The organism is Lysobacter sp. A421 (genome assembly GCF_054052145.1).
This window is the reverse complement of record NZ_JBSVRL010000002.1, coordinates 1-115,343: the sequence shown is the minus strand read 5'-3', so window position 1 is coordinate 115,343 and position 115,343 is coordinate 1. Positions and strand designations below refer to the sequence as shown.

Sequence of the window (115,343 nt, the reverse complement as noted above, 5' to 3'; positions counted from 1 at the left end):
TGCCGCCGACTGCGGTGCTCTCATCGCCGCTGGCCTGTGCGGCCTCGCCCAGTGCGGTGCTGCTGGCACCGCTTGCGGTCGCGGATGCGCCCAGCGCCGTGGCGTAATCATTGGAGGCGACCGAGCCGTAACCGATCGCCGAAGACAGGAAACCGTCGGCTTCGGTATAGCTGCCCACAGCGGTGGATCCGTCGCCGGTGGCCGCACTGCGGAAACCATTGGCGGTGGCTTGGGTCGCCGCTGCCGTGGATTCGGTGCCGGTTGCGGTGCTGTAGGCCCCGGAGGCGTTGGACCCGGCGCCGGTTGCGGTGGCGCCGACTTCGGCGGCGACCGCGCCGGCGCCCAGCGCCGTGCTGTCATCGCCACTGGCGACGGTGTTGACGTAGGTCGGGTTGCCGTCCGCATCCAGGACCGGGTTGCCTTCATCGTCCAGGACCGCGCGGCGGCCACCCATGGCGACACTGGAGGTGCCCGTGGCTTCGCTGTTGCTGCCATTGGCCACGCTGTCATCGCCGGTGGCGACCGCGTTGTAGCCGCTGGCCGAGCTGAACTCGCCCAGTGCCATCGCGCCGCTGCCGAACGCCGAGGCGCCTTGCGCTCCCGCGTAGCTGCTTGAGCCAACTGCAGTGGCGTAATCACCATCTGCCAGCGCGTTGGAACCGGCGGCAACCGCGTCCTCGCCTTCGACCAGCGCCTCACCCTCGCCGCTGGCCTTGAAGTACTGGTCGGTGTTCTCGGCGGCTGCCGCGACCGCGTCCAACTGGTCCACGTTCACCGCATCGGAGCCCTCGGTACCGGCGGCGACGTTGGTGATCTGGCGTTCGTTGCCGGCGCTGCCGACCGAAAGCGCGTTGTCTCGCAGCGCGATCGAGCCGGCACCGACGGCGACGCTGTTCTCGCCCACCGACAGCGCACCGTTGCCGACGGCAGTACCGGTGCTGACGGCGATGGACCTCGCGCCAACGGCAGTGGTTCCATCGCCCACGGCCAGACTGTCTGCGCCCACCGCGGTAGCTCTCAGCCCCGCTGCGTTGCTGGCGGCACCGGTGGCGCTGGCGCCCTCGCCGACGGCGCTGCTGTCCGCGCCGGCGGCCGTGGCGTCGCGGCCAATAGCGATACTGGCCGCACCGATGGCGGTGGCGGCCTGGCCGATCGCAATGCTGCCCTCCCCGCAAGCCAGCGCCTGGTCGCCGATCGCCACCGACGTGTTGCTGCCAGTGGTTTCGCAAGTTTCTGCGGCGATGGTGGGCGCGGTCGCCAAGGTCAGCGCCGCGACGAGCGCGAGATACAGCGGTGCGCGCTTGGCGTGACCGCGGGGGGTGTTCAGGACGGCGTTGTGGGTGGAACGGATGGTGTGCAAGACGGACATGGCTGATTTCCCCGGTCGGCTTCATTTGGAGCGCTGTCGGCATCGCGACAGCGACTCCCCCAATGACAACTCCGGGTGCCCATTTCAGCTCTAGGTGTCGCTACGAAATCGAGCAGAGAAACTTCATGCTGGAGTTACGCCGGGCATGAAATCGGGGACGCCGGAGTACATGCAATTGCCATGGATCTGGCAACTGCCTTGCCGAAAGCAATAGCACGAAAAATGACTCGGGGGTAAATACTTGATGACGCACAGAGGCACTTATCGACTATAAAGGCCCGTAATCGCTACTTATAACGTGATTTTCATCACAAATAATTGTGCGGTGCGGCAAATGTTGCCGCGCTGCGTCAGTTGTCTAAAAGCGCGCGGATTGCGGCCAATCCGGCGGTTGCCCGCTCCTGCTTCCGGGCCGCGTCGGCGACCGGGTCGGCACCGTCGCGCTGGATCTCGGCGGCGGGCAGTTCGTCGAAGAAACGGCTCGGTTTGAGGCGGATCGTGTCGCCCCATTTTTGCGCCTTTTTCGAGTAAGACAGCCACAGTTGTTCCTTGGCGCGGGTGATGCCGACGTACAGCAGGCGGCGCTCTTCCTCGATGCTGCCTTCGTCGATGCTGGCCTCGTGCGGCAGGGTGCCGTCCTCGACGCCAACGATGAAGACGTAGCGGAATTCCAGACCCTTGGCGCCGTGCAGGCTCATCAGCCGGACCTGGTTGCCGGCATCGCCCTTGTCGGCGTGCGAGAGCAAGGCCAGCTGCGCGGCGAGCTCGCCTGGCCCCGCGCCTTTGCCGCCGTCGAACCAGTCGGCGAGCTCTTCCAGATTGGCCTTGCGGCGCTGGAAGCTGGTCTCGTCTTTGCATTGGGCACGGATCGAGGCGAGCAGCCCGGACTTGTCGGCCAGCGTGCGCACCAGTTCCGCCGGGGTCATCCGGCGGGCGTCGTTGCGCAGGCCGCGCAGGATGCCGACGAAGTTGTCGAGCGCGTTGCCGGCACGGGGCGGAAGCTGCTTCAGTGCGCCGACCGATTCGGCCGCGCGCGACATCGGCATGCCGGCGCGCTGGGCCAGCTCGCCCAGTCTGGACAAAGTGGTCGCGCCGACCTCACGCTTGGGCGAGGTCACCGCGCGCAGGAAGGCAGCATCATCGTCGGGGTTGGCGACCAGGCGCAGCCAGGACAGCGCGTCCTTGACCTCGCCGCGTTCCAGGAACGCGGTGCCGCCGGAGAGGTGGTACGGAACCTTGACCAGCTGCAGCGCCTTTTCCAGCGCGCGGGACTGGAAGTTGCCGCGGAACAGGATGCAAAAATCGCTCCATGGCGCCTGCCGGGCGGTGGCGACAAACTGGATTTCCGCGGCGACTTTTTCCGCCTCGTGTGCGTTGTCGCGGCACTCCCAGATGCGGATGCGCTCGCCGTCGGCCTGCTCGCTCCACAGGGTCTTGGGGTGCGCATGCGGGTTGTTGGCGATCAGTGCGTTGGCGGTGCGCAGCACGCGGTTGGAGCAGCGGTAGTTCTGTTCCAGCTTGATGATCCGCAGCGCCGGGTAGTCGGTGCCCAATGACAGCAGATTGTCCGGGTTCGCGCCGCGCCAGGCGTAGATCGACTGGTCGTCGTCGCCCACGCAGGTGAACAGCCCCCGCGGGCCGGCCAGCGCCTTGAGCAGTCGGTACTGCGCGTCGTTGGTGTCCTGGCACTCGTCCACCAGCAGGTAGCCGATGCGCTCGCGCCAGCCCAGCGCGCACTCCTGGTCGGATTCCAGCAGCTGCACCGGCAGCCGGATCAGGTCGTCGAAGTCGACCGCGTTGAACGTGCCCAGCCGCGCCTGGTACAGCGCGTACACCGTCGCCGCGTCGATCTCGCGCGCGGTACGTGCCTCGGCCATCGCCTGCTCGGGCGACAGTCCGGAGTTCTTCGCCCGCGAGATCAGGTTGCGCATCGCATCCAGCGCATCGGGTTTGGTGCCGGTGCCGAGCAGGTCCTTGATCTGCGCCGCGCTGTCGTCGCTGTCGAAGATCGAGAAGCCGCGGCGCAGGCCGAGCTTGGCGTGCTCGATCTGCAAAAAACGCAGGCCCAGCGCGTGGAAGGTGCAGATGGTCAGCCCCTCGGCGCCGTCACCCCGGATGCGCTTGGCGACGCGCTCGCGCATTTCCTTGGCGGACTTGTTGGTGAAGGTGATCGCGGCGATGCGCTTGGCCGGCATTCGGCCCGACGCGATCAGGTGCGCGATCTTCTCCACGATCACCCGGGTCTTGCCGCTGCCGGCGCCGGCGAGCACGAGCAGGGGGCCGTCGATGTGCTCGACAGCGGCGCGTTGGGGGGGATTGAGGCCGTGCATGGAGTGACCGTCGTGGACCATCCCCATTGTCGCACCCATACCGGCGATCGCTACGGTGACCCGAATCGGTAAAATGCCGTCATGGCCAAGCTGTATTTCTACTATTCGGCAATGAACGCCGGCAAGACCACCAACTTGCTGCAGTCCGCGCACAACTACCGTGAGCGCGGGATGCGGGTGGCGATCCTGGCGCCGCGTCTGGACGACCGCGTCGGCAGCGGCACGGTCGCCTCGCGCATCGGCCTGAGCGCGCCGGCGACCGTGTTCGATTCGCGGCAGGATCTGCAGGCGCTGGTGGCGGCCGATATCGCCGCCCATGGCGCGTTGCATTGCGTGCTGGTGGACGAGGCGCAGTTCCTGTACAAATCGCAGGTGTGGCAGTTGACCGAAGTGGTCGATGCGTTCCGGATCCCGGTGCTTTGCTATGGCTTGCGCACGGATTTCCGTGGTGAATTGTTTGAGGGCAGCCAGTACCTGCTCGCCTGGGCCGACGAGATCAGCGAGATCAAGACGATCTGCCACAGTGGCAGCAAGGCGACCATGACCGTGCGCGTGGACGAGCAGGGCCGCGCGGTAAGCGACGGTCCCCAGGTCGAGATTGGTGGCAACGAGCGTTACCTGTCGGTATCGCGGGCCGAGTTCAAGAAGGTGGCGCGTGGCGAAGGCACGATCACCCCGCAACAGCCATCGCTCGCGCTTGAGCCCAGCGACCGCGACTGACCGACGGGTGACCGGTCGGCATGCTCAGCCGCCGATCCCCGCCCGGGCGGATCTGCCCGCGCTGCAGCCCAGACGGATCGCTTCGACCTCCCGCGGTATCACGCCCCCTTCCGGCCGGGCCTGCTGCAGGTCCTGATCCAGCTGGTCCAGCTGGCGCAACGAATCCTGCCGTTGGGGGCCATGACAGCGAAGTTGCGCTGCATAGGCGCGCGCGCGCCAGATCGTGTCGCGCAATTCGATGTCGTTATCCGGAAGTTGCGCCAGTGCATCCAGCTGCGCCAAAGCCGCGGCTGCGGCCGGCAATCCGGCAAACCGGGACGCACGCTGGTAGGCCAGGGCCAGCTCGGCACGTCGGGTGAGTGGATAGTGGTTGCCGTAGTCGCCCCGCAACTGGCGGATGGCGTGCTGCAGGCGTTCCACGCCCTGGCCGGCTTGGCCCATGGCGATCTCGACCTCGCCGAGAAGACGATCGATCTCGCCGACCGATCCGTCTTCGATACCGGGAAGGGTCTGGCGGATCTCGTGCGCCTCCAGCAGCAGGGGATGGGCGAGCGGGTCGCGGTCGTCCGCATGCAACACCGACGCCAGGCCCAGAAGCGCATCGGCGACCGGCCCGGGTCGGTCGTCGGCGCGGAGGATTGTGAGCCGGTGACGCAGCGACGCCGATGCAGCGTCCAGATCACCTTGTTCCCACTCGATCATGGCGAGCGCGTGGTAACTGTCGGCGAGATCGGGATGGTTCGGTCCGAGCCGTGCGGCAAGCAGCCGATGGCTGTCGCGCAGTTCGGCTTCGGCCTGCCTGTAGCGGCCTTGCTGGAAATGGATGGAGGCCAGTTGGCGACGCACCGCCAGCGTGGTCGCATGCTGCGGCCCGTGGACCTCCGTACTGATCGCCAGCGCGGTTTCAAGCTCGCCCTGGGCCGGTGCCAGCTCTCCCTGGGCGCGGTGCAGGCGACTGAGGTTGCGGTGGATGTCGATCAACAACGGGTGACGGTCGCCCGCTTCACGCAACAAGCGGTCCCGCGCTGTTTCGAAGTCCGCCAGGGCGACAGCGGTCTGGCCCCCGTCGGCATGCAGGCCGGCCAGATCCATCAGGTTTTCCACCTCCCCCACGCGATTGGCATGGCCTTCACGGCGCAGCATCAACGACCGCTCGAACAACCGCTGCGCACCACCGCGCTCGCCGTTGGCCCGGCGGCAGCGGCCGAGCTGGGAGTAAAACTCGGTGGCTTGCGGTGGCAACCTGGCCTGCTCGGCCCGAGCGTTGTCCAGTGACGGCTGCATCAGCGCGATGCATGCGGCCGGGTCGCCCAACAGGCGGGCCACGCGGCCGCGTTGGGTCAGCGATTCCAGCTGCAGGCTGCTTGGCACGGCGTCGCTGCCCGCGATCAATCCCGCCTGCTGGTCCAACAGGAGTTTCGCTTCCTGGTAGTCGCCCAGCCCGATGCGCAGCCGCGCCACCACGCCGAGTATCTCGGCCAGCGTCCGTGGCTGACGGGCCAGCTCGCGATTGGCGCGCTCCACCGACGTCCCCAGCAGATCGCGCAGGTCCAGCGGCTCGCCGTCACGGGTACCGCCTGCACCTTCGAATACGCCAACCATGAACGCCTGCAGTGCCTGCGCACGTGCGGCCTCATTGACAGCCTCACGCGCTTGCCAGGCGACCACCGCCAACGATGCGGTGAGGACCAGCGCGGTCAGGCTGCCGGTGGCCAGCGGCCAGCGGTGGCGGCTGACAAACTTGCGCAGTTGATAGTTCAGGCTTTGTGGTCGCGCCCGCACGGGCAAACCCGCGCCGTAGCGTTGCAGGTCCTGGGCGAGTGCCTCGACCGAGGGGTAGCGTTGCTCGGGGCGCTTGGACAGCGTCTTCAACACGATGTTGTCCAGGTCGCCGGACAAGGCGCGTGCCCGCCGCCGCCATGCACCACTGTCGCGGGGTTGGTCCGGGTCTGTGGCGTCAGGGGGGCGTTGCAGCATCGCCTGGGACGGACGCACCGGGTCGTGGGCCAGGATCGCCTCCTCCCAGGCTGCATCACTGTCGCGCCGCAACCGGTACGGCTTGGTGTCGGCGAGCAGTTCATACAGCACCACCCCCAGCGAGTAGACGTCGGTCATCGTGGTGACCGGCTCGCCACGGATCTGCTCGGGAGCGGCGTAGTGCAGGGTGAAGGCGCGTGTCCCGGTCTGGGTCTGCTCGGGCGCGATATCGCTGTCGAGCAGTTTGGCGATGCCGAAATCGAGCAGGCGCACCTCACCCGCCGGCGTCACCAGGATGTTGGACGGCTTCAGGTCGCGATGGACAATCAGGTTGGCGTGGGCGTGGCTGACCGCCCCGCAGATCTGCTCGAACATCTGCAGCCGCGTTTCCAGCGGCGTGTCATGGTCGCGGCAGTAGTCGGTGATGGGCGCGCCGTCGACATACTCCAGCGCCAGGTAGGGCAGTCCTTCGGTGCTGATGCCGGCGTCCAGCAGCCGCGCGATGTGTGGATGGGCAAGGCGGGCGAGGATCTGCCGCTCGCGGGTGAAGCGCAGGCGCAGGTCGGTATTGGCCAGGCCCGGCCGTAGCAGTTTCACCGCGACCCGACGCTGGTACAGGCCGTCGGCGCGCGCGCCCAGCCAGACCTGCCCCATGCCCCCTTCCCCCAACAGATACTCGAGCTGATAAGGCCCGACCGTGCTGCCGGGCAGGACGCCGCGCTCGGTCATGATCACCGGTTGGGACAGGAAGTCCTCGCGTGCGTCATCCAGCGCGATCAATGCTTCCAGCTCGTCAGCCGCCTGGGCATCCTGGGTGCGCAATTCATTCAGACGTTGCGCGCGGGCATCGGGTTGCAGCTCGAACAGCTCGTCAAGCAGTGGCGACAATCGTTGCCAACGCGCGGGGTCCATCGTCAGTACGTCGCAACAACGTTGACCGCTGCCATGCCGGATCTCCCTCGACTGCGGCGATTACCCACCCTGAATGCCGGTACTGCGGCGACGCCGTGGTCAGCCTGCCGCCTCGTCCCGCAGCGAGGCTAGCAGGAACAGGCGCGCCTTTTGCCAGTCGCGCCGGATGCTGCGCTCGGAACGCTCCAGCAGCGTGGCGATCTCCAGCTCAGACAAGCCGGCGAAGTAACGCAGCTCCACCACTTTCGCCAGGCGCGCGTCGACCGCCGCCAACCGGGTAAGCGCGATGTCCAGGGCCAGCATCTCGTCGTCCAGCCGCAACCCGCCTTCCAGGTCCTCGGGCAGATCGGTGACCCGGTGCAGGTCGCCGCCACGCTTCTTCGCCAGTCGCTGGCGCGCGTAATCGACCACCACCGAGCGCATGGCCGAGGCGGCGTAGGCAAAGAAGTGCGAACGATCATCAAACGTCGCCTCACGTTTGCTCGACAACTTCAGATAGGCCTCGTGCACCAGGGCGGTGGCGTCCAGGGTCTGCCCGCGCTGGCCGGCGAGTTGGCGTCGGGCCATGGCATGCAGTTGGTGGTACAGCGTGGCCAACACCTGGTCGAGCGCGGCACGATCCCCGCCCCGCGCTGCGTCCAGCATCAGGGTGATGTCGCCAATGTCTTCAGCGTCATCAATTTGATTGAGACTGGCCATCGTATTGCCTGAGGCGTTGGACTCTCGACTATAACGTGAACGTCCCGACAGGTTTCACCCGGGCTGGCGCATACGTTTTCGCGTTTTGCGGTTACGGGAGACAGGACGCCAAGGCCGCCCTGTCGGCATCAGCGCTGGCAGTGGTTGCACCAGACGCTGGAGCGCTGCCCGATCCGGGCGTGTTTCAAGGTCCGTCCACAAGCCGGGCACGGTTCGCCAGCGCGCCCATACACCGACAATTGCTGGACGAAATAGCCCGCGTTGCCGTCGGGGTTGATGAAGTCACGCAAGGTGGTGCCGCCTTGGGCGATGGCCGCTGCCAGGACCCGCTGGATCTCCGCGGCGAGGCGTTGGTAGCGCTCGCGTGAGACCCGACCCGAAGGCCGTGTTGGTGATACTCCCGCGCCGAACAGCGCCTCGGCGGCGTAGATGTTGCCCACGCCGACGACGATGGACTGGTCCATCAGGAATGACTTCACCGGAGCCCGCCGACCGCGGCTGCGGGCAAACAGGTAGTCGCCATCGAAGGCCAGGCCGTCAGGATCGGCCAGGCCGGGTGTATCAAGCGGCTCGGCTCCCAATGAGGCCAGCAGCGGGTGCAGCGTCCCGGGAGGCTGCCACAACAGGCAGCCGAAGCGGCGCGGATCATTGAAACGCAGGACCCGGCCATCGTCGATACCGATATCGACATGGTCGTGGGGCCGCAGCGGCGTCCCGGCTGGCAGCACCCGCAGGCTGCCCGACATGCCCAGGTGGATCAGCGCGCTGCCGGCGGCGGTATCGAGCAGCAGGTACTTTGCCCGTCGGCGCACCGCATCGATCCGCTGGCCGCGCAGCGCGCTGCCGATCTCGGTGGGAATCGGCCACCGTAGCGAGTCCCGGCGCAATGTCACGGCGGTGACCTGGTGCCCGGTCAGGTGTGGTGCCAGACCGGCACGTGTGGTCTCGATTTCAGGAAGTTCCGGCATGGCGAGAGTCTACGGCGGCGCGCACCGCCCGGGTTCGACTGGGCCATTCAGCTGCGTGAGGGCGGTTGCCGCTGAATGGCCCAGTCGTGACAGGTGCCCGCCAGCAAGCATTGAACTGGCGACAGTGGCATCATTACCTGTGCGGCCGAGCCATGTGGCCACTTGTTTTCCGGAGTCTGGAAATGCCCGTTTCACTACTCGATTTTCTCGCCGGCGGCGTGCTGCAGGCCGGCATAGTCGGGCTGCTGGTCTATTTGCTGGTGGTTACCCAGCTGACCATCTTTGCGGTGACCTTGTACCTGCATCGGTCGATGACCCATCGCGGCGTCGATTTCCACCCGGTGGTCAACCACTTCTTCCGTTTCTGGACCTGGTTGACGACCTCGATGATCACCCGGGAGTGGGTGGCCATCCACCGCAAGCACCACGCGATGTGCGAGACCGAGGAAGACCCGCACAGCCCGGTCACCAAGGGCATCGCCACGGTGTTCTGGCGTGGCGTGGAGTTGTACCGCGAGGCCCGCAGTGACCGCGCGTCGATCGAGAAATACGGCAAGGGTTGCCCGGATGACTGGATCGAGCGGCACCTGTATACGCCGCATGCGACCAAGGGTCCGGTGTTGTTGTTGCTGATCAGTTTTGCGCTGTTCGGCTTTGCCGGCGTGGCGATCTGGGCGATCCAGATGTTGTGGATCCCGCTGTGGGCCGCTGGCGTGGTCAACGGACTGGGCCATTGGTGGGGTTATCGCAACTTCGAGACCACCGACAAGGCCACCAACCTGATTCCGTGGGCGTTCTGGATTGGCGGGGAAGAGCTGCACAACAACCATCACGCATTCCCCAGCTCGGCCAAGTTTGCCCTGCGCAAGTTCGAGTTCGACATCGGCTGGAGCGCCATCCGGGTGCTGCAGGCATTGCGATTGGCGAAGGTGCTTCGCGTCGCGCCGACCCTGGACGTGCGCCCCAACATCGCCATGCCCGACCGGGAGACGCTGAAGGCGCTGCTGGCGATCCGCTTCCAGGCAATGACCGATTACTACCGCAAGGTCACGTTGCCGACCTTGCGTGCCAGTGACGAGAAGTTGCCGCGCAAGCTGCGCAAGGGGCTCGCCGATGGTGGTCGCTGGCTTGATGACGAAAAGCGCGAACGGTTGCAGGCGTGGTTGGCCGATCGTCCGCACATGGCGACACTGGCCGAATACCGCCAACGCCTGCAGCAGGTGCTTGACGACCGGTCCCACGATGCCCAGGCAACGCTGCAGCGCCTGCATGACTGGTGCGTGGAAGCGGAGAACAGTGGCAACCACGCCTTGCAGCAATTCTCGGCACGGATGAAGGGCTACACCCTGGTGCCCGCGCGGGCCTGAGTGTCCTCAGGGCCTACCCGGACAAGAGGGGCGGCGACGCCCCTTTTGTCTGCCCGCCTGTTGCAGGAGTTATCGACGATGCGTGCCAAGCCGTTGCTGCTGATGTTCGTGCTGTCGGTGCCTGGCGCCGTGATTGCGCCGCCGGCATCGGCACAGTCACGGGTCGATGCGACCGGCGACTACCTGCAACGCATGGACACCGATCGTGATGGTCGCGTTTCGCTGGTCGAGTACCAGCAGTGGATGGGGTACGCGTTCGAGCGCATGGACGTGGACGGTGACGGTGTGCTCGACCCGGCCGAGCTGCCGGGTGGCCGCGGCCGTCCAGTGACCCAGGCCCAGCACCTGGCGGCCCTGGCCGCTGCGTTCCATCGCCAGGACCTCAATAGCGATGGCTTTCTCGATGCGCGCGAACTGGCCGCGCCGCCGCCGCGCTAACGGCGTAAGCCCGGCAGGCAGTTCAGCCCTGTCGCTGCCACTGGATCGACAACGCCTCACCGCGCGCCATGCGTTGCAGGTGCTCGGCGACTATCGGCTCCAGCTTCTCGAGCTCTGCGCTGTCCGCGCTTTCGATGGTCGCGGCAATGGTGTCGCCCTGCACTCGCAGCACGCATACCGCGTTGCCGAATACGATCCGGGCGCCGGTGTCGTCGTGCTCCACTTCGAGCTTGTGTGACCAGTGCTTCGCCAAACGGCCGATAAGCTTGGCCGGCCCCAGGTCGGTGACGGTAATGAGCGAATGGGTGGAGTGCATTGGTTCTACCTCTGCCAGTTGAGAGTCATTCTCATTATCCACAAAAGACAACACCGGCACGAGGCCGGTGTTGTCCCTGCTGCACTGACGCGGGGGTTGGCAGTGGCACGGTCGCAACGAAAGGCGACCGTGCACTTCAAAGTTGAATCCGCCGCGCTACAAGGTGATGTCCACGTCCTTGGTCTCGCGCAGGAACAGCGAGCCGACCACGAACGTCATCAACGCGATGATGATCGGGTACCACAGCCCGTAGTAGATGTTGCCGGTGGCGACCACCAGCGCGAACGAGATGGTGGGCAGGAAGCCACCGAACCATCCGTTGCCGATGTGGTACGGCAGCGACATCGAGGTGTAGCGGATCCTGGTCGGGAACAGTTCCACCAGCCACGCCGCGATTGGCCCGTAGACCATGGTCACGTACAGCACCAGGATGGTCAGGATCAGCAGCACCATGGGCTTGTTGATGCGTGCATCCTCGGCCTTCTCGGTGTAACCGGCGGTGGTCAGCACGGTCTTCAGCGAGCTGCCAAATTCGCTGGCCCTGGTGGCTGCAACCTCCTTCGCCAGACCCTTCGCCTCGTAGCTGCCGACCTCGACATCGCCAATCATCACCATTGCCACGCTGCCTGCCGGCGCGGGTTCCACGTCATACGGCACGCCGGCCTTGGCCAGGGCCGCGGTGGCGATGTCGCAGGAACTGGTGAACTGCTTCTTGCCGACCGGATCGAACTGGAAACTGCAGGTGGCCGGATCGGCCAGGACCAGTGCCGGGGATGAGGCGCTGGCTTCCTCGATCGCCGGGTTGGCGTAGTGGGTCAATGCCTTGAACAGCGGGAAGTAGGTCAGTGCGGCAATCAGGCAGCCGGCCATCACGATCTTCTTGCGGCCGATCTTGTCCGACAACCAGCCGAAGAACACGAAGAACGGTGTGCCGATCAGCAACGCGCCACCAATCAGCAACCAGGTCGTGGTCGGATCGACCTTCAATGACTGGGTGAGGAAGTACATTGCGTAGAACTGCCCGGTGTACCAGACCACGGCTTGGCCGGCGGTGGCGCCCAGCAGGGCCAGCAACACGATGCGGCCGTTCTTCGAGAAGAAGCTCTCGGTGATCGGTGCCTTCGACAGCGTGCCTTCGTCCTTCATTTTCTGGAACATCGGCGATTCGGCCAGCTGCATGCGGATCCACACCGACACGCCGACCAGCACGATGGAGATCAGGAACGGGATGCGCCAGCCCCATTGTTCGAACGCCTCTTCGCCCAGGATTCCGCGCACGCTCAGGATCACCACCAGCGACAACAGCAGCCCGACCGTCGCGGTGGTCTGGATGAAGCTGGTGAACAGGCCGCGCCGGCCGTGCGGGGCATGTTCGGCCACATACGTCGCGGCGCCGCCGTACTCACCGCCCAGCGCCAGCCCCTGCAGCATTCGCAGAACCACCAGGATGATCGGCGCAGTGATGCCGATGGATGCGTAACTGGGCAGCATGCCGACCAGGAAGGTCGAGATGCCCATGATCACGATGGTGATCAGGAACGTGTACTTGCGCCCGACCATGTCGCCGATGCGGCCGAACACGATCGCGCCGAAGGGACGCACCGCGAAACCGGCGGCAAACGCCAGCAGCGCGAAGATGAAGCCAGTGGTCTCGTTGACGCCACTGAAGAACTGGTGCGCGATGATCGCCGCCAGTGAACCGTACAGATAAAAGTCGTACCACTCGAACACGGTGCCAAGGCTGGACGCAATGATGACCTTGCGCTGTTCCTTGGTGATGGTGGCCTTCGGCAGTGAGCCGGCGGCGGGATTGACGGTAGACATAAGGTGGTTTCCCTTCGGGTTGGGCGATGCGTTAGAAGCTGTACTTGACGGTGGTGTGCAGGCGGCTCAGGTCGCCCTCGCGGTCGTCCTCGAGGAAGCGCTGGCCGAAGCTCAGCTCCGCACCGATATCGAGCTTGGGGAACGGCGAGTAGATGAGGTTGGCGTGCAGCGAGTGGGCGCGCTCGGTCACACCCTGGCCGGTGATTCCGACGTCGTTGTCGAAGTGCGCGGCCGAGTACATCAGGTTGCCGCGCAGCTTCGGACTCAGCATGTGACGCCACGCGACATAGCCGCCATAGCCGTCCAGCGCCTCGAGGTCGCCGTCGACGTCCTGCACCACGTCGCTGCCCATGCCGAACGCGAGGTAGCGACCGATCCCGCTGCCGCCGTTGATCGCGTAACGGATGTCGTCGCTGGCGCCGAGGTTGAACTTGCCCGAGGCGCTGAGCGCGCCGCCGGTCGCGGTCTCCTCGCCAGCCTTGAACTGGCGCAGCAGGCCGGCCACGGTGAAGTGGCCCCAATCGCCCTTGGTGATCCAGCGCGCGGTGGCGTCGGGGGCGATGTTGTCGCCGCTGTTGAAGCGCGGGCCGGCGGCGAGGTACGGGGTGACGGTGGTCTGCGGGTTCTCCAGTGAGAACGACCACGGGCCGCTGGTGTAGCGCAGCTGGGCCTGGCGCACGAAGATCACGCCGTCGGTCGGGCCGACGAAGTCGACCGAATCCGGCAGCGCGGCGGTGTCCTGGAAGTTCGACCAGGTCTGGCCGGCCAGCCAGTGGTTCCAGCTCACGTAGGCGTGGCGCAGGGACACACCGTAGGTGTTGGTCGAGGTCTCGTTGCCGAGCAATGAATTGCTGCCGCCGCCGTACATGTCGGCCTCGATGTAGGCCTTGACCTTGTCGCCGGCGTCGGTGACGTGGTCGGCGGCGAGCCAGAAGCGCGAGAACTGCGCATGCACGTCGGTGTAGGCGTCGCCGCCCTCGGCACCGTCGGGGCCGACCGGAATCGTGCTGGGGACGTAGAACAGCCGGCCCGCCGAGCCGTCGGCGATGCGCCCGTCGCTGGTGTCGGTGACCATCGCGTCGAGCTTGATGAAGCCGCCGAAGCTGAAGGCGGTGCCAGGTGCCGCGGACGGCGTGATGGTGGTGGCCTGGATCGCCTTGCCGTCGGCTACCGCGGTCGCGGTCGGGGTGGCCGGCACCGCCGTGGTAGTGCTGATGGCCTGCTGTTGCTGCGACACCAGTTGCTGGACCATCTTCTCCAGCTCGACCACGCGGGCCTCCAGCTCGACCTCCTTGGCCGTTTGCGCGTAGGCGAAACCCGGCAATGCCAGTGCGACCAGTAACGCCGCGGCAAGTGGTCGCTTGCGGATCGGTCGTTTGTGGAGCGTGGTCACGCCGTACGACGGCTTGCGATTGGACATGTTCCCTCCCATGGAAACCGCGTCGTTTGCACGGTTCGCAGGCAGACTGCGTGGCCACCGCACTGCACAACCATTCACCTTTGGTCGTAGATGCCCCTGTTCATCCTGCCGATTACGACCAAGGTCTAAGGCGAGGTTTACCGACCGCCCCGGTCGATGCGGCACACTGACGCTCCTGGCACCCGCCGCGTGCCGGCCCCGCAACTGCATATCGGAGTGCGTCATGAGCGAGCCCGTCTCGAACCAGCCCATCGCGGTCTATCCGGTCAAGCCCGGATTCGCCGTCGATACCCGCATCACCCAGGACGACTACCAGCGCCTGTACGCGCAGTCGGTCGCGCACCCGGACCAGTTCTGGGGGCAGGTGGCGGAGCGGCTGGACTGGATGACCAAGCCGACCAGGATCAAGAACACCAGCTTCGATCTGGCCGATTTCCGCATCCGCTGGTACGAGGACGGCGAGCTCAACGTCAGCGTCAACTGCCTGGACCGCCACCTGGCGACCCACGGCGACAAGACCGCGCTGGTGTTCGAGCCCGACAGCCCTGACGCCGCCGCGCAGAACATCACCTACCGCGAACTGCACCAGCGCGTATGCAAGCTGGCCAACGCCCTGCGCGCGCTGGGCATCGGCAAGGGCGACCGGGTCACCATCTACCTGCCGATGATCCCCGAAGCGGCGATCGCGATGCTCGCCTGCTCGCGCATCGGCGCGGTGCACATGGTGGTGTTTGGCGGCTTCTCGGCCCACTCGATCGCCGACCGTGTGGCTGACAGCGGCAGCAAGTTGATCATCACCGCCGACGAAGGCTTGCGTGGCAGCAAACGGGTGCCGTTGAAGGTCAATGTCGATGCCGCGCTGAAACTGCCCGGGACCAACAGCGTCGAGACCGTGCTGGTGGTACGCCATACCCGCGCCGCGGTCGACATGCAGATGCCGCGTGACCGCTGGTATGACGCCGTGGTCGACGGGCAGCCGGTCGAGTGCGAGCCCGAGCGCATGAATGCCGAGGACCCATTGTTCATCCTCTACACCTCCGGCAGCACCGGCAAACCCAAGGGCGTGCTGCACACCACCGGCGGGTACCTGGTGTATGTCAGCTACACCCACGAAGCGGTGTTCGACCTGCGCGAGGACGACGTCTACTGGTGCACCGCCGATGTCGGTTGGGTCACCGGCCACAGCTATATCGTCTACGGACCGCTGGCCAACGGCGCCACCTCGCTGGTGTTCGAGGGCGTTCCAAACTACCCGGACGCCTCGCGCTTCTGGCAGGTCATCGACAAGCACCAGGTCACGATTTTCTACACCGCGCCGACCGCGATCCGCGCGCTGATGCGCGAGGGCGACGAGCCGGTCAAGGCGACCTCGCGCAAATCACTGCGCCTGCTGGGCAGCGTCGGGGAGCCGATCAACCCCGAGGCCTGGCGCTGGTACTACGACGTCGTCGGCGACGGTCGTTGCCCGATCGTGGACACCTGGTGGCAGACCGAGAATGGCGGCATCCTGATCTCGCCGCTGCCGGGTGCGACCGACCTCAAGCCGGGTTGCGCCACCAATCCGTTCTTCGGCATCCAGCCGGCGATTGTCGACACCAACGGCAATTTCATCGAAGGCGAGGGTGAGGGCAACCTGGTCATCGTCGATTCCTGGCCGGGCCAGATGCGCACCGTCTACGGCGATGACCAGCGTTTCATCGACACCTACTTCAAGACCTATCCGGGCACCTATTTCACTGGCGATGGCTGTCGCCGCGACGCCGACGGCGACTACTGGATCACCGGCCGGGTGGACGATGTGATCAACGTCAGCGGACACCGCATCGGCACCGCCGAGGTGGAGAGCGCGCTGGTCTCGCATGACAAGGTCGCCGAGGCCGCCGTGGTCGGCTTCCCGCACGACATCAAGGGCCAGGGCATCTATGCCTATGTGACCCTGATTGCCGGCGAGCAGCCCAGCGATGCATTGCGCGCGGAACTGGTCAAGCACGTGCGGGCCGAAATCGGCCCGATTGCGACTCCCGACCACCTGCAATGGGCGCCGGGTCTGCCCAAAACCCGCTCGGGCAAGATCATGCGTCGCATCCTGCGCAAGATTGCCGAGAACGCGCCGGATCAACTCGGCGACACCAGCACCCTGGCCGATCCGGCCGTAGTCGATTCGCTGGTCAAGGAGCGCCGCGTCCCGTAGCGTCCGCCCATGCCGACCCTGCTGATTGCCGACGACCATCCGCTCTTCCGCGAAGCCCTGCGCGGGGTGGTTGCACGGGTGCTGCCGACAGCGCGTCTGTGCGAGGCCGACAGCGTGGGCGCCCTGTACGCGCTGGTCGAAGCCGAGCCGGATGCCGATCTGTTGTTGCTCGACCTGAACATGCCCGGCGCGCAGGGCTTCAGTGCGTTGGTGCACTTGCGTGCCTTGCGTCCGCAGTTGCCGATCGTGGTGGTGTCCGCGCGTGAGGAGCCGGCGGTGATGCGGCGCGCGCTGGACCACGGCGCGGTCGGCTTCATTCCAAAGTCCGCCGATGTGGCCACACTGGGTGAGGCGATCGGTACCGTCCTGGCGGGCGATCGCTGGGCTCCGTCCGCCGCCTTCAACGCCCCGGCCGCAGATCCCGATGAACACGATGCCGCCCGCCGCCTGCGCGACCTCACCCCGCAGCAATTCCGCGTCCTGCAGATGCTCGGCTCGGGCTTGTTGAACAAGCAGATCGGTTACGAGCTCACCGTCTCCGAGGCCACCGTCAAAGCCCACGTCACCGCGATCCTGCGCAAGCTCGGCGCCAACAACCGCACCCAGGCGGTGCTGATTGCCGGCCGACTGGCGTTGGATCCGGGCAACATCACGTTGCCGCCGGAGGAAGGCGAGTGACCCCGGCCGCCAGGAACGCGCGCAGCGACGCCGGCTTGATCGGTTTGGTCAACACCAGGCAGTGATGCTCGCGGGCGGCGTGCTTGAGCGCGTCGCTGCCGTCGCCGGTCAGCAACGCGGCTGGCAGGCCGGGGCCGAGGCGCTCGCGCAGCAGGTCGATGATGCCCAGACCGTCCAGGCGGTCGTGCAGGTGGTAGTCGACCAGGGCGACGTCGGGAGCTTCGCCGGCCGGCAGTGCCTCCAGCACTGCGATGGCCTCGTCGACGGTGGCGGCGGTCAGGCTGACAACGTGCCAGCGGGTGAGCAGGGCGCGCATGCCTTCGAGGATCTCGCGGTCGTTGTCGATGCACAACACACGCAGGCCGGTGAGGGAATCGGTAATGCCTTCGGTGCGCGGGGCGGGTGCGGGGACGTCGGGGAAACGTGCCCGGCCGAATGGCACGGTGATCGAGAACACGCTGCCGGCACCGACCCGCGAACGCACGCCCAGCGGATGGTCCAGGGTGCGGGCGATACGTTGGCAGATCGACAATCCCAGACCGAGGCCGCGCTCGCCGCGACCGGGGTGGTCGAAGCGGCGGAACTCGTCGAAGATCTGCCCGAGGTGGTGCGGTGAGACCCCTGGCCCGGTATCCCAGACCTGCAGCTCGACGGCGCCCTCGCGCACGCGTGCGGCGATCAGCACACCGCCATCGCGGGTATAGCGCAAGGCATTGGCGAGGAAGTTCTGCAGTGCGCGGCGCAGCAGCCGGCGATCGGTGCGAACCATCAGCGGGGCGGCCGGCGCCCGCACCCGCAATTGCAGGCCGCGGCTGGCTGCGATCGGCGAGTGCTGGGCGGCCAGTTCGCGCAGCAGTTCGTTGACGTCGAAGTCGGCGATCTCCGGGCGCAGTGCACCGGCGTCAAGGCGGGAGATATCGAGCAGCCCATCGAGCAGGTCCTCGGCGGCGCGCAGGGAGGCATCGACGCGTTCGGCCAGGCGGCCCTGTTCGACAGACTCGTCACTCTCGCGCAGGGCCGAGGTGAACAGTCGTGCGGCATTCAACGGTTGCAGCAGGTCGTGGCTGACCGCGGCAAGAAACCGTGTCCTGGATTGCTGTGCGTCCTCGGCCTCACGGGTGCGCTGCTCGACGCGCTGCTCCAGTGTCTCGTTGGATTCACGCAGCGCGCGCTCGACGCGTTTGTAATCGGTGATGTCGCTGTAGCTGGTGACATAGCCGCCCCCATCAAGCGGCCGGCCCCGCAGCTCGATCACCTGGCCGTTGGCGCGCACGCGTTCGGACACATGCGGCGCGCCGACACCAAGGTGTTCGATCCGGCGCTGCACCTGGGTCTCGGTATCCCCCGGACCCATCTCGCCGCGCTCGGCATTCCAGTGCAGCAGGTCCGCGACCGGACGGCCGACGTACAACATGCCCTGCGGGTAGTCGAACATCTCCTGGTAACGGCGGTTCCAGGCCACCAGGCACAGCTCCGCGTCCACCACGCTGACGCCCTGGCTGATGTTCTCCAGCGTGGTCGCCAGCACCTGGCGGTTGAAGCGCAGCTCCTGGTTCGCCTCGTCCAGCAGCGCCACCACCTCGCCCAGTTCCATGCCCGATCCGCGCAGGGCACTGGTCAAGGTGAGCCGCGCCGAGGCAGCACCGATCGCGGCGGCGAGCAGGCGCTCGGTGAACTGGGCGAGCGCGCGGTCGGCAAGCTGTTCCGGGTTCCAAGGCTGACCTTGCCGACCGGCATAGTCCTGGAAGGAGCGTCGGGCATGACGTCCACCGACGATGCGTTCGGCCAACGCCAACAGGTCGCCACCGCGCACGTTGCCGGCCCAGCCGCCGGGGCCGAGCGGCGGTCGCTGTCGATACGGGTCCAGGAATGGCGCCGCCCGCAGTTGCTCCTGCAGCCGCGGCCGCTGGTGTGCGGAGACGTAGACAAACGCGCTGGTGTTGAGCAGCAGCGACCAGAACACCCCATGGGTCAGGCTGTCCCAACCCACCAGGCCGAACAGTTGCTCCGGTTGCAGCCAGGCAATGCCGAACGGGCCGACATCGACCCAGTCCGAAGCGATCCAGCCCCCGGTGGCCAGGCTCGGCAACAACAAGGTGTAGAACCACACCGATGCGCCAGCGGCGATTCCGGCCAGCGCACCGGTGCGGCTCGCACCGCGCCAGTACAGGCCACCGATCAGTGCCGGTGCGAACTGCGCGACCGCGGCAAATGCCAACAGGCCGTGCTGGGCGAGGCTGCCGTCACCGGACCCCCGGGCATAGGCGTAGGCCATCAGCGCCAGGCCGATAATCGTTGCCCGGCGTACCCACAGCACACGCTTCTCGATACCCGGCCCGGTGCGGCTGAGGGCGCCGGTACGCAACAACGCCGGCATGATCAGGTCGTTGCTGACCATCGTTGCCAGCGCCACGCTGGTCACGATCACCATGCCGGTGGCGGCGGAGAATCCGCCGATGTAGACCATCAGTGCCAGCAGGCTCTGGTCCATGGCCAACGGCAGCGCGAGCACGTAGGTGTCGGGCGATACCCCGCTGTCGCCCAGCACGGCCTGGCCGGCGAGGCTGATCGGCACGATCATCAGGCTGATCAATATCAGGTAGCCGCCGAAGAACCAGCGCGCGACCCGCAGGTCGCCGACGTTCTGACATTCCACCACCGCGACGTGGAATTGCCGAGGCAGGCAGATCAATGCGGTGAAGGCGAGCAGGGTCTGGGCGACGAAGCCCGCCGGCAAGCCGGGCCGGGTGACGGTATCGGCGGCCTGCACGATGCGCTCGCCCAGGCCGCCGACGCCCGGCAGGTGCATCAGCGCGAAGATACCCACGGCGATGAACGCGACCAGTTTGACCAGCGACTCCAGCGCGACCGCCAGCACCATGCCGTGATGGTGCTCGGTGGCGTCGATCCGCCGGGTGCCGAACAGGATCGAGAACACCGCCAGCAGCAACGCGATGTACAGCGCCGGATCCGCCAGCAGGCTGGTGTTGTCCGGCACCCCGGCGAGTACCTCGATGCTGTCGGCCACGGCCTTGAATTGCAGCGCCACGTAGGGAATCGCGGCGATCAGTGCGAGCAGCGAGACCAGCGCCGCCAGCCCCGGCGCGCGACCATAGCGTGAGGAAAGGAAGTCGGCGATCGAGGTGATCCGCTGCTCGTCGGAGATCAGCACCAGCCGTTCCAGCAGCCGCCAGCCGAACAGCAACAGCAGCAGCGGCCCCAGATAGATCGGCAGGAAGCCCAGGCCGGTGCGCGCGGCGGTGCCGACCGCGCCGTAAAACGTCCACGACGAGCAGTAGACCGCCAGCGCCAGCGAGTACACCGCCGGTCGTACCCAGCGATGTTTCGGCATCGCTTCGCGTTGATCGCCGTAATACGCGACCCCGAACAGCATGCCGACGTAGCCGACCGACACCAGCAGCAGTACCCAGCCAGGAATCAATTGCGCGCGCCTCCGTGGTCAGTCGATCGCCGAGTGTATGGCGAGGCAGTACGACTCCGGTACTGCCTCGACGAAGGTCTAATCCCCGCCGAGCAGTTTGCGTGCGATGGCTTCACTCTGGCTGCGCAACTCGGGTACCGCCAGGCTCTCCCACAGGCTGCCGATGCGCAGGCTGCCAAGCGCCAGCACGGTGGCCTGTACCGCGCCATCCCGTGCGATCACCTCGCCATTGGCTGCCGTATCTATGCCAATGCCATGCGGGCCAGGCACCGCCACGCCCGTTGCCAGCAGGCCCTGCAACAAGACGTTGCGCATCGATACGGCGCGGGTCTCCACGCCGGTGGCATTGACGAGGTGATCGACCTTCAGCATCCGTGCGTCGCCGTCGGCCCGTTGGACCTCCAGGCGCACCCCGTCAGCGGTGGACGTTGCCGCCTGCAAGCGTCCGCGATGAAGCCGCAACTGGCCGCAGGCGCGCAGCGCATCGATCGTGGTGTGCACGTCGGGCGCGATCCGGTGTCGGTGCACGTCCCATTGCCGCACGACATGACGCAGGAAGCGCCGCTGATCAGTGACCGACAGGCTTTGCCACAAGGCCTGCACGTGCGGGCGGATACAGTCGATCACCCCTTGCCACGCCTCGCCACGGGCAATCGCATTGGCCGCATGACCGCGTAGTGCCTTCAATCTCTGGCGCAAGGACAGTGCGAGCAGTGTCGCCGGGTCGAAATCCGCGGCCCCATGGGTGTCGGCATGCGGCAGCGGCATCAGGGCGTGTCGCGACAGCACATGGATGCGGCCGCGGTGACCGCCGGCGTGAAGCGACAACACGACATCGGCCATGCTCAGGCCCGAACCGATGATCGCGATATCGGCATCGCGCCGAAGCTGGACGATGGACTCGTACTGCCAGGCTTCCAGGTATTGGCCGACCGACAACGCATCAACCCCGAGCGCGGGCAGCGGGCGCATGGTGTTGCCCATTGCCAGCACGACATTGCGCGTGCAAACCGTCGCGCCCGAGGCGAGCCGCACACGCCAGTCCGGTCCCGATCCTGTCATTGCGACCGCGCGATCGTGCACGACTTCAAGCTGGGCGACACTGGCTGTCCCGGCCTGTCGCAGCCGATCACGCAGGTAGTCCGCATAGTGTCGGCGTTGCGCATAACTGGCGGCCAACGACCCCGCCGATCGATCGGTAGAGCCGTGGTGTTCCAGCATGAAGTCGAGGAAATCCTCGGGCCGGTCGACAAACGCGCTCATGCGCTGCACGGGCACGTTGAGCCGATGCTCGGCGGCGCGACTGGCGTAGGCGACACCTTCGCCGAGCATCGCGGCAGGTTCGACCAGGACGACCTGCAGCGGCGTGGCAGCCAGGCGCAAGAGATGGATGGCCGTCATCACGCCCGCCGCGCCACCGCCGATGATTGCGACATCCACGGAAAGGGTTGGATTCGTCATGGCCCGATTGTAGGTGAGTGGTGGAGACCGCTTCGCCGCTGAAAACCGCGTTTGCGTGACATGTGCAGTGACGATGTTGGCTGCATTAACGGGGATCGGTCAACGCTGTATCTGGGCGGCCGGGTCCCGGTTGTGGGCAGGTGCCGCCGCGATGGTCGCTTCGCGGCCTGCCGGCCCGTGCGTCATCCAGTCCAGGTTTGCGCCCCGCATGCCGGTGGTGGCAACTTGCGTGCCCGCGGCAGGGCCTTGGACGTCGCAGTCATCGAGCCGGCTATCGGCCGCCATCAGGCTGTGCAGCTCCAGCTGTACCGCGACATCTCCCAGCGCATGGGCGCGGGCGTGACTGCGTGCCAGCAAGGATTGTGCGGCTTCGGGCCGGTTGTCGGCCAGTGCGTGCAAGATTGCGACCTGGTCGAGGCGGTGGGACTGCATCCAGGTGTCGTTGGGATAAGTTTGGCGTGCGGCCTCTGCGTGGCGCATCGCCTGCGTCCACCCGCCGCGCGCGGCCGCGGTTTCGGCTTGGCCAACTTCCGCCTGAGCGAGCAACCAGGCGTATCCGGAACCTTGCAGTGCGTCGTGGGTGGCGGTGTACAACGCGTCCGCTTCTTCCAGTTGACCCGCGCGAGCCAGCAGTGGCGCGGTCTGCAGTGCCGTCAACCAGCGGCGGGGGCCTTGCTCCATGGAGCGGGTCCGGGTCACCATCGTCTGCAGCCCTGGCGACGCGGACGCAGCATCGCCGGCCAGCAGGGAGATGGCAGCTTGGTGCATCACCAATTGATCCTCCAGCTCGGGTGGCCCATCCAGACCGCAGCGCTCCAGCGCCACGCGCGCTTGCTGCATCCGTCCCAACGACAACAACCCTGTCACCCTTGCGCATGCCAGTCGTGCGGAAACCACCGTGGGCAATGGCGGCAGGTCTTCACGGGCGAGACGCTTCACGGTGTGCTCGAGTATTTCCAGCGCGCCGGTGTAGTCGCCCTCGGTGGTCAGGATAATAGCCTCGAGCTGGTCCAGCCACACCGCCAGGTTGCCTTTCAACCCTAGGCTTCGGATAAGGCGAACACGTTCACGAGCCTGATCGAAGCGACCCGCCAGGGCGTCCTCGTTGAGCAAGTCCAGTTGCAATGCACGCTGCCCGGGGGCATCGCCCGCAGCCACGGCGATGGCGAGCGCCTCATCCAGTCGCTTGCGGTATTCAGCCAGGTTGCCGGCGTGGTAGTGCTGGAACGCGACACGGCGCAGCAGTTGGACCTCCAAGGATCGATAACCGCCGGCGTGTGATCGCGCCAGCAGGGTGTCCAACTGCTCCGACGGCGCCGACGGCGGCTTCGACAGTTCGGCGGAAACCCTGACGTACAATGCGTCCAATTCCGCGCCGGCAGCGGCGAACAGCGTCGCCGCCTGCTCGAATTGCGACATATCGGCCTCGTCCCCGAATTCGGCGACATCGGCCTGTGCTTTCAGATGGATGGCGACCGCGCGCTCAGGCTCCCATCCCGGGCCGGCGTCCCGTGCCAGTTGCTCGGCCGCCATCGCGTGCGTACGCATGGCAGTGCCGTCGCCGCGTGCGCCGGCAATCTCGGCCAGGCAAATCAACCAGGGAATGCGCAAGCTGATGGGCTGGCGTTGCCACTCCACCCCCGCCAGGCTCTCCAGTGCCAGGTCGGCCTGGCCGGAGCGTAGCTGGAACCAGGCCTGATCGAGGCGGAATCTCAGGTTTTTCGGGTATCTGTCCGCCAGCGCGGTGATTGCCGCAGACGCCTCAACCACGCGACGCGGATCGACCCACAGTTGTGCGGCATCCAGCACCTGATCGGTGTCGTCGCCGATCGGCACCAGCAATTCGCGCGCCGTCTGCATGTGTGCCACGGCGGCATTGGCTTGGCCCAATCGTGCCCGGGACATCGCCAGTTGCAGCTGTGCCAGTCCAAAACCGGGTGACTGTCCGACTACCGACTGCAAGCCGGCCGCGCTGGCGGACATGTCCCGGTCGCGATAGTCCCGGTAGGCGATGGTATAGCTGCGGGCTGCGGATGCATCGATGTCCAGCGTGGGCCACGGCGTGTCGTCGCGACCGGGAATCAACTGCGTCAGTATCTGCTGAGACAACTGATCGACCAGTGCCGGAATCCGCGCCAGGTTCCCGCGCAGTTCCAGTTGCCGGGTCCCATCGGCGTCGGTAATGCGGGCGCGGACGAAACGTTCGCCCGGTTGGTTGGCGGCCTGGCCGGAACTGAGCAGCACCACCGTGGGCGACAGTGAGGCCGCATCGGCAGCCAGGTGAGCTTCGCTCATCACGATGACTTCCGGCAGCGAGTCGAGTTTCCATTCCAGCCAGGCATACAACAGGGTTGCCGGCCAATGCGCCTCGGCATCATTGTTGTTGCCAACCTCGATCAGTGCGACGGCCACCGGAGCGGTGGCCGCGTCAATCGGTGCCAATGGCGTGGGCTTGGGTACCAAAACGATGGCAATGGCGGCCAGCGTCGCCAGTCCCGTCGCCACCAGCCAGAGGTGGAGCCGTTTCTCAGGAACTTCTGGGCCGCCAATGCGGACTTCCGACGGTTCCGCAGGGTGCGAGTCGTCCAGCCCGGCTGCCACGCTGTCGATGGCATCGGTCGCATTGACCAGCACCGGTTCCACGGGTCCGGGCGGCTCGAACACGTAACCACTTTTTGCAACGGTACGGATCCATTGCTTGCGCGACGGCCCCAGGGCCTTGCGCAGTAGCCATATGCTTTGTGACAGGTTGGCATCTTCGACGATCACACCCTGCCAGACCTGATCAAACAACATTGCGCGGGTATGCAGGGCATGGGGGCTGGCAAGAAACTCCAGCAACAGGTCGAACGCGCGCTGTGGCAGTTCGACGGTTTGCTCCGGACTGCTGACCTGGCGGTACCGCAGGTCAATTTCCAGGTCACCGATCCTTAGTTGCCTGACCTCGCTGGGCCATGGAAACCCGAGTGCATCCGTCACTGCGCGTGCTCCTGTCGTGGGTTGTATCGCGGCGGTCCGCTTCTGCAGGACCCGCCATGCCGGCTCCCGCCGGACCCATAACTATCCCGATAGCGGCTGCCGAGGGGGATGTTCGCCGGTCAATAACGTGATGAGTATCTCGTAATTATCGCTAATTGATAAGAAATTGAACACTTTGCATAAGTAAATGCCCCGTGACGTCACCTATATCTGTCCTGCACCCCGGTTGCTCAGGCAATTGGAACGCCCTCCAGGGAGGAACGCCAGGGAAGGAATGCCAGGGAAGGGCAACAGCGGGGTGCAGGGGCCTCGCAAGGACGTCGGTACGGAGTGCCGAATAGCGACGTCTTCGGCCGTGGACGCAAAGGAAGCCGCGTCACACGGTCTCCCACCGAAGCTTCAGGTTCCGAGTGCGAACTGCCGGTGCATATGCATCGGAATGTGCAAGTCGGGTCACATTCGCCCATAGACAAATCATAGACAAATCAATGGGGGGAAGTAGTCATCCCGATCCGCTCCATGACGTTAACGCCCGCAGCTTCCGCTTGCGGGTTCAACTTTTAACACACCAAGTTATTCCGGGAGTTCAAAGCAATGTCCAGGAAATCGAACAAGCGCATTCGCATGCGTACATTGGTCGCCGCAACCGCGATCGCACTGACAACCATGGCGGCGACCGCGTCCGCCGGGCAGCGAGTCAATCTGAGCAGCCTGAATGGTCTGCAGGAAGCCGGCGCGACGCAGAGCCGCTTTATCGTGAAATACCGCGATGGCAGCACCCAGGCCACCAGCGTCAGCGCGTTGGCCGGGTCGCTGCAAAGTGCCGCCCGCGCCGTTCCCTCCACCCAGGGTGTAAGTCATCTCCGCCGTCTTTCCGTCGGCGCCGATGTGATCAAGACCGATCGTCCGCTGGACCGCGTCGAAGCCGAAGTCTTCATGCGGCAGATTGCCGCCGACCCGAACGTCGAGTACGTCGAAGCCGACATTCTGATGGTGGCGTACGACGCGCCGAATGATCCGGAGTATGGAGACCAGTACGGCCTCAAGAATGGCCCGGGTGGCTCCCACGCCGAGCAGGCCTGGGACAAGTCGACGGGTGAGGGTGTCGTGGTCGCGGTACTCGACACCGGCTACACCGATCACTCCGACCTGCTGCCGAACATCCTGCCTGGCTACGATTTTGTGTCCGAGCCCCTGATCGGCAACGACGGCGACGGTCGCGATGCGGACGCACGCGACGCGGGAGATGGGTACGAGACCGGCTTCTGCACGCAGTTCACTGGCAAGCCGAGCCCGGCTCGAAACAGCGGCTGGCATGGTACGCATGTCGCCGGCACCGTTGCCGCGGTCACCGATAACGCCAAGGGCGTTGCGGGTGTCGCACCGAATGCGAAGGTCGTGCCGGTCCGCGTGCTGGGCCGTTGTGGCGGTTACGGTTCCGATATCACCGATGCGATCACCTGGGCCTCGGGCGGCAGCGTTGCCGGCGTCCCGGCCAATCAGAACCCGGCCGAAGTACTGAACCTCAGCCTGGGCAGCCAGGGTCCCGCCACCTGCAGCGACACCACCAAGCTGGCCATGAAAGAAGCCGTCGAGCGCGGTGCGATCGTGGTGGTCGCCGCCGGTAACTCCAACGACGATGCATCCCAATATACGCAGACCAACTGCGGAAACGTGATCTCGGTCGGCTCGAACACGAACACCGGCGCACGCTCGTACTTCTCCAACTACGGGGCTTCGGTGGATATCGCCGCACCGGGGTCGGACATCGAGTCGACTGGCAATACCGGTACCCAGGATCCGGGTCAGGAAGACTACGTTTCAAAGAGCGGCACCTCGATGGCGTCCCCGCACGTGGCCGGCGTGATTGCGCTGGTCCAGGCGGCGGCGGAGACCCCGCTGACCCAGGCAGAGATGCTCGAGCTGCTGCAGGACACCGCGAGCGACTTCCCGTCCACCCCGTCGCAACCGATCGGCGCCGGCATCGTCAACGCCGAGGCCGCGGTGAACGCCGTGCTTGCCGGCACCGACCCGGATCCGGACCCGGACCCGACTGACCCGGATCCGACTGACCCGACGCCCGATCCGGTCGACGGTGAGTTGCAGAACGGCGTGCCGGTGACCGGCGTGGCCGGTGCGGCCCGGAGCCAGCAGTACTGGACCGTCGACGTGCCGGCCGGGGCCACCAACCTCAGCATCAAGCTTGTCGGTGGCTCGGGCTTCTTCTCCTCCGCCGACCTGTACGTGCGGCTGGGTTCGCAACCCACGACGACCGTCTACGCCTGCGGTCTGACGGGCTACCGGGCTCCCAAGACCTGCCGTGGGACCTACCCGACGCCGGGCACGTACCACGTGATGGTGCGTGGCGGCGGGTTCCTGCCCTACTCGGGTGCGAGCCTGGTTGCCACTTACGACAACTGAGTCCCGCTGTAAACGCAGCAACCCCGGCTTCGGCCGGGGTTGCTGTTTTGCGTATTACCGATCCATCGCGGCCAATGCATCTTCCGCATCCCGCAACGTGCCTGTCCGTCGCGGCATCCGCTTGCGGGGTTCAGCTTTCAATACACCAAGCTATTCGGGGAGTTCAAAGCAATGTCCAGGAAATCGAACAAGCGCATTCGCATGCGTACATTGGTCGCCGCAACCGCGATCGCACTGACATCCATGGCGGCGACCGCCACCGCCGGGCAGCGGATCAATCTGAGCAGCCTGAACGGGCTGCAGGAAGCCGGCGCGACGCAGAGCCGCTTCATCGTGAAATACCGCGATGGCAGCACCCAGGCCACCAGCGCCAGCGCGTTGGCCGGCTCGCTGCAAAGTGCCGCCCGCGCCGTTCCTTCCACCCGGGGCGTGCGCCATCTCCGCCGTCTCGGCGTCGGCGCCGACGTGATCAAGACCGATCGTCCGCTGGACCGCGTCGAGGCCGAGGCCTTCATGCGGCAGATCGCCGCCGATCCGAATGTCGAGTATGTCGAAGCCGACGGGGTGGCGGTGGCGTACGCCGCGCCGAATGATCCGAAATACGGAAGCCAGTACGGTCTCAAGAATGGCCCGGGCGGCACCCACACCGAGCAGGCCTGGGACAAGTCGACCGGTGAAGGCGTCGTGGTCGCGGTAATCGACACCGGCTACACCGAGCACTCCGACCTGCTGCCGAACCTCCTGCCCGGCTACGATTTTCTTTCCGATCCCGTGAGGGGCAACGACGGCGACGGTCGCGATGCGGACGCACGCGACGTGGGAGATGGGTTCGAAGCCAACTTCTGCGTGCAGTTCGGTGAAAAGCCGCATGGGGGTAAAAACAGCTCCTGGCACGGTACGCATGTCGCCGGCACCGTTGCCGCGGTCACCGATAACGCCAAGGGCGTTGCGGGTGTCGCACCGAATGCGAAGGTCGTGCCGGTCCGCGTGCTGGGCCGTTGTGGCGGTCCCTGGTCCGATATCAGCGATGGGGTCACCTGGGCCTCGGGCGGCAGCGTTCCCGGCGCCCCGGCCAATCAGAACCCCGCCGAAGTGCTGAACCTCAGCGTGGGCAGCGGGTACCCCGGCACCTGCAGCGAAACCACCAAGCTGGCCATGAAGGAAGCCGTCGAGCGCGGTTCGATCGTGGTGGTTGCCGCCGGCAACGCCAATGGCGACGCATCCAGATATATGATGACCAACTGCGGCAACTCGATCTCGGTCGGCTCCAACACCAACACCGGTGCGCGCTCGTCCTTCTCCAACTACGGAGCGTCGGTGGATATCGCGGCACCAGGGTCGGACGTTCTATCGACCGTCAACAGCGGCCGCCAGGGGCCGGAACAGGAGGCCTACGCCAGTTACGACGGCACCTCGATGGCGGCCCCGCACGTGGCCGGCGTGATTGCGCTGGTCCAGGCGGCGGCGGAGACCCCGCTGACCCAGGCGGAGATGCTCGAGCTGCTGCAGGACACCGCGAGCGACTTCCCGTCCACCCCGTCGCGCCCGATCGGCGCCGGCATCGTCAACGCCGAGGCCGCGGTGAACGCAGTGCTTGACGGCACCGACCCGGACCCGGACCCGGACCCGACCGACCCGGACCCGACCGACCCGGACCCGACCGATCCGGTTGACGGTGAGTTGCAGAACGGCGTGCCGGTGACCGGCGTGGCCGGTGCAGCCTGGAGCCAGCAGTACTGGACCGTCGACGTGCCGGCCGGGGCCACCAACCTCAGCATCAAGCTTGTCGGTGGCTCGGGCTTCTTCTCCTCCGCCGACCTGTACGTGCGGCTGGGTTCGCAACCCACGACGACCGTCTACGCCTGCGGTCTGACGGGCAACCGGTCTCCCAAGACCTGCCGTGGAACCTACCCGACGCCCGGCACGTACCACGTGATGGTGCGTGGCGGCGGGTTCCTGCCCTACTCGGGTGCGAGCCTGGTTGCCACTTACGACAACTGAGTCCTGCCGTAAACGCAGCAACCCCGGCTTCGGCCGGGGTTGCTGTTTTTCGTATTACCGGTCCATCGCGACCAATGCATCTTCCGCATCCCGCAACGTGCCCGTCCGTCTCAGTTCCTCCAGGCTGGAGCGCGTTTCAAGAAAAGCCATGTGGTCGGTGCCCAGAAGCTCGGCGGCCACGTCGGACGCCTCAAGCAGAAGGGCCTCGGCCCGCGCAGTGTCCCCTTCGCGGACGGCGCACAACGCCTGGTATCTCAGCGACTCGTAGATCACCGCCTGGGCGAGGGTCGCCGGTAACAAGGCAGTGGCTTCGTCGATGGTGGCTCCCAGTTGCCGATAGCTTTCCCGGGTATGTCCTGTCCGGAACAGCAGGATGGCCAACGAATGCCGGACCAGCATCGGGTAGGTATGGTGCGACCCGTAATAGGTTTCGGCATCCACCATGGCCCCGCGCAGCAGGTGTTCGGCGTCGGCCAGGTCTCCCGTGTGGTGACGGCTCATCAGGGTTCGCGCCAGGTGCAGCTTCTGCTGCGGCATGGGGATGTGCTTGGTCCTGCCCACCTGCAACAACTGCGCGTTCAGGGCGATGCTCTCGTTGATCGCCGCCTGGTAGCGTTCGGCAGGCCAACTGGCGGGCGCCGAGCTCAATTTGTTGCCGAGGTTGTGTCGCGCCCGCCGCGCCATGTCGTGTTCGGGGCCCAGCGCCTTTTCGATGATGGCCAGTGCGTCGCGGGATTTCTCAAGGCTGGTTTCGTAGTTGTCACGCGCGTAATCGATCAATGATTCCACGCGCAATGCCTCGGCATACTCGGGGTGGGACACGCCGTAGGTCTGTTGGAGTATCGCCTTGCCCCGGGCCAGCGATTCGGCGCTGGCGTCTATCTGCCCCTGCATGAATTGATTGTCGGCCAGCACCACCCAGGCGATTCCGGTATCGGGGTGCTGCTCGCCCAGGGAGCGGCGGCGGCTTTCTACCAGCGCCTGGGCGATGGCCGCGGCTTCGTCGGTGCGCTCGGCCACCACCAGGGTCTGCGCCAGCTGTTGGCGCGCCTCGTCCGCCAGCAGGAGATTGTCGTCTTCCACCAGCGCGATCGCCCGCCGCAGGTCCCGCTCCGCATCGTCGAAACGAAGGATCCTGGTTCGCCACGATCCTCGCAGGGTCAACAGCTCGGCCAAGGGTTCCGGATCGGTGTCGCTCATCGCTTCCGCCGATGTCAGCGCCGCCTGCAGCGTGACCAAAGCCAGGTCACTGTCGGCCATGCCCCACTGCGCACGTGCCTGCTCGGTCAGCAGGCGGAGGCGAACATGACCTGCATGCTTGTCATCGAGGCTGCCGAGCCGCTGCAGACCTGCGGATGCCACTTCACCGGCCTGGGCGTGCAGGGCCTGCAAGTTGAGGAGGGATGCCCAGGTCGCACGGGCTTCCGCATTCTCCACTCCCTTTTGGGGTACCGCGGCCTCCGCCTCGCGCGCCAGCTGTGCTGCTTTCGGGTAGTCGCCGATGACGGCATAGCCGCGTGCCAGCGCCGACAGGCCACGCGACAGCAGGGTCGGATGCGACTGCAGGGGCTCCTGTCGCAATTGCGCTTCGGTGTTTTTGAGCAATGTCCGGGAAGAGAACGGTGTCTCGCTCAGTCCCGACAACGTGGCGTTGCCCAGCATCTGCTCGAACAAATGGCTTACCGCCCGGGTGGCCCCGGCTTCCCGGGCCATGCGGTGGTGCTGAATCGTGTTGACGCCCAGGCCGCCGGCCACCGCCAGCGCGACAGCCGCAGTCAACACAACCGGCAATCGGTTGCGGCGTAGAAACTTGCCCAGCCGATACCCGGTGCCGCTGCTGTGCGCCTGCACCGGCAGTTGCTTCAGCCATCGGAGCAGGTCGTCTTGCAACTCCGTGGCATTGCGATAGCGCTGTCCGGGAGTATTGGCCACGCATTTCAGTCCGATCGCGCTCAGGTCCCCGGCCAGGTGTCGGCGCAGCGCTTGCGGATTGCCGAAACCGCGTCGCCACGCCATTTCATACGTAGCCACAACGGCTACCTCGTCCATCGGCGCGGGTAACGGCAGCGGCGTCGCCCGCGTGCGCAGCAACGATGGCGGCAGCGGCCAGCCGCCGCACAGCAGCCGGTACATCACCACGCCCAGCGAGTAGATGTCGGTTCCGACATGCGGCCCGATGCCGGAGAGGATTTCGGGGGCGGTATACCCGTTGGGTACTGCCATGGGTGACGGGTGGTCCTGTTTGCCTCTTGTCAGGGTGGAAGACAGACCGAAATCGAGCAGTTGTACCCGTCCGTCGCCGGTCACCAGCACGTTCGACGTGTTGATGTCCTGGTGCAACACCAGCTTTCCGTGCGCGCAGGCGAGCGCATCGCAGACCTGCATCAACAACTTGACCCGTTCGTGCACCGGCAGTTGGCGCTCGGCGCACCAGTGATCAATGGGGATGCCATCCACGTAATGCATGGTGAACCACGGCTGCCCGTCGGGTTCGACCCCACCGTCGAGCAGCGCGGCGATGCCGGGGTGGTCCAACTGCGCCAGGTTGTTGCGCTCGTCGAGAAAGGCCTGGATCAGGCGCGGTGAGCAGAGTCCGGCGCGGATGCATTTGAGGGCCACGCGCTGCTGGTAATGGTCGTCGGCGCGGTGGGCTTCGTACACCGTCCCCATACCGCCGGTGCCAATGATGCGGTCGATCTGCCACGCGCCCAGGCGCGTGCCAAGGCGGAGATCGGGCGGGGGTGGCTCGACGGCCGCGCCTTTGCGCTGAAGCCGGGCCAGCAGTTCGAATGGCGCCCCGTCGAGCGGATGCTCCAGCGCGTCGGCCGCCAGCATGTCCGCCAGCGCGTCATGCAGCGGTCGGTCGTGGTCCCTGAGCCGTTCCAGCGCGCGCAATTGCCGGCGGCGGGACATCTCGACGTATTCGTCGAACAGCTTCAGCGCGTGGGCTCGTGTGGCTGGCATATAGGGCTGTCCGACACCGACCTTTATGGGGTACTTGCGTAGTTTCGTGGAAGCGGGCGGCCACCGGACATCGGTTGCCGTCATGCCCGCGGGATTTGGGCTGACGGCCAAGAATATATCCCGGGACAGGCATGTCCTGGATGTGCCCCTTACTGCGAGTACCTCTTGTATAGGGGTACGCGCTTCGACTTGATTCCACGATAAGGGATGGGGAATACGACATGAACAAGATCTACAGCACGGTATGGAATGCGAAGCTGGGGCAGTTGGTGGTGGCCTCGGAACTCGCCAAGGGCGGCAGTGTCGCGCCCACAGGAGCGGGACGCGTTTCGGGACCCAGGCTTGGTGCGCTTGCGGTGGCACTGGCCGTGCTGTTGCAGGGGTGGCCGCCGGGAGCGCATGCCAATACGCTCGAAGATGGTACTGAGACGTGCATAGGGGGTGCCGGCTTGTCTACTATTGGTAGGATAGCCACCAACCCTACTGTGGATGACCCCGAGGATGGTACTGGCTCTTTTTCCACCGTAGCCGGCTGCGAAGCGACGGGCAAAGACCAAACGGCAGCCACTGTCTACGGTGCTTGGAGCTCGGTAACCGGCAAAGGCGGCGCTGCCTTCGGTTTCAACAGTCAGGCGGGGCAGTGGGCGACCGCGGTCGGTCTGGAGAGCCGGGCGACGGGCAGGGGCAGTACGGCGCTTGGTTATGGTGTCATCGCGTCTGGACTCAATGCGGTGGCTATCGGCGGCTCCAGTTCCAATGTCGCTGGCGAATCGTTGTCCGTCCTCAACTCCACCACGGCCTCCGGCGTGTACTCCATCGCCATCGGCGCCAGCAACAGCAAGGGTGCCCAGGCCACCGCAAACAGTGCGATTGCCATTGGCGGCAACGCCGCGTCCAGCGGGCTCGGGACCGTCGCCCTCGGCGCGAGCTCCGTGGCCAGTGCGGAGCGCGCCACCGCCTTGGGGGTGGGCGCCGCCGCCGCAGGTGTGTCGTCGGTCGCCCTTGGCGATGGCGCGGTGGCCGCTGGCGACCGGGCCGTCGCCATTGGTAACAACACCCTGGCCCCCGGCACAAATTCCATTGCCATGGGTTATCAGGCAACAGCCAACGAATACGCGATTTCCCTGGGCTCGGGTTCCGATGCCACAGGGGATAACAGTCTGGCGGTTGGCCGGATCTCCCAGGCCACCGGTCTTGCGGCACTTGCCATGGGCTATCAGGCGGCAGCCAGCGCGGAGTATGCGACTGCCGTGGGTTCCGGAGCCGATGCCACGGGGGTGGGCAGTCTGGCGCTTGGCAATGTCGCCAAGGCCACGGCAGAAGGCGCCACCGCGGTGGGCAAGGACGCCACCGCCGGAGGCGTCAACGCGCTGGCCATCGGCACCGGCGCGCAGGCCAGCGGTGTCAACTCCATCAGCATCGGCACCGGCAACCAGGTCAGTGGCAACAACAGCGGCGCGATTGGCGACCCGACGGTGATCACCGGCGCGGGTTCGTACTCGCTGGGTAACGACAACACCATCGACGCCGACGAGGCGGGCATGTTTGGCAACAACAACGTGCTGGCGGCGGCGGCGGACGGCAGCCGGATTGTCGGCAACGGCAACAACGTTGCCGTGGCCGATGCGTTCGTCATCGGTAACGGGGCGGATGTGACCGTAGCCGGCGGTGTGGCCCTGGGTTCGGGGTCGGTGTCGGACACGGCGGCCGGCGTGGCCGGTTACGTGCCGACCGGCGCGGACGCGGCCGGTTCGGCGGCGATCGCGGCGACGGTGGCCACGCGTGCGGCAGTGGACGTGGGCAGCCGCCAGATCACGGGCGTGGCCGCGGGTGCCGCGGATGATGATGCGGTAAACGTGTCGCAGCTGAGCGCGTTGGCCGATACCGTTGATGCCAGTGCCACGCACTACTACAGCGTCAACGACAACGGCGTGCAGGGCGGCAACTACAACAACGACGGTGCGACCGGGATCAACGCGATTGCCGCTGGCGTGAATGCTGTGGCGAACGCGCAATCGAGTGTGGCGATGGGTACCGGCAGCGCAGCTTCGGGGGCCCGTGGCGTGGCAATCGGCAGTCTGGCCAAATCGCAATTCGCGGACGCCATTGCCATCGGCAGCGCTGCATCGGCGGGCACGATCAACAGCATCGCAATCGGCAACAACGCCACCCTTTCTGGCGCCCAGTTGAAGGTGGCCCAACTTCGTACCGATGGACTCGGCTTCCCCACCGACAATACCAGTGGCGGCGCCAATCCCATTCTATTCAGCTCGGTCGTGCTCGGCGACAATGCCGCCTCGGCCGGCGCGGGTGTCGCGCTGGGTTCCCACACCGATGCGGACGGGCAGGCTGCCGTTGCCATCGGCATGGGCGCGCATGCCCATGGCGGGTCGACGCTCGCCATTGGTGTTGCGAGCTACGCCGAGGGCGTCTATTCGACCGCGCTGGGGCGGATGAGCGTCGCCCAGGGTTCCCAGAGCCTGGCAATCGGCCAGGTCGCGACCGCCATCGGCAGCGGCAGCGTGGCGATCGGCGATTCTTCCTACGCCACAGGCGATCGTTCGGTGGCGCTGGGTTCGTCCAGCGCGACTTCCCAGGCTCAGGACACCACCACCAATACGCGCGCGGTTGGCGCCGATTCGCTTGCCCTTGGTACCTCGGCGGCGGCCTTCACCAACAGCGGTATCGCGGCTGGCCGCAACGCCGTCGCGGGCGTGGCCGGTTCGGCCACGGCGATCAGCGACATCGCCATCGGCACCGGCGCGCAGGCGACCGGCGGCAATTCGGTGGCCATCGGCACGGGCGCGCAGTCCAGCGGCGTCAGCGCCATCAGCATCGGCACCGGCAACCAGGTCAGCGGCAACAACAGCGGTGCGATCGGCGACCCGACGGTGATCACCGGCAGCGGTTCGTACTCGCTGGGCAACGACAACACCATCGACGCCGACGATGCGGGCACATTCGGCAACAACAACGTGCTGGCGGTGGGGGCGGCCGGCAGCCGGATTGTCGGCAACGGCAACAACGTGGACGTGGCCGATGCGCTCGTCATCGGTAACGGCGCGGATGTGACCGTGGCCGGCGGCGTGGCCCTGGGTTCGGGGTCGGTGTCGGACACGGCGGCCGGTGTGGCCGGTTATGTGCCGACCGGCGCGGACGCGGCTGGCACGGCGGCGATCGCGGCGACGGTGGCTACGCGTGCGGCAGTGGATGTGGGCAGCCGCCAGATCACCGGTGTGGCTGCGGGCTCCGCGGATGATGATGCGGTAAACGTATCGCAGCTGAGCGCACTGGCCGACACGGTCGATGCCACTGCCACGCACTACTACAGCGTCAACGACAACGGCGTGCAGGGCGGCAACTACGACAACGACGGCGCAACCGGCGTCAATGCGCTCGCCGCCGGTGTGGATGCCAGCGCGACGGTGGACAGCGGCACGGCGCTGGGCAATGGCGCCGTAGCCGGAGCGCAGGCGGGCGACGTGGCGCTGGGTTCGGGCTCGACCACCGCGGCGGTGGTCAACACCACCGGTGCGACGGTGGACAACGTGGCCTACACCTACGCGGGCACGGCGGCGACCAGCACGGTCAGCGTCGGCAGCGTGGGCGCCGAGCGCACACTCACCAACGTGGCGGCCGGTCGCGTGGATGCGACCAGCACTGATGCGATCAATGGCAGCCAGCTGTTTGCCACCGACCAGGCGGTCGACGCGCTGGGCGTAGACGTGGACACGGTCGGCACGACGACCGCGGCATCACTGGGCGGGACCTCGGCCTACGACGCGGCCACGCACACGGTAACGGCCGGCCTGGACGTGGACGGCACCACCCACACGACGGTGCAGGACGCACTGACCCAACTCAGCGACACCGCCAATGCCGGCTGGAACGTCACCGACGGCACCACCGCGGCGAACATCGGCCCCGACGGCACGGTCACCTTTACCGGTGACAGCAACCTGACGGTGGCACAGACCGGCGTGGACGATGCCGGTGCGGTGGAGATCACACTCAACGAAAACATCGATCTGGGTCCGGCCGGCAGTGTGACCACCGGCGAGGCGGTACTGAGCAACGCCGGCGTGACGGTGGGCCCGAACGTGGCGCTGGGCAACACCGGCCTGACCATCGCGGGTGGCCCCAGCGTGACCACCACCGGTATCGATGCCGGCGGCGCGGTGATCACCAACGTGGCGCCCGGCGTGGCCGGCACCGACGGGGTGAGCGTGGACCAGCTGACCGACGCGACCACTGCGGTGCAGACGCATTACTACAGCGTCAACGACAACGGCGTGCAGGGCGGCAACTACGACAACGATGGCGCGACCGGGATCAACGCGCTCGCCGCCGGCGTGGATGCCAGCGCGACGGTCGACAGCGGCACGGCACTGGGCAATGGCGCGGTGGCCGGAGCGCAGGCGGGCGACGTGGCCCTGGGCTCGGGCTCGACCACCGCGGCGGTGGTCAACACCGCCGGTGCGACGGTGGACAACGTGGCCTACACCTACGCGGGCACGGCGGCGACCAGCACGGTCAGCGTCGGCAGCGTGGGCGCGGACCGCACACTCACCAACGTGGCGGCCGGTCGCGTGGATGCGACCAGCACCGATGCGATCAACGGCAGCCAGCTGTTTGCCACGGATCAAGCGGTCGATGCACTGGGCGATAACGTGGACACGGTCGGCACGACGACCGCAGCTTCACTGGGCGGCACCTCGGCCTACGACCCGGCGACGCACGCGGTGACGGCCGGCCTGGACGTGGATGGCACCACCTACACGACGGTGCAGGACGCGTTGACCCAGGTCAGTGACACCGCCAGCGCGGGCTGGAATATCAGCGCGCAGGGTGCGAACGCGACCAACGTGGCGCCGGACGAGACGGTGGATCTGAACAACAGTGACGGCAACATCGTGGTGAGCAAGACCGCCACCGACGACGACGTGACCTTCGACCTGGCCGACGACATCGCGGTGGACAGCGTGACGGCAGGCGGCACGGTGGTCGACGGGACCGGCCTGACCATCGCGGGTGGCCCCAGCGTGACCCTCGCCGGCATCGATGCGGGCGGGCTGGTGATCGGCAACGTGGCGCCCGGCGTGGCCGCCACCGATGCGGTGAACGTCAGCCAGCTCACCGGACTGAGCGAGACACCGATGACCTTCACCGGCAACGCCGGCACGGTGGACCGGCTGCTGGGTGAGGAGCTGCTGGTGACCGGGGCGGCGACCAGCCCGGGCACCTACAGTGGCGCGAACCTGCGCACCGAGGTGGTGGGCAACGAGTTGCAGATCCAGATGACCGACCAGCCGGTGTTCGGTGCGGTCAGTGTCAACACCGCGGGTGCGGGCACCATCAACGGCCTGACCAACCAGACCTTCGACCCGGACAACTACACCTCGGGGCAGGCGGCCACCGAGGACCAGCTCAAGCAGATCAGCGACACGACCAATGCCGGCTGGAACGTCACCGACGGCACCAGCACGGCGAACATCGGCCCGAACGGCACGGTCACCTTTACCGGCGACAGCAACCTGACGGTGGCGCAAACCGGCGCGGATGATGCCGGTGAAGTCGAGATCACACTTAACGAGACCATCGACCTGGGCCCGGCCGGCAGCGTGACCACCGGCGACACGGTACTGAGCAACACCGGCGTGACGGTGGGTCCTGATGTGGCGCTGGGCAGCACCGGACTGGTGATTGCCGGTGGCCCGAGCGTGACCGCGACGGGCATCGACGCGGGCGGACTGGTAATCGGCAACGTGGCGCCCGGCGTGGCCGGCACCGATGCGGTGAACGTGGACCAGCTGACCGACGCGGTTTCAAGCGCCCAAACCAAGTACTACCACGTCAACTCGACCGGCGGCGGCAACGAAAACAGCGACGGTGCCACCGGTGTCGATGCAATCGCGGTCGGCAAGGATGCGTCGGCTGGAGGCAACGAGGCCATGGCCCTGGGCCTGGGTGCCTCGGCGGACGGCGACGGCAGCCTGGCGTTGGGCTCCGGGGCAACGGCGTCCCACGGCAACAGCGTCGCCTTGGGAGCCGGCTCGGCCACCTTGGTGGGCGCGCAGGCGAACTATGAAGGTGCGTACGTCGGCGCAAGCAGCTCCACCGGTGAGATGAACATCGGTGGCCGGCAGATCACCGGTGTCGCGGCCGGCTCGGCCGACACCGATGCGGTCAACGTCAGCCAGCTGCAGGCCGGTGTCGAGAGCGCCGTTGCGGAGTCCAACGCGTACACCGATACGCAGATCGACACCGTCAACGACTCGGTCAATCAACTGGGCGACCGTGTCACCACCGTCGAGGGCGATGTCGCCAATCTGGATGACCGGGTGAACAATGTCGAAGGCGACGTGACCAACCTGGGCACCACGGTCAACCAGTTCGACGATCGCATCACTGGCGTCGAGGACAGCGTCACTGCCCTGCAGCAAGGCGGGGTTGGAGCTTTCCGGGCCAGTGCGGATTCCAGCACGGTGGCGCCAAGCGCGACGGGCACCAACTCGTCTGCCGGTGGCGCCGGTGCGGCGGCCAGTGGAGAGAACGCCGTGGCGGTGGGCAACCAGAGCACGGCCAGCGCAGACAACAGCACCGCGGTAGGTACGGGGGCCGAGGCGACCCACGGCAACAGCGTGGCACTGGGTGCGGGTTCGGCTACGACGGTGGGCGCGCAAAGCGGCTACAACGCTGCGTATGTGGGCAACAGCACCTCGGCTGGTGAAGTGAATGTGGGTGGGCGTACGGTTTCCGGCGTGGCGGCAGGCGTAGCAGGTACGGATGCGGTGAATGTGAATCAGCTCAACTCCGGCGTGGATTACGCGATCAACCAGGCCAACAGTTACACCGATAGCCGGATCGACGGGCTCCAGAGCGATGTGTGGACCTTGGAACGCGGCTACAGGGGCGCTACCGCCTCGGCGATGGCGATGGCGGGATTACCCCAGGCGTATCTGCCCGGCAAGAACATGTTGGGTGTGGCCCTGGGTGGCTACCAAGGCGAGGGTGGCATGGCTGTCGGCCTCTCAGGCATCACCGAGAACGGACGCTTTGTCTACAAGGTCCAAGCCAGCGGAAACACCACCCGCGAATGGGGCTTCTCGGTCGGCGCCGGTATCCAGTGGTAAGCACCCGACGGCGGGTGGCCTTCAGGAAAGGTTGCCCGTCACCGCGGCGATGCGGCCGCGGGACTGAGTTCGCATTCCACCGAGACCAAACCTTCAAGGCGAAATCACAATGATCAACAAAAGCCAATCGATGATCCTCCTGATGATGGTGGGCGCGGTCGCCCTTGCCGCAGGCTGTACCCGGCACATCAGTCGCGACATCTCGCCGCAGGGGCAGGCAGGCGAGGTGATCTTTCCTTCCGCCGACCGGGTGGTGCTCAAAGGCGGCACCTTCCCCAATATCGACAACCTGCGGCAGATCGGTCCGGGCGTCACCAAGGATCAGCTGTACGGCCTGGTCGGCAAGCCGCATTTTCGCGAAGGCGCCTTCGGCGTGCGCGAGTGGGATTACCTGTTCCACTTCCGTCGGGGCAACGAGGTCACTACTTGCCAGTACAAGGTGATCTTCGACCAGGAGTACCAGGGGCAAAGTTTCCACTGGGCGCCGTCGAGCTGCGCCGATCTACTCAAGGTCGCGGATGAGGACGTGGCGGTGGAGAAACGGTTCGAGTTGTCCGACGAGGTACTTTTCGAGTTCGCCCATTACGCGCTGGAGGACGTACTGCCGGGCGGTCGCGAGCAGCTCGTCTCGATCGTCGACACGCTGGAGTCGACGGAGACCGGTGAGGTGCGCGTCATCGGCCACGCTGACCGGATTGGCCGCGAGGACGACAACCTGTTGCTGTCGCAACGCCGCGCCGACACGGTACGGAGCTTTCTGGTCGAGCAGGGCGTGCCGTCGCACGACGTCTCCTCGCAGGGGCGCGGTGCGAGCGAGCCGGTGAAGGAGTGCGATGACGGCCTGGAACGCAGTGCGCTGGTGGTGTGCCTGCAACCCAACCGTCGGGTCGAGATCGTGGCCGATGGCGTGATGTCCGAGGAATGACCACGACCGTTGAATCGGTGAAACGGAGCTACGACGAAACCCCGTATGATTCGCGCCCGTTTCCCCAGTCGACTCCGGAGCACGTGGCGGCCGTCGCGCACCTTTTCGGATTGCAAACGCCCGCGCCGGACACGGCCCGGGTGTTGGAGCTCGGTTGTGCGGCAGGCGGCAACGTGGTGCCGTTCGCGGCGCGCCATCCGGGCGCCCAAGTGCTGGGCCTGGACTTGTCGCACGTGCAGATCGACTGTGGGCAGAGGGTTGTCGATGGCCTGGGATTGCGGAACCTGGAGCTCCGTCAGGCCGACCTGAGCACGCTTGAGGATGATGTCGGCGAGTTCGACTACATCATCTGTCATGGCGTTTACAGCTGGGTGCCGGCGCATGTGCAGAACGCGATACTGCAGTTGTGCGGGCAACGCCTGAGTCCGAATGGCGTTGCGTATGTGAGCTACAACACCTATCCAGGCTGGAAGGGCAAGGAGATCGTGCGCGATGCGATGTTGTTGCGCGGTGCCGAACGCAACACGCCGGCCGACCGGCTGGCCTATGCGCGCGGCATGATCGAGTTTCTCGGCCAGATGGCACATCCGGACAGCGTGCTGGCACGGGTGGTGGAAGAAAACCTGCCAATGCTGAAGAACTCGCAGGATTACTATCTGCTGCACGAGTTCCTGGAGGAGTGCAATGCGCCCTGCTATTTCGGCGACTTCGTGGAACGCGCCTCCGGGCATGGCCTGTCCTATCTTGCGGAAGCCGAGCCGGCCGGCATGTTCGTTTCAAACCATGGCCAGGGTATCGCCGGGCCGTTGCTGAAAGAGTGTGGGGACAGCCAGGTAAAGCTGGAGCAGTACCTGGATTTCGTCACCAACCGTCAGTTCCGGCAGACCTTGCTGGTGCCTGCCGAACGGGCGACGGAGATCAACTACGCATTGTCGGCCGAGCGTCTGCAGGCGCTGCACTACGCGGCCAACCTGCCTTGCCAGGATCAGGTGCCGTCAATGGATGCCCGGCCACAGCGCTTCGGGCCGTCCCCCGGCCAAAGTATCAGTTTGGACGGGCCCGCGGCCAAGGCGGCGGCAGGCGCATTGACTCGGGTCTGGCCCTCGACATTGAGCTACCCCGACCTGCTGTCGACGGTGGCAGCCCGCGTGGACGAGCCTCGGGAGCAGGTGCGCATCCAACTGGACGGCCTGCTGGAGTCGCTGGTGATAAGTGGCCTGGCGCGGTACCGGCTGTCGCCGGTAGCCGTCGGCGGGACGACAGGGGACAAGCCCTGCATCGGTATCCACGCACGCAAGGCGGCGGCATTGCACGACGTGGCCGGTGGGACGTTCAATGCATGGCATGAAACGGTCGCCCTGGATCCGGTGGGCCAATGCCTGTCTCCCTTCCTGGACGGCAGTCATGATCGTCAGGCACTGTTGAAGCGACTCGGTGATGCGGTGCGGAAAAAGCGAATCCAGTTCGTCATGAACGGCCGGCCGGTGACCGGCGAGGCCGAGCAAGCCAGATGCATGGAGGAGCATCTGGATGCGTTATTGAGTTACTTGCCGCAAACAAAACTGTTGCTGCCGATCGATGGTTGACGGCCAACATCATCAGGATCGGACAGGAGGAATATCCCTATGAAGAAGTTCCCGCTCACGCTCTGCCTGCTGCTGCTGCTGACGGCAGGCACCGCTCTGGCGCAGCAACCGCAGCAACGACCACAATCAGCCGAGGGGACCGCGCCTGCGGCACAGCGCAACGCGCTGAGTCCCAATGATTTCATCAACGCCGGTTTGCAGGCTGCGCAATGGATCGATGCCGGCCGGGTCGGTGATCTGTGGGAGGGTGCGTCCCCGTTGACCAAGAGCAGTGTCGCGCGCGAGGCTTTCGTCGCCGGCATCGCCAAGGTGCGGCAGCCGCTTGGCACGGTGGTCAGCCGCAACTGGGTATCGTTGCATCGTCAGCAGGGCGACGCCTCTGGCCCGCTTCCACCCGGACAGTACGTCGGCATCGGGATGGCCACGGTTTTTGCTGCTAACACGGTTGCGCATGAGCGGGTGACACTGCATCTGGACGAGGACGGAATCTGGCGGTTTACCGGTTACGTGCTGGAGTAACCGGCGGTTCGCTCGTCAGACACTGTCCGGTGTGTCGGTCGACGCGCGCTCGCCCTCGCTCAGGTGACTGAACAGGTACGCACGCGCCTTGCGCCAGTCGCGGCGGACGGTTCGTTCGGTCAGGTTCATCACCCCGGCTATTTCCTGGTCGTTGAATCCGCCGAAATAGCGCAGCTCAACCACCCGGGCCAGGCGCGGGTCCACTGATGCAAGGCTGTTCAAGGCCTCGTCGAGTATCAGCAACTGCTCCAGTTGCGAGCTCTCGCCGGGCTCGTGAATGTCGTCCAGTGCGCAGACCTCGATGCCATCGCCGCGCTTCCCGGCCAATGCCCGCCGTGCCTGGTCCAGCAGGACGAAGCGCATGGCGCGCGCGATCAGGGAGATCAAGTGTGTGCGGGTGCCGACATCGAAGTTGGCACTGACCAGCCGCAACCACGTCTCACTGATCAGCGAGGTGGGGGAATGGACTAAGCGGCGCTGCTGCTGCCGAATCTGGAAACGTGCGACCTGGTGCAGATCCTTGTAGAGCAGCATGTAGATACGGTCCCACGCATCATCGCGCCCGTCCTGGGCCTCGGATATAAGCTTGGTGACGGTTTCCAGCGTGTCGCCGCCGGTCCTGGTGTTGAAGCTTTCCGACGTCGGGGTTGCGGCGCCTTGCTCCGGCTTTGCCGACTCGCGGTGCACCATGGCCGCATGTGCTCCTTGTCACGGGGTCAACAGTGGTCGAGCAGGTTGGGTCCCCCCAAGTCTTAATCCTACGCGATGGACAGCTCCCCGGCCCAGGTGACCACGAAGAACGCGGCTTCCCCCGCTTCCACTGGCCACCGGTAAGCAAAAAAAAACCCGCCGGAAGGCGGGTTTCTTTTTGGACAAGCCGGAAGGCTTACTTGATCTTGCCTTCCTTGTAGATCACGTGCTTGCGAACGACGGGATCGTACTTCTTGATCTCCATCTTGTTCGGCGTGTTCTTCTTGTTCTTGTCAGTGGTATAGAAATGACCGGTGTTGGCCGAAGAGATCAGGCGAATTTTGTCGCGCTTGGAAGCCATGGTTCAATTCTCCTTAGATCTTTTCGCCGCGTGCGCGGAGATCGGCCAGAACGGAGTCGATACCGTTCTTGTCGATGGTGCGCATGGCGTTGGCGGAAACACGGAGCTTCACCCAGCGGTTTTCACTGGCGACCCAGAAGCGGCGCTCGTGAAGGTTGGGCATGAAGCGGCGACGGGTCTTGTTCATGGCGTGCGAGACGTTGTTGCCGGTCGTCGTTCGCTTGCCGGTTACTTGGCATACACGGGACATTACGCACCTCGAAAGGATGTTGATGCTTCCCTTGGCCAGGGAGGCGGCGGCCCCGCCGGGTCCACGGTTCAGGTGGGCGGCATGCGATACGGGAAGGGTGCCGTCCCGGGGGACGGACGCTGGAACCGGGCGACCCGGAATCGCGCTTCCGGGAGTCGCCTTGCTTACCCATTGGGAAAGCAGGACACAGCGAGCCAAGTATTATGCGGGCTTGGGGGTGGCTGGGCAAGTATTCACGGCAACGGCAACGGCAACGGCAACGGCAACGGCAACGGCAACGGCAACGGCAGGGCGTGGGCTTCGGGGGGAGCGGCGCCCGGTGCAGGGCCTGCTCTTCGGCTCGGTCGGCCATCCATGGCCGACTCGCCGCCGCGGACATCCATGTCCGCTATACGCAGGCCCTACACCGGACGCCGCGTCGGCGCTTTGGGTGGCGCGTGCTCAGGCGCTTGTGGCTTCGGTCTTTGCGGGTTGCGTGGAATCTGCGGCCTTGGATTGCTCGATGAACTCGTGTACCTGGGTTTCCAGCACCGGTAGCGGAACCGAGCCCAGCGCCAGCACCATGTCGTGGAAGGCCTTGATGTCGAACTGGTTGCCCAGTTCTTTCTCCGCCTCGCCACGCAGGCGGACGATCGCCAGTTCGCCCAGTTTGTAGCTCAGTGCCTGGCCGGGCCATGAGATGTAGCGGTCGACCTCGGTGGTGATCTCGTGCTCGCTCAGCGCAGTGCGGTCGCGCAGGTAGGCCAGGGCCTGGTCGCGGGTCCAGCCTTGGGCATGCACGCCGGTGTCGATCACCAGTCGCGCCGCGCGCCACATCTCGTAGGTCAGTCGGCCGAAATGTTCGTAGGGGGTCTGATAGATGCCCATTTCCTCGCCCAGTTTTTCCACATACAGCCCCCAGCCTTCGCCAAAGGCGGAGATGTAGGTGTTGCGGCGGAAGTCGGGCAGGTCGGTCTGCTCCTCCGCCAGTGCGCCCTGCAGGGCGTGGCCGGGCGAGGCTTCGTGCAGGGTCAGGGCCGGCAGGTTGTACAGCGCGCGCGAGGGCAGGTCGTAGGTGTTGAGCCAGTAGGTGCCGTTGCCACCGCGACCGCTGGTCCAGAACGGGGCGATGTCTTCCGGTACCGGAATGATGGTGAAGCGGCCGCGTGGCAGGGTGCCAATGTATTTGCCGACGACGCCGTCGATGCGCTTGGCGATCCAGGCGGCGCGATTGAGCAGTTCCTGTGGGGTCTTGGCGTAGAACTGCGGGTCGGTGCGCAGGAACTCCAGAAACTCGGCAAAGCTGCCTTCGAAGCCGACCTGCTCGATGATTGCATCCATCTGGGTCTGGATCCGGGCGACTTCATCCAGACCTATCTGGTGGATCTCATCGGGGGTGAGGTCCAGGGTCGTGTACTTGCGGATCTGCTGGCGATAGAACGCTTCGCCATCGGGAAACTCGGAGGCGCCCAGGGTGGTGCGTGCGCGCGGCACGTATTGCTCGCGGAAGAAGCTCAGCAGTTGGCCGTAGGCGGGGATCAGCTGTTCACCGATCGCAGCGCGCGCGGCTTCGCGCAGCCTGGCTTGCTCGGCGGCAGGGATGGTGTCGGGGAGCTTCTCCAATGGCTCGTAGAAGCTGGACTGGGTCGGGTCGTCGAGTTCGGCGATGGCGGCGATCGAGACATCGCGCCCGTCCAGCACGATCCGCGGCACGCTGAAGCCACGGTCCAGCCCGGCCCGCATGTTGGCGATCTGCTGGTCGAAGTAGCGCGGCACGTCGGCCAGGCGGTCGATGTAGGCCTGGTAGTCTTCCGCGGTATGCATCGGGCGCCGGGTCATGAAACCCAGGTTGGACCAGAACGAGGAGTCCGAGTTGAACGGCATTTCGTAGCTGCGGAACCGGACCTCAGCGGCGAGGTTCTCGACCTGGGGGCGATACACCGCCAGGTTGATACGGTTGTCCGCCGACAGTGCGTCGGGATCGATCGTGTCGAGTTCGGCCAGCACTTCCTCCCAGACCTTCAGCCGCGCGGCCTGGCTGGCCGCGTCGACCGATGGAAGCTGGTGCTGGTTGGCACCGTCACTGTCCTCGTCGGCGCTGCCGAATTGCTTCTGCCGCCAGGTCCATTCGCGCTCGTGGATCGCCTGGAAACGGGCGTCAGCCGCCGAGGCTTCGGCCGCTGGCTCGGCGCCGGGCGTGGTGGCCGTCGCTCCGGCAGCGGCCGGTCCGGCGTGGGCGGGCACGGCGGCAAGCGCCAGGTGGGCGGCGAGGAGGGCGGGGAGCAGTAGGTTCACGGCGGCCACGGATACGGGAAGGTTCCTGATCTTCGCATTCGCGCCCGATGCCTGCCCACGGGCCAAAAGTACCGGGCTGACGGCGCCGGTCGGGTCCGTCGGTGTTACTCGCCGCGGCCGCGCAGCTTCTCCAGCACCCCGTCGAGTGAATCCAGGTCGCTGTAGTGGATCACCAGCCGACCCTTGCCGCCGCGACCGTGCAGGACATTGACCTTGGTGTTGAGCGACTCCGACAGCTCACGCTCCAAGGTGACGATGTCGGCCTGTGGGCGCGCCTTGGCCGGGCGTGCGCGCTTGCCTTCGGGAACCTTGCCCAACGCGTACTGCTGGACGCGATGCTCCACCTCGCGCACCGACCAGCCGTGCTCGGCGGCGTCGCTGGCGAGCTTGCTGGCAAGCTCTGGCGACAAAGTAAGCAGCGCGCGCGCGTGCCCCATCTCCAGTTGCCGGGTCTCGACCAGCGCGCGGATCGCCGGCGGCAGTTCCAGCAAACGCAGCAGATTGGAAACCGATGCGCGCGAACGCCCCACGGCGCCGGCGGCCTGGGCGTGGGTGAGGTCGAACTCGTCAATCAGCCGCTGCAGCGCGGAGGCCTCTTCCAGCGGATTGAGGTCCTCGCGCTGGATGTTCTCGATCAGGGCCATCGCAATCACGGTGCGATCGTCCACTTCGCGCACGACTACCGGGATCTCGTCCAGCCCGGCCAGTTGCGAGGCGCGCCAGCGGCGCTCGCCGGCGATGATCTCGTAGGTCTTGCCGCCGTGCTCGCGGGTTTCGCGCGCGACAATCGGCTGGATCACGCCCTGGGCGCGGATCGACTCCGCCAACTCCTCCAGCTTGTCTTCGTCCCAGTGCTTGCGCGGCTGGTACTTGCCCGGCGCGAGAGCATCCACGGGCAGGTAGCGCAAGCTATCGCCGATACCCGCCTCCAGCACGGTCGCGCCGGCCTTCGGGCCAAGCAGCGCCTCCAACCCGCGACCCAGCCCCCGCTTCTTTGCCGTGGCCGCCTTGCTTGCCGGACTTTTGGCTGCCGGGTCCTGTGCGGCGGCTTGCTTGCCGGGCTCGCCCTTTACGGCACTCATGCGACGGTCTCCGTGGTTGGTGGCGTGATCCCCGGCTGCGCTTGTTTGACCGCCCGGCTGCGCTCGCGCTGGCGGCGCAATACTTCCCCGGCCAGGCCAAGGTAGGCAATCCCGCCACGGCTCGCACCGTCGTAGCCGACGATGCTCTGGCCATGGCTGGGGGCTTCGGCCAGGCGCACGTTGCGTGGGACGATGGTGCGGAACACCTGGTCGCCGAAATGAGTGGTCAGCTCGGCCGAGACCGCGTTGGCCAGGTTGTTGCGCACATCGAACATGGTCCGCAACACGCCCTCGATCTCCAGTTGCGGGTTGAGGTTGCCACGGATAGCCTCGATGGTATCCATCAGCGCGCTGATGCCTTCCAGCGCGTAGTACTCGCACTGCATCGGCACGATCACCGAATCGGCGGCGGTCAGCGCGTTGAGCGTCAACAAGGACAGTGCCGGAGGGCAATCGATCAGGACGAAGTCGTAGTTGTCGGCAATCGGCGCCAGTGCCAGCTTCAGTTGTTGTTCGCGTGCATCGGTGGTCATCAGCCGCAGCTCGGCGGCCGTCAGGTCGATGTTGCCCGGCAGCAGGTCGAAGTCTTCCTGGGTGCGCACGATCGCGGCGGCGGCGGTGTCCTCGCCCAGCAGCACCTCGCAGATCGACGTTTCCAGCTCGCGCTTGTCTACTCCGCTACCGGTGGTGGCGTTGCCCTGCGGGTCCAGGTCGACCAACAACACCTTCTGCGGCGTGCGCGCCAATGCGGCGGCCAGGTTGACGGCGGTGGTGGTCTTGCCGACCCCACCTTTCTGATTGGCGACGGCGATGATGCGGGCCATGCGGCTCGTCCCCTGGCTCAAGGTTGCAAAGGCGGCGCGGTGCGCCGGTCGGACTGGGGATTATGCCCGCCTCGGCGGTTGCCTGCCGAGGGCGTGGCTTCGTCCCACGATGACCAGGTGGCGCTCGGCGTCCAGGCCCGGGACCGACAGCGGATGCGACGCACTCAAGGCCCAGCCCGGTGGCAATTCGGCGATCTCCTGCGCGGGATACACGCCCTTCATTGCCAACAGGCAGCCGTCGGGTCTGAGCAGATGGCCGCCGAGCTGGAGGATCAACGGCAGCGTCGCCAGCGCGCGGGCGGTAATCGCGTCGAAGGCGCCAGGCCGATCCAGTGCCTCGATCCGCGATTCGACCACTTGCACGTCCCGCAGGCCCAGCTTGCGCACCACCTCGCGCATGAACCGGCACTTTTTGCCATTGCTCTCCACCAACGTGACCCGCAGGCCGGGCTTGGCGATGGCCAACGGGATGCCCGGCAGGCCGGCACCGGTACCCAGGTCGGCCAATGCCCCGCCCGCACCGGCGATGTCGTCCAGATACGCGTGCATCGCCAGCGAGTCGAGCAGGTGTTTGTCGACCATTTCCAGCGGGTCGCGCACGGCTGTGAGGTTGTAGGTCTGGTTCCAGCGCACCAGCAGGCCCAGGTAATCGAGCAGCGGCACGGACAGGCCACGATCCAGGGCGAGGGCCTCCAGGCCCGCTTGCAGGCGAGATTGGAGGCGCTCGGGGGGCGCTGCGGCAGGGACGGTTGGGCTGATCATCGTCGGAGAGTATGACGGCCTTAGACGGCTGGTAGCCGTCACGTCGACGGCCAGTGGTCACGCCAGGCAAGCATTGCGGTGTAGCCAGGGGCGGGTGACAGTTCACGCAGGCCCCACTGCGAGGGGCGTCCCAGTGCCGGGTCACAGGTGGCCAGTTGCAGCCCGGCCGCGGTGTCCGTAAACGCGAGCCGGTCCAGGCCAAATGCCAGACCGCGCCCGTGCGCCTTCAGGACCGCTTCTTTCGCACACCATAAACGCACGAAGTTGTGCTCACGCACCGTGGGGTCCAGGTGGTCGAGCCATTGAGCCTCCTGCGCGCTGAAGAAGCGCCGGGCCAGCATCTGCGCGCGCGGGCGTGGGCGTTGCCACTCCAGGTCGGCGCCGACCCGGCGGCCTTCCGCAAGTGCGGCCAACAGGCCTTCACCGCTGTGGCTCCAGTTGCAGTCCCAGCGGTCGAACGGTGCGCCGAGCATGGGGCGCCCATATGGCGTGCGTTCGATCCGCAGATCTGCCGCTGGATAGTGGAGTTGTTCCGATAGCCATTTCCGCACGACCGGCTCGGCCGCCTGTCTCCGTGGCAGCGGCAGCCAGGTCCAACGAGGTGTGGGGGGATCGGACAGGAACATGAACTCGCTGTTGATCTGACCATGGTCGGTCAGCGTAAGCTAATGCAAGGGGAGCGGCGTTGCCGCAGGATCGGCCTATGTCTGCGGTTATCGATAATTCTGCCAATGAAGTCATCCCGCCGGATGCGTCGGCCATGGTTGCCGGTGCGCCTGATCGGGTGATCGCGTTCAACGCCGATGGCGTGATTTCGCTGGCGACGTTCCAGCGTGAAGTATGCGCCGTGGCCGCGAGCTTGCCGTCCGCCCCGTACGTGATCAACCTGTGCGAGGACCGTTACCGCTTCCTGGTCGCTTTCTGCGCCGCCGTGATGCGTGGGCAGACCACCTTGCTGCCTTCGTCGCGTGCACGGGTGGTGATCGAGCATGCGCAGTCGCGGCATCCGGGCAGTTACTGCATTGGCGACAGTACCTGCGGTCCGCTGTGGGCCGGCGTCCAACTGCTGCCCGACAGGCTTCCCCAGCTGGATGGGGCGTTGCCGGCGATAAGAGAGCAGGCATTGGTCGCGATCGGCTTCAGCTCCGGCAGTACCGGCGAGCCCACCGCGACGGCCAAGCGTTGGGGTTCGTTCCAGGCCAGCACCGCGCAGAACCTGGCCGCGCTGGCCGGACTGCTTGACCGGGATGGCGTTACGCCCCTGGTCGCAACGGTGCCGCCGCAACATATGTACGGAATGGAGATGTCCGTGCTGCTGCCGCTGCTCGGCCCGGTTGCCATGCATTCGGCGCGCCCGTTCTTTCCGGGTGACGTGGCGCAGGCACTGGCCGACGCCGCCACGCCCCCCTTGCTGGTAACCAGCCCGGTGCACCTGCGCATCCTGCTGGACTCGGGGATCAAGCTGCCGCGGTTGTGCGGAGTGGTGTCGTCCACCGCACCGCTGCCGGTTGAGTTGGCTGCCGCTGCCGAGAAGCGCTTTGGCTGTGAAGTGCGCGAACTGTTCGGCTCAACCGAGACCTGTGTGATTGCCCGTCGCCGCACCGCGGTGGAAAGCGCCTGGACGCCGTTGCCCGGCGTGCGGCTGGAGCCGCAACCCGACGGTACGGCGGTGCATGCGCCGCACCTTGCACAGCCGGTAAAGCTGGCTGACCTGGTCGAGTTGCATCCGGAAGGTTGCTTCCAACTGCGTGGACGCAACGCCGACCTGCTGGAAATCGCCGGCAAGCGCGCCTCGTTGGGCGACTTGAACCGGAAGTTGCTCGCCGTACCCGGAGTCGTGGATGGGGTGATGGTGCAGTTGGATGCCGCGGACGATGCCGGCGTGCGCCGGATTGCCGCACTGGTGGTCGCCCCGGGACAGGACGAGGCGACCATCCTGCTCGCATTGCGCGGACAGATGGATCCGGTGTTCCTGCCGCGTCGCCTGCGCTGTGTTGACGGTCTGCCACGCAACGACACGGGCAAGTTGCCACGCGATGCGGTGTTGGCACTGCTGGCTGCCGGCTGAGGCCTGCTGACACCTTCGTCACGCCGCCCTATACAGACTGGGATCGCCCCCAAGCAGGGGAGCATTTAAACCTCTGAATGGACAGGAGAGACAAACATGATGGGCATTATTATCTGGTTGATTGTAGGCGGCATCATCGGTTGGATCGCCAGCATGATCATGAAGACCGACGGTCAACAGGGGATCTTTCTCAATATCATCGTCGGCATCGTCGGCGCGTTCCTGGGTGGCTGGCTGGCCGGTGTCCTGGGTATTGCCGGCGGCAGCATCGGTGATGGGATCAGCATCCCGAGCATCCTGATTTCCCTGGTGGGTGCGGTGATCCTGCTGGCGATCGTGAACCTGTTCCGTCGCGGTCGTCCGCGCTGATAGTCGCGCGCTGATGCCCGAACAAACGGTTTGATAAACGGTTCGATACAGGCAGTAATAGTGACAGGCAAATGCCCGGTACCCGCCGGGCATTTGCCATTTGTAATCGGCTCGCGCCCGACTACCCGGCGCCATCCATCGCTGGGGTGATTTCCACCCACGCCGGTGCATGGTCACTCGGCCGCTCCCACGTGCGCGGCTCACGGTCCACACCGGCGGCCACGCATCGCGGCTTCAACGCATCCGATACCAGGGTCAGGTCGATCCGCAACCCGAGGTCGCGGCGGAATCCCGCCTGTCGGTAGTCCCACCAGCTGAATACCCCGGCATCGTCGTGGTGGAGCCGGTAGGCATCATGCAAGCCGAGCGCCAGCAACCCTCGCAGCGCGTTGCGCTCGGCGGTCGAGGTCAGAATGTGGGTCTCGTTCCACACCGCCGGGTCGTGCACGTCGCGGTCGTCCGGCGCGATGTTGAAATCGCCCAGCACCACCATCTGCGGATGCTCCTGCAACTCGGCGGCGATCCATGCCTGTACCGCCGCCAGCCACCGCAGCTTGTAGGCGTACTTGTCGGTGCCCACGTCCTGCCCATTGACGACATACAGGTTGACGATGCGCACGCCGTCGACGGTCGCTGCAATCACCCGCTTCTGCTCATCGTCGAATCCGGGGATGCCGATCTGCACATCGGTCGCCGGTTGCCGCGACACGATGGCCACGCCGTTGTAGGTTTTCTGGCCACTGAAAACGCTGCGATAGCCAAGTGCCGCCAAGGCGGTGTCGGGGAAACGATCGTCAGTGAGCTTGGTCTCCTGCAGCCCGACCACATCGGGCTGGGCCGTAGCGAGCCATTGCTCCAGGTGCGGCAGGCGTACGTTGAGCGAATTGACGTTCCAGCTGGCGATTTTCATGCAGCCAGTCTAGCCGGCACTGCCGGTTCCATCATCCGCGCCAACGCCTGCTGCCAGCGGACGCTTGCGGTCAGGCGCGCGCGCGGTCAGCCGGGTTCAGTCAAGCGAAGAGCTGTTGGCGGGTTCGGTGACGCCGAGTAGCTCTTCCATCTGTGCCAGCGTGGCGTCGTCCTTGACTACCCGCCTGAGCCACACGTGCAGCGGCATCTCCCCCCATTGCGCGGCCTTGTCGGCCAGGTAGGCGACCGGGCTGTGCGGCTCGCTGCGGCGGAAGAATTCCGCGACCCGGCGCAGCTGCGCGATGGCCTCCTTGCGGGTGGTGATGGCGTGGTTGCCCAGTGCAGGGACCGGTGCCGCGGCCTCGGAGCCATCCGGCACCTCCGTGGTCCCGGCGTCGTCCGTGTCCACCAGTACGCCTGCATCGCGAGCAAATCGATTGATGGTGTCGCCCAGATGGGCAAGTTGGTCGCGCAAGGCGGTGAAGCTCGGCCCATCCTGGCCCAGACGCGCGTCGACGGACTGTTCCAGTGTCGCCAGGGCTTGACGGCATGCAGGGATCAGCTCGGAAAGCCGCGCATAGAACGCGTGCGGGCTATGGCGTCGCGCGGACTCGAGAGTCTCCAGTGAGGGAGCCATGCCCTCGCCATCGTGGTGCAGGCGCGCTGCCTCGAAGTCGGCCAGGCTGAAACTGCCATGCGAGGAATCGGTCAGGGGTAGCCGCCGCAGCCACTGGCCGGAACGCGAGATCAGCCAGTCCAGGTTGCCAATGCGTTGCTCCAGGTCTCCATCCTCGACCTGGGGGTGGACGTCATCCCAGTAGCGGTCGCACAGGCCAGCCATCAGCAGGTAGCCGCGGCGAAGGCCGGCGAACCCGTGGAGGTGCGTCTGGGCTTCGGCCCACCACACAGCCAGGTGAAGATCCTTGCTGCGTTGCTGCAGCAATTCGGCGGATTGCTTTTCGACCGCAGTCCAGTCGGCCACCTTCAGGTCGGTGATCCATTCGCCCTGTTCCAGCGAGGGGTCGTCGGCGCGGCGCGCTTCCTGGATGGCGTCGTACTCAAGCGAGAACGACAGGTTCTCGCCAACGGGACTGGTGCCCGGGATGGGTATCAACAGGTCATTTGGGTCAAGCATGGCAGTCCATTGCGTGAAGTTGGTGGTCCGGTGGTCGGCTTATGGCAGCGTTACGGTCAGGTGCGCCGTCCGGCCAGGCAGTTGCACCACGTCCTGGTAGGCTGCCAGTTGCTGCCCGGTATCGCGTTCCAACATCGTGTGAAGGCCGAAGTAGCCGATCAGTCCGAACACCGCCAGCACCGCGGCGGGCGCCCATAGCGGCACCACCCGGTGCAGGATGTGGGCCACGTTGTCCGGTGGCGCCCAATGGGGCGCGAAGCCGGTGCGTTTGCCTTTCAGGTACACGATTTCATCACCGAGGCGCGCGATCAGATAGCCCAGCTTTTCGGGCCCTTCCAGCCGATACTTGCCTTCAAAACCCAGCAACAGGCAGTAGTGGTAGACCTCCAGCGACGGCAGTCGCGGGGCGCCCTGGGCGCGAAGCTGTTCCAGGCGATCGAAGAAGTGTTCGCCTGCAAGGTGCTCGCCGAACAGCCGCAGCTGCAAGGGATTGCGCTCCCACTCGTCACGCAGTGATGAGGGTTGCGAGAGCATGGCCTCATCGACGGCCGCGCAGAACGCATATTTGGCCGCGTAGATATCCTCGGATGTGATGCCAAGCTTGGTCGCGCCGCGTTCGACGTTTTCGAGGAAGCGTTGTACCGATGCGACGAAAGTGCCCTCACCGGTGGGCAGCTGGCCTCGCTTCAACAGCATCAACAGATAGAAGCCGTCGGCCATCAGTTCGAGCAGACTGCGCGGGTTCGCGGTCCCGCCCGGAGGTGCGCTGGCGTGCTCGGGGGACAGCGATGGCATGCGTTGTGGGACCGGTGTGTTGGGATAGTTCATGGCGTCCTGCCGGGTACGGGTTCTGGTCCTACGGAGTCAATGCGATCAGTTCGAGCTTGAGCTCGCGTACCCCGGAGGGGACGTAGATCATCAGCGACTGGGATTTGAGCATCCGCTCGTACAGCGGCCCGCGCGGCTCGATCGCGAAGTACTGGCTGCCGGGCCGGACCGGAATCGCCGCCGGGACCTGCGCGGCGTGGGTGAGCTTCACCCCTGGCAGTGCGGACAGCACGCATTTGTCGACATCGTCGGGTGCGCCGATCTTGAATCGTACCGGCACCGTTTGCACCAGTTCGGGGCCGGGCAGATCCGCGCCTACGCCGAGGTAAAACGCGGACTGTTCATCGATGCGCTGCGAGTCCAGGCGACCCAGGTGGAACGATGGCTTGACTTCGTTCAGGGCGATGGAGAAATAGCGCGCCGAGATCACCGTATCGAGCAGCTCGCGGATGATCGCGAACAGCCGCTCGAAACCGGCCTCCGGCTGGGCGTGCTGATAGCCCGGCAAGTCGACCAGCGTGAAACTCCTGGAAAATGTGAGCAGGCCTCCGGCGAGTCGCAGCAACTCCTGGTGCAGGCGCTCCGGGTGCAGACCCGGATGCCGGAACAGGTGCGACAACGCCGCGAATGCACTATTGGCCGTATGCAGCAACCAGAACGACGCGGTGTCGCCGGAGCGGAACTCGACCACCGACTGCGAAGGCTCGCGATGCAGCCCGTACAGCGCGTCGGTTTTGGCCTGGAGGCTGTCAAGTAGGCGGCGCAACTGGAGCAGCAGTTGCGGCGACGCGGCCAGGCTCAGGCTGGGAGGGACAAAAGACTCGTCAAGCTCGAAGCTGCCGGTGGATGTCCTGTGCGCTCGCGCAACCGGCACGGTTACATACCGGTCGCGTGGCTCATCGTCGAGCAATAGACGGACGGTCTTGCGCAGGTAGGCCAGCTCCGCCTCTCCGGCATCGGTGTACAAGTCCGGCGTCGCGCGGCTGGTTTGCAGGTAGCGGGTGACGGCCACACCGTCCGTGTCGCTACCGCAATTGCCACCGTGGTCCCTCAGCAATGGCAGTGCCAGGTGGATGGTGGTTGCCTGCACGCCGTCGGGCAAGTCCGATAGCGACAACGCTTCCGGAAGTTCGTCGTCGCCGGGCGCATTGTAGATTTCACCATCGGGAAATATCGCCGCCAGCCGTTGCGTGCGCAGGGTGCCACTGGACAGTGCCTGTGCATCGAATTGGACGTCGCGGACGCCCCAGGCACAGGGATGCACCGCATTGGCGAACTCGCGCAGGCGCGCCTCGTGGTACGCGTCCTGGCGCTGGAAATGCTGTGGGCGCAGGAACAGCCCTTCGCCCCAAAAAACCTTCGACATATGACTCATGCGATTGTCCGATCCTTGGCTGCCGGTGGTGGTCCATGCCCCGCTATCGCGGTCACCGGGTGTGGGTGCAGGTTACTACAGTGCGCAGGCATCAATGGCTGACCATCAGCCCGATGGCGGTGTGCAGTGGGTCGATGACAGGCTGTGCGATGGCGTTGCCAGCGGGGTTTCCAGTGATCGGCCACGGGTCGTCATCGCACAGGCATGCAAGCCCAGCGTAATGCCATCCACGGCCGCCTGATCCGCATCGAATGTGTATCGCCAACGCGTTGGTGCAGGCGCGCGAAAAAGCGCGACCACCCCGAGATGGTTGCCCTCGGCCGGCAGGTGCTCCAATACTTCGTGGCGCTGTCCCGGGGCAAGCAGGAACTCGGTGACCGCCAGCAGGTCATCGCCGAGCACGTCGCGTTCGCGCTGCTCATCAAGAAACACATCAAAAGCCGCCGCGTCGAAACGCTCGCGCTCGCGCAATTGGTAAACCCGCACCACCAATGACAACGCGCGCTTGCTATCGCCGGCGTTGAGGTTGTCCGCTGCATACAGGCGCAAGGCAATCGTGTGCTGTTGCGGTGGCGGCTGTTTCAAACCGATCGCTTGCAAGGTATCGCCGAAGGTTTTCTTGACGCCGCCCTGGCTGCTGCACCCGGCGGTGGTGGCCAGCAAGACGCCTGTAGCAACCAGCAATAACCACGTCCGCGCCATACCGCAGGGGCGCGTGACACGCGTAGCCAGGGGAAAAAAACCGTCCATAGTGTGTTGCTCCATCGAGAAATTCCCGTCGAACCTGTCCATCCGACATCACCGCCGGACACTACCGCCAGGGCAGCTCCGGCCAGACTGCAGGTCAATGACGACTTGCCGAGGTGGATCTGTCTGTTGAACAATACGCGCTGTCACTGTTAGCTTGACGGCGACAGGACAAGGCTACTATATCTAGCTTGGGTGTCATCAAGTGTCATCACTTGATCATGGAGATCTGGCCGCAATGCACCCTGCGCGCCTCACAAGGAGAGTGTCGAATGAAACCGTCCGTGTTTTCCGTCTGCCGCTTGCTGGTCACGCTCGTACTGGCAGTGGGCCTGAGCGCGTGCAACACCCTGTCGTCCAATGACAGCGGTGCCCTGGGCTATACCGGGCTTCTGGATATTGCCGAGGCGGATGTCGCCGCGGGCCGCGTAGAGGCGGCGCTGGTCGCCTTCGATAACGCCGCCAAGGCCGACCCCACCCGCAAGGAACCTTGGCTGCGCACCGCACAACTGCAGTTCGATGCCGGCAACTATGGCCGCGCCATTGTTGCGGCGCAGGAGGTTCTGCAGCGCGACCCGATCGACCTGGTCGCCGATAGCGTGTTGACGGTGTCGGGTTTGCGCATTGCTTCTGAATCACTGCACCGCCTGCAGGGCAACGGTGCGTTGGCGTCCGATACCGCCCGTGCCGAGGCCGAGCGCCTGGCCGCGACCATGCGCTCCACGATGGGCGAAGACATCCTTGACAGTGGGCAGCCTGCCAAGGTCACGACACGCTCGACGTCGCGCCGCCGCGCCGCGCCGCACCGCACGCCAAGCCGTGCTGCCACGCCCGCGCCGCCAGAAAAGTCGGCTGGCAGCAAGCCTGCTATTGCCAATCCGTTCGGTGGTCCGGGTAGCTGACCCGCCACGATTCGTACTTGATCGTCAGGGAGACGACGTGATGTCCAAGAAGGAAAGCACCCAGAAGCGCCTGGAAAAGATTCGTCCACCGCGCGTCCAGCTTACATACGACGTCGAGAAGGGCGACGCGATCGAGCAGAAGGAGATCCCGTTCGTGGTGGGCGTGCTGGGTGACTTCAGCGGCCAGCCAAGCCAGCCCTTGCCGCGGCTCAAGGATCGCAAGTTCGTCAACGTCGATCTGGACAACTTCGACGAGGTGATGGAAGCGATGGCGCCGCGTGCGTCATTCCGGGTGCCCAACAAGCTGGGTGAGGATGGCGGTGAGTTCGCCGTGGCGCTGGAGTTCAACTCGATCGACGACTTTCGTCCCGAGTCGGTGGTCGCCCAGGTTGAGCCATTGCGCAAGTTGCTCGAGGCGCGCTCCAAGCTGGCTGACCTGCGCAACAAGGTGGCCGGCAACGAGAAGCTCGAGGACCTGCTCAATGACGTCCTCGCCAATACCGAGCAGCTACAGGTGCTTGGCCGGAACGACCCGACGGACCAGGAGTAAGCGATGAACGCACAGGCAGGTGCAGCACCCGTCACCGAAGCACTTACGGAAACCGGGTTGCTCGACCAGATCGTCGACAAGAGCAAGGTGGCCAAATCCGATGCCGAGCATCGGCGCGCGCGCGACATCATCTCCGAGCTGGCCCGCGAGGTACTGCAAGGCACCGTAGTGATGTCGGAGAACCTCAACCTGACCCTGGATGCGCGCGTCGCGGAACTTGACCGGATGATATCCGAGCAACTTACCGCGGTGATGCACACGCCCGAGTTCCAGCAGCTGGAGAGTACGTGGCGGGGCTTGCACTACCTGTGCAGCCAGACCTCGACCGGTACCCAGCTGAAGATCAAGGTATTCAATGCGCCCAAGAAGGACGTGGTCAAGGACTTCAAGTCGGCGATCGACTTCGACCAGAGTGCGTTGTTCAAGAAGGTCTACGAAGAAGAGTTCGGGACGTTTGGTGGCTCGCCGTTCGGCGCGCTGCTGGGTGATTACAACATCGGACGCCAGCCCCAGGACATGTACTTCATCGAACAGATGTCACATGTCGCCGCCGCCGCCCATGCACCGTTCATCGCGGCGGCCAGTGAAGACATGTTCGGTCTGGAAAGCTTTACCGACATGGGCAAGCCGCGTGACCTGGCCAAGGTGTTCGACACCGTCGAGTACGCCAAGTGGAAGTCGTTCCGGGACTCCGAGGACAGCCGCTACGTCGGCCTGACCCTGCCGCGCTTCCTGGGCCGGCTGCCATACAACCCCAAGGATGGCACCACCGTGGAGGGCTTCAACTACGTTGAGGACGTGGGTGGCAACGATCACTCCCAGTACCTGTGGTGCAACACCGCGTATGCCTTCGGCGCGCGGCTGACCAAGGCGTTCGAGGACTTTGGCTGGTGTGCGGCCATTCGTGGCGTGGAGGGCGGCGGCCTGGTGGAAGAGCTGCCGACCCATACCTTCCGTACCGACGACGGCGAAGTGGCCCTGAAGTGCCCGACCGAAGTGGCGATCACCGACCGTCGCGAGAAGGAGCTGTCGGACCTGGGCTTCATTCCACTGGTGCATTGCAAGAACACCGACTACGCGGCGTTCTTCGGTGCCCAGTCGGCGCAGAAGCCAAAGAAGTACAACACCGACGCGGCCAACGCCAACGCGTCGCTGTCTTCGCAGTTGCAGTACATGTTCGCCGTCTCGCGCGTGGCCCATTATCTGAAGGCGATGATGCGCGAGAAGATCGGCAGTTTCGCATCCGCGGGCAACGTCGAGGACTTCCTCAACCGGTGGGTGGCGCAATACGTGTTGCTGGATGACAACGCTACGCAGGAAGCCAAGGCGCAGTACCCATTGCGAGAGGCCTCGGTGCAGGTATCGGAAGTCCCCGGCAAGCCCGGCGTATACCGGGCAGTGTCGTTTCTGCGGCCCCATTTCCAGCTCGATGAGCTGTCGGTTTCATTGCGATTGGTGGCCGAGCTTCCCGCCAGCTCCAAGTCGTAGCAATTGAGCTCCACGCTGTAGCAACGGGACGCAGATCCTGACCGGTACTGGCAGTTCGTAGTGGCATTACGCAAGTCAGCGGCAAAACCGGCGCCGGGGTGATTCCTGGCGCTATCTCACGGAAGAACGGAACAAAAGGAAACCAGACCATGCAACACGCATTTCTCAGCATTGACACCATCAAGGGTGAGTCCAAGGACGCCGAGCACAAGGACTGGATCGAGGTTGAATCTTTCAACCAGGACGTCCTGCAACCGCGCTCGGCGACCGCATCGAGCGCTGGCGGCACCACTGCCGCACGCGTCGAGATGACGCCGATCGAGATCAACAAGCGTATTGATCTTGCATCGACGGCACTGTTCCAGGCATGCGCCAATGGCACCACCTTCCCGAAGGCCCGTATCGAGTTCCTGCGCGCCGACAAGGACGGCAAGGCGATCAACTACTACACGATCGAGCTGCTCAACGTGCTGGTCCACCGCGTCTCCACCGGGCTCGGCCACGACGGCATGCCGTCCGAGCAGGTGCAGTTGAGCTTTGGTGCCATCAAGTGGTCCTACACCCAGCAGAAGCAGGGTGGCGGCGTGGGCGGCAAGACTGTCGCGCAGTGGAGCAACACCAACAACAAGCCGTCCTACACGGTTTCTTGATGCGTTGATGGAGTGATGCGGTGGCGGCTCCGGTCGTCACCGTGTTGCAGCGATCACGCTGCAATGGAACGCAACACAACGGAAGTTGCAGACAGGACGCATGAAAGGATTCGAGCCCAGCCTGCTGGAAAAGCTGTTCGACGATGAGCCGCGGGCTACCGCTGCCAGCGGCATATTCAAGTCGATCTCGCTCGACCAGTACAAGGAGTCGGTTGCGCGCGACCTGGAAGGTCTGCTCAATAGCCGCGCAGCGTTCACCGAACAGATGCTGAAGGCGTTTCCCCAGTGCCAGAAGTCGCTCATGACCTATGGCTTGCGGGACTTTTCAACCAAGAGTCTGTCCAACGGTCATGACCGTGCCGGGATCTGTCGATCGCTGGAAGCGTCGATCGCACGGCACGAACCGCGACTGCATGGCGTCAGGGTTTCATTGGAAGGCAATGGTCGCGGGGCCGGGGGCTTGCACTTTTCGATCCACGGATTGCTTGACGTGCAACCTGCGCGTGAGCCGATCAGTTTCGACGCGATGTTGCAGCCAAGCACGTTGCAATACTCGGTCAGCCGGCTGCGCCGAATGGCCGCCGCATGAGCTGTCGTTACGCCCGGCCGGTGAGCCACTGAGATGGAAGACCTGCTGCCCTACTACGAGCGCGAGCTGGGATTCCTGCGTCGCTATGGAAAGGAATTTGCCGAGCAATACCCGAAAATTGCCGCACGTCTGCTGTTGTCCGCAGATGGAAGCCAGGACCCGCATGTCGAGCGCTTGATCGAGTCGTTCGCCCTGCTCAGCGCTCGAACCAACAAGAAGATCGAGGACGACTACCCGGAGTTTACCGAGGCGTTGTTGGAAGTGATGTACCCGCACTACCTGCGGCCGTTTCCGTCATGCTCGATCGCCAGGTTCGACATGGGTCCCGCGTTGGCGCAACTGGGTGCGCCGGTAGTGATTGCGCGCGATACGTTACTTCACTCGCGCAGCGTGCGGGGAGTGAACTGCCGGTTCCGAAGCGCCTATGACGTGGTGCTGGCGCCGATCGGGCTACGCAATGCGCGCTATCGAACGATTGCCGATGCGCCGATGGCGACCAGCTTGCCGCCCGGTTGCGGTGGCCAGGTCTCGCTGGCATTCGAGCTGCTTGGGGAGCACCAGTCGGTCAGCGCGCTGGGGATGGAGGCCCTGCGCCTGTTTGTCGATGGCGAGGCAACTCTGTGCGCCGCATTGCGTGACACCCTGGCCTACGGTGTGCGTGCCACCTATCTGGAATGCACCGGCAGCGGCCGCTGGATCGCGTTACCCAGCTCACCATTGCGCCAGGTCGGATTTTCCGACGATGAGGCGTTGATCGACTTTCCCGCACGCTCCCACCCCGCCTATCGCCTACTGACCGAGCTATTCGCATTTCCGGAGAAGTTCAGCTTCTTCGACCTGGATCTGAAGGCCCTGGGTGGGCAGATGGGCGGCCATTTCACGATTCACCTGGTGCTCGATGCGCAGCCGGTCGATGCTCCGGCCGCGCGCGTACTGGAGGACTTGTCAGCAGACAACCTGCTGCTGGGGTGCACGCCGGTGGTCAATCTGTTCGCGCAGCACGGCGAGCCCATCCGGGTCGACCATCGCAGCAGCAGTTACCCGGTGGTTGCCGACGCCCGCCGGGCATTCGCCTACGAAGTGGTCTCGATCGACTCGGTCAAACGGGTGCGGCAGACGCCACAGGGCGAGAAAGTCACCGAGTTCCGCCCGTTCTACTCGCTCCATCACGGCGAGACGCCCGACGGCACCGGTCACTACTGGCTGGTTCACCGCGACGAGCAGGTTGCGCGTAGCAGTCCCGGTTTCGAGACCGAACTGTCGTTTGTCGACCTGGACTTCAATCCCGTGCAGCCGCAGACCGACGTGGTCAGCCTGGAGCTGACCTGCAGCAACCGCGACCTGCCCAGCTTCCTGGCGTACGGCGTGCAAGGCGGCGATCTGACCATGGAAGGAGGCGGCGCGGCGCGAACGATCGTCTTGTTGCGCAAGCCGAGCCGGCCGATGCGCTTCGCACGCGGGCGCGGGGTGCAGTGGCGATTGATATCGCACCTGGCACTCAATCATTTGTCCTTGACCCAAAGCGGTCTTCCGGCACTGAAGGAGATGCTCCGGTTGTACGACATCGCTCACAGCAGCGTGTCGGGACGACAGATCGACGGCGTGCTCGGTTTGGACCATCGCCCTGCCAACGCCTGGCTGCCGGGCAAGCATTTCGCCAGCGTGGTGCGGGGGATCGAGATCCGCCTGAGCGTCGATGAGGCTGCTTTCGTGGGCCATGGCATCGCCACTTTCGCGCGCGTGCTCGACCACTTCTTCGGTCTGTACGTGCATGCCAACAGTTTCACCCAATTGACCCTGCTGTCTTCCGACAGCGGCGAGGAGTTGATCCGATGCGAACCGCGAAGCGGCGAATCGATCCTGGTGTAGCGCAACAGTTGCTCACCGAGCCGCAGCGTTTCGAGTTTTTCCAGGCGCTGCGGATACTGGAGCAACTGTTCATTCGCCAGGGAGTGAAGGCCGGCGATGTCGTGTCGCAGCGCTTGCGTTTCAAGAACTCGATGTCGCTGGGATTTGCGGCCAGCGAGATTGAATCGGTGCAGGGCTTCTCCGGTGACGGAACCGCGCTGGATCGCGCCGCCGCCATCGAGCATGCGGTGACCATGGAAGACCTCAATGAGGTCCATCTGACGCCGGCGTTCATGGGCCTGCTTGGCAGTCATGGCGTCTTGCCACTGCACTACACCGAGTCGCTGGCAGGCCGTGAGATGTACCAGCGCGACCGTGCCGCACGGGCATTCCTGGACATGTTCAGCAACCGCGCGGTGGCATCGCATTACGCGGCCTGGAAGAAGCACCGGTTGGGGTTGCAGTACGAGCTGGATGGAGATGAGCGGTTCCTGCCGCTGGTGTTGTCGTTGTCTGGCGTCGGGTTGAAGGGCCTGCGCGGCCGCATGTCCGATGACGGCGGCGCGATATTCGACCAGACCATCGCCCATTACGCCGGCGCAATCCGTCAGCATCCGGTTTCGGCGCAGATGCTGCAGCGGATCCTGTCGGACCACTTCGAGGTGCCGTTGCGGGTGGAGCAATTCGTCGGCGCCTGGTACCCGGTGCCCGAAGCCCAGCGCACCCGTCTGGGCCTGGGGAACGCGGCACTGGGCAGTACGGCGTTGGCGGGTGATCGCGTGTGGCAGCGCGACCTGCGTATGCGTCTTTGGATCGGCCCGATGGATCGCGACCACTTCGATGACTTCCTGCCCGGGGGCGATGCTGCCCAGGCACTCGCCAAGTGGCTGACCCTGTTGACCGGCTCGTGCCTGGAATACGAGATATGCCTGAGCCTCAAACCCGAGCATGTACAGGCAGTCGCATTGACCAAGCAGGGCGGCAGTCGCCTGGGTTTTGACAGCTTCGTCTGCTCGCGGCCGCCGGATGCGCCGCGCTCGGACACCCGTTACGGCATCCACACCCTGCAATAGCCGGCTGGCTTTGGCCCCCTTTCACAGCTCCACCGCATGGAACGCACCGCAATGAGCATCAACCTCAAGACCCTGATCGGAAAACTCAACGACACCTGCCGCCAGTCCGCCGAGCGCGCGGCCAACCTGTGTCTGGCCCGTGGCAACTACGAGGTCGACCTGGAACACCTGTTGGTGGCGTTGCTGGACCATCCCCGGAGCGATGTCGTCCTGATTGCCCAGCGTAGCGGGGTGGGCGTGGACAACCTGCGCAGCGAGCTTGAGGGCGAGATCGCGCGCTTCAAGAGCGGTAACACGCGCACGCCAGTGTTCTCGCAGCAGCTGCCGAGGTTGTTCGAGCATGCCTGGTTGCTGGCATCGCTGGACGCTCAGACCACCCGCATCCGCAGCGGCCACCTGCTGCTGGCACTGCTGACCGAGCCCGGATTGGCGCAGCTGGCGTATCGCGGCTCGGCGCAGCTCGCCAGGATCAAGCGCGACGAGCTCAAACACAATTTCGCCAAACTGACTGAAGGCTCCAGCGAAGGCGGAGAGGTGCGCTTCGCCGATGCCGATGCGCCAGTCGACGGTGACGACGCCGGACAGGCGGTCGCCCCCGGCTTGTCGAAAACCCCGGCGCTCGACCAGTACACCACCAACCTGACTGGTCGTGCGCGTGATGGCCACCTCGATCCGGTGATCGGCCGCGATGCTGAGATCCGGCAGATGATCGACATCCTGCTGCGGCGCCGGCAGAACAACCCGATCCTCACTGGCGAGGCCGGCGTCGGCAAGACGGCGGTGGTCGAAGGACTGGCCTCGCGCATCGCGGCCGGCGACGTGCCCGAGGTGCTGCGCGGCGTCGAACTGCATACCCTCGACATGGGCTTGCTGCAGGCCGGCGCCAGCGTCAAGGGCGAGTTCGAGAATCGCTTGAAGGGTGTCATCGACGAGGTCAAGAAAAGCCCGCACCCGATCGTGCTGTTCATCGATGAGGCCCACACCATGATCGGCGCCGGCGGCCAGGCCGGGCAGAGCGATGCTGCCAACCTGCTCAAGCCGGCGCTGGCGCGAGGCGAGCTGCGGACCATCGCCGCGACCACCTGGTCGGAATACAAGAAGTACTTCGAGAAGGATGCCGCGCTGGCTCGCCGCTTCCAGGTGGTCAAGGTCGAGGAGCCTTCCGAGGTTCTGTGTGCGGCGATGCTGCGCGGCATGGTGCCGTTGATGGAGAAACACTTCGGGATCCGGGTCATGGACGAGGCGGTCACCGAAGCGGTGCGGCTGTCGCACCGCTACATCAGCGCCAGGCAGTTGCCGGACAAGGCGGTCAGCGTGCTCGACACCGCCTGCGCCAAGGTTGCCCTGGGCCAGAGCGCGACGCCGGCAATCATCGAGGACACCCGCAAGCACCTGGACCGGCTCGACGCCGAACTGGCCGCGCTCAACCGCGAGGCGACCGTTGGCGCGAATCACGAAGAGCGCCTGGCCGAACTGACGGTGCAACAGGCGCAGGCGCGCCAAGTTCTGGCCGACAGCCGGAAGCGGCTCAAGCTGGAGTCCGGACTCGCGCAGAAGATCCAGAACCTGCGCGCCGGACTGGAAGCCGACGCCGCAATTGCCGAGTCCGCTTCCCAAGACGGCGTATCTGCTCCCTCTCCCGCCCCTGCGGGAGAGGCCTGGGGTGAGGGCAAGCCCGAAGCCAGCGAAAGTGACACCGCTGTCGCGATCGCCCCGAAGGCCAAATCGGCCAAGTCCAAGGCCAAACAAGCGGCTAAAGCCCTCAGCCCCAAACTTGCCGAACTCGACCTGCTGCTTGCCGAACTGCGCGCCCTCCAGGGCGAGACCCCGATGGTGCCGCTGCAGGTCGACGCCGGCGTCGTCGCCGAGATCGTCAGCGCCTGGACCGGGGTCCCGCTGGGCCGCATGGTCAAGGACGAGATCCGCACCGTGCGTAACCTCGCCGCGCTGCTGGGCGAGCGGGTGATCGGCCAGGACCACGCGCTGGCGGCCGTCGCCGAGCGCGTGCGCACCGCCGCGGCAAAACTCGAGGACCCCAACAAGCCGCGCGGCGTTTTCCTGTTCGTCGGCCCGTCCGGCGTCGGCAAGACCGAGACCGCGTTGGCGCTGGCGGACGTGCTCTACGGCGGCGAGCGCAAGCTGATCACCATCAACATGAGCGAGTACCAGGAGGCGCACAGCGTCTCCGGCCTCAAGGGCTCGCCGCCGGGTTATGTCGGCTACGGCGAGGGCGGCGTGCTGACCGAGGCGGTGCGGCGTAACCCGTACTCGGTGGTGCTGCTGGACGAGGTTGAGAAGGCCCACCCGGACGTGCTGGAAATGTTCTTCCAGGTATTCGACAAGGGCCAGATGGATGATGCCGAAGGCCGCGAGATCGACTTCCGCAACACGCTGATCATCCTCACCTGCAACAGCGGTTCGAGCCAGATCATGCAGGCCTGCCTCAACAAGAGCGCCGCCGAGCTGCCCGGCTCCGATGCGCTTGCCGATGCGCTGCGCCCGGTGTTGATGAGGTCGTTCAAGCCGGCCTTCCTGGGCCGCCTGAAGGTGGTGCCGTACTACCCGATAAGCGACGAGGTGCTGGCCAGCATCATCGAGCTCAAACTGGGCCGCATCCGCGATCGCATCGTTGCCAACCACAAGGCGGCATTCACCTGGGACGCCAGCCTGGTCGACGCGGTGCTGGCACGTTGTACCGAAGTCGATTCCGGCGCCCGTAACGTCGACCACATCCTCAACGGCAGCTTGTTGCCGGAGGTCGCCGAGTCGGTGCTGGCAAGGATGGCCGAGGGTGACGCGATCGCGAAGATCAGGGTCGGCGCCGACAAGAAGGGTGCGTTCAAGTACAAGATCAGCTGATCAGGTTTCGCAAGGAGGCGAACATCATGGATGTGCTCACCACAGTCTTGAACGCATTGAGCGGCGGGCCGAAGCAGTACGACCGGCTGCTGCGCCTGCACACGCCGTTGGGCGCCGATGTTCTGGTCGTCGAAAGTCTCGATGGCATTGAGGTGCTGGCGCCATCCGTCGACGCCACCCCCGGCTTTCGGCTGGAGCTGACCGCCTTGTCGGTCGATGCCCACCTCGACCTGGTCGCGCTGCTCGGCCAGCCGGTGCTGCTGGAGTTGCAGACCGCCACGTCACGCGATCGGTTGCGACCTTTCCACGGCCACGTCACGGCGTTCGAGCGTGTTGGCAGCAATGGCGGGCTGGCGCGCTACCGGTTGCGGATCGAGCCGTGGCTGGCGCTACTGAGAGACCGGTTCGACAGCTACGTGTTCCAGGACATGAGCGTGATCGAGATCGTCGAGTCGGTGTTTGCCGATTACATGCCCGATAGCGGCAGCGAGCAGGGCAAGCTGGTGCCGGACTGGCGCTGGGAACTGGCCGACCGCGATGCTTACCGCAAACGCAGCCTGACCACCCAGTACGAGGAGTCCGATCTGGCCTTTATTGAGCGCGTGCTGGCCGACGAAGGCCTGTACTACTGGTTCGAGCACAGTGGTGGCGCCGATGATGAAAGCCCGGGTGCCCATGCGCTGGTACTGGCCGACCACAATGATGCCTTTGTTGATCTTGGCGACGTGCGCTTTCATCGCAGCGACGTTACCGAACGCGACGATGCCGTCCAGCACTTCGCCGCAACCCGGCGCTGGCAGACCGGCCGGCTGCAGCGGGCCAGCTGGGATTACCGCCGGTTCGATAGCCGCGCCACCGAAGTTGACGCCGATGCCCCCGGCACCGTCATCGCCACCGATTCCGACACCGCCGGCCCTTACGCCTGGTCCGATCGCGCCAGCGGCGAGCGCTTCGCCCGACAGCAACTGGAAGCGTTGCAGGTCGGCCGCAATACCGTCGACGGTGCAGGCAGCTGGCGCCAGCTGCATGTTGGTGGGCGCTTCGCCCTGACTCAGCACCCCGCCTATGTCGTCGATAGCGAGGGCGCGCCGAACAACCAGTTCCATTGCCTGCGCCTGCACCACCGCGCCCACAACAACCTCGGTGCCGAGATCTTCGCCCAAGTGGAACAGCAACTCGGCCTCGCCAATCTGCCCGCCCTTGCGCTGCCCGCCGCGCTCGACTCCCTCTCCCGCGCAGACGGCTCCAACTCTTTGGCCGACCACGTCAGCCGTCATCCCCACGCAACCCGTCGTCATCCCCGCGCAGCCAGCCGTCATCCCCGTGCATCCCGCCGTCATCCCCGCGCAGGCGGGGATCCAGTGACGTCGCTTGCAACCTACGATCCGGCCTGCGCCGCCACCGACTTTTACCAGAACACCTTCACCGCGCTGCCATCCGCCGTGCCCTACCGAGCGCAAACCACCGACAACCACGGCCTACGCCTGCACCCCAAGCCGACCGTCAGCGGCGCCCAGACCGCCATCGTCGTCACCGATGGCAGCTCGATCCAGACCGACCGCGATCACCGCATCAAGGTGCAGTTCCCTTGGCAGCGTGGTGGCAACGGTAGCCATCGCCAGCCGCATCCTGCCGGCGAGGACAACGCCCCCGGTACCGATGCCGCCTGGACCTGGGTCCGGGTCGCGGTCGCGTGGGCCGGCGACAACTGGGGCAGCGTGTTGCTGCCGCGCAAGGGACAAGAGGTGGTGGTCGCGTTCCTGGAGGGTGACATCGACCGCCCGGTCGTGGTCGGCAGCGTCTACAACGGCCAAGGCCAGCCCGACGCACCGCACAACCAGGTCAGCGGCGGCGCGGCCGGCGCCACCGGCAATGCTTCGGCCTGGTTCGACGGCAACGCGCACAACGCGGTGTTCACCGGGTTCAAGTCGCAAGCCCTGTCGGCCAGCCAGAGCGGCAGCGGCGGCTACCAGCAACTGCGGCTGGACGGCACACCCGGCCAAGGCCGCGCCCAGGCCAGCACCACCCAGCACGAGAGCACCTTGACCCTCGGCCACCTCAAGGGAGGCCGCGACAACGTCCGTGGCGACGAGCGTGGGTTTGGTGTCGAACTGTCAACCCGGGCCAGCGGCGCGATCCGCGCCGGCGCCGGGCTGCTGCTGTCCACCGAGCGCGGCCACCGGCAACTCGACGCCAGCGGCGCGCAGGCACAACTGGCCCAAAGCGAGCAACTGTTGGCGAGACTCAACGACGTCGCCAAGGCGCAAGGCGCTGACCTGCCCGGCGAAGCCGGTGAGTTGCCGGCCCAACAGACACTCAAGACCGTGCAGGTCAACCTCAACGCCAGCGGCGGTGGCAGCGCACCGAGCCCCGGCATCGGCGGCGGCGAAGGCGACGTACCCGCATGGTCGGCCCCGACCTTACTGGCCAGCGGCGCCGATGGCATCGTCAGTGTCACGCCGGCCGACCAAGTCTGGGTATCGGGCACGCAGAGCACACTGAGTGCCGACAAGGACCTGCAATGGTTGAGTCAGGGCGGCAGCGTGATCGCGGTCGAAAACGGCATAGCCCTGTACGCGCACGGCAGCGAACCGCCGTCCGGCAAGCCGAACACCGAGACCGGCATTGCATTGCACGCTGCGCAAGGGGCGGTCAGTGCGCGGGCTCACAGGAACGTAGCCAACTTGGCCGCGCAGACCAGCGTCACCATCGCCAGCACGACCGCCGATGTGAATATGGCGGCGAGCAAGCATCTGCTTGCGGCCGCCGCCGGCGCCTATATCAAGCTGGAAGGCGGTGACATCGAGCTGGGCGCGCCCGGCACGATCGATTTCAAGGCAGCGAAGAAGGAATGGACGACCGCGCAAAGCGGCTCCCTGGAAGACGTTGAACTCCCCACCAAACTGCTCGGACTTAACGATGAGCAGTTCGTGCTGAAGGACAAGATCTCGGGCGAGATTTTGCCGCTCATGCCGTATCGCGTGCTGTTGGCAGATGGCACCGAGTTCAGCGGCGTGACCGATGCCGATGGCGCCACCTGGCGCATCCACACGGGCAGCAAACAGCAAGCCTTGCAGTTGTTTCTTGACGACGAATGAAGGGGTCACACGCATGGACGCACCAAGCAACAATGAAACCACGCTGGTTGACTCCAGTTCCAACCCCCGCGATAGCAGCCAGGTCGATGCGTTTGTAGATCCCGCGCCACTGATCTTCTACGAACCGCAAACCGGTGAGCTATGGGTCGTGCCTGCTGAGCATGCGGCGGCCGTCGAGAAAGAATGTCGGCAGATGGACAAACTCGTCTACGACCTCAATCAGGCGAAAGATGCTTACCTCGTAATCCAGGATGAACTACTGGAGGCCCAACGTGCTGCAGGTGCTCCGGACCGGACAGTTCCCCGGCATCCACAGGAACTATTGAAAGCCCAGCAAAAGCTGGCGGAAGCGGAGAAGACCTTGCAGAAGGCTCAAACCGTCATGGAAGACGAGTTCAAGCCGTTGGGCAAGCTGGATGGGACCGGCGGCAAGATTACCGAGTTGATCCCCATTCGTCAGCGCAGCAAGCGCAACACGGGCGCGAAGACCAAGCCGGAAAAAACTGGCTACACCTGGGCGCGCAACTGGTCGTATGTGCGTAATGACAAAGTCAAGGACAAGCGCCGCAAGTACCCGCTGAACAAGGGCGAGCAAGCCAAGTATCAGGGACAGTCGGATTCGTTCCTGAAAGAAGGCAAGGTCGACACGGAAAAGTTGGGAAAACAGCTGACCGAACTTGAGTCCTCGGCCAGTTGGAAGGCGGAGGTTGGAGTTCAAGGCGCATTTTTCGAGGATGTGAATCGCTCCATCGACGAGACGCTCAAGGCATGGGCGGATGGCATCAACGCCGATCCAAGCCAACGGATTGAACTCGGCGCGGAAGCCCAACTGCTGCGCTATTTTGCCGGTGCGGGGGTGTCGACCAGTTGGAACCCGAAAAAAGGCAACGTCGCAGTGCGCGCCGACGCTCGCGCGGAATTCGCCATTGCCGAAGGAAAATTCACCGCAGCGGGCTATTGGCCAGCGCGCGGTGGTCACATGATCAGCATGGTCGGGCCCAAGAGCGGCAAGACCTATGAGGCCGGTCAGATCCGATTGGGTCTTCAACTGGAGCTGCTGGGCATGGCCGGCGCCAGCGCTTGCGGGCAGCTCGGGTTGGAGGTCGATTACTCCAGCCTGACGGGAAAGAGCAAGGCAGGCCTGCGCGGCCGGTCGAGCAAAAAGCCGCTGTCGGCAAAAGGCCTGAAACTGGGCCGGGAGGTGCGGGATGGCGCACAAGTGGAGGGCGCCGCCGACCTGTTTGCCGGTGCCCGTGCCGGTGGCGAGATCAAGGGGCTGATCGAATGGAACGATCCGGAGAACAGGAAGTTCGAGCCGCTGTGCAAAATCGGCCCCGGTGGACAGGTGCAGGCCGGGGCCGGCATCGGCGGCCAGTTCCGGATCGACTACAACAACGGCAAGTTCCGGCTGCTGGCGGCGGGCTCAGTCTGTCTGGGCGTCGGCGCCGGTGGCAAGCTGGAGTTCGAGGTTGATGCCAAACAGACGTTCGGATTCAGTCGCTACCTGGCGCACATGCTGTACTCGGTGAACTATGAGTTTTTGGAGATATTTGGAGACACCGCTTTCGAAGTGTGGAAGACCTATTCGCTTTGGGCGATCAAAAACGGCAAGGAGTTGGCAGATACCATCGAAACCTATGGAGACCGTACGCTTGACGTCGCGCGCGATGTATTCACGCAACTTGAGAACGAGGTTGAACGAGTTGAGCTAATGAACCGCGTGCTAGCAGATCCCGAAGTCCTGGAATACGTTCCGCCCGAGACCAAGGGCATGATCCTGTACCAACTCACGCGTCACTCGATGTGGACCAAGACAGTGTTTCTACCGGAGAACCAAGGCGTCGTTCCGGTGTTGGTAGAAACCTTGGATCGTCGTAAGCAGTCGGTGCTGAAAGTGATTCGAAAAGCCCGCAGCAAGGCTGAGTACCGCAACATCCTTCAACACATGACAGCCGCAGGGAGCAAGGATGCGGATGGCTGGCAAGCCAACGAACGTCATGTCCAGAGCTTCCTGGATATCGGGGTCGACATGAAAGACATGGACGGGCGTATGCAGCGCCATGAGCGCAGTCTGGCTGCAATTTACGACACCTTGTACGACCAACCGATACTTGGCCATCCGTTTGTCGATAATGACCAGCCGCGCTATTTGGTCAACGCCTTGCGTGGTGACCATGACGGGTACCGGGTAGCGGGCGGCTACAACCCCGGCTCATTGATGCCTGTGTTTGACCCTACAGAGCGGGACGCAGATGCGAGCGTCCGTTACGCCTAGAGTGACATGACCGGCTCAGGGCTCTGGATGGCACAGCGGAAACCATCGAGATAGGTATTCTGAGATTTCTCCGGCGCGGGTTTCGGCGTTGCAAATCGGCGGCTCATCGTTCTCGCTGCCCCGTCGTTTGAGGTTGGCCAGCTGCGCTGTACTTTGTGGGTGCCCGTCGACGGTCCTAATGGGTTCTCTTTCGGGCTGACCGCATAGTAGTCCGCGTCGTACCAATCTTGAACCCAGTCCATGCTGTTCACTGCAAGATCAAACAAGCCCAGGTGACTCGGGGGGAACAGTCCAACGGGTAACGGCCAGCCGCCGCTAATGGCGTCATTGAGGTCGTCATCGGGCACATTCACATTCCATTCCAGCTTTCCATTGCTGGTGGGATAGACAATGTACCGGCCCCGATCCCGGGCCGCGTATTCCCACTGCGCTTCGGTCGGAATATCGAATGGCAATCCCGTCAATTCGCCTAGCCACTGGCAATAAGCCTTGGCTTGGTACCAAGTCGTACCTGCAGGTCTGTCTGGTGCACGATAGGCCGGTATGTCAGCGACGGCTCGTCTATCGATGGCCTCGTTATTCACGGTCGGCACATCGTTCGCCTCCGCATACAAATCGAACTCGGCCAGCGTGACCTTGTACTTGCTGATCGAATAGCTGTCGAGCGTGACCTCGTGCAGCGGGCTGCTGTGCGATTGACTGTCCCAGGGCAGCTTCTCTTCGCTCTGCAATCGACCGAAATCGCCCATCTGGAAGGTGCCGCCTTCCACGAAGATCTGGTCGCGCTTGGACTTCTCGGCTAGTGCCTTCAGCCGCTCTTCCAAGCTACCGGTCTGGATCGCCTTGAGGTCGGCGACCAAGCTGTCTGGCTGCTTGAACTGCGACAGATTTTCGGGCATCGGATGTTCGATCACATCTGGATAGATGCCGTCGGTGGGTACCTGTTGCGGTGACTCGGCCAGAGCTGCACAAGCTGGAAGGAGCATGACAATGACCAACGAAACAGACGACGCGCGGAGCTTCCGGTGCATGAGGTATCCCTACCTGGAGTCGAGTGCCAATTATGCACAGCCCGCCTCGCGCTTGGGCCGTCCCCTGCAGGCGCGATTCAGCTCCAAAACAACAGATTCCGCTCGTCGCTGCCGACGCCCAGGCACTCAACGCCCGCACCTTCGTGCGTTGCGGGAGCGACGAGGCGACAATGGCGGTCCCAGTCGCCGTTCCCTTTCCAATGACGCCAACGCACCTGCCCGACTACCCTTTCACGCCGCAGCGTTTCAACGTTCGCCACGGCATCGCGATGAGCTACCTCGATGAGGGCCCACGTGATGACGGTGGCGTGGCGCCGGAGGTCATTGTCATGCTGCACGGCAATCCGTCGTGGAGCTTCTACTGGCGGCACCTGGTGTTGGGGTTGCGCGACCGCTACCGCTGCATCGTGCCGGACCACGTCGGCATGGGGTTGTCGGACAAGCCCGACGATGCGCCGGGGGCGTCGCCGCGCTACGACTACACGCTGCAGTCGCGGATTGATGATGTCGAGGCACTGCTGACGCACCTGGGCATCACCGGACCGGTCACGCTGGCGGTGCACGACTGGGGCGGGATGATCGGCTTCGGTTGGGCGTTGCGACACATGCCACAGGTCAAACGACTGGTGGTGTTGAACACCGCTGCGTTTCCGTTGCCGACGGCCAAACCGATGCCGTGGCGGTTGTCGCTGGGGCGGGACTCGAAGCTAGGCGGTTGGCTGATCCGGCGGTTCAATCTGTTTGCGCGCGGTGCGGCGTGGATGGGGACGCGGCGGTCGCTGCCGGCGGACGTGCGCCGTGGTTACATCGCGTCGTACAACGGGTGGGTCAATGCGATCAGCACGTTGCGCTTCATGCAGGACATTCCGTTGGGCGAGGGCGATGCGGCGTGGCCGCTGGTGGCCGAGGCGGGGCGGCGGTTGCCGGAGTATGCGGACCGGCCGGTGTTCATCGGCTGGGGGTTGCGCGACTTCGTGTTCGACAAACACTTTCTGAAGGGTTTCACCGATGCGCTGCCGCAGGCGCAGGTGCAGGCGTTCGAGGATGCGGGGCATTACGTGCTGGAGGACAAGCACGAGGTACTGGTGCCGGCGATACGCCAGTTCCTGGATACCCATCCGTTGGCGGTTTGATTGCCGGGCGACGCCTACAATCGGGGCATGACGGATTCGTGCAACATCGCGGCGGCGTTGCCGCGGCTGGCCGCTGAGCAACCCGACCGGGTCGCGATGCGTTGCCCGGGCTCGCGTGGGCCGGATGGGCTGGCGCGGTATGACGTCAGCCTGACCTACGCCGAGCTCGACACGCGCAGCGATGCCATCGCGGCCGGGCTGGCGTTGCGCGGCGTGGTACGCGGCAGCCGTACGGTGGTCATGGTGCGGCCGTCGCCGGAATTCTTTCTGTTGATGTTCGCGTTGTTCAAGGCCGGTGCGGTGCCGGTGCTGGTGGATCCGGGCATCGACAAGCGCGCGCTGAAACAGTGCTTGGCCGAGTCCGAGCCGCAGGCGTTCATCGGGGTTCCGTTGGCGCATGTCGGGCGCAAGCTGCTGGGCTGGGCGAGGTCGGCGCGGGTCACCATCACCACCGGCAAGCGCGCCTGGCTGAGTGAGGCAACGCTGGATCAGGTCGAGAAGGAGGGCGCGAACCGTGTCGGTGTGTCGGCCCGGTTCGTGGCACTGGCCGCGACGGCACCCGATGACGTCGCGGCGATCCTGTTCACCAGTGGCTCGACCGGAGTCCCGAAGGGCGTGGTCTACCGGCATCGGCATTTCATCGCCCAGGTTGACATGCTGCGCGACGCATTCGGCATCGTGCCCGGCGGCGTCAACCTGGCGACCTTCCCGCCGTTTGCCTTGTTCGACCCCGCGCTGGGGGTGACGTCGATCATCCCGGACATGGACCCGACCCGGCCGGCCAACGCGGACCCGCGCAAGCTGTGTGATGCAATCGCACGTTTCGGCGTCGACCAGTTGTTCGGGTCGCCGGCCTTGATGGCAGTGCTGGCTCGGCATGGACAAAAGCTGCCGACGTTGCAACGGGTGATGTCGGCCGGCGCCCCGGTGCCGGCCCATCTGGTGGCCAGGCTGCAACGCTTGCTGCCCTCGGACGCATGTTTCTGGACACCTTACGGCGCGACCGAGTGCTTGCCGGTGGCGATGATCGAGGGCCGTGAGCTGGAGACAACCGGCGTGGCCACCGCGACCGGCGCCGGCACCTGTGTCGGTCGGCCGGTGGCGCCGAACGTGGTGCGGATCATCCGCATTACCGACGACGCGATCAGCGAATGGTCGGACGCGCTGTGCGTGCCGGCCGGAGAGGTGGGCGAGATCACCGTGGCGGGGCCGACCACGACCGATAGCTACTTCCATCGTGTCGAGCAGACCCGGCTGGCCAAGATCCACGAGGAAGTGGCAACGCGCACCGTCCATCGCATGGGTGACCTCGGCTATCTGGATGCCGATGGCAGGTTGTGGTTCTGCGGCCGCAAGTCCGATCGGCTGCAGACCGCGGCCGGGCCGCTGTATACCGAGCAGGTCGAGCCGGTGTTCAACTCCCACCCGGAGGTACGGCGCACCGCGTTGGTCGGGGTTGGCGAGTCAGGCGCAAAGCAGCCGGTGCTTTGCGTGGAGCTGGCGCCGGGGGTCAGCGCGAAGCAATGGCCCCGGATCGAGCGCGAGCTGGGCGCCATGGCGGCTCGCAATCCGCATACGGCAGGCATCGTCCGATTCCTGAGCCACCCGGGCTTTCCGGTCGATATCCGCCACAACGCAAAGATTGGGCGACCGGCCTTGGCGCGGTGGGCCGCCGGCAAGCGTTAGCGGTATGTTCCAACATTGCGCGTCCAACCTCGCGGACAAGGCCGTGCAGCCCGTCGCCAGTGTCGTACGATGGGCGAATGAAAATCCTGGTGACCGGTGGCGGTGGTTTTCTTGGCCAGGCCTTGTGCCGCGGTTTGCGCGATCGCGGACACGATGTAGTCAGTTTCAACCGCGGCCTGTACCCCGAACTCGACGCGCTGGGGGTCAGGCAGATCCAGGGCGATCTCGCCTCGGCCAACGCGGTCATCCATGCCGCGAAAGGTTGCGAGGCGATCTTCCACAACGCCGCCAAGGCCGGTGCATGGGGGCCCTACGAGGACTACCATCGCGCCAACGTGCTCGGTACCCGGCATGTGCTCGATGCCTGCCGGGCCCGTGGCATCCAGCGCCTGGTCTATACCTCCAGCCCGAGCGTGACCCACCGGGCGACCCATCCGGTGGAAGGTGGCAGTGCGGAAACCGTGCCCTACGGCGAGCACTTCAAGGCACCGTATGCCGCAACCAAGGCGATCGCCGAGAAAGATGTGCTGGACGCGAGCGACGCATCGCTGGCTACGGTGGCATTGCGGCCACGGCTGATCTGGGGCGTGGGTGACAACCAGCTGCTGCCGCGATTGGTCGAGCGGGCTCGCGCTGGCCGGCTGCGCCTGGTCGGCGACGGCAGCAACCTGGTCGATACCACCTATATCGACAACGCCGCGCAGGCCCATTTCGATGCGTTCGATCATCTTGAGCCCGGCGCCGCGTGCGCCGGACGGGCGTACTTCATCAGCAACGATGACCCCCGGACCATGCGCGAGACGGTCAATGGCCTGCTCGCCGCGGCGGGTGCGCCGTTGGTGAACAAGACCCTGCCGTTTGGCCTGGCTTATGCGATCGGAGCCACCTGCGAAGGTTTGTGGCGAGCCCTGCCGCTGGAGGGCGAGCCACCGATGACGCGTTTTCTTGCCGAGCAACTGGCTACCGCGCATTGGTATGACATGGGTCCGGCGCGGCGCGACTTTGGCTACCGGCCATCGGTGAGCTTCGATGAAGGGCTCGCGCGCGTTGCCGCCGCGTATTCCGGCTCCAGCCATGACCACGGCGGGATTGGCCAAGCCCAGTAGAATGCGCGAATGACCGAGCCATCACACCCGTCCAGCCCGTCGCTCCTGGGCGCACTCAAGCCCGCGGCCGGGCGCGCGCTGGAAGCCGCGCTCAACCGTGCGCTGGCACTGGACCCCGATACCCGCGACAGCCTGCGCGCGCTGGATGGTCGACGGGTCGCGCTGCGCCTGAGCTCGCCGCCGCTGGCACTGCAGGTTCGCGTCAATGGTGAGCGACTTGAGGTCGGGCCGATTGATGGCCAACCCGAGCCGGATTTGTCGGTACGCAGCACCCTGGACGGGCTGATTTCGCAGCTGCCTTTCCTGCGCAACGACGATGCGCCGCCGGTCGGGAAATTGCGGATCGAAGGCGATGCCGACCTTGCGCGGCGACTGCAGCGACTGGCCGAGCGGTTCGACCCGGACTGGCAGCGGCCCTTCGCAAAGGTGTTCGGGGACGTGCTGGGGGTACAGATCGCGAACGCGTTGGCGGCCGGATTGCGCCGCGCACAGGTCGTGGCCGGGCAGCTCGCCGGCAGTGCGGCCGAGTTCGTCACCGAGGAATCGCGCGACGTGGTGCCACGCGCTGAGCTCAATGCCTTCCATGACGACGTGGATGGTTTGCGCGATGACGTGGAGCGGATTGCCGCGCGCATAGCCCGGCTGCACACCAGCGCATCGAAGCTTGCTGCGGGCAGCGGCTCGGCCGGGGACGCAGCACCATGAAGTCGGTTTTCCGCGCCTGGCGGATTGGCCGGGTGTTGCTGCGCCATCGCCTCGACGACCTGCTTGATGGCACTGCGGCGGAGCGTTGGCTGAAGCTGGCGCGCCCGTTCGTTCCGCGTGCACCGGCGTCGATCGCCATGCAGTCACGCGGCGCCCGGTTGCGGCTGGCGCTGCAGGAGCTTGGCCCGATCTTCGTCAAGTTCGGCCAGATACTGTCCACCCGTCGCGACCTGGTGCCGCCGGACATCGCCGCCGAGTTGGCGTTGTTGCAGGACCGGGTTGCGCCGTTCGATGGCGAGCTCGCGCGCACCATCGTCGAAGAGGCATTGGGCCGCCCGGTCACCGAGGCATTCGCGCGCTTCGATGTCACCCCGCTGGCGTCGGCATCGATTGCCCAGGTCCACGCGGCGACGTTGCCGTCGCCTGACACCACCCCCGGTCGCGAAGTCGTGGTCAAGGTGCTGCGGCCCCAGGTCGAGGCGCAGATTGCCGCCGACATCCGGCTGCTGCGCGCGTTGGCCGGCGTGGTAGAGCGCACCCATCCGCGCGCCGACAAGATCCGCCCGCGCGAGATCGTCGCCGAGATCGAGAACACCCTGGCGGCCGAGCTCGACCTGGAGCGTGAGGGTGCCAATGCCAGCGTGCTGCGGCGTTTCTGGACCAAGCCCGACGGCACCCCCAGTGACGACCTGTACGTGCCCGAGGTGATCTGGTCGCACACGGCCGGCCGCGCGCTGACGCTGGAGCGCGTGCACGGCATTCCGTCCGACGACATCGAGGCGCTGGACGCGGCCGGCATCAATCGCCCCGCGCTGGCGGCCAAGGGCGTGCGGGTGTTCTACACCCAGGTGTTCCGCGACAACTTCTTCCACGCCGATGCGCACGCCGGCAATATCTGGGTCGACCTCGACCCGGCGCGCAAGGCGAACCCGCGCTTCATCGCGCTGGATTTCGGCATCATGGGCCAGCTGTCGGATGAGGACCAGTACTACCTCGCCGAGAATTTCATGGCGATCTTCAATCGCGATTACCGCCGCATCGCCGAGCTGCACCTGCGCTCTGGCTGGATGCCTGCCGACAGTCGGGTGGACGAGCTGGAAGCCGCCGTGCGCGCGGTGTGCGAGCCGTACTTCACCCGACCGCTGAGCGAGATCTCCCTGGCCGAGGTGCTGGTCAAGCTGTTCCGCACTGCGCAGCGGCACGAGCTGACCCTGCAACCGCAACTGATTCTGCTGCAGAAGACCCTGCTCAACATCGAGGGCGTGGGCCGGCAGCTGGATCCGAAGATCGACATCTGGGGCGTTGCCAAGCCGGTGCTGCAAAAGATCCTGGTCGCCCGTTACAGCCCCAGGCGTTTGTTGGGCGAGTTCCGCAAGCGCCTGCCGGAGCTGGTCACCCACGCCCCGGAAATGCCGCGACTGCTGCACACCTGGCTGACCCAGCAGATCGAAGGCAAACATGAGCTGCAGATGCGCTCGCAGGATCTGGCCGAGTTGAGTCGCAGCGTTCGCGATGCGCAAAAACATACCGTCGCGGCGATCCTTGGCAGTGGCCTGCTGATCGCGGCGGCGGTGCTGTATGGGCTGGAGGCGGGAGGGCCGGCGCTATGGTCGATCCCGGTCGCGTCCTGGGTCGCCGGCGTGGCTGGACTGATCGCGATGCTGATGGCGTGGCCACGGCGTCCATGACGGTGACCGCTGGGTTCATCGACGGTGACGTAGCGGACAGCGTGCCGGTCGCGTCCGCACTCGCGCTGGACGTGCTGTATTGCGACGAGCACTTGGCTGTAGTCAACAAGCCGGCGGGGCTGATGGTGCACGACAGCGCCCTGGCGCGCGGCGAGACCGACTTCGCCGCCGATCGCCTGCGCGAGCAGTTCGGTCGCAAGGTGTTTCTGGTCCATCGCCTGGACCGTGCAACCAGTGGTTGCCTGCTGCTCGCATTCGACCGCGACAGTGCCTCGGTGCTGGGCAAGGCGGTGATGGCGGGCGAGATCGAAAAGGACTACTGGGCGGTCTGCCGGGGATGGCCGGACGGCGACTTCCAGGTGGATCACCCGCTTGACGGGGGGCCGGGAAAGCCGGTGAAGAAAGACGCGACGACCCGCTTCGGGCTGCTGGCAAAAACCGAGTGTGACTGGCCTTCCAGTGGCTTTGCGTCCTCGCGCTACGCGCTGTTGCGCGCGCAACCGCAGACCGGTCGTTTCCGCCAGATCCGTCGTCACCTCAAGCACGTCTCGCACCACCTCATTGGTGACACCAGTCATGGTGATGGGCGACACAACCGGGCGTTCCGGATGATCGGCGTGCACCGCATGTTGCTGCATGCGCAGCGGCTGGCATTCGCTCACCCGGATTCGGGGGACGTGCTGCAGGTGACCGCGCCGGTTGATCCGCCGTTCGGCAAGGTGCTGGAGTTGTTCGAGGGGCTGCCGCAGGAGTGTCGGAGCGAACCCGGGCGCCGCGGCGTTTAGACTCGAGCCATGGTCGAGATCGGCAGCATCGTGATTCCCGAGTCCGAACTGGTCGAGCGTTTCGTGCGTTCTGCCGGCCCCGGCGGGCAGAACGTGAACAAGGTCGCGACTGCCGTCGAGCTGCGCTTCGACATCGTCAACTCGCCCTCGTTGCCCGAGCCGGTGCGCGAACGTCTGCTGGCGCGCCGGGATCGCCGGATTACCCTGGACGGCGTGCTGGTATTGAGTGCCCAGCGGTTTCGCACCCAGGATCGCAACCGCGAGGATGCGCGTGAGCGTCTGGCGGCGTTCGTCAGTCACGGGCTGCAGCCGCCCAAGAAGCGTGTGGCAACCAAACCGACCCGGGGATCGAAGGAGCGACGGCTGGCAGGCAAGCGCGAGCGCAGTACGATCAAGCAGGGACGGGGGCGATCACGGCAGGAGTGGGACTGACGGGTTTGTCGGTCGGTGGCCGGAGACCATCTCGCGGCGAGCTGAAGACGGGTGACGGAAACATAGGTAACTAGAACACGGGGAAATATCCAACCGATGTGTCGACCAGACCATGCTCCTGCTGCAGACATCGTGCCGACGTTGCCAGCCAGCGTCCCGCGGACGAAGCCAAGCCGTTTCCAGCGTTGGCTGGGCCGTAGTGTGTTGCGGCTGGGCGGCTGGCGGATGCTGGGCGAGTTCCCGGACCTGCCCAAGGTCGTCCTGATCGGGGCACCACATTCGTCCAATTGGGACGGGATCTGGGGGTTTGCGGCCAAGTTGGCGCTTGGACTGGACATCAAGATACTGGGCAAGGACTCGTTGTTCCGGGTGCCGTTGGTGGCGCTCGTGCTGAACCGGCTCGGGGTGATCCCGGTCAATCGCAGTGCCGCCAGCGGGGTGGTCGGACAAGTGGCCGAAATGCTGGAGCAGGCCGACCGGTTCTGGATCGGTCTGGCGCCGGAAGGGACCCGCAAGCCGGTGGAGCATTGGCGGACCGGCTTCTGGAAGATTGCCCATGCCGCCCAGGTGCCGGTACTGCCGGTGTACTTCCACTATCCCGACAAGGTGCTGGTGGTGGCGGCTCCCATCAGCTTGAGTGAGGATATGAGCGCCGACATCGGACGCATCCGCGAGTGGTATCGCGGCGTATCGCGGGGCAAGCATCACGACGCCTGAGGCGGTCTCCGGCACGTGGTTTGCCGGGTTGGCATGGTAATTGCGTTTGTCTTTGTCTGGGGTGGTATTTCCCAACAAACGAACCAGTTGGCCGTCCAGATCACGGCCGCGGAGTGCCGCAATGCGCCGTTTCGATGCTGTCTTCCGTCTTGCCCGTGTCACGAGATCCCGACTGTGGATCGGGCGGCGCTGAGCCATGGCCTGTGTGCCCTGGTTCGTGATCGGCCCGAGCACCTGGCTGGCGGTGTCCGGTTATTGGAGCGCGGGCGATCCGGCCGTGCCGACGCCGGCCGAGGATTGGCGCCGTGCGATCGTGGACGTCGTTATCCCGGTTTACCGCAACCAGGACACGATCATTCATTGCCTGGCGTCATTGCTGCGTCAGACCCGTCTGCCAAGGCGCGTGGTGCTGGTCGATGATGCCGGGGTTGGTCGTGACCACGCCATCCAGTTTGCGCGGGAGTTCGCACGCGCGAATGGGATCGATCTGCAGATCGTGGTGCGTGCCTGGTCCATCGGCCGGGCCGCGACCTTGAAGTGGCAGGCGCGCCAGTTCACCGGGGACGTGATGTGCGTGCTGGATGCCGATACGGTGCTTCAATCGCCGGACTACATCGAGCGTTGTGTCCGTGAGCTGTACCAGGGCGTGGGAATTGCCAGTGCCCGCGGGAGCGTCAAGCCGTTACGGCAGGACGACCGAGTCGCGCTGGCAAGCACGACCCCGTTCCAGTATTGGCTGGGCGAGGACCGCTATCGCGACCCGAGGGCACATTGGCCGGCTTACCGGCGTTGGTGGCATGCGCTCGGCGTGGCGTACTACGAGCACCTCGCGCAGATCCAGCAAGGGGTTGTCGACAGCGGGCTGATGCGCAGCCAAGGCGGCGTCGCATGCGCCTCTGGTGGCGCGGTCGCCTATCGACGCCGCTACCTGGAAGATATGTTCGACCGCTATGAGCCGATCCGTGGCGATGACCTGACTGCCGTTGAGGATCAGTTCATTGCTTTGGCACTGGCCACCGAGGGCTATCGCAATATCCGCGTCGCCGATGTCGTGGCGCGCACCGAGTATCCCGAACTCCAGCACCTGCCACGCCGGTGCTGGCAAGTCAGTATCGGGCTGCTCCAGTGCGGACACTACTTCGATGTATTGCTGCGCAGTCCGCTGCGCGTTGCTCAACGATGGACGCAAAGGCGCGGTAAGCCACCGTCACGTACGCGCGGCGATGGCGATGATCTGCAAGTCGACTTGCGCCGGGTGCACGAGGCGTATCGACAACCGTTCGGTGAGCGTCTGACCCGGCACCAGGGGCGGCCCGCCGGCACCACGCTGATGTTGATGGCGCTGGAACAGCTTGGGTACCCGACGGCGTTGTACGCGCTGGCGTTGACTGGGCACTGGAGCCTGTTGGCCAGTCTGGTGGGGCTGGAGGTGGGCGCCGCGCTCTTGTTGGCCTGGTGGGTCGCGGGCGCCGATCGTTGGCGTGCCCTGCGACGGGCCGCGTTTGTCACGCCACTGCGTTATGCACTGATGCTGACTGGGCCATGGGCCATGGCGTGGTTTGCCGGCCGGCTGTGGCTATGGGGTCGCTACCGCTGGTTCGTGCGTCGACAGGTGGACGGCGTCCGGCTCCGGCGTGGTCGCTGATGCATCGTCGTCGAGTCGCCTCAGCGTAGGGATTGCCCGGTGGCGTCGTAATCCTGGCGCATGAACAAGTCCGGTTTGATCAGTTCGGTGAACGCACGCGCCTGGGGGCTGAGGTACTTGCCCTTGCGCACCACCACGCCATAGCTGCGATCGGGAAAGTAGTCCGACAGCGAACGGGCCGCCAAACGGGCGTCATCGGCAGGACCCAGGCAGATCGCAGTGACAATGCTGATCCCCAGCCCCATGGCCACGTACTGCTTGATCACCTCCCAGCCGCCAACCTCCAGCGCGACGGTGTAGGGCACGCGATTGCGCTGGAACACCAGATCGACCATCCGGTAGGTGGTCAGCCGTTGTGGCGGCAGGATCAGGCCGTAGGGCGACAGGTCCTGCAAGCTCAGCTTCTTCAGCGAGGCCAGCGGGTGGTCAAGCGGGGTGATCAGCATCGGTTCGAAACGCGCCACCGGCGCGTAATCCAGGTCGCCAGGCACGTCGAGCATCGAGCCCACCGCCAGGTCCACCGCATCGGATCGCAATAATTCCAGGCCGCCGGCGCCGGTGACGTTGTGCAGGTTCAGCCGCACCTCTGGCTGGGCGCTACGGAAGGCTGCGACGATCCGGGGTAACAGGTAGAGGATCGTGGAGCTGCCGGCGGCGATGTTGAGTTCGCCGGCATCCAGCCCGCGCACACGTTCCCGGAACACCGTAGGGAGCGCATCGAACCCCTCCACCAGCGGCCGGGCCAGTTCATACAGAGCCTCGCCTTCGCGCGTCATTACCAATCGTCGGCCGCTGCGTTCCAGTAGCCGCAGGCCCATGTCGCGCTCCAGTGCCTGCAACTGCAGGCTGACAGCGGGCTGGCTCAGGTACAGCGCCTCGGCGGCGCGCGAAACCGAACCCAGTCGCACGGTTTGGCAGAACGCCCGCAGCGGCTTCAGCCGGTCGCCCTTGTAGGAAAAGCGCGGAACCGTGGGCGACTCGGCAGTCATTTGCACTCTCGTCGGGGACGCGCTGGAGGTCTGATCGGCAGGCTGGGTAACAGTTGCGATCCAGTTATATGTAGATCTTATACAAAACATTGAAATATCTGTGTTGTCAAATACAGGTACGCCACCGCATGGTCGATCTCCATCCCAACGGAGTACCGGCATGTCGGCAGTACAGCCTCTTGCCCCGCGAGATCCCACCGCAACGGTGACCATTACCGCGACGGCCAACGATCAGCAAAGCATGCTTCAGCAAAGCGTGCTGACGCCTGAAGCGGTCGAGTTCCTCGCCGCCCTGCACCAGCGCTTTGAAGCGGCTCGCCAAGCGTGCCTGTCCCACCGGATAACGCGTCAGGCAGCGTTTGATGCCGGTCAGCGGCCGGATTTCCGCGATGACACCCGCTCCATTCGCGAAAGTGACTGGCGAGTCGCGCCATTGCCGGCTGCGCTGTTGGATCGTCGGGTCGAGATCACCGGCCCGGTCGACCCCAAGATGGTCATCAATGCGCTCAACTCCGGCGCCAATTGCTTCATGGCCGATTTCGAGGACAGCACGTCGCCGACCTGGGAAAACCTGGTGGCCGGCCAGCACGCCCTGCGCGCCGCCGCTGCAGGCACGTTGGAATACACGAGCCCCGAGGTCGGCGGCAAGCCGGCCAGGCACTACGCACTCAAGCCGTTGCCGGAGCAAGCGGTGATGCTGGTGCGTCCGCGGGGCTGGCATTTGGACGAGAAGCACGTGCTGGTCGATGGCCAGCAGATATCGGCCAGCCTGTTTGACCTGGGACTGTTTGCCTTCCACAGCGCACGCCTGCTCGCGGCGAAGGACCGCGGCCCGTACTTCTACCTGCCCAAGCTGGAATGCATGGAGGAGGCGAGCTTGTGGGATGACGTGCTCGCTCACATCGAGACGTCACTCGGGCTGGCGGCAGGTCAGATCAAGGTCACCGTGCTGATCGAGACCTTGCCGGCGGTGTTCGAGATGGACGAGATCCTGCACGTCCTGCGCGGGCGCATCGCCGGCCTGAACTGCGGGCGCTGGGATTACATTTTCAGCTACCTGAAGACCTTCCGTGTCCACCGCGACAAGGTCCTGCCCGAGCGCGGCCAAGTGACGATGGATCAACCGTTCCTGCGCATCTATTCGGAGCTGCTGATCCACACCTGCCATCGTCGCGGCGCCCATGCGATGGGCGGCATGGCGGCGCAGATTCCGATCAGCAACGACCCGGCCGCGAATGCAGCGGCGATGGCCAAGGTGCGCGCCGACAAGATACGCGAGGTCACCGCCGGCCACGACGGCACCTGGGTCGCGCACCCGGGGCTGATCCCGATTGCCCGCGACGTGTTTGACGAGCGCATGCCGACACCGCACCAGCACCACGTGCAGCGCGCGGACGTAGAGGCCTTCACCGAGCGCCAGCTGCGCGATCAACTGGTCACTCCCCCCTTGGGAACGGTCACGCGCGCGGGCTTCGACAACAACGTCGAGGTCTGCGTCCGTTACCTCGCGGCTTGGCTGGATGGCACCGGCTGCGTGCCGATCCACTGGCTGATGGAAGACGCGGCGACGGCCGAAATTGCTCGAGCGCAGTTATGGCAGTGGCTGCATCACGACGGTCACCCGTTGCACCTGGACGACGGCACGCCGATCGATTTCACCTTGCTTGAGCGCGCTTTCATCGGCCTGCCGGCCCGGCTTGGCGACCCGGCACGACTGATTGGCGGCAGCCGGATCAGCGAGGCGGTCGGGATGCTTGATCGACTCTGTCACGCCAACGCCCTGGAAGCCTTCCTGACCATTCCTGCTTACCGGCGACTGGACTGAACGCCGGCTTCCACCCCCATACCACCAGAGGATCAGACCATGACCATGCAACCGACCGCGGACCAGATACGCCACGATTGGGACACCAACCCGCGCTGGATCGGCATCCAGCGCCCCTATTCGGCCGAGGAGGTGGTGCGCCTGCGCGGAACCGTCAAGGTGGAACACAGCCTGGCCACGTTGGGTGCCGACAAGTTGTTCCAGTCGTTGCACAGCACCGGCTTTGTCAACGCCCTGGGCGCATTGACCGGCAACCAGGCCATGCAGCAGGTCAAGGCCGGACTGAAGGCGATCTATCTATCGGGCTGGCAAGTCGCTGCCGACGCCAACCTGGGCGGCCAGATGTACCCCGACCAGTCGCTGTACCCGGCGGACTCGGTGCCGGCGGTGGTCAAGCGCATCAACAACACCCTGTTGCGTGCCGATCAGATCCAGTGCGCGGAAGGTGCTGGCGATATCGACTTCCTGCAGCCGATCGTGGCCGATGCGGAGGCCGGCTTTGGCGGCGTTCTGAACGCCTTCGAGCTGATGAAGGGGATGATCGAAGCCGGTGCCGCTGGCGTGCATTTCGAGGACCAGCTGGCCAGCGCGAAGAAGTGCGGCCACATGGGCGGCAAGGTGCTGGTGCCGACCCGCGAGGCGGTCGAGAAGCTGGTCGCCGCGCGCCTAGCGGCGGATGTCATGGGTGTTCCGACGTTGATCATCGCTCGTACCGACGCGGAGGCCGCCGACCTGTTGACCAGCGACATCGACGCCAACGACGCCGCGTTCGTCACCGGCGAGCGCACCGTCGAAGGCTTCCACAAGACCCGCAAGGGCATCGACCAGGCCATCAGCCGCGGCCTGGCGTACGCGCCGTATGCCGACCTGGTCTGGTGCGAAACCGGCAAGCCGGACCTGGCGTTCGCACGTAAATTCGCCGAAGCGATCCACGCGAAGTTTCCCGGAAAACTGCTGGCCTATAACTGCTCACCGAGTTTCAACTGGAAGGGCAACCTGGATGACGCGACGATTGCGAAGTTCCAGATTGAGCTGGCCGCGATGGGCTACAAGTTCCAGTTCATCACCCTGGCTGGTTTCCACGCACTCAACTACGGCATGTTCCACCTTGCCCGCGGGTACGCCGATCGCCAGATGAGCGCGTTTGTCGAGTTGCAGCAGGCCGAGTTCGCCGCTGCCGCGGAAGGCTTCACCGCGGTCAAGCACCAGCGTGAAGTGGGTACCGGGTACTTTGATGCGGTGGCCCAGGTGATCCAGGGCGGGCAATCCTCGACCGTCGCGTTGAAGGGTTCGACCGAGGAGGAGCAGTTCGCACCCATGCGCGCCGTGGTGGCATGACCCGGCGCGTTCTGAAGGATGCGCATTGACATTACCCCTTGATGATACTGTGGATTTACAACATCCGGAGACAAGGGGTAACGGGGTCATGCGTTTTTTCATTCTGGTTTCATCGGCAGTGTTGAGCCTGTTCGTCAGTTTCTCGGTGTCAGCTGCTGACGAGCCGCTGTCATTCTCCGAAATCCGCGAACAGCAAATAGAGGTCCGGGCGGACGTGGACGCCAACAGGTCTCCCTACGACGACATGTCACAACGCGACCGGGAGCGTCTGGTGCAACGGCAGGACGACTTTCTGCACCTGATCGAGGGCAAGGCTTCGTTGCTCGATCTGGACGAAAGAGGCCGGACCGAAGCCATCAACTCTCTGGAGTGGATCCGGGCGGAGATTTCCGGCGCCGAGGAAGACCGCTTGATCTGCAAGCGCGTAACGCGTGTAGGCACCCACATGAAAGAGCGCGTGTGCAGAACCGTCGCGGAGCGGCGCAAGGATCTGGAAAACTCGAGAAAACTGTGGGGAACCGGCAATCCTTGTTCCAACCCGAATGGGTGCACGACGGCGAACGCGATGAGCGGCGACAGGTAGGTAGCGGTTCTAGCCCTACAAACATCCGAGGAGACTCATGTCCAATTACAAAGTCGGAGACCACGTCAGTTGGAACTCGGAAGCCGGCCACGTGAGTGGCACTATCAGCAAAGTCCACACCAGCGACTTCGACTACAAGGGTCACACCCATCGCGCCACCCGGGACGATCCCCAGTACGAGATCAAGAGCGACAAAACCGACCATGTCGCCGCGCATAAAGGCAGCGCACTGCACAAGTTGAAAGATTGACGAAGCGTCGCCGATGAGTGGCATGGCCTGTTCAGCTGGGTGCTATGCTGATTGCCTGTTCCAGCACTGCCAATGGCGGACGTGGAATTTGCAATGGGCATGGGCGCAGTCAAAGGACGAGGTCCGGACATGGGCGAGTTATCCAGCGACGAGTACGCTTTATTCGCGTCCCTCGCGCGCACCCGTCGCGTGGAAGCCGGCACCTCGTTGTTCCGTCGGGGCGACCTGGGTACCACGATGTATGTCATCGCCAGCGGTCTGGTCGAGCTGGATTTCGGCGACGACCTGATTGCGAAGTGCTTCGGTCCGCGCGAGTTTTTTGGCGAGCTTGGACTGTTGATCGGCGATCACGCTCGCAGCGCTGATGCCAATATCGTCACCGGTGGGGAGCTGCTGGAGTTGCGCCACGAGGAGTTCCAGCGACTGGTCGACACCAGTCCGAAGCTGATCTCCTATTTCCTGCGGCGTGCGATCACGCGTGTCGTGTTCAACGAACGGGAGTTGATTCGACGCTTGCGTCGTCGCAACCAGGACTTGCAGGCGGCGATGGACCGTTTGCGGGCGACCAGCCAGCAGCTTCCATCCCGGTCCGAGCCTTCCAGATGATCTCCGATCCCGCCTCGTCGGCTCCGGCGGCGTCCAATGGCGGCGCACCGAGGCTGTGCACGATCCTGCTGACCGACCTGGTCGATTCGACCGCCTGGGTCGAGCGGCTGGGTGATGGCGCCGCGGCCGACCTGTTCCGTGCCCACGACCGCTTGACACTGGAACTGTTGCAGCAATGGTCAGGTCGCCTGATCGATCGTTCCGACGGCTTGCTGCTGCTGTTCGAAAGACCGGTCGACGGGCTCGCCTTTGCGCTCGATTACAACCGTGGATTGGCCCGACTGGGCACTTCACATGGCGTCGTACTGGAGGCTCGCACCGGCCTGCATGTTGGCGAAGTGTTGAGCTGGCGCAATAGCGATGAAGCGGTATCGATGGGTGCCAAGCCGGTCGAAGTCGAAGGGCTGGCCAAGCCCCTGGCAGCACGATTGATGACGATGGCCCGGCCTGGACAGATCCTGTTGTCGGCCACCGCCGAGTCATTGACCCACCGTGCAGCGCGCGAGCTGGGCGAGCGTGGGAAACGCCTGTCCTGGCAGTCGCACGGGCGCTGGCGGTTCAAGGGGGTGTCAAAATCCCAGGAGGTGTTCGAGGTAGGTGAGGCGGGATTGGCGCCATTGCGGTCGCCATGCAGTAGCGCCAAGGCCTGGCGGGACGTCGCCTTGTGGCGCAGGCCGGCGGCCTTGGTGGCCGAGGCGGCAATGGTCCTCGCGCTGGGCGTAGGGCTGTGGGTGATGGCCAAGCCGCAACCGGCCATTGCCTTCAACGAGCGCGACTGGGTGGTATTGGCCGACCTGCGCAACTTGACTGACCAACCGCTGCTCGACGCGTCGCTTGAGCAGGCCTTCCGGATCAGCCTGGAGCAGTCCCGCCACGTCAACGTACTCAGTGATCTGAAGACCCAAGCCACCTTGGCACGGATGCAGCGAAAGCCCGGTACCGCGCTCGACCGCGGCCTCGCTTCCGAGATTGCCATTCGTGATGGTGCCCGCGCCGTGATCCTGCCCACGGTGGCCGAAGTTGGTGGCCGCGTGCGGGTCAGCGCCGAGGTGATCGACCCTCACAGCCAGACCACGGTGTATGCCGAATACGCCGACGGCAAGGGGGCGTTGTCCGCACTGGCGTCGATCGACGAGGTGACAGCCGCGTTGCGTGAAAGCCTTGGCGAAGCCCTTGAGGTAGTGCAGCGCGATTCAATACCGTTGCCGGAGGTGACGACCGGCAACCTCGACGCGCTTCGGACCTATGCATTGGCCCAGAAGGCAACCGCGGAGCAACGCTGGGAGGATGCCAAACAGCTTTACCAGCACGCAATCGAGCTTGATAACGGATTCGCGTTGGCCTACATGGGGCTGGTGCGACTGCATTGGTCATCGATCGATTACAAGGCGGCATTGCCCTACCTGGACAAGGCGCTGTCCCTGCGCGCCGCGCTGCCACCACGCGACCGCCTGTATCTGGAAGCATGGAAGGCCGAGACAGCCAGCACCGGCACGGCACTGGAGGAATGGCGCATGTTGGCATCGCTGTATCCGGATTATTTTGCCGGTGCGGCGAATGCTTCCTGGTACCTGCTGGAAGCCAATCGCTTCAAGGAAGCACTTCCCTATGCAGAGGCGGCCGCAGTGCCGCAGGATCCGTTGCGTGCATTTCCGATCCGGCATATCGGGCACATACGGTTCGCCCTGGGCGATCCGGCGGCCGCGCTCGAGCAGTACCGTCTTGCGGAAAGGCTCGGGAGCGGTCAGCCCACCCGGTATTCTGCGGCCGCGCTGGCAGCACTGGGCCGATACGACGAGGCCTGGCAGATTCTGGACGTCCTGAAGCCCCGCGAAGGCGAGCCGTCCAGTTTCTACATGAACCTGGAGCGGGTATCGGTCGCGCTCGACCAGCAGCGCTTCGAGGTTGCGCGCAAGAAAGCCGCCGAGGCGATGGCTGCCACCGCTCAGTTGGATGAATTCCATCGGCACAATTTTGAATTGATCGCCCAATCGGCTGCGTTGGCAGACAAGCCCGGTGAAGTGTCCATCCCGAGCCTGAGACGGGTTGCACGTGCGGCCGAGGCGAGGTTGCAGGACGTGAACTCACCCGTGCGCCAAGGCGACGCCTTCCGATTGCTGATGGCGGCCTACCTGGCCCAGCGCAGTGGTGACAGTGCGCTTTCCGGGGACGTCCTGGAACACTCCGCGGCGGCGATCAACGCGTTGGACGACATCAATACCAGCAAGCTGCTGGTTATCGTGCAGGCGACCCAACTGCGCCTGAAGGGAGATCATGAGGCTGCGATCGCCTTGCTGGAGCCACAGATTGACGGATTCGAGCTGCTGCAGGCGCATTCGGCGTTGCTCGCAGGGTACGAGGCCGCGGGAAAGGATCAGCAGGCACGGCAGCAAACGCGATGGCTGGCTGCCCACCTGGGCCGTGCCTACGCGGAGATCGGACATAGCCAGCTGTTGCAGCCGATCAATGTCGCCGATGTGCGGCAGGCCCTCAGTGACGGCAACTGATCGAAGCTGAAGGCTCTGACGGGCTTTCGTGGGGTCGATGCAGCCGGATTATTTGCTGCGAAGAAACGACGAGACCTTGCCTGCCTCGAAACAAAAAACCACGGTCAGTGGACCTGCTGCCGTGAGGTGCGATTTGAGTGCTTCGCGGGATTCGGCAACTTCATGTTTCGAGGCCAGGTGGTCGACCTGGGTACAGCGCAAGGGCGACGCCCCGGCGGGCAGGAAGTAGCCGGCCTGGTTCAGCGCTTTCTCCGCGTCCTGCTTGAAGAGGGTGCGAAATTCATCGTCGGTGCTCAGTAGTTCGAGAAGCTTGTCGGCGACGCTGGGATCCAGCGGCGGGTGCCCTGATCCATCGTGCAGGTTAGTCATGGTTTCCCCTTTCCTGAAAATCGCTGCTGGCGGCCGGCCTGAAGTCTTGCCGCGCTGTGGACGGTTCGTATGGAACCGGATTCATAACATACTCGGTGAATCTTGGATCCGGATGATTACCGGGGGGGCAGGTGCATGCGGGTGCGTCGCTGCGCAGTGCTGTTTTTTGAGTTGCGGGAGGACGCCAGCTTCAGCCTGGCGTCGCTACTGACGGGGGGCGCGGGACTAAGTCGCGTGTCGCGTTGGTTGGCACTGGCGCCGCATCTGGATCACGAGGTCGAGGTGGATGCTGTGCAACGCGAATTGCTCGGCAGCCTGAGTCCTGTCGAGTGGGTGGATGCCGACACCTTGTCGGACCACGCGCCCGGGGCTCTCGACCGTTTGCTGCTTGAGGGGTTGGTGGTTGCCGATGAGCAGCGCACGGTGCACTGGGAGCGTGATGATGTGCTTCGCGCCTCGTACTGGTGGCCCCTGGCCGCGCTCATCCATCGGCAGAGTCGTTGGCACGGGATTGATGGCGTGCGGGCCATGCAGGACAACGACTTGGTGACCGCGGATAAATTGCGCCAACGATTTGGTGCGCCTCCCGCGGAAGTGGGCGGGCAAGCCTGTATCGCACCACGCCTGTTTTTGCCTCGTGCCGCGGCGAACGATTTCGACGATGTGCTTGCGCGCCGGGCCACCTGTCGAAATTTCGATGCCGAACGGCCTTTGCCGGAGGCCCTGTTCGCGCGGATGCTGCAACGCGTGTTCTCCGCGCAGGCGCAGGTGCGGGTCAGTCACGACACGGCGTTCCTCAAGAAAACCAGTCCCTCCGGCGGCGGCCTGCACCCGACCGAGGCGTACCTGATCGTGCAGGACGTGGAAGGTATCTCGCCCGGGCTGTACCACTACCACCCGGTCGATCACGCATTGGCGCCGTTGCCGGCGCCCGCGCTGCCGTTGGTGGAATTCGCCAAACTCGCCCTGGCCGGGCAGCACTGGTTCGCCAATGCGCCGGTGCTGGTGGTGCTGACGCCACGTTTTGGCCGCAGCTTCTGGAAATACCGCCACCACGCCAAGGCCTACCGGGCGCTGGTGCTCGACAGCGGGCATTTGTCGCAGACTCTCTACCTGTCGGCAACCGAGTTGGGCTTGGGGGCATTCGTGACCTCGGCGATCAACGAGGTCGACATCGAGCGTGGCTTCGGTCTCGACCCGTTGCTGGAAGGACCGCTGGCGATCTGCGGCTTTGGCTGGCGCGCCGGGACCATGGAGACCGCGGAGTTCGACCCGGGCCATGAGGTATGGCAGCCGGAATAACATCCGACGCGACGACGCAGTCTTGACCGTTGTGGAATGCGCGCGTAAACACTTCCAATTGGCGTGTCTTTAAAGGGGGATATTCATGCAAGCCAAAGGTGTAATTGTGTTGCTCTTTTCCGGTCTTCTGCTGGCCGGGTCGGTTGTCCACGCGGGGCAGGTGAGTGCCCCGGCCGACGCTGCAGCCGTAGCGAAGGACGTGGCAGTAACCAACGCGGACGATGACGGTGACCGGATGGTCTGCGAATACGAGAAGAGAATCGGCAGCAACATGAAGACCCGCATCTGCAAAACCGCGCGGGTGCGGGAACGCGAACGCGAGTTATCGCGAGCCGCGATGGAAGGCCGTTCCATCTGTGCGAACTGCGGCGGCGACTGAGCTGGCTTCTAGGCGACCTGGTTAGCCTGGCCGCGGTCCATTCGCCGGTAGCCAATCGCTTCGCTCAGGTGCGGCGTGCGGATGTGCGGACTGTCGGCGAGGTCGGCGATGGTCCGGGCTACCCGCAGGATCCGGTGCATCGAGCGTGCCGATAGCTGGAGTGCATCGATGGCCCGCTCCAGCAAATCGTGATCGGCGTTGGACAGTCGACAGGTCGCGGTGGTTTCCGGTTGGCTGAGGTGTGCGTTGGCTTTCCCGGCACGATCGGATTGCAGGCTTCGGGCATGCAGCACGCGCTCGCGCACTTTTTGGCTTGGCTCGCCGTCGGGTGCGTCCGGGCGTAGCGCCGATGTCGGCAACCTTGGAACCTCCACGTGCAAGTCGATCCGGTCCAGCAACGGGCCGGAGATGCGTGCGCGATAGCGCAACACCGTGTCGGGGCTGCAGCGGCAGCGACCGCTGGGATCGCCGGCCCAGCCACAGGGGCACGGATTCATCGCCGCCACCAGTTGGAACCGGGCCGGGAATTCGCAGCTGCGCGCGGCCCGCGAAATAGTGACCACGCCCGACTCCAGCGGCTCGCGCAGGACCTCAAGCGCGTGCCGCCCCCATTCGGGTAGCTCGTCGAGGAAAAGCACGCCGTTGTGGGCCAGGGAAATCTCACCGGGTCGGGGCTCGGCGCCGCCGCCTACCAGTGCCACCGCACTGGCGGTGTGGTGGGGCGCGCGAAACGGACGTTCGCGCCATCGTGACGGATCCAGTCCGCGACCACTGATGGAGGCAATCGCGGCCGAGTCCAGCGCTTCGTCCTGGGTCGCGTCCGGAAGCAGGCCGGTCAACCGCGATGCCAACAAGGTCTTGCCGCATCCCGGCGGGCCGACCAGGAGCAGGTGATGGCCGCCGGCGGCAGCGACTTCCAGTGCACGCCGGGCATGGGTTTGCCCGCGAACGTCGCTGAGGTCGGGGCCGCGGGTGCGCGAGGTGGGCATCGCGATCGCCGATGGCAGCGACTTGGTCCCGCTCATCATCGCGCACACCTCCAGCAAGGTACGCGCGGTGCGTACTTCGACCTGGCTGGCCAGTGCCGCCTCGGCGCCATTGCCAAGCGGGACGATCAACTTGCGTCCGGCACTGCCGACTGCCAATGCCGCCGGCAATACGCCGTCGATGGCGCGCAACTCGCCGGTCAGCCCCAGTTCCCCGAGAAACTCATACTCGCTGAGCGCCTCAAGGGGGATCTGGCCGCTGGCGGCGAGAATGCCAAGGGCGATAGGCAAGTCGAAGCGGCCGCCGCACTTGGGCAGGTCGGCCGGTGCCAGGTTGACGGTGATCCGACGCGTCGGAAATTCAAATTGCGCGCACTGGATCGCCGCGCGAACCCGGTCCTTGGCTTCGCGCACGGCAGCTTCGGGCAAGCCAACGATCGACATCGACGGCAGGCCGCCGCCGAGGTGGACCTCCACACGGACCGCAGGCGCACGCACCCCCGATCGCGCACGACTGTGCACGAGTGCCAGGTTCATCGGGACGACTCAGTGGCGCGGCTGGGCGGGAGTATCAAACGACGACGGCGCTGCACCGCCGGAGCCGCGCTCGACCTGCGCCTCCAGGTCGGACACCGTGCGTTGCAGTTGCTCGAGCTTCTCGCGGGTACGCAGCAACACCGCGCGCTGGACTTCGAACTCTTCGCGGGTGACAAGGTCGAGCTTGGACAGTCCGGTTTGCAACACCGACTTGATGTTCTGCTGCAGTTCCTCGCGGCTCTCGCGCACGCTTTCCGGGACCAGGCCACTGAGGCGGCGGGCGAGTTCGTCGATGTGGTTCAGATCGATCATGGTGGGCTCCTGCAACAATGCTCCCAGCCTCGCGTGCCGGTCGGTCCGGCGCCATCAGCCGGTGCCGCGGTCAGGGGTCAGATTAGTCTGACCCCTGATGGCCGACTCTGCGGAACCGCTACTCTAGCGCAGGCAGCGCGGGAGATCGCGTTATTCTTGCCGGCAATCGACCCAACCCCGGAGGCAGCGGATGAAAATGGTGATGGCGGTGATCAAGCCGTTCAAGCTCGACGATGTCCGCGAGGCACTGGCAGAGGCCGGCGTGGCCGGGATCACGGCCACCGAGGTCAAGGGATTCGGTCGCCAGAAAGGCCATACCGAGTTGTATCGCGGGGCCGAATACGTGGTCGACTTCCTGCCCAAGATCAAGCTGGAGGTCGCAATCACCGATGACCAGGCCGACACCGTGGTGGAGGCGATCATGAAGGCCGCCGGCACCGGCAAGATCGGTGACGGCAAGATCTTCGTCTGGGACCTGGACCGGGTGGTCCGGATCCGTACCGGCGAGCTGGACGGCGACGCGCTGTAGGCAGATCGGGGTTACTCGCCCAGTGCCGCGGCAACGAAGGGCGGCAGGGTCGACGCGCCCTTGTGGATATCGGCGCTGTAGTAATGGCTGTCGAAGGATTTGGCGCGCGCGTCGGCCTCGCGGAAGTCGAAACCACCGGACTTCCTTGCCAATGTGCACGACCACCAGCCAGTGGGGTAGCACGGCTGCGGGAACGGCAGGGTCTGGAACGACGTAAAGCCGGCTTTTCCCATCTCCGCGCGCATCGCCTTGATCAGGTCCAGCAATACCAGCGGCGACTCGGATTGCTGCACCAGGATGCCGTCATCCTTCAGTGCATGGAAGCAGGACTCGAAGAACGACTTGTTGAACAATCCCTCTGCCGGGCCGACCGGATCGGTCGAGTCGACGATCACGATATCGAGGCTGCCGGGAGCGCAGTTCTTCATGTAGGCGATGCCGTCGTCGAACAGCAACTGCGCGCGTGGATCGGCATTGGACTCGCATAACTCGGGGAAGTACTTCTCGGACATGCGGGTGACCTGCTCGTCGATATCGCACTGCACCGCGCGCTCCACGCCGGGGTGTTTGAGCACCTCGCGCAGGGTGCCGCAATCGCCGCCGCCGATGATCACCACCTGCTTCGGATCGGCATGGGTGAACAGCGCCGGGTGCGACATCATCTCGTGGTACAGGAAGTTGTCGCGCGTGGTCAGCATGACCGCGCCGTCGATCAGCATCAGGTTGCCCCAGTCGGTCGTCTCGAAGATCTCGATCTTCTGGAACGGTGACTGCACCTCGTCCAGCTTCTTGTTGATGCGGAAACCGATCGCCGAGCCCGACGGCTCGAAGTTCTCGTAATGCCAGGAGGGTTTGGGGGTCATTGCGGTTCGTCCAGTATTCGGGGAGGCCGCCATCGGGCAGTCCCGGTCGGGGCCGCCATTTGGTGGGATCGAAATTAAACCCCGATTGTAGCGAACCGCCCTCTGTCCTTTCGTGACGGATCGTTGTGCGACGGTCCCATGATCAGCGGTCGGTGCCTGATGACGGCAGGGTAAACCGGCTTCCGTTGTGACGCCCACGGGTCACCGGGACGATAGAATGCCAATCCCCCACACTGCTGGTAGCAAACCGATGTCCCACTGGTCGATGGATCAGGCCCGCAAAGCCTATTCGATTCCGCATTGGAGCGAGGGGTATTACGACGTCGACAAGGCCGGCCGGGTCACGGTGCTGCCGACGGGTGCTGGTGGCCCGGCGGTCGCGCTGCCCGAGGTCGTCGATCAGGCCCGCGCCGAGGGCGCCAGGTTGCCGCTGCTGGTGCGGTTCCCGGACATCCTGGGCGACCGGCTGGGCAAGCTGCAGGGCGCGTTCGTGCAGGCGATGGCGGAGGCGGACTATGCCGGTGGCTACACCGCGGTGTACCCGATCAAGGTCAACCAGCACGAAGGGGTCGCCGGCACGCTGGCGTCGCACCACGGCGAGGGTTTCGGGCTGGAGGCCGGCAGCAAGCCGGAGCTGATGGCGGTGCTGGCGCTGAGCCGGCCGGGCGGGCTGATTGTCTGCAATGGCTACAAGGACCGCGAGTACATCCGCCTGGCCCTGATCGGCCGCAAGCTCGGCATGGAGACCTTCATCGTCATCGAGAAGCCGTCCGAACTGTCGCTGGTGATGGAGGAGTCGAAGGCACTGGGTGTAACGCCGGGCCTGGGCGTGCGCATGCGGCTGGCCAGTCTGGGCGCGGGCAAGTGGCAGAACAGCGGCGGCGACAAGGCCAAGTTCGGCCTGTCCCCGCGCCAGGTGCTGGACCTGTGGAAGCGCCTGCGCGAGGCCGGCATGACCGATTGCCTGCGCCTGCTTCACTTCCACATGGGCTCGCAGATCTCCAACGTGCGCGACATCGCCAGCGGCATGCGCGAGGCCACGCGCTACCTGGTCGAGCTGTCGAAGCTGGGTGCGAACGTGCGTTACATGGACGTCGGCGGCGGCCTCGGGATCGATTACGAGGGCACCCGTTCGCGCAGCTACTACTCGATCAACTATGGCGTCCAGCAGTACGCCAGCAACATCGTGCAGCCGCTGGCCGATGCCTGCGCCGAGCACGGTCTCACGCCGCCGCGGATCGTCACCGAATGCGGCCGCGCGATGACCGCGCACCACGCGGTGCTGGTGGCCAACGTGTCCGAGGTGGAGCCGGCGCCGGAAGGCCGCGTGCCCGACCTGCACGACGACGAGCCGGCGGTGATCCGCCATCTGCGCGAGATCCACGCCGAACTGGACGCGCGCCCGGCGGTCGAGCTGTTCCACGAAGCGGTGCATTTCCACAACGAAGGCCTGACCGCGTACGCGCTCGGCCAGATCGACCTCACCCACCGCGCCCGCATCGACGACCTGTTCTACCTGATCGCCCACGGCGTGCGCGATCGCCTCAATGCCGGCGAGAAGAGCCACCAGGCGGTGCTGGACGAGCTCAACCAGCGGCTGGTCGACAAGTACTTCGTCAATTTCAGCGTGTTCGAGTCGATGCCTGACGTGTGGGCAATCCAGCAGGTGTTCCCGATCATGCCGATCGAGCGGCTGGACGAGGCGCCGCAGCGCCGCGGCGTGATCGCCGACCTGACCTGCGATTCCGACGGCCGCATCGACACGTATGTCGGCAACGAGACGCTGGACACCTCGATGCCGATCCACTCGCTCATTCCCGGCGAAAGCTACCGGCTGGGCTTCTTCCTGGTAGGCGCCTACCAGGAGATCCTCGGTGACATCCACAACCTGTTTGGCGACACCGATGCGGTCGAGGTGCGGGTGGACGGCGCGGCCGACGGCGGCTACCGGCTGGCCCAGCAACGTCGTGGCGACACCACCGACGTGATGCTGGACTACGTCGGCTACAAGGTGGACGACTTGCGTGCGAACTACCGGCAGAAGGTCGCTGCCGCCAACCTGCCCGCGGATGAGGCCGACCACTTGAATGCGACGCTGGAAGCGGGCCTGACCGGTTACACCTATCTCGACGACGCGCCTTTGGCATGAGGAACTGCATGAAAACCGGATTTATTGGCCTCGGCGCGATGGGCGCACCGATGGCGCGCTACCTGCACTCACGCGGCCTGCTGACCGCCGTGGGCAACCGCACGCAGGCGAAGGCCGATGCGCTGGCCGCCGAGCTGGGTATCCGTGCCGCACGCTCGGCCGACAACTTCGCCGATTGCGGCGTGGTCGCGCTGTGCGTGTCGCTGGACGCCGACGTGCTGGAAAACGTCAACGCACTGGCGCAGGTGCTCAGGCCCGGTTCGGTGGTGGTCGACCATTCCACCGTGTCGGTGCAGACGGCGCGGCGGTCAGCGGCCACCTTGCAGGCGCAGGGGATTGGCTTTATCGACGCGCCGGTGTCGGGCGGTGTTGAAGGTGCGCGCAACGGCAAGTTGTCGGTCATGGCGGGCGGCACGGAGGCCGACTTCCAGACGGTGCAACCGGTGCTGCAGGCCTACGCCAGCCGGATCAGCCACATGGGCGATACCGGTGCCGGACAGGCGACCAAGGCCGTCAACCAGGTGCTGGTGGCCGGCATCAACGAAGCGGTCTGCGAGGGGCTGGCGTTGAGTGAGAAGCTCGGCCTGGACCCCGAACGCCTGCTGCCGACCCTGATGGCGGGCGCGGCCGGCAACTGGTTCCTCGACAAGCGCGGCGCGACCATGCTGCGCGGGGAGTTCGCGCCGGGTTTCAAGAGCGCGCACATGCTCAAGGACCTGCGCATCGTGCGCGATATCGCGCGTGAGGCGGGAGTCCGCCTGCCGACATTGGAACTGGCGTTGGCCGACTACACCACCCTGGCCGAACGCGGACACGGGGACGCCGATACATCGGTATTGATAAAGCTCAAGCGCGGCGACTGACCGCGCCCGGTGGCGGTGCGGGGTCTACTTGACCTTGATCGCCATGGCCGGCAATCCGCTGTTGCCCAACTTGCGCTTGGCATCCGCCAGGTCGCCGGCGGAGTCGTAGGGGCCCATACGCACGCGATAAATCGTCTGGCCATTGATCTGGGCCGGCTCGACTCTTGCGCTCAAGCCAACCATGGCGATGCGTGCCTTGAGCTCTTCCGCCTGGCTCGCCCCCTGGAAGGCACCGGCCTGCAGCAAATAGCGGACGCCATCGGCGACGGCAGTGGCGGTGGTCGGCTTGGGTGCGGCGACTGAAGCGGTGTCGCGGTCGGGCTGGCTTGCGGACGACGGCGTCGCGGGAGCCGTCGTCGCGGGTTGTGGCGCCGGATCAACGGGGGTTGGCAACGCGAGGTCGGCGGCGTCGGGGTTGGCGGAGGCGACGACCTGGGCGGGTTGCTCTCCGCGCAGCAGGGCGGCGGCGCGTGCGGCTTCGGCACGTTCGGTCGCGGCCAGTTCGGCATCGCTGACGGCCACTTCCTTGCCCGGTAGCAGCGTGTAGAAATCGTACCTGGGGCCGTCGGCGTTAACGGCAGGTTCCTCGCCGGCGTTCGGCAACGCCGGAGCGGCCTCATCGCCGCCACTGACAACCGGCGCCGGACGGGCGTCCGGGTTGGGTTGGGGACGGAAGAAGCCATCGCCATCCGACTTCAACAGTTTGGGCGCGAGCGCGATTGCGGCAATGGTCAATACGATGCCCAGCACCATCCATGCCCAACCCGGCAAACCGTTGTTGCCCTGGTTGCGCCGCGCCTGTGTCTTGCCACGTCGTGCTGCCACCTACATTACCTCCGGGGCGTTGATGCCCAACAAGCCAAGTCCATTGGCCAATACCTGTTGTGTTGCCATTGCCAGCACCAGCCGCGCGTTGCGCTGGTCGGCATCGTCGACCAGGAACTGATGGCCGTTGTAATACGACTGGAAGGTTTGCGCCAACTCCAGCAGGTAGATTGCCAGTTGGTGCGGTTCCAGGTCCTGACCGGCGCTGTCGACCACGTCGGGATAGCGCAGTACGGTCACCACCAACTCGTGGGTGGCGGCGTCCTCCAGGTCCAGTGGCAGCGCCAGTCCGGCCTCGCGGTCGAACGACAACCCGCGCTCGTCCAGCTGGCGCATCAGCCCGCACATCCGCGCATGCGCCACCTGCACGTAGTACACCGGGTTGTCGAGTGACTGGCTGCGTGCCAGGTCGATGTCGAAGGTCAGCTGCGAGTCGGGCTTGCGCGCGACCAGGAACCAGCGGGTAGCGTCGCGGCCGGCTTCGTCGACCAGCTCGCGCAAGGTCAGGTAACTGCCGGCGCGCTTGGACAGCTTTACCTCTTCGCCGCCACGCATCACCGTCACCATCTGGTGCAGGACATACTCCGGCCAGTCCTGCGGGATGCCCAGATCCAGCGCCTGCAGCCCGGCACGTACACGCGACAGCGAGCCGTGGTGGTCTGCGCCCAGCTCGGTGATGGCGCGCTCATAGCCGCGTTGCCACTTGCTCAAGTGGTAGGCGACGTCCGGCACGAAATAGGTGTAGCTGCCGTCGGACTTGCGCATCACGCGGTCCTTGTCGTCGCCAAAATCGGTGCTGCGCAGCCACAGCGCGCCGCCTTCCTCATAGGTGTGGCCGTTGGCGGTCAAGGCGGCGACGGTCTCGGCGACCTTGCCGTCGGAGTACAGCGAGCTCTCCAGGAAGTACACGTCGAAGCTGACGCCGTAGGCCTGCAGGTCGTCGTTCTGCTCACGGCGCAACCACGCCACCGCGAAGCGGCGGATCGCGGCGAGGTCGTCGGGGTCGGTCGCGGCGGTGACGGTCTGGCCGTCCAGTTCCACGCCGGCGCCATCCAGGTAAGCACGTGCCACGTCGGCGATGTAGTCGCCGCGGTAGCCATTTTCGGGCCAGCCGGCGTCGTCCGGCTGGATGCCCCGCGCTCGCGCCTGGACCGACAAGGCCAGGTTTTCGATCTGCACGCCGGCATCGTTGTAGTAGTACTCGTGGGCGACGTCCCAGCCGTTGGCATCCAGCACCCGGGCAATGCAATCGCCGATCACCGCCGCGCGGCCATGACCGACGTGCAACGGGCCGGTCGGATTGGCCGAGACATACTCCACGCCGGCGTGATGGCCGTTGCCGGAATCGTTGCGGCCATAGGCCTGGCCGCGGTGGAACACTTCGCCGAGCTGGCGACGCCAGGCCGCCTCGTCGAGGTGGAAGTTGATGAACCCCGGACCGGCGATTTCGACTTTGGCAATGTCGGCGCTGGCCGGCAGTGCCTCCACGATCGCTTGTGCGATTGCGCGCGGATTGGCTCGGGCCGGTTTGGCCAGCAACATCGCCGCGTTGGTCGAGAAATCACCCTGCGCGCGGGTCTTCGGGCGTTCGATCACGAAGTCGGGTGTTTCCAGATCGGCCGGAAGGCTGCCGGCGGAACGCATCGCTTCGATGGCTTGGATGACCAGGGCGCGGAGGGTGGTTTTCACGAAAACTCTGGAAAGGCGGCAGAACCGGTCATTTTACCCGGAATTGAACGTGTCGTCGGCGTTGCCGACGTTCACGCGGATCCCATCACTGCCCTGCCGTCAGACCCAGCCGCGCGCCGCCAGCGATACCGGCGGGCCATCGGCAATCACGAAGTGATCCAGCAACCGCAAATCGACCAGCGCCAGTGCCTGTTTGAGGCGGGCGGTCACCGCGCGGTCGGCGGCGCTGGGCTCGGGATTCCCGCTGGGGTGGTTATGGCCCACGATCACCGCCGCAGCGTTGTGGGCCAGCGCCCGCCGCACCACTTCGCGCGGGTGTACCTCGGCGCCGTCGATCGTGCCCCGGAACAACTCTTCGAAGGCGATCGCCCGATGCCGGGTATCCAGGAACAGGGCCGCGAATACCTCGTGGGGCAACCCGCGCAGGCGCTGGGCGAAGTAGCGGCCGGCTGCCTGCGGATCGCTGAGTGCGATACCGCGCTCCAGTTCCGCCGACAGGTGCCGGTGACCCAGCTCCAGTGCTGCCGCCAGCATGCACGCGCGCGCCGGGCCCAACCCGGGAAGCTTTGCCAGTTCCGCCGGTGCGCGCTCCAGCAAGGCGCGTAGTGGCCCATGCGCGGTCAACAGTTCGCGCGCCGTGGTCACCGCGTCGCGTCCGCGCAGGCCGGAGCCAAGGAAGATCGCCAGCAGCTCCGCGTCGGACAACACCCCGACACCGCGCGCCAGCAGTTTTTCCCGTGGGCGTTCGGAGGCGGGCCAATCTCGTATATGCATGGGTGGCCTCGAAGGCTGGAAAAGTGAAGCGGGGACGGAACACTGGGACGAACCACTGGGACGAACCAGGTCCACAGCCCAGGCGTCCGGCGGATTGGGGGATCGCGCCGGGCATTTTTCCGTCCCCGCTTCGGGACGCATTCACCGTGCCGCATTGTCCCGGTGCCTGACATCGGAACCGCCCTTCGCGTCGGGTAAGCTAAGGCTTGGTCCCGCAGTAGGAATTTCCCCAACGTGTCAGCGCTCCAAGGACAAAAGATCCTGCTGTGCGTGTGCGGCGGCATTGCCGCGTACAAGGCGGCGGAGCTGGTCCGCCGGCTCGGTGCATCGGGTGCACAGGTGCAGGTGGTGATGACCGACAATGCCCGGCGGTTTGTTGGCGCAGCCACTTTCCAGGCGCTGTCGGGCCGTCCCGTGCGCACGTCGTTGTGGGATGAGGCCGCCGAAGCGGCGATGGGTCATATCGAGCTGGCGCGATGGCCCGACCGGATCCTCATCGCACCGGCCACCGCCAACATCATCGCCAAGCTGGCCCACGGATTCGCCGACGACCTGGTCAGTACGCTGTGCCTGGCGACCGATGCGCCGCTGGCGATCGCACCGGCCATGAACCGGCTGATGTGGGCGAACGCGGCGACCCGGGCCAACGTTGAAACCCTGCGCGAACGCTCGGTGATGGTTCTGGGCCCCGGCGCGGGTGATCAGGCCTGCGGCGAGGTGGGCGAAGGTCGCTTGCTGGAGCCCGATGAAATCGTTGCCGAGCTGGCCCGGGCCTCAGCGTGAAGCCCGGGACGCTGGCGGGGCGTCATGTCGTGGTGAGCGCGGGTCCCACCTATGAGGACATCGATCCGGTGCGCTTCCTGGGCAACCGCAGTAGCGGAAAGATGGGTTTTGCCATCGCCGCCGCCGCCGCCCGTCGTGGAGCCCAGGTCACCCTGGTTGCCGGACCGGTGGCGCTGGCAACCCCGGCCCAGGTCACCCGGGTGGACGTACGCTCGGCCGCGCAGATGCACGCTGCGGTGATGCAGGCCTTGCCGGCGCAGGTGTATGTCGCCGCCGCCGCCGTCGCCGACTTCACCCCCGCGCAGGTCGCCACGGCAAAGATCAAGAAGCAAGCCGGCGGTGAAGGATTGACCCTGCAGTTGGTGCGAACCCGGGACATCCTGGCCGACCTGGTTGGGAGTCCATTGCGGCCTCGCCTGCTGGTCGGTTTCGCGGCCGAGACCGATGATGTCGAGCGCCATGCACGCGCCAAGTTGGTCGACAAGCAGCTGGACCTGATCGCTGCCAACCGGGTCGGTTTGCCCGGCTCGGGTTTCGCGGCGGACGAGAACACCCTGGTCGTTTACGGCGCCGGCTTTGAGTACCCGTTGGGCACCGCATCCAAGCACGAACTGGCCGACCGCCTGCTGGACCTGGTCGTCAGGCAGTTGCCGGCGATACCTCCACAGACATCGCGGATTATCTGATGCACCACACCCTGGAACTGAAGATCCTTGATCCAAGATTTGGCGATTGCTGGCCACTACCCGAATACGCCACCCCCGCCAGCGCCGGTCTGGACCTGCGTGCGGCGCTTGACGACGCGCTCACCCTGTTGCCGGGCGCTACGGCGCTGGTTGCTTCAGGCTTGGCCATCCACATTGGCGACCCCGGTTTGTGCGCGGTGATCCTGCCCCGCTCCGGGCTGGGCCACAAACACGGCATAGTGCTGGGCAACGGCACCGGTCTGGTCGATGCCGATTATCAGGGTCCGTTGATGATCAGCGTCTGGAACCGGGGCGATCAGCCTTTTACGATGGCGCCTGGGGATCGTATCGCCCAACTGGTGGTCCTGCCGGTGGTGCGGGCGCAGCTGCAGGTGGTGGAGGAATTCGCCGCACATGAATCTGGCGACAGCGTCCGTGGAACCGGTGGCTTTGGCCACACCGGCGTCCGCTAGGCGCACTCGCGTTAGGTACTGAAGGGGAAGTCATGGTTGATATGAAATTTACCCGGCCCGAGCTGTCGCTGGAGCCGCTCAAACCGTTTTTGCCACTGGTGGCCGGGGTCTGCGCGCTGCTGGCGCTGTGGTTTGCCTGGAGTGGCTGGCAGCAGCATGGCGACGCCAACCGCCGGATGGTGCTGGAACAATCGCGCGACACGGCGGTGCAGGCGACAGCGGCCACGCTGGCGGCTGAGCGGGAGCGCTTCGCCCAGCGGTTGGCCGACCCGGTGCTGGCGGCCGCCGTGGCAGCTGGCCAACTCGATCACGCGGCCGAGTTGCTGGTCAAGGACTGGCCCGGTGCCAGCGACGCGGCGCTGGTAAATCCGGCGCTTGATTCCGGCTACGCCGCCCTGCCGGAAGGGGGCTACGGCCGTCTGGCGGTGCTGGAGTCGGCATTGGCGGAGGGCCAGCCGGTCAATGCTGTCATTCGTGGTGATGGCAAGAACCGGCTGGCGCTGGCGGCGCCGGTAAACCGCGACGGCGAGCCGGTTGCCGTGGCTTTGGTCTACCTGCCACTGGAGCGGCTCACCTCGCCGTTGGTGGCGGTATCGGTGGCCAATGACACCTACCTGGCGCTGCGCCAGGGCAACTACAATATTGTTGAACGCGGTGACGTCGGCCTGGCCGGCGGCGCCGAGGTTCTGGCGGTCAAGGTACCGGGCAACGATATGCGCATCGCCGCCGCCGCCCCGCGCGTTGCCGCTGCGCCTTTCGGCCTGGGCCCGCTGGGTTGCGGCATCCTCGCCGCATTGCTGGCATTGCTGGGTGTGCTGTGCTGGCGCGGGCCGGCGATAGTGGCGCGGCGTCAGGCGGCTGGAAATGACGAGCAGGACGATACCGGGGAGTCGACGCTGACCCTGGCGGAATCGATGGGGGAGAACGCGTCCCCGGACGCCGGCACCGCCACGACAAAGGCGGCTGGCATTGCTTCCACTCCGGTAGCACTGGATCGGGGCATTTTTCGTGCCTATGACATCCGCGGCGTTGTCGGCCAGAGCCTTGACCTGGGCGTGGCCGAGCTGATTGGCCATGCCATTGGCTCGTTGATGCACGACAAGAATCTGGAAGAAATCGTGGTGGGCCGTGATGGGCGCTTGTCCGGCCCCGACATGGTCACCGGGTTGATCGCGGGGCTGCGCAGGGCGGGCCGCAATGTGATCGACATCGGCCTGGCACCCACGCCACTGGTTTATTTTGGCGCCTATCACCTGAAGACCGGCTCCTGCGTCTCGGTCACCGGCAGTCACAACCCGCCGGACTACAACGGCTTCAAGATCGTGGTCGGCGAGGAGACTTTGTCGGGTGAGGCGATCACTGACCTGTATGCGCGCATTGCCGAGGACCGGCTGCATGTCGCGCCGGTCGAAGGCAGCCTGGAACAGCGCACCATCGACGATGACTATGTCCGGCGGGTCGCCTCCGACATCCAGCTTGATCGCGCGCTGAAGGTGGTGGTTGATGCCGGCAATGGCGTCGCCGGCGAGCTCGGGCCGAAGGTGCTCACGGCGATCGGAGCCGAGGTGGTGCCGCTGTATTGCGAGATCGACGGCACCTTCCCCAACCACCATCCCGATCCCAGCGAGCCGCAGAACCTGGCCGACCTGGTGCAGATGGTCGAGCGGCTGGATGCCGACCTGGGCATCGCCTTCGATGGTGATGGCGACCGGCTGGGCGTGGTTACCCGCGACGGCCACAACATCTTCCCCGACCGGCTGCTGATGCTGTTCGCCGCCGACGTGCTGGAACGCAACCCCGGGGCACAGATCATCTTCGATGTGAAGTGCACCGGCCGACTGCCAGGCTACATCCTGCGCCACGGCGGCAGCCCGCTGATGTGGAAGACCGGCCATTCGCTGATCAAGGCCAAGATGCGCGAGACCCAGGCCGAGCTGGCCGGCGAGATGAGCGGTCACTTCTTCTTCAAGGAGCGCTGGTACGGCTTTGACGACGGCATTTATGCGGCCGCCCGCCTGCTGGAAATCCTGGGTGGACAAGCCGACCGTCCCAGCGACCTGCTCGATGCATTGCCCGATGGCGTGGCCACGGCCGAGATCAAGGTCGCCGCGCCGAACGACGACCCGCACGCGTTTGTCGATCAGTTCATTGCCAGTACCAGTTTCGATGCCGCGCGGTTGACCACCATTGATGGCCTGCGGGTTGACTGGCCCGACGGATGGGGGCTGGTGCGTGCCTCCAACACCACGCCGGTACTGGTGATGCGGTTCGATGCCGACAGCCAGGCGGCGATGGCCCGGATCAAGGGCGTCTTCCGGGAGAAGCTATTGGCGGTTGACCAGGACCTCGAGCTGCCCTTCTGACCCGGCAGGGCCCGCCGGCTTCAGTTCCCGGTAACGGGAGAGTGCGGCGCTGAGCTCCTCGTCGATCGTGCCGAGCTCACGTTGCCGTGCCTCCAGCAACTGCTGGTGCCCGCGCAGCGCCTGGTGCTGGCTCGCGATGTTGCCCGCCAGCGTCTTGGCGACCGGCTTTTCCGCCAGTTCCGCTTGTCCTGCCCGCTGTAACAGGTTCAGCAGGCTTCGCCGCGTGCTCTTTATCCCGATCCGGGAAGTCTCGATGTTCGACTCGATCACCTCGATGCGGTTCTTGAAGTTCTGCTCCAGCTCCACGTCCGTGGCGAACGACGCCACCATGGCGTTTTCCTGTCGGGTCTGCGAGGCGTTGACGCGCGCTGCCTCCTTGCCAAGCAAGGCTTGCGCCCGGGCGACCTTGAGTTCCGCCTCGGTCGGCGCACGTTGCACCTGCTTGGTCGCCATGCCGCTGACGCTGAATTCGGTGCGTGCGTTGTCGACCGCGCTGGCGGGCAGCGCGTCGCCACAGACCTTGCCGGTTTCGGTCTGCCAGCAATAGATCTTCTTGGCTTCCGTTTTCTGGGCCAGCGCCGGCGCGGTCACCAACAGCAGGCCGACGGCGAGCGCCTGGATGATGGATCGGGGCGGAAGATTGTTCATGTCGGGCATCTACCTGTCGCTATCACCTGACAGATAACGCAAGAGTCGGGCCAAGCCGTGTGCCCCGCAGCTCAGTCGTCCGGGTCGCCGCCGTAGCGTGCGCGATAGGCCAACAGGCGCTCGTGGTGGTCGCCCAGCGCTCCCGAGCCGGACGCCAGGGCGAGAAGGTCGTCCAGGCTGGCGACCGCGACGACCGGGAGGCTGTGCTCCAAAGCGACAGTTTGTGCCGCCGAGCGTCGGCTGTGCGCCGGGTCCACGGCTTCCTGCCGGTCCAGTGCGATCACGATCCCGGCCGTGGTGCCGCCGGCGCGGTCGATAATGCCCAGCGCTTCACGGATCGCGGTTCCGGCGGTGATCACGTCATCGATCACCAACACCCGCCGGCCTTCCATCGAAGCGCCGATCAGACTGCCGCCTTCGCCGTGGGCCTTGGGCTCCTTGCGGTTGAAGGCCACCGGCAGGTCACGCCCACGATGGGCGTATTCGCAGGCCAGCGCCGTTGCCAGCGGGATGCCTTTGTAGGCCGGCCCGAAGATCAGGTCGAACTCGATCCCCGCCGCATCGATGGCGTCGGCGTAGCAGCCGGCCAGCGTGGCCATCGAGGCACCGGAATCAAACCGCCCGGCATTGAAGAAGTACGGGCTGACGCGACCGGATTTCAACGTGAACTCACCGAAGCGCAGCGCGTCTACGCGCAACCCAAGTTGCAGGAATCGGGTGCGATGGTCGTTCATGTCAGCTGGGTCCAGGCAGGGAGGGTGGATCGGTGGCGGGTTTGTCCAAATGACACAGCATCAGCCGTTGAGGTCCCGCAGGGCCACCGGGATAGAGCTCGCCGGTGTCACGAAACCCGGCGCGGGCATACGCGGCGCGGGCGACAATATTGTCGCAGTTCACCGTCAACGCCAACAGCCGACGCAGCGGGTAACGCCGCAATGCATCGGCGCAACACACCCGGATGGCGCGTGTACCCAAACCCCGGCCCTGATGCTGGCGATCGATCACGAATGCTCGCAAGCCCAGGTGTGGCCGGTCGAGGCGACGACCGGTAACGGCGCGCGGCGCGCGATCGAGTCGATAAAAGCCGACCAGCTGGCCCGCGTGCAGGATCGCCATTGCATCGCTGAGCCGGTCACGCTGCGCATCGGCCAGGTTGAAGACGATGTCACCGACAAACGCCGATTGTCCCGGGGCGACCCGCAGGCGCCGTATCGCGGCGACGTGGGTGGCGTCGGCCACCACCACCACCTGGATGTCCGCCGGCTCGTGCATGCGACCGATGATAAGACACCCGTTGGCCTTCACGGCCGGGACGTGGTGCTGCGCGTGCCATGGCGGCATTGTTATGATCGCCAATCCCCCATCGCGGAGCGCACCTTGCGCATTATCAGCTTCAACGCCAACGGGTTGCGCTCGGCGGCCCGCAAGGGTTTTTTCGACTGGTTCCGCGAACAGGACGCCGACGTGTTGTGCGTCCAGGAGACCAAGGCGCAAGAGCACCAGCTTCACGGCCCCGACGGCCTGGATCCGGCGTTCCTGCCCGATGGCTATCGTGCCTTCTTTCGCGATGCGACCACCAAAAAGGGATACAGCGGGGTGGCGATCTACAGCCGGCGTGAGCCCGACGAGGTCCGTACCGCGCTGGGCTGGGCGCCTTTCGACGAGGAAGGGCGCTACATCGAGGCGCGTTTTGGCAACCTCAGCGTGGTGTCGTTCTACATACCGTCGGGTTCCTCGGGCGAGCTGCGCCAGGGTTTCAAGTTCGAGGTGATGGACTGGCTCCAGCCAACGCTGGACGAGTGGCTGGCCAGCGGTCGCGACTACGTGCTGTGCGGCGACTGGAACATCGTGCGCACCGCACTGGATATCCGGAACTGGAAATCGAACCAGAAAAACTCCGGCTGCACGCCACCGGAGCGTGAGTGGCTCAACGGCCTGTGCGGGCCGGGTCAGGGCGACCGCTCTGGCTGGACCGACGCCTATCGGGCACTGCACCCCGAGGGTCAGGATTACACCTGGTGGAGCAACCGCGGCGCGGCTTATGCCAACAACGTGGGTTGGCGGCTCGATTACCAGCTGGTGACGCCCGCGCTGGCGACGCGGGTGCAGGCGTGCTCGATCCTGCGTGAGCCGCGGTTCTCCGATCACGCGCCATTCGTCGTGGACTACCGGGGAGAGTTGGGTTGAGCGCTGCCGCAGCGGCCCCGGCTCCGGCCAGGCCCAAGGGTTGGCGCGGCATCCTGGCCGCGTTTGGCACGCCATCGGCGGGGACCATGTTTTTCCTGGGATTTGGGTGTGGCCTGCCGTTCCTGTTGGTCGGCTACACCTTGTCGATCTGGCTGCGCGAGTACGGGCTGGAGCTGAGCACGATCGGCCTGCTCAGCTACGTCAGCATGTTCTATGTGTTCAAGTTCCTGTGGGCGCCGTTGATCGACCGCTGGAACGCCCCGTTGCTGGGTGTGCTTGGCCGGCGCCGCGGCTGGCTGGTGCTGGCGATCGCGGTGCTGATCGCGGCCTTGGCCGGGATGGCCTTCACCGGGCCGGTGCAACTGGCCACCTTTGTCGGCCTGGCCGCGCTGACCGCGTTTGCCGGCGCCACCCAGGACACCGTGGTGGATGCCTACCGGATCGAGATTGCACCGGTCCACGCCCAGGGCGCGCTGGCCGCCACCTATACGCTCGGTTACCGCATCGGATTGATCGTGTCGGGCGCGGGCGCGCTGTATATCGCCGAGTTCAGCGGCTGGCGGATCGCTTACCTGACCATGGCCGTGGTGTTGTTGTTGCCGCTGGTGGCGGTACTGCTGGCGCGCGAACCGGTAGATATCCAGGTGCGTGAGCGCAAGAGTTTTGGCGAGGCATTCGTCGGCCCGTTCAACGAGTTCTTTCGCCGCCACGGGGTGGTAGTGGCGATCGCGCTGCTGGTGTTCGTCGGGCTGTTCAAGCTGCCCGACCAGATGCTCGGCGTGGTCGCCGGACCGTTTTATATCGACACCGGCTACAGCAAGGCCGAGATCGCGACCGTATCGAAGTTGTACGGGGTCTGGATCGGGATTGCCGGCGCCTTCCTGGGCGGCGTGTCGGTGGCGGCGCTGGGCATGCGCCGCTCCATTTTGATTGGCGCGCTGGCACTGTCGTTGTCGAACCTGCTGTACCTGCTGATGGCCATGAACCCCAGCCAGACCTGGGCGTTTGTGGCGGCGTTGTCCGGCGACAATCTGGCCTTGGGATATGCCGGCGTGGTGCTGATCGCGTTCCTGTCGGGGCTGACCAGCCGGGAATTCACGGCAACCCAGTACGCGCTGCTGGTCTCCCTGGCCAACATGCCGGGTAAGATCATCGGCGGGATGTCGGGTTTCATGGTCGAGAAATGGAGCTACGTCGGCTTCTTCGTGTTCAGTTCGCTATCGATCGTGCCGACCCTGATGTTGCTGGCCTGGCTGTGGCGGCATACCTATCTGTTCGAATCCAGGGAGTGACGGCGCGATGATCCTCGGCCACGGGCGGTACGCGTTCATGCAGGATCGGGCCACGGCGTTACCGTGTCGAAGGAGGTTGTCATGAGCGAAACCGTGCTACTCGATATCGACATGTTGTTGCTGGAGCGCATCCGCCGGGTTGCCAGTGCAAACGGATGGAGCCAGAAGCAGACGCTTATCCATTTGCTGGAACACGGATTGTTTTCCTGTGAAGCAGGCGTGGGGCCGGGGTTTGATGACTCCGACGCCGATGCGCTGCAGGCGGCGATCATGGCGCTGGAGCAGATCGACAACGATCCGGGCTTTTCGTTGATCGGCCGTGCTGAGTCTTCCGGCGCGGAAGCAGACGCCGCGAGCGATGCGCTTGATGACGGTCGTGGTGGTGCGCCGGTCGAGGCGCCAGGTGACGCCCTGCCTCAAGCGGCAGGGTAGATTGCGCCCAGTACCCGCGGACCCCTCGCGCCGGTGACGCCGGGCAGGTTGCCGGGTTGGCCGGAAAGGGTCCGTCGGGCCAGCCAGGCAAACCCCATCGCCTCGACGAAATCCGGGTCCAACCCATGCGCGGCGGTGGACTCGATCAGCATCCCTGGCAGCCGCGCACCGATGTGTCCGAGCAGGCGAGCGTTGTGTACGCCGCCGCCGCAAACCAGTACCCGTCGGGTTTCCGGCTGAAGCGTGAGCAGTGCAGCGGCAATGGTGGCCGCGCTCAGCTCCAGCAAGGTCGCCTGGACATCCTCGGGCCGTTCCGTGCCCGCCAGACGGCCCAACAGCCATCCCAGATGGAACTGCTCGCGGCCGGTGCTCTTGGGTGGTGGCAGTGCAAACCAGGGATCGGCCAGTAAACGTTCCAGCAGCGCGACGTCGACCGTTCCGCGCGCGGCGAACGCGCCGCCCGCGTCGTACGGCTGGCCCAGCTCCTGTTCGCACCAAGCGTCCATCAACGCGTTCGCCGGACCGGTGTCGAAGCCGCGAACACTCATGCCGCCTGCGCTTGGATCACCGGCGGGCAACAGGGTGAAATTGGCGATTCCACCCAGGTTGAGAACCGCACGATCCTCATAGGGCGAGTGCAACATCGCCGCATGCAGGCCGGGCAGCAATGGCGCGCCTTGGCCACCGGCAGCCACGTCGCGGCGTCGGAAGTCGGCCACCGTGGTCATGCCGCTGCGCTCGGCAATCAGGTTGCCGTCGCCGAGTTGCCAGGTAAAGGGTTGGTTGCCATCGAGCAGCGCCCCGTTCGGGCGATGACGCACGGTCTGTCCGTGCGAGCCGATGGCGCATATTCCCGATGGTGCGATGCCGGCATCGCTCACCAGTTGTACCGCAGCGTCTGCGAAGGCTTCCGCAACCTGCACATCCAGGGTGCCAAGTTCTTCGACCGATTGAGCCGCGCCGCCCTGGCCCAGGGCAACCAGTCGGGAGCGTACCAGGGCATCCCAGGGATAGGTGCGGCCCAGCAGCAGGGAGCAGTTGGAGCCGTGGAAGCGGACCAATGCCGCATCAATACCATCGGCGCTGGTGCCGGACATCAGGCCGATGAACAGCTCGTTGCTGTCCAAGGCGACCGGGGTCGGGTCAACCGGGCCCGTGCGGGCGTTGCCTGCCATCCTGGCTCAAGCCTTCTGGTCGGCCCCGGCCGTTGGCTTGGGCGAGGGCGTCTTCGTCGAGGCAACCCGTGCGTTGCCCTCCAGCAGCTCCTCGACCTGGCGAATCCGGGCCAGCGCCGGTGCGGTCTGGGCGCGGAACGCAATCAAGGCGGCGCCCTTCAATGGTTCCGGCGGCGGCATGGTCACGGTCAGCGGATTGCGGTGAACCCCGTTGACCCGGAACTCGTAATGCAGGTGCGGACCGGTCGCCAGTCCGGAGCTGCCGACATAGCCGATCACCGTGCCTTGTTTGACGCTGGCGCCGCGTTTGTATTTGCTGAAGCGCGACATGTGGGCATACAGCGTGGTGTAGCCCTTGCCGTGGTCCAGTACCACGGTGCGACCGTAGCCACTCTTCCAGCCGACAAACTTCACCCGGGCATCGCCGGCGGCCATGATCGGAGTGCCGCTGCCGGCACCGTAGTCGACTCCCTGGTGGGCGCGGGTGCGTCCCAGGATCGGGTGCTTGCGTGCCGTGGTGAAGCCCGATGTGACCCTCGCATAGGGAATGGGCATGCGGATAAAGGCCTTCTTCAGCGGTCGACCATCGGCGGTGTAGTAGCCGATGTTGCCATCGCGCTCGAAGCGGAAGCCGGAATAGGTCTTGCCGCCCGTGGTGAACGTCGCCGCGAGGATGTCGCCGTTGCCGATGCGCTCGCCCTCGCGCCAGATCTGGTCGTAGACAACGCTGAAACGGTCGCCCTTTTGTGCATCGGTGAAGTCGATGTCGTACTGGAAGATCTCGTCGGTCAAGGTGGCGATCGAGTTCGGGGACAGGCCTGCCTTGCGTGCCGCGGCATACAGCGAGCTGCTGATCTCGCCGGTGGCCACGGTGCTGCGGCGCTGGCTGGGCCGCTTGATCACCGTCTGTTCGATCTGCTCACCGTCCAGCCGGAGCTCGATGCGGTGGCTGGCGTCGCGATCATAACGGAGCCCGCGCAACGCACCGTCGGTGTCCAGCTCGAAAGCGAGCTCCGCGCCCGGGCGTAGCCGGGTCAGCACCTGCTTGGTATCAGGCAGGTCGAGGATCCGGTACATGGTGCTGGCCGGAACCCCGACCTGCTGGAACAGCGCGCCCAAGGTCTGGCCCGACTGCACCTGCACCAGTTGCCATTCGTCGTCCGGATGCGCGTGGGCCTGTTTCAATGTCAGCGGCGGCAGCGGCAGCGCAGTGAGATGCCGTGGCGCCTGCGAGGTATCAGACCCAAGGTTTCCGAACCCGGGTACGATTGCCGCCACGAGCATGCCGATGGTGGCAAACAGACTTGCCTGCATCCATTGGCGTCGTGTCCAGCGGCCGGTGAATCCGTCGGGCAGGTGTCGGGCCAGGACCGGTCGGTAGAGGGCGGCGTCGCGGAGCTTTTTGAGGCGCTGGCGCCGATCTGGACCGGAATCTGGTGCTGTCATTCGGAGGCTACCTGCGCGCAAGTGTGTGAAGACGCTGTCACGGCGTTACGATAAGGACGCGAGGAGTATGCGTCAAACCCTTGAGCTGAATAGGGTTTTCCCCACGGGGTTCCCGATCGGCAAGTTATTTCACATTTATGATCGTGATTGCAACACGGTCATGATCCAGCCAGCGAGATTCCTTGTGTCTGCACAACCCACACCCTCCCCGGACGCCGCACTGGCTTTGATCGAGCGCGGCGCAGACGAGCTGCTCAAACGCGACGAGCTGGCTACCCGTCTGCAACTTGGCCGCCCGTTGCGGATCAAGGCCGGCTTTGACCCTACCGCGCCGGACCTGCATCTGGGTCATACCGTGCTGCTCAACAAGTTGCGGCAGTTCCAGGACCTCGGTCATCAGGTGATCTTCCTGATCGGTGACTTCACCGGGATGATCGGTGATCCCAGTGGCAAGAACGTCACCCGCAAGCCCCTGACCCGCGAGGACGTGCTGGCCAATGCCGACACCTACGCCGAGCAGGTGTTCAAGGTGCTCGATCGAGACAAGACCGAAATACGCTTCAATTCCGAATGGTTTTCCAGGATGACGGCGGCCGACATGATCAAGCTCGCGTCTCGCCACACCGTGGCGCGGATGCTCGAGCGCGATGATTTCGCCAAGCGTTACGCCGCACAACAGCCCATTGCGATCCACGAGTTCCTGTACCCGCTGGTTCAAGGCTATGACTCGGTCGCGCTGGAGGCCGATGTCGAGTTGGGCGGTACCGATCAGAAGTTCAACCTGCTGATGGGGCGTGGCTTGCAGGAAGCCCACGGTCAGCCGCCGCAGGTGGTGCTGACCATGCCGTTGCTGGAAGGGATCGACGGCGTGCAGAAGATGAGCAAGTCGCTTGGCAACTACATAGGCATCAGCGAGCCGGCGCTGGAGATCGTCACCAAGGTAATGAAGATCGATGACGCGTTGATGTGGCGCTGGATCGAGTTGCTCAGCTTCGAGATATCGATTGCCGAGGTCGCCGCATTGAAGGCGCAGATCCAGGCGGGGCAGCTGAACCCGCGTGACGTGAAGTTGCGGCTCGGCCGCGAGCTGGCCACACGGTTCCATGATGCGGCCGCGGCCGATCTTGCCATCGCCGGCTGGAACGCGGTGGTTCGCGGACAGGGGGATACCGCCCAATTGCCGCTTCGGGACCTGGTGGTGCCGGCCGAAGGGCTGCGCATTGCCGCGGCGTTGACCGCTGCCGGATTGACATCAAGCAACTCTGAGGCCAATCGCAAGCTCAAGGAACGGGCGGTGCGGGTCGATGGCGAAGTAGTGGAAGACGCGGGACGTACGTTCGCCCCCGGTTTCGAGGGTGTCCTGGCCGTGGGTAAACGGACCTTTGCCAGAGTGCGACTGGTTGCAGCCTGAGAGCAGGAGCCGGTTTTCGCGAAACCGCTTCCCTGTTCATCTCCACTGGTGCAGACTACGCGGCCGCGCCGACCCGGAGTGAGCAGGACGGCGGAGCGGGTTGATGGGTTTCGGGGTTCACGAGGTGTTGACGTGCCCTGAAAACCGGTTAAGATGGTCGGCTCGACGCAGCAACACCGGGTCGGGGCAGCGGGAAAA

Annotated in this window: 88 protein-coding genes and 1 pseudogene (1 of these 89 running past the window's edge); 50 read left to right on the top strand and 39 right to left on the bottom strand. The window is 65.3% G+C overall.

Annotated elements, in window-relative coordinates; translation table 11 throughout:
- Positions 1-1,369: the beginning of an ESPR-type extended signal peptide-containing protein gene (locus tag ACW7G6_RS05985; RefSeq protein ID WP_456997768.1), read on the bottom strand. It extends 6,491 nt beyond the left edge of the window; only the first 1,369 of its 7,860 coding nucleotides appear in the window; its start codon is at positions 1,367-1,369; its stop codon lies beyond the left edge, outside the window.
- A 350-nt stretch (positions 1,370-1,719) separates the two neighbouring features.
- On the bottom strand, positions 1,720-3,699 hold the full coding sequence (locus tag ACW7G6_RS05980; RefSeq protein ID WP_456997767.1) for a UvrD-helicase domain-containing protein: 1,980 nt from the start codon (positions 3,697-3,699) through the stop codon (positions 1,720-1,722).
- An 81-nt stretch (positions 3,700-3,780) separates the two neighbouring features.
- Between ACW7G6_RS05980 and ACW7G6_RS05975 the strand changes: the two genes are divergently transcribed.
- A complete protein-coding gene (locus tag ACW7G6_RS05975; RefSeq protein ID WP_456997766.1) occupies positions 3,781-4,419 on the top strand; it encodes a thymidine kinase in 639 nt (212 codons plus the stop codon).
- Positions 4,420-4,443: 24 nt separating this feature from the next.
- Here ACW7G6_RS05975 and ACW7G6_RS05970 read toward each other — a convergent pair whose 3' ends face one another.
- From ACW7G6_RS05970 to mutM, 3 genes are all read right to left on the bottom strand, one after another.
- Positions 4,444-7,308: a protein kinase domain-containing protein gene (locus ACW7G6_RS05970; protein ID WP_456997765.1), complete on the bottom strand. Its 2,865-nt coding sequence runs from the start codon at positions 7,306-7,308 to the stop codon at positions 4,444-4,446.
- A 99-nt stretch (positions 7,309-7,407) separates the two neighbouring features.
- On the bottom strand, positions 7,408-8,007 hold the full coding sequence (locus ACW7G6_RS05965) for an ECF-type sigma factor (protein ID WP_456997764.1): 600 nt from the start codon (positions 8,005-8,007) through the stop codon (positions 7,408-7,410).
- Positions 8,008-8,135: 128 nt separating this feature from the next.
- Complete coding sequence (gene mutM, locus ACW7G6_RS05960) at positions 8,136-8,975, bottom strand: bifunctional DNA-formamidopyrimidine glycosylase/DNA-(apurinic or apyrimidinic site) lyase (protein WP_456997763.1); 840 nt, start codon at positions 8,973-8,975, stop codon at positions 8,136-8,138.
- A 182-nt stretch (positions 8,976-9,157) separates the two neighbouring features.
- On the opposite strand from mutM, the gene ACW7G6_RS05955 reads away from it, so the two are divergent.
- Both ACW7G6_RS05955 and ACW7G6_RS05950 read left to right on the top strand, forming a co-directional pair.
- The gene (locus ACW7G6_RS05955; RefSeq protein ID WP_456977790.1) at positions 9,158-10,342 is read left to right on the top strand and encodes a DesA family fatty acid desaturase; all 1,185 of its coding nucleotides are present in this window, start codon (positions 9,158-9,160) and stop codon (positions 10,340-10,342) included.
- Between the two features lie 102 nt (positions 10,343-10,444).
- Positions 10,445-10,780 (top strand): hypothetical protein, encoded by a 336-nt coding sequence (locus tag ACW7G6_RS05950; RefSeq protein WP_456998126.1) that lies wholly within the window; start codon positions 10,445-10,447, stop codon positions 10,778-10,780.
- A 22-nt stretch (positions 10,781-10,802) separates the two neighbouring features.
- On the opposite strand, the gene ACW7G6_RS05945 is transcribed toward ACW7G6_RS05950, so the two are convergent.
- The 3 genes from ACW7G6_RS05945 to ACW7G6_RS05935 form a co-directional block, all read right to left on the bottom strand.
- Positions 10,803-11,096, bottom strand: a complete 294-nt coding sequence (locus tag ACW7G6_RS05945; protein ID WP_456977789.1) for a DUF2218 domain-containing protein — start codon at positions 11,094-11,096, stop codon at positions 10,803-10,805.
- A gap of 156 nt (positions 11,097-11,252) precedes the next feature.
- Complete coding sequence (locus tag ACW7G6_RS05940; protein WP_456997762.1) at positions 11,253-12,920, bottom strand: MFS transporter; 1,668 nt, start codon at positions 12,918-12,920, stop codon at positions 11,253-11,255.
- Between the two features lie 31 nt (positions 12,921-12,951).
- The gene (locus ACW7G6_RS05935; protein ID WP_456997761.1) at positions 12,952-14,340 is read right to left on the bottom strand and encodes a DcaP family trimeric outer membrane transporter; all 1,389 of its coding nucleotides are present in this window, start codon (positions 14,338-14,340) and stop codon (positions 12,952-12,954) included.
- Between the two features lie 223 nt (positions 14,341-14,563).
- Between ACW7G6_RS05935 and acs the strand changes: the two genes are divergently transcribed.
- Positions 14,564-16,531, top strand: a complete 1,968-nt coding sequence (gene acs / locus ACW7G6_RS05930) for an acetate--CoA ligase (RefSeq protein ID WP_456977786.1) — start codon at positions 14,564-14,566, stop codon at positions 16,529-16,531.
- A 9-nt stretch (positions 16,532-16,540) separates the two neighbouring features.
- A complete protein-coding gene (locus tag ACW7G6_RS05925; protein WP_456977785.1) occupies positions 16,541-17,209 on the top strand; it encodes a response regulator in 669 nt (222 codons plus the stop codon).
- Here ACW7G6_RS05925 and ACW7G6_RS05920 read toward each other — a convergent pair.
- From ACW7G6_RS05920 to ACW7G6_RS05910, 3 genes are all read right to left on the bottom strand, one after another.
- Positions 17,181-20,651 (bottom strand): hybrid sensor histidine kinase/response regulator, encoded by a 3,471-nt coding sequence (locus ACW7G6_RS05920; RefSeq protein ID WP_456997760.1) that lies wholly within the window; start codon positions 20,649-20,651, stop codon positions 17,181-17,183. The two genes, ACW7G6_RS05925 and ACW7G6_RS05920, sit on opposite strands and share 29 nt — an antisense overlap.
- A 78-nt stretch (positions 20,652-20,729) precedes the next feature.
- Positions 20,730-22,112, bottom strand: coding sequence for an FAD/NAD(P)-binding protein (locus tag ACW7G6_RS05915; RefSeq protein ID WP_456997759.1), 1,383 nt, complete (start codon positions 22,110-22,112; stop codon positions 20,730-20,732).
- Between the two features lie 99 nt (positions 22,113-22,211).
- Entirely contained in the window at positions 22,212-25,091 is a 2,880-nt protein-coding gene (locus ACW7G6_RS05910) for a winged helix-turn-helix domain-containing protein (RefSeq protein WP_456997758.1), read from the bottom strand.
- Positions 25,092-25,685: 594 nt separating this feature from the next.
- On the opposite strand from ACW7G6_RS05910, the gene ACW7G6_RS05905 reads away from it, so the two are divergent.
- Both ACW7G6_RS05905 and ACW7G6_RS05900 read left to right on the top strand, forming a co-directional pair.
- Complete coding sequence (locus ACW7G6_RS05905) at positions 25,686-27,512, top strand: S8 family peptidase (protein ID WP_456997757.1); 1,827 nt, start codon at positions 25,686-25,688, stop codon at positions 27,510-27,512.
- 171 nt (positions 27,513-27,683) lie between these two features.
- Positions 27,684-29,513: a S8 family peptidase gene (locus ACW7G6_RS05900; RefSeq protein ID WP_456997756.1), complete on the top strand. Its 1,830-nt coding sequence runs from the start codon at positions 27,684-27,686 to the stop codon at positions 29,511-29,513.
- 54 nt (positions 29,514-29,567) lie between these two features.
- On the opposite strand, the gene ACW7G6_RS05895 is transcribed toward ACW7G6_RS05900, so the two are convergent.
- Positions 29,568-32,477: a protein kinase domain-containing protein gene (locus tag ACW7G6_RS05895; protein ID WP_456997755.1), complete on the bottom strand. Its 2,910-nt coding sequence runs from the start codon at positions 32,475-32,477 to the stop codon at positions 29,568-29,570.
- Positions 32,478-32,698: 221 nt separating this feature from the next.
- Between ACW7G6_RS05895 and ACW7G6_RS05890 the strand changes: the two genes are divergently transcribed.
- The 4 genes from ACW7G6_RS05890 to ACW7G6_RS05875 all read left to right on the top strand — a co-directional run bounded on the left by ACW7G6_RS05890 (position 32,699) and on the right by ACW7G6_RS05875 (position 42,640).
- Complete coding sequence (locus tag ACW7G6_RS05890) at positions 32,699-39,610, top strand: YadA-like family protein (protein ID WP_456997754.1); 6,912 nt, start codon at positions 32,699-32,701, stop codon at positions 39,608-39,610.
- Between the two features lie 109 nt (positions 39,611-39,719).
- A complete protein-coding gene (locus ACW7G6_RS05885) occupies positions 39,720-40,535 on the top strand; it encodes an OmpA family protein (RefSeq protein WP_456977776.1) in 816 nt (271 codons plus the stop codon).
- A complete protein-coding gene (locus ACW7G6_RS05880) occupies positions 40,532-42,121 on the top strand; it encodes a methyltransferase regulatory domain-containing protein (RefSeq protein ID WP_456977775.1) in 1,590 nt (529 codons plus the stop codon). Before ACW7G6_RS05885 ends, ACW7G6_RS05880 begins: the two co-directional genes overlap by 4 nt.
- Positions 42,122-42,160: 39 nt before the next feature.
- On the top strand, positions 42,161-42,640 hold the full coding sequence (locus ACW7G6_RS05875) for a DUF4019 domain-containing protein (protein ID WP_456997753.1): 480 nt from the start codon (positions 42,161-42,163) through the stop codon (positions 42,638-42,640).
- A 15-nt stretch (positions 42,641-42,655) separates the two neighbouring features.
- On the opposite strand, the gene ACW7G6_RS05870 is transcribed toward ACW7G6_RS05875, so the two are convergent.
- The 8 genes from ACW7G6_RS05870 to ACW7G6_RS05835 all read right to left on the bottom strand — a co-directional run bounded on the left by ACW7G6_RS05870 (position 42,656) and on the right by ACW7G6_RS05835 (position 49,356).
- On the bottom strand, positions 42,656-43,330 hold the full coding sequence (locus tag ACW7G6_RS05870; RefSeq protein ID WP_456977773.1) for an ECF-type sigma factor: 675 nt from the start codon (positions 43,328-43,330) through the stop codon (positions 42,656-42,658).
- A gap of 196 nt (positions 43,331-43,526) precedes the next feature.
- A complete protein-coding gene (gene rpmG / locus ACW7G6_RS05865; protein ID WP_036191471.1) occupies positions 43,527-43,691 on the bottom strand; it encodes a 50S ribosomal protein L33 in 165 nt (54 codons plus the stop codon).
- A gap of 13 nt (positions 43,692-43,704) precedes the next feature.
- Positions 43,705-43,941: a 50S ribosomal protein L28 gene (gene rpmB / locus ACW7G6_RS05860; RefSeq protein WP_036191474.1), complete on the bottom strand. Its 237-nt coding sequence runs from the start codon at positions 43,939-43,941 to the stop codon at positions 43,705-43,707.
- Between the two features lie 441 nt (positions 43,942-44,382).
- Positions 44,383-46,215 (bottom strand): DUF885 domain-containing protein, encoded by a 1,833-nt coding sequence (locus ACW7G6_RS05855; protein ID WP_456977771.1) that lies wholly within the window; start codon positions 46,213-46,215, stop codon positions 44,383-44,385.
- Positions 46,216-46,319: 104 nt separating this feature from the next.
- Positions 46,320-47,297, bottom strand: a complete 978-nt coding sequence (locus tag ACW7G6_RS05850; protein ID WP_456977770.1) for a ParB/RepB/Spo0J family partition protein — start codon at positions 47,295-47,297, stop codon at positions 46,320-46,322.
- Positions 47,294-48,121, bottom strand: coding sequence for a ParA family protein (locus tag ACW7G6_RS05845; protein WP_456977769.1), 828 nt, complete (start codon positions 48,119-48,121; stop codon positions 47,294-47,296). The genes ACW7G6_RS05850 and ACW7G6_RS05845 overlap by 4 nt, the downstream gene beginning before the upstream one ends.
- 60 nt (positions 48,122-48,181) lie before the next feature.
- Positions 48,182-48,883 carry a 16S rRNA (guanine(527)-N(7))-methyltransferase RsmG gene (gene rsmG, locus ACW7G6_RS05840; protein WP_456997752.1) on the bottom strand — a complete coding sequence of 234 codons (702 nt, stop codon included), beginning with the start codon at positions 48,881-48,883 and terminating at the stop codon, positions 48,182-48,184.
- Positions 48,884-48,921: 38 nt separating this feature from the next.
- Entirely contained in the window at positions 48,922-49,356 is a 435-nt protein-coding gene (locus ACW7G6_RS05835; protein WP_456977767.1) for a 4'-phosphopantetheinyl transferase family protein, read from the bottom strand.
- A gap of 230 nt (positions 49,357-49,586) precedes the next feature.
- Here ACW7G6_RS05835 and ACW7G6_RS05830 point away from each other — a divergent pair, with 230 nt between their 5' ends.
- The gene (locus tag ACW7G6_RS05830) at positions 49,587-50,951 is read left to right on the top strand and encodes an AMP-binding protein (protein ID WP_456997751.1); all 1,365 of its coding nucleotides are present in this window, start codon (positions 49,587-49,589) and stop codon (positions 50,949-50,951) included.
- Between the two features lie 99 nt (positions 50,952-51,050).
- Complete coding sequence (locus tag ACW7G6_RS05825; RefSeq protein ID WP_456978790.1) at positions 51,051-51,320, top strand: GlsB/YeaQ/YmgE family stress response membrane protein; 270 nt, start codon at positions 51,051-51,053, stop codon at positions 51,318-51,320.
- A gap of 121 nt (positions 51,321-51,441) precedes the next feature.
- Here the strand turns inward: ACW7G6_RS05825 and xth are convergent, their stop codons facing one another.
- From xth to tssJ, 5 genes are all read right to left on the bottom strand, one after another.
- Positions 51,442-52,230 (bottom strand): exodeoxyribonuclease III, encoded by a 789-nt coding sequence (gene xth, locus ACW7G6_RS05820; RefSeq protein WP_456997750.1) that lies wholly within the window; start codon positions 52,228-52,230, stop codon positions 51,442-51,444.
- 96 nt (positions 52,231-52,326) lie between these two features.
- The gene (tssA, locus tag ACW7G6_RS05815) at positions 52,327-53,364 is read right to left on the bottom strand and encodes a type VI secretion system protein TssA (RefSeq protein WP_456997749.1); all 1,038 of its coding nucleotides are present in this window, start codon (positions 53,362-53,364) and stop codon (positions 52,327-52,329) included.
- Positions 53,365-53,403: 39 nt separating this feature from the next.
- Positions 53,404-54,192, bottom strand: coding sequence for a type IVB secretion system protein IcmH/DotU (gene icmH, locus ACW7G6_RS05810; protein WP_456997748.1), 789 nt, complete (start codon positions 54,190-54,192; stop codon positions 53,404-53,406).
- A 28-nt stretch (positions 54,193-54,220) separates the two neighbouring features.
- Positions 54,221-55,558 (bottom strand): type VI secretion system baseplate subunit TssK, encoded by a 1,338-nt coding sequence (tssK, locus tag ACW7G6_RS05805; protein WP_456997747.1) that lies wholly within the window; start codon positions 55,556-55,558, stop codon positions 54,221-54,223.
- Between the two features lie 114 nt (positions 55,559-55,672).
- On the bottom strand, positions 55,673-56,251 hold the full coding sequence (gene tssJ / locus ACW7G6_RS05800; RefSeq protein ID WP_456997746.1) for a type VI secretion system lipoprotein TssJ: 579 nt from the start codon (positions 56,249-56,251) through the stop codon (positions 55,673-55,675).
- 335 nt (positions 56,252-56,586) lie between these two features.
- On the opposite strand from tssJ, the gene ACW7G6_RS05795 reads away from it, so the two are divergent.
- The 10 genes from ACW7G6_RS05795 (at position 56,587) to ACW7G6_RS05750 (ending at position 71,646) form a co-directional block, all read left to right on the top strand.
- Positions 56,587-57,216: a tetratricopeptide repeat protein gene (locus tag ACW7G6_RS05795; protein WP_456997745.1), complete on the top strand. Its 630-nt coding sequence runs from the start codon at positions 56,587-56,589 to the stop codon at positions 57,214-57,216.
- A gap of 40 nt (positions 57,217-57,256) precedes the next feature.
- Positions 57,257-57,766 (top strand): type VI secretion system contractile sheath small subunit, encoded by a 510-nt coding sequence (gene tssB / locus ACW7G6_RS05790; protein ID WP_456997744.1) that lies wholly within the window; start codon positions 57,257-57,259, stop codon positions 57,764-57,766.
- Between the two features lie 3 nt (positions 57,767-57,769).
- Positions 57,770-59,254: a type VI secretion system contractile sheath large subunit gene (gene tssC / locus ACW7G6_RS05785; RefSeq protein WP_456997743.1), complete on the top strand. Its 1,485-nt coding sequence runs from the start codon at positions 57,770-57,772 to the stop codon at positions 59,252-59,254.
- 149 nt (positions 59,255-59,403) lie between these two features.
- Positions 59,404-59,904, top strand: coding sequence for an Hcp family type VI secretion system effector (locus tag ACW7G6_RS05780; RefSeq protein ID WP_456997742.1), 501 nt, complete (start codon positions 59,404-59,406; stop codon positions 59,902-59,904).
- A gap of 100 nt (positions 59,905-60,004) precedes the next feature.
- Positions 60,005-60,493, top strand: a complete 489-nt coding sequence (gene tssE / locus ACW7G6_RS05775) for a type VI secretion system baseplate subunit TssE (RefSeq protein ID WP_456997741.1) — start codon at positions 60,005-60,007, stop codon at positions 60,491-60,493.
- Between the two features lie 33 nt (positions 60,494-60,526).
- A complete protein-coding gene (gene tssF / locus ACW7G6_RS05770; RefSeq protein WP_456997740.1) occupies positions 60,527-62,362 on the top strand; it encodes a type VI secretion system baseplate subunit TssF in 1,836 nt (611 codons plus the stop codon).
- Positions 62,326-63,414, top strand: coding sequence for a type VI secretion system baseplate subunit TssG (gene tssG, locus ACW7G6_RS05765; RefSeq protein WP_456997739.1), 1,089 nt, complete (start codon positions 62,326-62,328; stop codon positions 63,412-63,414). The genes tssF and tssG overlap by 37 nt, the downstream gene beginning before the upstream one ends.
- Before the next feature lie 51 nt (positions 63,415-63,465).
- Positions 63,466-66,273, top strand: a complete 2,808-nt coding sequence (gene tssH, locus ACW7G6_RS05760; protein WP_456997738.1) for a type VI secretion system ATPase TssH — start codon at positions 63,466-63,468, stop codon at positions 66,271-66,273.
- Between the two features lie 26 nt (positions 66,274-66,299).
- Positions 66,300-69,371 carry a type VI secretion system Vgr family protein gene (locus tag ACW7G6_RS05755; protein ID WP_456997737.1) on the top strand — a complete coding sequence of 1,024 codons (3,072 nt, stop codon included), beginning with the start codon at positions 66,300-66,302 and terminating at the stop codon, positions 69,369-69,371.
- Positions 69,372-69,384: 13 nt separating this feature from the next.
- The gene (locus ACW7G6_RS05750) at positions 69,385-71,646 is read left to right on the top strand and encodes a hypothetical protein (RefSeq protein ID WP_456997736.1); all 2,262 of its coding nucleotides are present in this window, start codon (positions 69,385-69,387) and stop codon (positions 71,644-71,646) included.
- On the opposite strand, the gene ACW7G6_RS05745 is transcribed toward ACW7G6_RS05750, so the two are convergent.
- Entirely contained in the window at positions 71,643-72,677 is a 1,035-nt protein-coding gene (locus ACW7G6_RS05745) for a formylglycine-generating enzyme family protein (RefSeq protein ID WP_456997735.1), read from the bottom strand. The two genes, ACW7G6_RS05750 and ACW7G6_RS05745, sit on opposite strands and share 4 nt — an antisense overlap.
- Positions 72,678-72,877: 200 nt before the next feature.
- On the opposite strand from ACW7G6_RS05745, the gene ACW7G6_RS05740 reads away from it, so the two are divergent.
- From ACW7G6_RS05740 to ACW7G6_RS05700, 9 genes are all read left to right on the top strand, one after another.
- Entirely contained in the window at positions 72,878-73,810 is a 933-nt protein-coding gene (locus ACW7G6_RS05740) for an alpha/beta fold hydrolase (protein WP_456997734.1), read from the top strand.
- A 27-nt stretch (positions 73,811-73,837) separates the two neighbouring features.
- The gene (gene oleC, locus ACW7G6_RS05735; RefSeq protein ID WP_456997733.1) at positions 73,838-75,496 is read left to right on the top strand and encodes an olefin beta-lactone synthetase; all 1,659 of its coding nucleotides are present in this window, start codon (positions 73,838-73,840) and stop codon (positions 75,494-75,496) included.
- Between the two features lie 77 nt (positions 75,497-75,573).
- A complete protein-coding gene (oleD, locus tag ACW7G6_RS05730) occupies positions 75,574-76,602 on the top strand; it encodes a 2-alkyl-3-oxoalkanoate reductase (protein WP_456997732.1) in 1,029 nt (342 codons plus the stop codon).
- A gap of 9 nt (positions 76,603-76,611) precedes the next feature.
- Complete coding sequence (locus tag ACW7G6_RS05725) at positions 76,612-77,307, top strand: ubiquinone biosynthesis accessory factor UbiJ (RefSeq protein WP_456997731.1); 696 nt, start codon at positions 76,612-76,614, stop codon at positions 77,305-77,307.
- Positions 77,304-78,995, top strand: coding sequence for a ubiquinone biosynthesis regulatory protein kinase UbiB (ubiB, locus tag ACW7G6_RS05720; RefSeq protein WP_456997730.1), 1,692 nt, complete (start codon positions 77,304-77,306; stop codon positions 78,993-78,995). Before ACW7G6_RS05725 ends, ubiB begins: the two co-directional genes overlap by 4 nt.
- Positions 78,992-79,780, top strand: a complete 789-nt coding sequence (locus tag ACW7G6_RS05715; protein WP_456997729.1) for a pseudouridine synthase — start codon at positions 78,992-78,994, stop codon at positions 79,778-79,780. Before ubiB ends, ACW7G6_RS05715 begins: the two co-directional genes overlap by 4 nt.
- 9 nt (positions 79,781-79,789) lie before the next feature.
- Complete coding sequence (gene arfB, locus ACW7G6_RS05710; RefSeq protein ID WP_456997728.1) at positions 79,790-80,212, top strand: alternative ribosome rescue aminoacyl-tRNA hydrolase ArfB; 423 nt, start codon at positions 79,790-79,792, stop codon at positions 80,210-80,212.
- A gap of 96 nt (positions 80,213-80,308) precedes the next feature.
- A complete protein-coding gene (locus ACW7G6_RS05705) occupies positions 80,309-80,929 on the top strand; it encodes a 1-acyl-sn-glycerol-3-phosphate acyltransferase (protein WP_456997727.1) in 621 nt (206 codons plus the stop codon).
- Positions 80,930-81,125: 196 nt separating this feature from the next.
- Positions 81,126-82,574: a glycosyltransferase gene (locus ACW7G6_RS05700; protein WP_456997726.1), complete on the top strand. Its 1,449-nt coding sequence runs from the start codon at positions 81,126-81,128 to the stop codon at positions 82,572-82,574.
- Positions 82,575-82,594: 20 nt separating this feature from the next.
- On the opposite strand, the gene ACW7G6_RS05695 is transcribed toward ACW7G6_RS05700, so the two are convergent.
- Positions 82,595-83,563: a LysR family transcriptional regulator gene (locus tag ACW7G6_RS05695; RefSeq protein WP_456977753.1), complete on the bottom strand. Its 969-nt coding sequence runs from the start codon at positions 83,561-83,563 to the stop codon at positions 82,595-82,597.
- A gap of 160 nt (positions 83,564-83,723) precedes the next feature.
- Here ACW7G6_RS05695 and aceB point away from each other — a divergent pair, with 160 nt between their 5' ends.
- From aceB to ACW7G6_RS05665, 6 genes are all read left to right on the top strand, one after another.
- Positions 83,724-85,388, top strand: a complete 1,665-nt coding sequence (gene aceB / locus ACW7G6_RS05690) for a malate synthase A (RefSeq protein ID WP_456997725.1) — start codon at positions 83,724-83,726, stop codon at positions 85,386-85,388.
- Between the two features lie 39 nt (positions 85,389-85,427).
- Entirely contained in the window at positions 85,428-86,726 is a 1,299-nt protein-coding gene (aceA, locus tag ACW7G6_RS05685) for an isocitrate lyase (protein WP_456977751.1), read from the top strand.
- A gap of 88 nt (positions 86,727-86,814) precedes the next feature.
- Entirely contained in the window at positions 86,815-87,309 is a 495-nt protein-coding gene (locus ACW7G6_RS05680) for a hypothetical protein (RefSeq protein ID WP_456977750.1), read from the top strand.
- Between the two features lie 37 nt (positions 87,310-87,346).
- Positions 87,347-87,559: a DUF2945 domain-containing protein gene (locus ACW7G6_RS05675; RefSeq protein WP_456977749.1), complete on the top strand. Its 213-nt coding sequence runs from the start codon at positions 87,347-87,349 to the stop codon at positions 87,557-87,559.
- 129 nt (positions 87,560-87,688) lie between these two features.
- Complete coding sequence (locus ACW7G6_RS05670) at positions 87,689-88,165, top strand: Crp/Fnr family transcriptional regulator (RefSeq protein ID WP_456977748.1); 477 nt, start codon at positions 87,689-87,691, stop codon at positions 88,163-88,165.
- Complete coding sequence (locus ACW7G6_RS05665) at positions 88,162-90,672, top strand: putative peptide modification system cyclase (RefSeq protein ID WP_456977747.1); 2,511 nt, start codon at positions 88,162-88,164, stop codon at positions 90,670-90,672. The genes ACW7G6_RS05670 and ACW7G6_RS05665 overlap by 4 nt, the downstream gene beginning before the upstream one ends.
- Positions 90,673-90,720: 48 nt before the next feature.
- Here the strand turns inward: ACW7G6_RS05665 and ACW7G6_RS05660 are convergent, their stop codons facing one another.
- The gene (locus ACW7G6_RS05660; protein ID WP_456977746.1) at positions 90,721-91,041 is read right to left on the bottom strand and encodes an NHLP-related RiPP peptide; all 321 of its coding nucleotides are present in this window, start codon (positions 91,039-91,041) and stop codon (positions 90,721-90,723) included.
- Positions 91,042-91,176: 135 nt separating this feature from the next.
- On the opposite strand from ACW7G6_RS05660, the gene ACW7G6_RS05655 reads away from it, so the two are divergent.
- Complete coding sequence (locus ACW7G6_RS05655) at positions 91,177-92,343, top strand: putative peptide maturation dehydrogenase (protein ID WP_456977745.1); 1,167 nt, start codon at positions 91,177-91,179, stop codon at positions 92,341-92,343.
- Between the two features lie 85 nt (positions 92,344-92,428).
- Positions 92,429-92,722: a hypothetical protein gene (locus ACW7G6_RS05650; protein WP_456977744.1), complete on the top strand. Its 294-nt coding sequence runs from the start codon at positions 92,429-92,431 to the stop codon at positions 92,720-92,722.
- Between the two features lie 8 nt (positions 92,723-92,730).
- On the opposite strand, the gene ACW7G6_RS05645 is transcribed toward ACW7G6_RS05650, so the two are convergent.
- Both ACW7G6_RS05645 and ubiK read right to left on the bottom strand, forming a co-directional pair.
- Positions 92,731-94,245 carry a YifB family Mg chelatase-like AAA ATPase gene (locus ACW7G6_RS05645; protein WP_456977743.1) on the bottom strand — a complete coding sequence of 505 codons (1,515 nt, stop codon included), beginning with the start codon at positions 94,243-94,245 and terminating at the stop codon, positions 92,731-92,733.
- Positions 94,246-94,254: 9 nt separating this feature from the next.
- A complete protein-coding gene (ubiK, locus tag ACW7G6_RS05640) occupies positions 94,255-94,557 on the bottom strand; it encodes a ubiquinone biosynthesis accessory factor UbiK (RefSeq protein WP_456997724.1) in 303 nt (100 codons plus the stop codon).
- Positions 94,558-94,747: 190 nt separating this feature from the next.
- On the opposite strand from ubiK, the gene ACW7G6_RS05635 reads away from it, so the two are divergent.
- Positions 94,748-95,086: a P-II family nitrogen regulator gene (locus ACW7G6_RS05635; RefSeq protein ID WP_456962884.1), complete on the top strand. Its 339-nt coding sequence runs from the start codon at positions 94,748-94,750 to the stop codon at positions 95,084-95,086.
- Between the two features lie 11 nt (positions 95,087-95,097).
- Here ACW7G6_RS05635 and speE read toward each other — a convergent pair whose 3' ends face one another.
- A complete protein-coding gene (speE, locus tag ACW7G6_RS05630) occupies positions 95,098-95,949 on the bottom strand; it encodes a polyamine aminopropyltransferase (protein ID WP_456997723.1) in 852 nt (283 codons plus the stop codon).
- A 250-nt stretch (positions 95,950-96,199) separates the two neighbouring features.
- Between speE and speA the strand changes: the two genes are divergently transcribed.
- Positions 96,200-98,098 (top strand): arginine decarboxylase, encoded by a 1,899-nt coding sequence (speA, locus tag ACW7G6_RS05625; RefSeq protein WP_456997722.1) that lies wholly within the window; start codon positions 96,200-96,202, stop codon positions 98,096-98,098.
- Between the two features lie 8 nt (positions 98,099-98,106).
- Complete coding sequence (locus ACW7G6_RS05620) at positions 98,107-98,961, top strand: NAD(P)-dependent oxidoreductase (protein WP_456977738.1); 855 nt, start codon at positions 98,107-98,109, stop codon at positions 98,959-98,961.
- Positions 98,962-98,985: 24 nt separating this feature from the next.
- Here ACW7G6_RS05620 and ACW7G6_RS05615 read toward each other — a convergent pair whose 3' ends face one another.
- From ACW7G6_RS05615 to radC, 3 genes are all read right to left on the bottom strand, one after another.
- Positions 98,986-99,786, bottom strand: coding sequence for an SPOR domain-containing protein (locus tag ACW7G6_RS05615; protein WP_456977737.1), 801 nt, complete (start codon positions 99,784-99,786; stop codon positions 98,986-98,988).
- The gene (argS, locus tag ACW7G6_RS05610) at positions 99,787-101,475 is read right to left on the bottom strand and encodes an arginine--tRNA ligase (protein ID WP_456997721.1); all 1,689 of its coding nucleotides are present in this window, start codon (positions 101,473-101,475) and stop codon (positions 99,787-99,789) included.
- Between the two features lie 99 nt (positions 101,476-101,574).
- On the bottom strand, positions 101,575-102,249 hold the full coding sequence (gene radC / locus ACW7G6_RS05605; protein ID WP_456962890.1) for a RadC family protein: 675 nt from the start codon (positions 102,247-102,249) through the stop codon (positions 101,575-101,577).
- Between the two features lie 234 nt (positions 102,250-102,483).
- Here radC and coaBC point away from each other — a divergent pair.
- The 3 genes and pseudogenes from coaBC to ACW7G6_RS05590 all read left to right on the top strand — a co-directional run bounded on the left by coaBC (position 102,484) and on the right by ACW7G6_RS05590 (position 106,554).
- Positions 102,484-103,718, top strand: a pseudogene (coaBC, locus tag ACW7G6_RS05600) (bifunctional phosphopantothenoylcysteine decarboxylase/phosphopantothenate--cysteine ligase CoaBC).
- Positions 103,718-104,191, top strand: coding sequence for a dUTP diphosphatase (gene dut, locus ACW7G6_RS05595; RefSeq protein ID WP_456977734.1), 474 nt, complete (start codon positions 103,718-103,720; stop codon positions 104,189-104,191). The pseudogene coaBC and the gene dut overlap by 1 nt, the downstream one beginning before the upstream one ends.
- Positions 104,192-104,232: 41 nt before the next feature.
- Positions 104,233-106,554 (top strand): phosphomannomutase/phosphoglucomutase, encoded by a 2,322-nt coding sequence (locus ACW7G6_RS05590; RefSeq protein ID WP_456998125.1) that lies wholly within the window; start codon positions 104,233-104,235, stop codon positions 106,552-106,554.
- On the opposite strand, the gene ACW7G6_RS05585 is transcribed toward ACW7G6_RS05590, so the two are convergent.
- The 3 genes from ACW7G6_RS05585 to ACW7G6_RS05575 all read right to left on the bottom strand — a co-directional run bounded on the left by ACW7G6_RS05585 (position 106,516) and on the right by ACW7G6_RS05575 (position 108,474).
- Positions 106,516-107,202 (bottom strand): hypothetical protein, encoded by a 687-nt coding sequence (locus tag ACW7G6_RS05585; protein ID WP_456977733.1) that lies wholly within the window; start codon positions 107,200-107,202, stop codon positions 106,516-106,518. The genes ACW7G6_RS05590 and ACW7G6_RS05585 overlap by 39 nt on opposite strands.
- 71 nt (positions 107,203-107,273) lie before the next feature.
- Positions 107,274-107,936 carry an orotate phosphoribosyltransferase gene (gene pyrE, locus ACW7G6_RS05580; protein WP_456997720.1) on the bottom strand — a complete coding sequence of 221 codons (663 nt, stop codon included), beginning with the start codon at positions 107,934-107,936 and terminating at the stop codon, positions 107,274-107,276.
- Between the two features lies 1 nt (position 107,937).
- A complete protein-coding gene (locus ACW7G6_RS05575; RefSeq protein ID WP_456977730.1) occupies positions 107,938-108,474 on the bottom strand; it encodes a GNAT family N-acetyltransferase in 537 nt (178 codons plus the stop codon).
- A 105-nt stretch (positions 108,475-108,579) separates the two neighbouring features.
- Here ACW7G6_RS05575 and ACW7G6_RS05570 point away from each other — a divergent pair, with 105 nt between their 5' ends.
- The 3 genes from ACW7G6_RS05570 (at position 108,580) to ACW7G6_RS05560 (ending at position 111,113) form a co-directional block, all read left to right on the top strand.
- Positions 108,580-109,389, top strand: coding sequence for an exodeoxyribonuclease III (locus tag ACW7G6_RS05570; protein WP_456997719.1), 810 nt, complete (start codon positions 108,580-108,582; stop codon positions 109,387-109,389).
- Positions 109,386-110,681 carry an AmpG family muropeptide MFS transporter gene (locus ACW7G6_RS05565; RefSeq protein WP_456977728.1) on the top strand — a complete coding sequence of 432 codons (1,296 nt, stop codon included), beginning with the start codon at positions 109,386-109,388 and terminating at the stop codon, positions 110,679-110,681. Before ACW7G6_RS05570 ends, ACW7G6_RS05565 begins: the two co-directional genes overlap by 4 nt.
- Before the next feature lie 81 nt (positions 110,682-110,762).
- A complete protein-coding gene (locus tag ACW7G6_RS05560; protein ID WP_456977727.1) occupies positions 110,763-111,113 on the top strand; it encodes a hypothetical protein in 351 nt (116 codons plus the stop codon).
- Here the strand turns inward: ACW7G6_RS05560 and ACW7G6_RS05555 are convergent.
- Both ACW7G6_RS05555 and ACW7G6_RS05550 read right to left on the bottom strand, forming a co-directional pair.
- A complete protein-coding gene (locus ACW7G6_RS05555) occupies positions 111,098-112,210 on the bottom strand; it encodes an anhydro-N-acetylmuramic acid kinase (RefSeq protein ID WP_456998124.1) in 1,113 nt (370 codons plus the stop codon). The two genes, ACW7G6_RS05560 and ACW7G6_RS05555, sit on opposite strands and share 16 nt — an antisense overlap.
- Positions 112,211-112,294: 84 nt before the next feature.
- On the bottom strand, positions 112,295-113,734 hold the full coding sequence (locus ACW7G6_RS05550; protein WP_456977726.1) for a peptidoglycan DD-metalloendopeptidase family protein: 1,440 nt from the start codon (positions 113,732-113,734) through the stop codon (positions 112,295-112,297).
- A 184-nt stretch (positions 113,735-113,918) separates the two neighbouring features.
- Between ACW7G6_RS05550 and tyrS the strand changes: the two genes are divergently transcribed.
- The gene (gene tyrS / locus ACW7G6_RS05545) at positions 113,919-115,145 is read left to right on the top strand and encodes a tyrosine--tRNA ligase (RefSeq protein ID WP_456977725.1); all 1,227 of its coding nucleotides are present in this window, start codon (positions 113,919-113,921) and stop codon (positions 115,143-115,145) included.
- Positions 115,146-115,343: the final 198 nt, after the last annotated feature.

What these genes read in the sequence shown, in the direction of transcription:
- ACW7G6_RS05980 (WP_456997767.1), bottom strand. Translation starts at nt 3,699, where the DNA reads ATGCACGGCCTCAATCCCCCCCAACGCGCCGCTGTCGAGCACATCGAC.
- ACW7G6_RS05975 (WP_456997766.1), top strand. Translation starts at nt 3,781, where the DNA reads ATGGCCAAGCTGTATTTCTACTATTCGGCAATGAACGCCGGCAAGACC.
- ACW7G6_RS05970 (WP_456997765.1), bottom strand. Translation starts at nt 7,308, where the DNA reads ATGGACCCCGCGCGTTGGCAACGATTGTCGCCACTGCTTGACGAGCTG.
- ACW7G6_RS05965 (WP_456997764.1), bottom strand. Translation starts at nt 8,007, where the DNA reads ATGGCCAGTCTCAATCAAATTGATGACGCTGAAGACATTGGCGACATC.
- mutM (WP_456997763.1), bottom strand. Translation starts at nt 8,975, where the DNA reads ATGCCGGAACTTCCTGAAATCGAGACCACACGTGCCGGTCTGGCACCA.
- ACW7G6_RS05955 (WP_456977790.1), top strand. Translation starts at nt 9,158, where the DNA reads ATGCCCGTTTCACTACTCGATTTTCTCGCCGGCGGCGTGCTGCAGGCC.
- ACW7G6_RS05950 (WP_456998126.1), top strand. Translation starts at nt 10,445, where the DNA reads ATGTTCGTGCTGTCGGTGCCTGGCGCCGTGATTGCGCCGCCGGCATCG.
- ACW7G6_RS05945 (WP_456977789.1), bottom strand. Translation starts at nt 11,096, where the DNA reads ATGCACTCCACCCATTCGCTCATTACCGTCACCGACCTGGGGCCGGCC.
- ACW7G6_RS05940 (WP_456997762.1), bottom strand. Translation starts at nt 12,920, where the DNA reads ATGTCTACCGTCAATCCCGCCGCCGGCTCACTGCCGAAGGCCACCATC.
- ACW7G6_RS05935 (WP_456997761.1), bottom strand. Translation starts at nt 14,340, where the DNA reads ATGTCCAATCGCAAGCCGTCGTACGGCGTGACCACGCTCCACAAACGA.
- acs (WP_456977786.1), top strand. Translation starts at nt 14,564, where the DNA reads ATGAGCGAGCCCGTCTCGAACCAGCCCATCGCGGTCTATCCGGTCAAG.
- ACW7G6_RS05925 (WP_456977785.1), top strand. Translation starts at nt 16,541, where the DNA reads ATGCCGACCCTGCTGATTGCCGACGACCATCCGCTCTTCCGCGAAGCC.
- ACW7G6_RS05915 (WP_456997759.1), bottom strand. Translation starts at nt 22,112, where the DNA reads ATGACGAATCCAACCCTTTCCGTGGATGTCGCAATCATCGGCGGTGGC.
- ACW7G6_RS05905 (WP_456997757.1), top strand. Translation starts at nt 25,686, where the DNA reads ATGTCCAGGAAATCGAACAAGCGCATTCGCATGCGTACATTGGTCGCC.
- ACW7G6_RS05900 (WP_456997756.1), top strand. Translation starts at nt 27,684, where the DNA reads ATGTCCAGGAAATCGAACAAGCGCATTCGCATGCGTACATTGGTCGCC.
- ACW7G6_RS05895 (WP_456997755.1), bottom strand. Translation starts at nt 32,477, where the DNA reads ATGCCAGCCACACGAGCCCACGCGCTGAAGCTGTTCGACGAATACGTC.
- ACW7G6_RS05890 (WP_456997754.1), top strand. Translation starts at nt 32,699, where the DNA reads ATGAACAAGATCTACAGCACGGTATGGAATGCGAAGCTGGGGCAGTTG.
- ACW7G6_RS05885 (WP_456977776.1), top strand. Translation starts at nt 39,720, where the DNA reads ATGATCAACAAAAGCCAATCGATGATCCTCCTGATGATGGTGGGCGCG.
- ACW7G6_RS05880 (WP_456977775.1), top strand. Translation starts at nt 40,532, where the DNA reads ATGACCACGACCGTTGAATCGGTGAAACGGAGCTACGACGAAACCCCG.
- ACW7G6_RS05875 (WP_456997753.1), top strand. Translation starts at nt 42,161, where the DNA reads ATGAAGAAGTTCCCGCTCACGCTCTGCCTGCTGCTGCTGCTGACGGCA.
- ACW7G6_RS05870 (WP_456977773.1), bottom strand. Translation starts at nt 43,330, where the DNA reads ATGGTGCACCGCGAGTCGGCAAAGCCGGAGCAAGGCGCCGCAACCCCG.
- rpmG (WP_036191471.1), bottom strand. Translation starts at nt 43,691, where the DNA reads ATGGCTTCCAAGCGCGACAAAATTCGCCTGATCTCTTCGGCCAACACC.
- rpmB (WP_036191474.1), bottom strand. Translation starts at nt 43,941, where the DNA reads ATGTCCCGTGTATGCCAAGTAACCGGCAAGCGAACGACGACCGGCAAC.
- ACW7G6_RS05850 (WP_456977770.1), bottom strand. Translation starts at nt 47,297, where the DNA reads ATGAGTGCCGTAAAGGGCGAGCCCGGCAAGCAAGCCGCCGCACAGGAC.
- ACW7G6_RS05845 (WP_456977769.1), bottom strand. Translation starts at nt 48,121, where the DNA reads ATGGCCCGCATCATCGCCGTCGCCAATCAGAAAGGTGGGGTCGGCAAG.
- rsmG (WP_456997752.1), bottom strand. Translation starts at nt 48,883, where the DNA reads ATGATCAGCCCAACCGTCCCTGCCGCAGCGCCCCCCGAGCGCCTCCAA.
- ACW7G6_RS05835 (WP_456977767.1), bottom strand. Translation starts at nt 49,356, where the DNA reads ATGCTCGGCGCACCGTTCGACCGCTGGGACTGCAACTGGAGCCACAGC.
- ACW7G6_RS05830 (WP_456997751.1), top strand. Translation starts at nt 49,587, where the DNA reads ATGTCTGCGGTTATCGATAATTCTGCCAATGAAGTCATCCCGCCGGAT.
- ACW7G6_RS05825 (WP_456978790.1), top strand. Translation starts at nt 51,051, where the DNA reads ATGGGCATTATTATCTGGTTGATTGTAGGCGGCATCATCGGTTGGATC.
- xth (WP_456997750.1), bottom strand. Translation starts at nt 52,230, where the DNA reads ATGAAAATCGCCAGCTGGAACGTCAATTCGCTCAACGTACGCCTGCCG.
- tssA (WP_456997749.1), bottom strand. Translation starts at nt 53,364, where the DNA reads ATGCTTGACCCAAATGACCTGTTGATACCCATCCCGGGCACCAGTCCC.
- icmH (WP_456997748.1), bottom strand. Translation starts at nt 54,192, where the DNA reads ATGAACTATCCCAACACACCGGTCCCACAACGCATGCCATCGCTGTCC.
- tssK (WP_456997747.1), bottom strand. Translation starts at nt 55,558, where the DNA reads ATGTCGAAGGTTTTTTGGGGCGAAGGGCTGTTCCTGCGCCCACAGCAT.
- ACW7G6_RS05795 (WP_456997745.1), top strand. Translation starts at nt 56,587, where the DNA reads ATGAAACCGTCCGTGTTTTCCGTCTGCCGCTTGCTGGTCACGCTCGTA.
- tssB (WP_456997744.1), top strand. Translation starts at nt 57,257, where the DNA reads ATGTCCAAGAAGGAAAGCACCCAGAAGCGCCTGGAAAAGATTCGTCCA.
- tssC (WP_456997743.1), top strand. Translation starts at nt 57,770, where the DNA reads ATGAACGCACAGGCAGGTGCAGCACCCGTCACCGAAGCACTTACGGAA.
- ACW7G6_RS05780 (WP_456997742.1), top strand. Translation starts at nt 59,404, where the DNA reads ATGCAACACGCATTTCTCAGCATTGACACCATCAAGGGTGAGTCCAAG.
- tssE (WP_456997741.1), top strand. Translation starts at nt 60,005, where the DNA reads ATGAAAGGATTCGAGCCCAGCCTGCTGGAAAAGCTGTTCGACGATGAG.
- tssF (WP_456997740.1), top strand. Translation starts at nt 60,527, where the DNA reads ATGGAAGACCTGCTGCCCTACTACGAGCGCGAGCTGGGATTCCTGCGT.
- tssG (WP_456997739.1), top strand. Translation starts at nt 62,326, where the DNA reads ATGCGAACCGCGAAGCGGCGAATCGATCCTGGTGTAGCGCAACAGTTG.
- tssH (WP_456997738.1), top strand. Translation starts at nt 63,466, where the DNA reads ATGAGCATCAACCTCAAGACCCTGATCGGAAAACTCAACGACACCTGC.
- ACW7G6_RS05755 (WP_456997737.1), top strand. Translation starts at nt 66,300, where the DNA reads ATGGATGTGCTCACCACAGTCTTGAACGCATTGAGCGGCGGGCCGAAG.
- ACW7G6_RS05750 (WP_456997736.1), top strand. Translation starts at nt 69,385, where the DNA reads ATGGACGCACCAAGCAACAATGAAACCACGCTGGTTGACTCCAGTTCC.
- ACW7G6_RS05745 (WP_456997735.1), bottom strand. Translation starts at nt 72,677, where the DNA reads ATGCACCGGAAGCTCCGCGCGTCGTCTGTTTCGTTGGTCATTGTCATG.
- ACW7G6_RS05740 (WP_456997734.1), top strand. Translation starts at nt 72,878, where the DNA reads ATGACGCCAACGCACCTGCCCGACTACCCTTTCACGCCGCAGCGTTTC.
- oleC (WP_456997733.1), top strand. Translation starts at nt 73,838, where the DNA reads ATGACGGATTCGTGCAACATCGCGGCGGCGTTGCCGCGGCTGGCCGCT.
- oleD (WP_456997732.1), top strand. Translation starts at nt 75,574, where the DNA reads ATGAAAATCCTGGTGACCGGTGGCGGTGGTTTTCTTGGCCAGGCCTTG.
- ACW7G6_RS05725 (WP_456997731.1), top strand. Translation starts at nt 76,612, where the DNA reads ATGACCGAGCCATCACACCCGTCCAGCCCGTCGCTCCTGGGCGCACTC.
- ubiB (WP_456997730.1), top strand. Translation starts at nt 77,304, where the DNA reads ATGAAGTCGGTTTTCCGCGCCTGGCGGATTGGCCGGGTGTTGCTGCGC.
- ACW7G6_RS05715 (WP_456997729.1), top strand. Translation starts at nt 78,992, where the DNA reads ATGACGGTGACCGCTGGGTTCATCGACGGTGACGTAGCGGACAGCGTG.
- arfB (WP_456997728.1), top strand. Translation starts at nt 79,790, where the DNA reads ATGGTCGAGATCGGCAGCATCGTGATTCCCGAGTCCGAACTGGTCGAG.
- ACW7G6_RS05705 (WP_456997727.1), top strand. Translation starts at nt 80,309, where the DNA reads ATGTGTCGACCAGACCATGCTCCTGCTGCAGACATCGTGCCGACGTTG.
- ACW7G6_RS05700 (WP_456997726.1), top strand. Translation starts at nt 81,126, where the DNA reads ATGGCCTGTGTGCCCTGGTTCGTGATCGGCCCGAGCACCTGGCTGGCG.
- ACW7G6_RS05695 (WP_456977753.1), bottom strand. Translation starts at nt 83,563, where the DNA reads ATGACTGCCGAGTCGCCCACGGTTCCGCGCTTTTCCTACAAGGGCGAC.
- aceB (WP_456997725.1), top strand. Translation starts at nt 83,724, where the DNA reads ATGTCGGCAGTACAGCCTCTTGCCCCGCGAGATCCCACCGCAACGGTG.
- aceA (WP_456977751.1), top strand. Translation starts at nt 85,428, where the DNA reads ATGACCATGCAACCGACCGCGGACCAGATACGCCACGATTGGGACACC.
- ACW7G6_RS05680 (WP_456977750.1), top strand. Translation starts at nt 86,815, where the DNA reads ATGCGTTTTTTCATTCTGGTTTCATCGGCAGTGTTGAGCCTGTTCGTC.
- ACW7G6_RS05675 (WP_456977749.1), top strand. Translation starts at nt 87,347, where the DNA reads ATGTCCAATTACAAAGTCGGAGACCACGTCAGTTGGAACTCGGAAGCC.
- ACW7G6_RS05670 (WP_456977748.1), top strand. Translation starts at nt 87,689, where the DNA reads ATGGGCGAGTTATCCAGCGACGAGTACGCTTTATTCGCGTCCCTCGCG.
- ACW7G6_RS05665 (WP_456977747.1), top strand. Translation starts at nt 88,162, where the DNA reads ATGATCTCCGATCCCGCCTCGTCGGCTCCGGCGGCGTCCAATGGCGGC.
- ACW7G6_RS05660 (WP_456977746.1), bottom strand. Translation starts at nt 91,041, where the DNA reads ATGACTAACCTGCACGATGGATCAGGGCACCCGCCGCTGGATCCCAGC.
- ACW7G6_RS05655 (WP_456977745.1), top strand. Translation starts at nt 91,177, where the DNA reads ATGCGGGTGCGTCGCTGCGCAGTGCTGTTTTTTGAGTTGCGGGAGGAC.
- ACW7G6_RS05650 (WP_456977744.1), top strand. Translation starts at nt 92,429, where the DNA reads ATGCAAGCCAAAGGTGTAATTGTGTTGCTCTTTTCCGGTCTTCTGCTG.
- ACW7G6_RS05645 (WP_456977743.1), bottom strand. Translation starts at nt 94,245, where the DNA reads ATGAACCTGGCACTCGTGCACAGTCGTGCGCGATCGGGGGTGCGTGCG.
- ubiK (WP_456997724.1), bottom strand. Translation starts at nt 94,557, where the DNA reads ATGATCGATCTGAACCACATCGACGAACTCGCCCGCCGCCTCAGTGGC.
- ACW7G6_RS05635 (WP_456962884.1), top strand. Translation starts at nt 94,748, where the DNA reads ATGAAAATGGTGATGGCGGTGATCAAGCCGTTCAAGCTCGACGATGTC.
- speE (WP_456997723.1), bottom strand. Translation starts at nt 95,949, where the DNA reads ATGACCCCCAAACCCTCCTGGCATTACGAGAACTTCGAGCCGTCGGGC.
- speA (WP_456997722.1), top strand. Translation starts at nt 96,200, where the DNA reads ATGTCCCACTGGTCGATGGATCAGGCCCGCAAAGCCTATTCGATTCCG.
- ACW7G6_RS05620 (WP_456977738.1), top strand. Translation starts at nt 98,107, where the DNA reads ATGAAAACCGGATTTATTGGCCTCGGCGCGATGGGCGCACCGATGGCG.
- radC (WP_456962890.1), bottom strand. Translation starts at nt 102,249, where the DNA reads ATGCATATACGAGATTGGCCCGCCTCCGAACGCCCACGGGAAAAACTG.
- dut (WP_456977734.1), top strand. Translation starts at nt 103,718, where the DNA reads ATGCACCACACCCTGGAACTGAAGATCCTTGATCCAAGATTTGGCGAT.
- ACW7G6_RS05590 (WP_456998125.1), top strand. Translation starts at nt 104,233, where the DNA reads ATGAAATTTACCCGGCCCGAGCTGTCGCTGGAGCCGCTCAAACCGTTT.
- ACW7G6_RS05585 (WP_456977733.1), bottom strand. Translation starts at nt 107,202, where the DNA reads ATGAACAATCTTCCGCCCCGATCCATCATCCAGGCGCTCGCCGTCGGC.
- pyrE (WP_456997720.1), bottom strand. Translation starts at nt 107,936, where the DNA reads ATGAACGACCATCGCACCCGATTCCTGCAACTTGGGTTGCGCGTAGAC.
- ACW7G6_RS05575 (WP_456977730.1), bottom strand. Translation starts at nt 108,474, where the DNA reads ATGCACGAGCCGGCGGACATCCAGGTGGTGGTGGTGGCCGACGCCACC.
- ACW7G6_RS05560 (WP_456977727.1), top strand. Translation starts at nt 110,763, where the DNA reads ATGAGCGAAACCGTGCTACTCGATATCGACATGTTGTTGCTGGAGCGC.
- ACW7G6_RS05555 (WP_456998124.1), bottom strand. Translation starts at nt 112,210, where the DNA reads ATGTCCGGCACCAGCGCCGATGGTATTGATGCGGCATTGGTCCGCTTC.
- ACW7G6_RS05550 (WP_456977726.1), bottom strand. Translation starts at nt 113,734, where the DNA reads ATGACAGCACCAGATTCCGGTCCAGATCGGCGCCAGCGCCTCAAAAAG.